This is a genomic window from Actinokineospora lacus (assembly GCF_053813445.1).
In genome coordinates, this window is sequence record NZ_JBQERA010000008.1 from 1 (window position 1) to 112108 (window position 112108).

101 protein-coding genes and 2 pseudogenes (1 of these 103 cut by a window edge) are annotated in these 112108 nt (G+C 71.9%); 63 read left to right on the forward strand and 40 right to left on the reverse strand.

What is annotated here, in order from left to right:
* From ACTG9Q_RS20410 to ACTG9Q_RS20430, 5 genes and pseudogenes are all read left to right on the forward strand, one after another.
* Positions 1-746, forward strand: a pseudogene (locus ACTG9Q_RS20410) (hypothetical protein); the annotation flags it as partial.
* Between the two features lie 14 nt (positions 747-760).
* Positions 761-1330 carry a hypothetical protein gene (locus ACTG9Q_RS20415; RefSeq protein WP_455574430.1) on the forward strand — a complete coding sequence of 190 codons (570 nt, stop codon included), beginning with the start codon at positions 761-763 and terminating at the stop codon, positions 1328-1330.
* Between the two features lie 141 nt (positions 1331-1471).
* Positions 1472-1801: a PadR family transcriptional regulator gene (locus tag ACTG9Q_RS20420; protein WP_455574431.1), complete on the forward strand. Its 330-nt coding sequence runs from the start codon at positions 1472-1474 to the stop codon at positions 1799-1801.
* A 15-nt stretch (positions 1802-1816) separates the two neighbouring features.
* A complete protein-coding gene (locus tag ACTG9Q_RS20425; RefSeq protein ID WP_455574432.1) occupies positions 1817-2335 on the forward strand; it encodes a hypothetical protein in 519 nt (172 codons plus the stop codon).
* Entirely contained in the window at positions 2335-2622 is a 288-nt protein-coding gene (locus ACTG9Q_RS20430) for a hypothetical protein (RefSeq protein ID WP_455574433.1), read from the forward strand. The genes ACTG9Q_RS20425 and ACTG9Q_RS20430 overlap by 1 nt, the downstream gene beginning before the upstream one ends.
* A gap of 145 nt (positions 2623-2767) precedes the next feature.
* Here the strand turns inward: ACTG9Q_RS20430 and ACTG9Q_RS20435 are convergent, their stop codons facing one another.
* Positions 2768-3544, reverse strand: a complete 777-nt coding sequence (locus ACTG9Q_RS20435; protein ID WP_455574434.1) for a dienelactone hydrolase family protein — start codon at positions 3542-3544, stop codon at positions 2768-2770.
* Positions 3545-3594: 50 nt separating this feature from the next.
* Between ACTG9Q_RS20435 and glmS the strand changes: the two genes are divergently transcribed.
* The 6 genes from glmS to ACTG9Q_RS20465 are packed head-to-tail and all read left to right on the forward strand — an operon-like array spanning position 3595 to position 10095.
* Entirely contained in the window at positions 3595-5445 is a 1851-nt protein-coding gene (gene glmS, locus ACTG9Q_RS20440) for a glutamine--fructose-6-phosphate transaminase (isomerizing) (protein ID WP_455574435.1), read from the forward strand.
* A 3-nt stretch (positions 5446-5448) separates the two neighbouring features.
* Positions 5449-6885, forward strand: coding sequence for an NAD(P)H-hydrate epimerase (locus tag ACTG9Q_RS20445; protein WP_455574436.1), 1437 nt, complete (start codon positions 5449-5451; stop codon positions 6883-6885).
* Positions 6878-7957 carry an alanine racemase gene (alr, locus tag ACTG9Q_RS20450; RefSeq protein WP_455574437.1) on the forward strand — a complete coding sequence of 360 codons (1080 nt, stop codon included), beginning with the start codon at positions 6878-6880 and terminating at the stop codon, positions 7955-7957. The genes ACTG9Q_RS20445 and alr overlap by 8 nt, the downstream gene beginning before the upstream one ends.
* Positions 7954-9015 carry an alpha/beta fold hydrolase gene (locus ACTG9Q_RS20455; protein ID WP_455574438.1) on the forward strand — a complete coding sequence of 354 codons (1062 nt, stop codon included), beginning with the start codon at positions 7954-7956 and terminating at the stop codon, positions 9013-9015. Before alr ends, ACTG9Q_RS20455 begins: the two co-directional genes overlap by 4 nt.
* Positions 8976-9482 carry a tRNA (adenosine(37)-N6)-threonylcarbamoyltransferase complex ATPase subunit type 1 TsaE gene (gene tsaE, locus ACTG9Q_RS20460; protein WP_455574439.1) on the forward strand — a complete coding sequence of 169 codons (507 nt, stop codon included), beginning with the start codon at positions 8976-8978 and terminating at the stop codon, positions 9480-9482. Before ACTG9Q_RS20455 ends, tsaE begins: the two co-directional genes overlap by 40 nt.
* 31 nt (positions 9483-9513) lie before the next feature.
* Positions 9514-10095: a Uma2 family endonuclease gene (locus ACTG9Q_RS20465; protein ID WP_455574440.1), complete on the forward strand. Its 582-nt coding sequence runs from the start codon at positions 9514-9516 to the stop codon at positions 10093-10095.
* A gap of 36 nt (positions 10096-10131) precedes the next feature.
* On the opposite strand, the gene ACTG9Q_RS20470 is transcribed toward ACTG9Q_RS20465, so the two are convergent.
* The 3 genes from ACTG9Q_RS20470 to ACTG9Q_RS20480 form a co-directional block, all read right to left on the reverse strand.
* Positions 10132-11172: a calcium:proton antiporter gene (locus ACTG9Q_RS20470; protein WP_455574752.1), complete on the reverse strand. Its 1041-nt coding sequence runs from the start codon at positions 11170-11172 to the stop codon at positions 10132-10134.
* A gap of 390 nt (positions 11173-11562) precedes the next feature.
* A complete protein-coding gene (locus tag ACTG9Q_RS20475; RefSeq protein ID WP_455574441.1) occupies positions 11563-12882 on the reverse strand; it encodes a carboxyl transferase domain-containing protein in 1320 nt (439 codons plus the stop codon).
* Positions 12875-14278, reverse strand: a complete 1404-nt coding sequence (locus ACTG9Q_RS20480) for an acyl-CoA synthetase (protein ID WP_455574442.1) — start codon at positions 14276-14278, stop codon at positions 12875-12877. Before ACTG9Q_RS20480 ends, ACTG9Q_RS20475 begins: the two co-directional genes overlap by 8 nt.
* A 70-nt stretch (positions 14279-14348) precedes the next feature.
* Here ACTG9Q_RS20480 and tsaB point away from each other — a divergent pair, with 70 nt between their 5' ends.
* The 3 genes from tsaB to tsaD are packed head-to-tail and all read left to right on the forward strand — an operon-like array spanning position 14349 to position 16530.
* Complete coding sequence (gene tsaB / locus ACTG9Q_RS20485) at positions 14349-14996, forward strand: tRNA (adenosine(37)-N6)-threonylcarbamoyltransferase complex dimerization subunit type 1 TsaB (RefSeq protein ID WP_455574443.1); 648 nt, start codon at positions 14349-14351, stop codon at positions 14994-14996.
* A gap of 2 nt (positions 14997-14998) precedes the next feature.
* Positions 14999-15496 (forward strand): ribosomal protein S18-alanine N-acetyltransferase, encoded by a 498-nt coding sequence (gene rimI, locus ACTG9Q_RS20490; RefSeq protein WP_455574753.1) that lies wholly within the window; start codon positions 14999-15001, stop codon positions 15494-15496.
* Positions 15493-16530 (forward strand): tRNA (adenosine(37)-N6)-threonylcarbamoyltransferase complex transferase subunit TsaD, encoded by a 1038-nt coding sequence (gene tsaD / locus ACTG9Q_RS20495; RefSeq protein ID WP_455574444.1) that lies wholly within the window; start codon positions 15493-15495, stop codon positions 16528-16530. Before rimI ends, tsaD begins: the two co-directional genes overlap by 4 nt.
* Before the next feature lie 68 nt (positions 16531-16598).
* On the opposite strand, the gene ACTG9Q_RS20500 is transcribed toward tsaD, so the two are convergent.
* Positions 16599-18554 carry an N-acetylmuramoyl-L-alanine amidase gene (locus ACTG9Q_RS20500; protein WP_455574445.1) on the reverse strand — a complete coding sequence of 652 codons (1956 nt, stop codon included), beginning with the start codon at positions 18552-18554 and terminating at the stop codon, positions 16599-16601.
* 165 nt (positions 18555-18719) lie between these two features.
* On the opposite strand from ACTG9Q_RS20500, the gene ACTG9Q_RS20505 reads away from it, so the two are divergent.
* On the forward strand, positions 18720-19607 hold the full coding sequence (locus ACTG9Q_RS20505) for a patatin-like phospholipase family protein (RefSeq protein WP_455574446.1): 888 nt from the start codon (positions 18720-18722) through the stop codon (positions 19605-19607).
* On the opposite strand, the gene ACTG9Q_RS20510 is transcribed toward ACTG9Q_RS20505, so the two are convergent.
* Both ACTG9Q_RS20510 and ACTG9Q_RS20515 read right to left on the reverse strand, forming a co-directional pair.
* Positions 19591-20100, reverse strand: coding sequence for a GNAT family N-acetyltransferase (locus ACTG9Q_RS20510; RefSeq protein ID WP_455574447.1), 510 nt, complete (start codon positions 20098-20100; stop codon positions 19591-19593). The genes ACTG9Q_RS20505 and ACTG9Q_RS20510 overlap by 17 nt on opposite strands.
* 10 nt (positions 20101-20110) lie before the next feature.
* Entirely contained in the window at positions 20111-21109 is a 999-nt protein-coding gene (locus ACTG9Q_RS20515; RefSeq protein WP_455574448.1) for a toll/interleukin-1 receptor domain-containing protein, read from the reverse strand.
* A gap of 171 nt (positions 21110-21280) precedes the next feature.
* On the opposite strand from ACTG9Q_RS20515, the gene groES reads away from it, so the two are divergent.
* Complete coding sequence (gene groES, locus ACTG9Q_RS20520) at positions 21281-21574, forward strand: co-chaperone GroES (RefSeq protein ID WP_189209554.1); 294 nt, start codon at positions 21281-21283, stop codon at positions 21572-21574.
* 77 nt (positions 21575-21651) lie between these two features.
* On the forward strand, positions 21652-23274 hold the full coding sequence (gene groL, locus ACTG9Q_RS20525) for a chaperonin GroEL (RefSeq protein WP_455574449.1): 1623 nt from the start codon (positions 21652-21654) through the stop codon (positions 23272-23274).
* A gap of 129 nt (positions 23275-23403) precedes the next feature.
* On the opposite strand, the gene ACTG9Q_RS20530 is transcribed toward groL, so the two are convergent.
* Positions 23404-23703 carry a WhiB family transcriptional regulator gene (locus tag ACTG9Q_RS20530; RefSeq protein ID WP_455574450.1) on the reverse strand — a complete coding sequence of 100 codons (300 nt, stop codon included), beginning with the start codon at positions 23701-23703 and terminating at the stop codon, positions 23404-23406.
* A gap of 212 nt (positions 23704-23915) precedes the next feature.
* Here ACTG9Q_RS20530 and ACTG9Q_RS20535 point away from each other — a divergent pair, with 212 nt between their 5' ends.
* The 5 genes from ACTG9Q_RS20535 to ACTG9Q_RS20555 all read left to right on the forward strand — a co-directional run bounded on the left by ACTG9Q_RS20535 (position 23916) and on the right by ACTG9Q_RS20555 (position 28277).
* Positions 23916-24893 (forward strand): MerR family transcriptional regulator, encoded by a 978-nt coding sequence (locus tag ACTG9Q_RS20535; protein ID WP_455574451.1) that lies wholly within the window; start codon positions 23916-23918, stop codon positions 24891-24893.
* Positions 24890-25762, forward strand: a complete 873-nt coding sequence (locus tag ACTG9Q_RS20540) for a hypothetical protein (protein WP_455574452.1) — start codon at positions 24890-24892, stop codon at positions 25760-25762. The genes ACTG9Q_RS20535 and ACTG9Q_RS20540 overlap by 4 nt, the downstream gene beginning before the upstream one ends.
* 122 nt (positions 25763-25884) lie before the next feature.
* Positions 25885-26481, forward strand: a complete 597-nt coding sequence (locus ACTG9Q_RS20545; protein WP_018682728.1) for a response regulator transcription factor — start codon at positions 25885-25887, stop codon at positions 26479-26481.
* A 286-nt stretch (positions 26482-26767) separates the two neighbouring features.
* Positions 26768-27340, forward strand: a complete 573-nt coding sequence (locus ACTG9Q_RS20550) for a sigma-70 family RNA polymerase sigma factor (RefSeq protein ID WP_455574453.1) — start codon at positions 26768-26770, stop codon at positions 27338-27340.
* 1 nt (position 27341) lies between these two features.
* On the forward strand, positions 27342-28277 hold the full coding sequence (locus tag ACTG9Q_RS20555) for an anti-sigma-D factor RsdA (protein WP_455574454.1): 936 nt from the start codon (positions 27342-27344) through the stop codon (positions 28275-28277).
* Between the two features lie 48 nt (positions 28278-28325).
* On the opposite strand, the gene ACTG9Q_RS20560 is transcribed toward ACTG9Q_RS20555, so the two are convergent.
* Positions 28326-28784: a DUF5319 domain-containing protein gene (locus tag ACTG9Q_RS20560; RefSeq protein WP_455574455.1), complete on the reverse strand. Its 459-nt coding sequence runs from the start codon at positions 28782-28784 to the stop codon at positions 28326-28328.
* A 132-nt stretch (positions 28785-28916) separates the two neighbouring features.
* On the opposite strand from ACTG9Q_RS20560, the gene guaB reads away from it, so the two are divergent.
* From guaB to ACTG9Q_RS20595, 7 genes are all read left to right on the forward strand, one after another.
* On the forward strand, positions 28917-30428 hold the full coding sequence (guaB, locus tag ACTG9Q_RS20565; protein WP_455574456.1) for an IMP dehydrogenase: 1512 nt from the start codon (positions 28917-28919) through the stop codon (positions 30426-30428).
* A gap of 25 nt (positions 30429-30453) precedes the next feature.
* Positions 30454-31596, forward strand: a complete 1143-nt coding sequence (locus ACTG9Q_RS20570; protein ID WP_455574457.1) for a GuaB3 family IMP dehydrogenase-related protein — start codon at positions 30454-30456, stop codon at positions 31594-31596.
* Positions 31597-31673: 77 nt separating this feature from the next.
* Positions 31674-33398: an FAD-dependent oxidoreductase gene (locus ACTG9Q_RS20575; RefSeq protein WP_455574458.1), complete on the forward strand. Its 1725-nt coding sequence runs from the start codon at positions 31674-31676 to the stop codon at positions 33396-33398.
* A 78-nt stretch (positions 33399-33476) separates the two neighbouring features.
* On the forward strand, positions 33477-34445 hold the full coding sequence (locus tag ACTG9Q_RS20580; protein ID WP_455574459.1) for an MBL fold metallo-hydrolase: 969 nt from the start codon (positions 33477-33479) through the stop codon (positions 34443-34445).
* 97 nt (positions 34446-34542) lie between these two features.
* Positions 34543-36069 (forward strand): FAD-dependent monooxygenase, encoded by a 1527-nt coding sequence (locus ACTG9Q_RS20585; protein WP_455574460.1) that lies wholly within the window; start codon positions 34543-34545, stop codon positions 36067-36069.
* 323 nt (positions 36070-36392) lie between these two features.
* The gene (gene erm, locus ACTG9Q_RS20590) at positions 36393-37205 is read left to right on the forward strand and encodes a 23S ribosomal RNA methyltransferase Erm (RefSeq protein ID WP_455574461.1); all 813 of its coding nucleotides are present in this window, start codon (positions 36393-36395) and stop codon (positions 37203-37205) included.
* Between the two features lie 11 nt (positions 37206-37216).
* Complete coding sequence (locus ACTG9Q_RS20595; RefSeq protein WP_455574462.1) at positions 37217-38725, forward strand: FAD-binding oxidoreductase; 1509 nt, start codon at positions 37217-37219, stop codon at positions 38723-38725.
* A 1-nt stretch (position 38726) separates the two neighbouring features.
* Here the strand turns inward: ACTG9Q_RS20595 and ACTG9Q_RS20600 are convergent, their stop codons facing one another.
* Positions 38727-40175 carry an aldehyde dehydrogenase family protein gene (locus ACTG9Q_RS20600; protein WP_455574463.1) on the reverse strand — a complete coding sequence of 483 codons (1449 nt, stop codon included), beginning with the start codon at positions 40173-40175 and terminating at the stop codon, positions 38727-38729.
* A gap of 250 nt (positions 40176-40425) precedes the next feature.
* Between ACTG9Q_RS20600 and guaA the strand changes: the two genes are divergently transcribed.
* A complete protein-coding gene (guaA, locus tag ACTG9Q_RS20605) occupies positions 40426-41976 on the forward strand; it encodes a glutamine-hydrolyzing GMP synthase (protein ID WP_455574464.1) in 1551 nt (516 codons plus the stop codon).
* 66 nt (positions 41977-42042) lie between these two features.
* Here guaA and ACTG9Q_RS20610 read toward each other — a convergent pair whose 3' ends face one another.
* Positions 42043-42240 carry a hypothetical protein gene (locus ACTG9Q_RS20610; RefSeq protein WP_455574465.1) on the reverse strand — a complete coding sequence of 66 codons (198 nt, stop codon included), beginning with the start codon at positions 42238-42240 and terminating at the stop codon, positions 42043-42045.
* Positions 42233-43555 carry a PspC domain-containing protein gene (locus tag ACTG9Q_RS20615; protein WP_455574466.1) on the reverse strand — a complete coding sequence of 441 codons (1323 nt, stop codon included), beginning with the start codon at positions 43553-43555 and terminating at the stop codon, positions 42233-42235. The genes ACTG9Q_RS20610 and ACTG9Q_RS20615 overlap by 8 nt, the downstream gene beginning before the upstream one ends.
* 144 nt (positions 43556-43699) lie before the next feature.
* On the opposite strand from ACTG9Q_RS20615, the gene ACTG9Q_RS20620 reads away from it, so the two are divergent.
* Together ACTG9Q_RS20620 and ACTG9Q_RS20625 are read left to right on the forward strand one after the other, a co-directional pair.
* Positions 43700-44938 carry an ATP-binding protein gene (locus ACTG9Q_RS20620; protein ID WP_455574754.1) on the forward strand — a complete coding sequence of 413 codons (1239 nt, stop codon included), beginning with the start codon at positions 43700-43702 and terminating at the stop codon, positions 44936-44938.
* Complete coding sequence (locus ACTG9Q_RS20625; RefSeq protein WP_455574467.1) at positions 44935-45600, forward strand: response regulator; 666 nt, start codon at positions 44935-44937, stop codon at positions 45598-45600. The genes ACTG9Q_RS20620 and ACTG9Q_RS20625 overlap by 4 nt, the downstream gene beginning before the upstream one ends.
* Here ACTG9Q_RS20625 and ACTG9Q_RS20630 read toward each other — a convergent pair.
* Positions 45551-46477: a DMT family transporter gene (locus tag ACTG9Q_RS20630; protein WP_455574468.1), complete on the reverse strand. Its 927-nt coding sequence runs from the start codon at positions 46475-46477 to the stop codon at positions 45551-45553. The genes ACTG9Q_RS20625 and ACTG9Q_RS20630 overlap by 50 nt on opposite strands.
* Before the next feature lie 120 nt (positions 46478-46597).
* Here ACTG9Q_RS20630 and ACTG9Q_RS20635 point away from each other — a divergent pair, with 120 nt between their 5' ends.
* On the forward strand, positions 46598-47542 hold the full coding sequence (locus tag ACTG9Q_RS20635; protein ID WP_455574469.1) for a LysR family transcriptional regulator: 945 nt from the start codon (positions 46598-46600) through the stop codon (positions 47540-47542).
* On the opposite strand, the gene ACTG9Q_RS20640 is transcribed toward ACTG9Q_RS20635, so the two are convergent.
* The 7 genes from ACTG9Q_RS20640 to ACTG9Q_RS20670 all read right to left on the reverse strand — a co-directional run bounded on the left by ACTG9Q_RS20640 (position 47496) and on the right by ACTG9Q_RS20670 (position 54476).
* Positions 47496-49178 carry a protein kinase domain-containing protein gene (locus ACTG9Q_RS20640; RefSeq protein ID WP_455574470.1) on the reverse strand — a complete coding sequence of 561 codons (1683 nt, stop codon included), beginning with the start codon at positions 49176-49178 and terminating at the stop codon, positions 47496-47498. The two genes, ACTG9Q_RS20635 and ACTG9Q_RS20640, sit on opposite strands and share 47 nt — an antisense overlap.
* Before the next feature lie 11 nt (positions 49179-49189).
* Complete coding sequence (locus ACTG9Q_RS20645) at positions 49190-50530, reverse strand: serine/threonine-protein kinase (RefSeq protein WP_455574471.1); 1341 nt, start codon at positions 50528-50530, stop codon at positions 49190-49192.
* A gap of 218 nt (positions 50531-50748) precedes the next feature.
* Entirely contained in the window at positions 50749-51528 is a 780-nt protein-coding gene (locus ACTG9Q_RS20650) for a hypothetical protein (protein WP_455574472.1), read from the reverse strand.
* A gap of 251 nt (positions 51529-51779) precedes the next feature.
* Positions 51780-52844, reverse strand: coding sequence for a hypothetical protein (locus ACTG9Q_RS20655; RefSeq protein WP_455574473.1), 1065 nt, complete (start codon positions 52842-52844; stop codon positions 51780-51782).
* 59 nt (positions 52845-52903) lie between these two features.
* Complete coding sequence (locus tag ACTG9Q_RS20660) at positions 52904-53578, reverse strand: PIG-L deacetylase family protein (protein WP_455574474.1); 675 nt, start codon at positions 53576-53578, stop codon at positions 52904-52906.
* A gap of 79 nt (positions 53579-53657) precedes the next feature.
* Positions 53658-53963 (reverse strand): hypothetical protein, encoded by a 306-nt coding sequence (locus tag ACTG9Q_RS20665; protein ID WP_455574475.1) that lies wholly within the window; start codon positions 53961-53963, stop codon positions 53658-53660.
* Positions 53964-54179: 216 nt separating this feature from the next.
* Positions 54180-54476 (reverse strand): chorismate mutase, encoded by a 297-nt coding sequence (locus ACTG9Q_RS20670; protein WP_455574476.1) that lies wholly within the window; start codon positions 54474-54476, stop codon positions 54180-54182.
* Positions 54477-54712: 236 nt separating this feature from the next.
* Between ACTG9Q_RS20670 and pcrA the strand changes: the two genes are divergently transcribed.
* The gene (gene pcrA / locus ACTG9Q_RS20675) at positions 54713-57076 is read left to right on the forward strand and encodes a DNA helicase PcrA (RefSeq protein ID WP_455574477.1); all 2364 of its coding nucleotides are present in this window, start codon (positions 54713-54715) and stop codon (positions 57074-57076) included.
* A gap of 105 nt (positions 57077-57181) precedes the next feature.
* Here the strand turns inward: pcrA and ACTG9Q_RS20680 are convergent, their stop codons facing one another.
* The gene (locus ACTG9Q_RS20680; RefSeq protein ID WP_455574478.1) at positions 57182-58000 is read right to left on the reverse strand and encodes a M23 family metallopeptidase; all 819 of its coding nucleotides are present in this window, start codon (positions 57998-58000) and stop codon (positions 57182-57184) included.
* Positions 58001-58469: 469 nt separating this feature from the next.
* Between ACTG9Q_RS20680 and ACTG9Q_RS20685 the strand changes: the two genes are divergently transcribed.
* The 9 genes from ACTG9Q_RS20685 to ACTG9Q_RS20725 all read left to right on the forward strand — a co-directional run bounded on the left by ACTG9Q_RS20685 (position 58470) and on the right by ACTG9Q_RS20725 (position 68444).
* The gene (locus ACTG9Q_RS20685; RefSeq protein ID WP_455574479.1) at positions 58470-60215 is read left to right on the forward strand and encodes a hypothetical protein; all 1746 of its coding nucleotides are present in this window, start codon (positions 58470-58472) and stop codon (positions 60213-60215) included.
* Positions 60212-60562, forward strand: a complete 351-nt coding sequence (locus tag ACTG9Q_RS20690) for a hypothetical protein (RefSeq protein WP_455574480.1) — start codon at positions 60212-60214, stop codon at positions 60560-60562. The genes ACTG9Q_RS20685 and ACTG9Q_RS20690 overlap by 4 nt, the downstream gene beginning before the upstream one ends.
* Positions 60563-60662: 100 nt before the next feature.
* Positions 60663-61832 carry an ADP-forming succinate--CoA ligase subunit beta gene (gene sucC, locus ACTG9Q_RS20695; RefSeq protein ID WP_455574481.1) on the forward strand — a complete coding sequence of 390 codons (1170 nt, stop codon included), beginning with the start codon at positions 60663-60665 and terminating at the stop codon, positions 61830-61832.
* Between the two features lie 2 nt (positions 61833-61834).
* On the forward strand, positions 61835-62722 hold the full coding sequence (gene sucD, locus ACTG9Q_RS20700) for a succinate--CoA ligase subunit alpha (RefSeq protein WP_455574482.1): 888 nt from the start codon (positions 61835-61837) through the stop codon (positions 62720-62722).
* Positions 62723-62865: 143 nt separating this feature from the next.
* On the forward strand, positions 62866-63525 hold the full coding sequence (locus ACTG9Q_RS20705) for a DUF5336 domain-containing protein (RefSeq protein WP_455574483.1): 660 nt from the start codon (positions 62866-62868) through the stop codon (positions 63523-63525).
* A 119-nt stretch (positions 63526-63644) separates the two neighbouring features.
* Positions 63645-65165 (forward strand): cell division protein PerM, encoded by a 1521-nt coding sequence (locus tag ACTG9Q_RS20710; RefSeq protein ID WP_455574484.1) that lies wholly within the window; start codon positions 63645-63647, stop codon positions 65163-65165.
* An 86-nt stretch (positions 65166-65251) separates the two neighbouring features.
* Positions 65252-65848, forward strand: a complete 597-nt coding sequence (gene purN, locus ACTG9Q_RS20715; RefSeq protein ID WP_455574485.1) for a phosphoribosylglycinamide formyltransferase — start codon at positions 65252-65254, stop codon at positions 65846-65848.
* Positions 65845-67407 (forward strand): bifunctional phosphoribosylaminoimidazolecarboxamide formyltransferase/IMP cyclohydrolase, encoded by a 1563-nt coding sequence (purH, locus tag ACTG9Q_RS20720; RefSeq protein WP_455574486.1) that lies wholly within the window; start codon positions 65845-65847, stop codon positions 67405-67407. The genes purN and purH overlap by 4 nt, the downstream gene beginning before the upstream one ends.
* A gap of 338 nt (positions 67408-67745) precedes the next feature.
* A complete protein-coding gene (locus ACTG9Q_RS20725; protein ID WP_455574487.1) occupies positions 67746-68444 on the forward strand; it encodes a hypothetical protein in 699 nt (232 codons plus the stop codon).
* 57 nt (positions 68445-68501) lie between these two features.
* On the opposite strand, the gene ACTG9Q_RS20730 is transcribed toward ACTG9Q_RS20725, so the two are convergent.
* The 5 genes from ACTG9Q_RS20730 to ACTG9Q_RS20750 form a co-directional block, all read right to left on the reverse strand.
* Positions 68502-69689: a hypothetical protein gene (locus ACTG9Q_RS20730; RefSeq protein WP_455574488.1), complete on the reverse strand. Its 1188-nt coding sequence runs from the start codon at positions 69687-69689 to the stop codon at positions 68502-68504.
* Positions 69690-69788: 99 nt separating this feature from the next.
* The gene (locus tag ACTG9Q_RS20735; protein WP_455574489.1) at positions 69789-70580 is read right to left on the reverse strand and encodes an ABC transporter permease; all 792 of its coding nucleotides are present in this window, start codon (positions 70578-70580) and stop codon (positions 69789-69791) included.
* Positions 70577-71524 carry an ATP-binding cassette domain-containing protein gene (locus ACTG9Q_RS20740; protein WP_455574490.1) on the reverse strand — a complete coding sequence of 316 codons (948 nt, stop codon included), beginning with the start codon at positions 71522-71524 and terminating at the stop codon, positions 70577-70579. Before ACTG9Q_RS20740 ends, ACTG9Q_RS20735 begins: the two co-directional genes overlap by 4 nt.
* 27 nt (positions 71525-71551) lie before the next feature.
* Positions 71552-72400, reverse strand: coding sequence for a DUF4097 family beta strand repeat-containing protein (locus ACTG9Q_RS20745; protein ID WP_455574491.1), 849 nt, complete (start codon positions 72398-72400; stop codon positions 71552-71554).
* Positions 72401-72448: 48 nt separating this feature from the next.
* Complete coding sequence (locus tag ACTG9Q_RS20750; RefSeq protein ID WP_455574492.1) at positions 72449-72961, reverse strand: Arc family DNA-binding protein; 513 nt, start codon at positions 72959-72961, stop codon at positions 72449-72451.
* 191 nt (positions 72962-73152) lie between these two features.
* Between ACTG9Q_RS20750 and ACTG9Q_RS20755 the strand changes: the two genes are divergently transcribed.
* The 4 genes from ACTG9Q_RS20755 (at position 73153) to ACTG9Q_RS20770 (ending at position 79321) form a co-directional block, all read left to right on the forward strand.
* Positions 73153-74688 carry a DNA polymerase Y family protein gene (locus ACTG9Q_RS20755; RefSeq protein WP_455574755.1) on the forward strand — a complete coding sequence of 512 codons (1536 nt, stop codon included), beginning with the start codon at positions 73153-73155 and terminating at the stop codon, positions 74686-74688.
* A gap of 88 nt (positions 74689-74776) precedes the next feature.
* A complete protein-coding gene (locus ACTG9Q_RS20760) occupies positions 74777-78067 on the forward strand; it encodes an error-prone DNA polymerase (RefSeq protein ID WP_455574493.1) in 3291 nt (1096 codons plus the stop codon).
* Positions 78068-78078: 11 nt separating this feature from the next.
* Positions 78079-78717 (forward strand): HAD family hydrolase, encoded by a 639-nt coding sequence (locus ACTG9Q_RS20765; protein ID WP_455574494.1) that lies wholly within the window; start codon positions 78079-78081, stop codon positions 78715-78717.
* A gap of 13 nt (positions 78718-78730) precedes the next feature.
* Complete coding sequence (locus ACTG9Q_RS20770) at positions 78731-79321, forward strand: pentapeptide repeat-containing protein (RefSeq protein ID WP_455574495.1); 591 nt, start codon at positions 78731-78733, stop codon at positions 79319-79321.
* A gap of 424 nt (positions 79322-79745) precedes the next feature.
* Here the strand turns inward: ACTG9Q_RS20770 and ACTG9Q_RS20775 are convergent, their stop codons facing one another.
* Complete coding sequence (locus ACTG9Q_RS20775) at positions 79746-85136, reverse strand: glycohydrolase toxin TNT-related protein (protein WP_455574496.1); 5391 nt, start codon at positions 85134-85136, stop codon at positions 79746-79748.
* A 176-nt stretch (positions 85137-85312) separates the two neighbouring features.
* Here ACTG9Q_RS20775 and ACTG9Q_RS20780 point away from each other — a divergent pair, with 176 nt between their 5' ends.
* The 4 genes from ACTG9Q_RS20780 (at position 85313) to ACTG9Q_RS20795 (ending at position 88649) form a co-directional block, all read left to right on the forward strand.
* Complete coding sequence (locus ACTG9Q_RS20780) at positions 85313-86299, forward strand: helix-turn-helix transcriptional regulator (protein ID WP_455574497.1); 987 nt, start codon at positions 85313-85315, stop codon at positions 86297-86299.
* Positions 86300-86594: 295 nt separating this feature from the next.
* Positions 86595-87485 (forward strand): DMT family transporter, encoded by an 891-nt coding sequence (locus ACTG9Q_RS20785; RefSeq protein ID WP_455574498.1) that lies wholly within the window; start codon positions 86595-86597, stop codon positions 87483-87485.
* Between the two features lie 13 nt (positions 87486-87498).
* Complete coding sequence (locus ACTG9Q_RS20790) at positions 87499-88353, forward strand: bifunctional methylenetetrahydrofolate dehydrogenase/methenyltetrahydrofolate cyclohydrolase (protein ID WP_455574499.1); 855 nt, start codon at positions 87499-87501, stop codon at positions 88351-88353.
* On the forward strand, positions 88350-88649 hold the full coding sequence (locus ACTG9Q_RS20795) for a DUF3017 domain-containing protein (protein ID WP_455574500.1): 300 nt from the start codon (positions 88350-88352) through the stop codon (positions 88647-88649). The genes ACTG9Q_RS20790 and ACTG9Q_RS20795 overlap by 4 nt, the downstream gene beginning before the upstream one ends.
* Before the next feature lie 52 nt (positions 88650-88701).
* On the opposite strand, the gene ACTG9Q_RS20800 is transcribed toward ACTG9Q_RS20795, so the two are convergent.
* The gene (locus ACTG9Q_RS20800) at positions 88702-89652 is read right to left on the reverse strand and encodes a helix-turn-helix domain-containing protein (RefSeq protein ID WP_455574501.1); all 951 of its coding nucleotides are present in this window, start codon (positions 89650-89652) and stop codon (positions 88702-88704) included.
* Between the two features lie 56 nt (positions 89653-89708).
* Here ACTG9Q_RS20800 and ACTG9Q_RS20805 point away from each other — a divergent pair, with 56 nt between their 5' ends.
* The 3 genes from ACTG9Q_RS20805 to ACTG9Q_RS20815 all read left to right on the forward strand — a co-directional run bounded on the left by ACTG9Q_RS20805 (position 89709) and on the right by ACTG9Q_RS20815 (position 92230).
* Positions 89709-90728 (forward strand): malate dehydrogenase, encoded by a 1020-nt coding sequence (locus ACTG9Q_RS20805; RefSeq protein ID WP_455574502.1) that lies wholly within the window; start codon positions 89709-89711, stop codon positions 90726-90728.
* A gap of 64 nt (positions 90729-90792) precedes the next feature.
* On the forward strand, positions 90793-91611 hold the full coding sequence (locus ACTG9Q_RS20810; RefSeq protein WP_455574503.1) for an inositol monophosphatase family protein: 819 nt from the start codon (positions 90793-90795) through the stop codon (positions 91609-91611).
* Between the two features lie 214 nt (positions 91612-91825).
* On the forward strand, positions 91826-92230 hold the full coding sequence (locus ACTG9Q_RS20815) for an SsgA family sporulation/cell division regulator (RefSeq protein WP_455574504.1): 405 nt from the start codon (positions 91826-91828) through the stop codon (positions 92228-92230).
* A 44-nt stretch (positions 92231-92274) separates the two neighbouring features.
* Here the strand turns inward: ACTG9Q_RS20815 and ACTG9Q_RS20820 are convergent, their stop codons facing one another.
* Entirely contained in the window at positions 92275-92652 is a 378-nt protein-coding gene (locus tag ACTG9Q_RS20820; RefSeq protein WP_455574505.1) for a bacteriophage spanin2 family protein, read from the reverse strand.
* A 594-nt stretch (positions 92653-93246) separates the two neighbouring features.
* Entirely contained in the window at positions 93247-94038 is a 792-nt protein-coding gene (locus ACTG9Q_RS20825) for a serine/threonine-protein kinase (protein ID WP_455574506.1), read from the reverse strand.
* Between the two features lie 30 nt (positions 94039-94068).
* On the opposite strand from ACTG9Q_RS20825, the gene ACTG9Q_RS20830 reads away from it, so the two are divergent.
* Positions 94069-94731: a spermidine synthase gene (locus ACTG9Q_RS20830; RefSeq protein ID WP_455574507.1), complete on the forward strand. Its 663-nt coding sequence runs from the start codon at positions 94069-94071 to the stop codon at positions 94729-94731.
* On the opposite strand, the pseudogene ACTG9Q_RS20835 reads toward ACTG9Q_RS20830, so the two are convergent.
* Positions 94715-95206 (reverse strand): annotated as a pseudogene (locus ACTG9Q_RS20835) (HhH-GPD-type base excision DNA repair protein); the annotation flags it as partial. The gene ACTG9Q_RS20830 and the pseudogene ACTG9Q_RS20835 overlap by 17 nt on opposite strands.
* 167 nt (positions 95207-95373) lie before the next feature.
* Here ACTG9Q_RS20835 and ACTG9Q_RS20840 point away from each other — a divergent pair.
* Genes ACTG9Q_RS20840 through ACTG9Q_RS20850 form a run of 3 tightly spaced genes read left to right on the forward strand, consistent with a single transcriptional unit; the run spans position 95374 to position 98241 of the window.
* Positions 95374-96297: an ABC-three component system protein gene (locus tag ACTG9Q_RS20840; RefSeq protein ID WP_455574508.1), complete on the forward strand. Its 924-nt coding sequence runs from the start codon at positions 95374-95376 to the stop codon at positions 96295-96297.
* Positions 96297-96545 (forward strand): ABC-three component system middle component 6, encoded by a 249-nt coding sequence (locus ACTG9Q_RS20845; protein WP_455574509.1) that lies wholly within the window; start codon positions 96297-96299, stop codon positions 96543-96545. The genes ACTG9Q_RS20840 and ACTG9Q_RS20845 overlap by 1 nt, the downstream gene beginning before the upstream one ends.
* Positions 96538-98241: an ABC-three component system protein gene (locus ACTG9Q_RS20850; protein WP_455574510.1), complete on the forward strand. Its 1704-nt coding sequence runs from the start codon at positions 96538-96540 to the stop codon at positions 98239-98241. The genes ACTG9Q_RS20845 and ACTG9Q_RS20850 overlap by 8 nt, the downstream gene beginning before the upstream one ends.
* 137 nt (positions 98242-98378) lie before the next feature.
* Here ACTG9Q_RS20850 and ACTG9Q_RS20855 read toward each other — a convergent pair whose 3' ends face one another.
* The 6 genes from ACTG9Q_RS20855 to ACTG9Q_RS20880 all read right to left on the reverse strand — a co-directional run bounded on the left by ACTG9Q_RS20855 (position 98379) and on the right by ACTG9Q_RS20880 (position 102392).
* A complete protein-coding gene (locus ACTG9Q_RS20855) occupies positions 98379-99101 on the reverse strand; it encodes a helix-turn-helix domain-containing protein (protein WP_455574511.1) in 723 nt (240 codons plus the stop codon).
* Between the two features lie 2 nt (positions 99102-99103).
* Positions 99104-99325, reverse strand: a complete 222-nt coding sequence (locus ACTG9Q_RS20860; RefSeq protein WP_455574512.1) for a hypothetical protein — start codon at positions 99323-99325, stop codon at positions 99104-99106.
* Positions 99326-99431: 106 nt separating this feature from the next.
* Positions 99432-100013 carry an HhH-GPD-type base excision DNA repair protein gene (locus ACTG9Q_RS20865; RefSeq protein ID WP_455574513.1) on the reverse strand — a complete coding sequence of 194 codons (582 nt, stop codon included), beginning with the start codon at positions 100011-100013 and terminating at the stop codon, positions 99432-99434.
* Positions 100014-100461: 448 nt separating this feature from the next.
* The gene (locus tag ACTG9Q_RS20870; RefSeq protein WP_455574514.1) at positions 100462-101772 is read right to left on the reverse strand and encodes a replication initiator; all 1311 of its coding nucleotides are present in this window, start codon (positions 101770-101772) and stop codon (positions 100462-100464) included.
* Positions 101772-101939: a hypothetical protein gene (locus tag ACTG9Q_RS20875; protein WP_455574515.1), complete on the reverse strand. Its 168-nt coding sequence runs from the start codon at positions 101937-101939 to the stop codon at positions 101772-101774. The genes ACTG9Q_RS20870 and ACTG9Q_RS20875 overlap by 1 nt, the downstream gene beginning before the upstream one ends.
* A gap of 237 nt (positions 101940-102176) precedes the next feature.
* Positions 102177-102392: a hypothetical protein gene (locus tag ACTG9Q_RS20880; RefSeq protein ID WP_455574516.1), complete on the reverse strand. Its 216-nt coding sequence runs from the start codon at positions 102390-102392 to the stop codon at positions 102177-102179.
* A gap of 179 nt (positions 102393-102571) precedes the next feature.
* Here ACTG9Q_RS20880 and ACTG9Q_RS20885 point away from each other — a divergent pair, with 179 nt between their 5' ends.
* On the forward strand, positions 102572-103846 hold the full coding sequence (locus tag ACTG9Q_RS20885; protein WP_455574517.1) for an XRE family transcriptional regulator: 1275 nt from the start codon (positions 102572-102574) through the stop codon (positions 103844-103846).
* Positions 103847-104020: 174 nt separating this feature from the next.
* Here the strand turns inward: ACTG9Q_RS20885 and ACTG9Q_RS20890 are convergent, their stop codons facing one another.
* The 3 genes from ACTG9Q_RS20890 to ACTG9Q_RS20900 all read right to left on the reverse strand — a co-directional run bounded on the left by ACTG9Q_RS20890 (position 104021) and on the right by ACTG9Q_RS20900 (position 107119).
* On the reverse strand, positions 104021-104434 hold the full coding sequence (locus tag ACTG9Q_RS20890) for an NUDIX hydrolase (protein ID WP_455574518.1): 414 nt from the start codon (positions 104432-104434) through the stop codon (positions 104021-104023).
* A 134-nt stretch (positions 104435-104568) separates the two neighbouring features.
* A complete protein-coding gene (locus ACTG9Q_RS20895) occupies positions 104569-105507 on the reverse strand; it encodes a hypothetical protein (RefSeq protein ID WP_455574519.1) in 939 nt (312 codons plus the stop codon).
* Between the two features lie 22 nt (positions 105508-105529).
* Positions 105530-107119: a recombinase family protein gene (locus ACTG9Q_RS20900; protein WP_455574520.1), complete on the reverse strand. Its 1590-nt coding sequence runs from the start codon at positions 107117-107119 to the stop codon at positions 105530-105532.
* Between the two features lie 292 nt (positions 107120-107411).
* Here ACTG9Q_RS20900 and ACTG9Q_RS20905 point away from each other — a divergent pair, with 292 nt between their 5' ends.
* The 4 genes from ACTG9Q_RS20905 to ACTG9Q_RS20920 form a co-directional block, all read left to right on the forward strand.
* Positions 107412-108461, forward strand: coding sequence for a type IV toxin-antitoxin system AbiEi family antitoxin (locus ACTG9Q_RS20905; protein ID WP_455574521.1), 1050 nt, complete (start codon positions 107412-107414; stop codon positions 108459-108461).
* Complete coding sequence (locus ACTG9Q_RS20910; protein ID WP_455574522.1) at positions 108427-109251, forward strand: nucleotidyl transferase AbiEii/AbiGii toxin family protein; 825 nt, start codon at positions 108427-108429, stop codon at positions 109249-109251. The genes ACTG9Q_RS20905 and ACTG9Q_RS20910 overlap by 35 nt, the downstream gene beginning before the upstream one ends.
* A 437-nt stretch (positions 109252-109688) precedes the next feature.
* Positions 109689-111023, forward strand: coding sequence for an RICIN domain-containing protein (locus ACTG9Q_RS20915; protein ID WP_455574523.1), 1335 nt, complete (start codon positions 109689-109691; stop codon positions 111021-111023).
* A 160-nt stretch (positions 111024-111183) separates the two neighbouring features.
* Positions 111184-112108 carry the 5' portion of an MFS transporter gene (locus ACTG9Q_RS20920; protein WP_455574524.1) on the forward strand. It continues 332 nt past the right edge of the window, so the window shows 925 of its 1257 coding nt (coding positions 1-925); it begins with the start codon at positions 111184-111186; its stop codon lies off the right edge, out of view.

Below are 112108 nucleotides of genomic sequence, written 5' to 3' on the forward strand. Positions count from 1 at the left end.
GCGGCTTCGCCGAGCCCGGCCAGACCAGCGGCTTCGCCGAGCCCGGCCAGACCAGCGGCTTCGCCGAGCCCGGCCAGACCAGCGGCTTCGCCGAGCCCGGCCAGACCAGCGGCTTCGCCGAACCCAGCCAGACCAGCGGCTTCACCGCGTCTGCCCAGGGGCAGCCGGTCGGCTTCACCGAGCCTGGGCAGGGTGGGTTTGTCGAGTCGGGCCAGGGCGGTGGGTTCGCCGCGTCGGCGCAGGGCGGCGGCTTTGCCGAGTCCGGCCAGGGTCAGTCCGTGGGGTTCACCGAGCCCGGCCAGGGCGGCGGTTTCGCCGCGTCTGCCCAGGGGCAGCCGGTGGGGTTCACCGAGCCTCAGCAGGCCGGGTTCACCGAGGCGTACGACGCCGCGGAGGGCTCCCAGGTGACTTCGGCGCAGGCGGCGGCTCTTGAGGGTGGCTCCTGGGGTGCGGTGGGCGGTGCGCTGGGGGCCGATGAGCAGCCTCCCGGGGTCGCCGCGACCGTGCAGGCGGCCACCGAGGCGAGCCTGGCCAGCGCGGCGGCGAGCGGGGGTGACGGGCAGTCCGGCGGCGCCGCGGGTGCGGGCATGGGCGGCGGCATGATGGGTGGCGCGGGCGCGGGCGGCGGCCAGGGCGGCGACACCGAGCGGCAGAGCGGCCAGTGGCGCACCACCGGCAACCTGTTCGACGACGACCTCACCGAAGCCGAGCGCTGGGTCACCGACGCGCTCGGCGAGATCCGCTGAGACCGGGGGCGGGCATGTACCTGATGGACGAGATGGACCCGGCCGCCACCCGGCGCCGGATCGACCAGGCGACCGAGGCGGGGGCGCGGGCGCTGGACCGGGCCCTGGAGCGCTCGACCGAGATCGACAAGTCCGCGGCCGAGGAGGCCAAGCGCCGCGCCCAGGCCATCCAGGACGCGAAGGACGAGTCCGCGCGCAAGGAGGAGGCCAGGCAGGCCGCCCAGAACGCGGCCAAGGGCAAGCCGGAGCCGCCGAACGCCTGGGCCAACCGCGCCGCCAAGCCGACCGTGCTGTCCCTCGGCCCCGAGGACGCCCCGCCACCACAGGCCGCCGCGCCCCCGCCGCACCCGGCACCGCCACGACTGTCGGTCCCGCCCCCGCAACCCCTGCCACCGCAGCCGAACCCGCCCGTCGCGCCACCGCCGTACGCCCCGACCCCACCACCCCCGGAGCGCCACCTCTCCTTCACCAGCCCCGACGACCCCGCCCCCGAACCCCCGCGCCGCCCAGCGCCACCCCGAAAGCCACCCGCGGGCCAGGAGGACGACGACGACTGGTCGGGCCGGAGCTGGATGCAGCGCTAGCGCACCCTGCCGGAGCCGGGACCACCGGTAGACATCGGACTGGCCGGGTCAGGCGCGGAGCCGACCATGAGCGATATGCCCTGGTCAGATTCTTGTCTAGCTAAGTAGCGCTCGAAAGTCTAGTTAGGTAGAGTGGCGGGTGTGACCGGACCACGGATGACACCGCAGACGATCGCGGTACTGCGTGTGTTGCTGGAGGACCCGGCGACACCGCGCTACGGACTCGATATCGCCCGCCAGGCCGGGCTCAAGACCGGCACCCTGCACCCCATCCTCAACCGCCTCCAGCAGGCCGGGCTGATCGAGAGCTCCTGGGAAGACCCCGCCGACCACGAAGACCAAGGCCGCCCCCGCCGCCGCTACTACCGCTTCGCAGGCCACGGAGCCACCACCGCCTACCAAGCCGTCGCCCGCGCCGACGCCATTCCGACCGGCAGCCTCCCGACACTGCGCCCCCAGCCCGGACACTGACGGGAGACACGGGCCATGCCGAACAAGAAGCGACGGGACCTCCTCGCCACCACCACTATCGGCGTCATCGCCATCACCGCCGTCGGCATCGTCATCACTGTCATCCCCAGCAACACCTTCTCCGCCCTCATCGCCGTCCTCGCCATCTGCGTCGCCATCTGCGTCGCCTCCGTCGCAGGCATCTTCGCCGCCGTCCTCGGCGAGAAGAAGGTCTTCGTCGACGTGATCGCCTTGGTCACCGTCACCCCCATCAGGGCATTGGGTGCTTTCCTGGGCCTTAGCAGGCCAAGATCTGCGATCACCGAGACACGGCGTTCCCTGCGGTCTTCCCGCGCTGTCACGGGAGCCAGTCGGCTACTCCCTGTCGAGGTCAGGGACGAATACCACGAAGAGTGGGCCGCATGGATGTCGGACCTGCGAGCCGACGGGACACCCCGCGTCCGGCGGTGGATCGAACTGCTCACCATCGTGCTGATCGCCGCGCCGCGACTGGCGGTCACCCTCCGGGCTGCCGCACGCCGGGCGGTGGACTGATGAGACGCCCATCGGCAAGGACCGTCAGAACCGTCGGCGCGACGGGCGGCACCGGCGGCGCGGTGGCGGCCGCCCTCGCGGCAGGCTGGATCGGCGCCACCCTGCTGATCATCGCCATCGTCGCGCCGATCATCGCGATCTGCTGGATCCTCGCCGACGCCGACCGCCCGCAACGACTCGCGCTGCTCGTCACCACCTGGCGCCACGGCACCACCCCACCACCCCGCCGCAGTACGACCACCGCGAATCCTCGGCGCACGATCAGCGAACCACCCGCCGCGGGCTGACCTCCAGCACCTGGAACGAGTGCCGGAGCGCCGAACTCCGCAAGTTCGGATATCCGCGGTCACCAATAGTTGGGTCGGAGCTGGATGCAGCGGTAGCGCACGCTGCCGGGGCCTGGACCGCCGGCGGGCACCGGACCGGCCGGGGTCAGGCGGCTTCGATCAGGCCCTTCACCGGCTCCTCCAGCAGGGGGCGGTAGTCCTGCACCTCGGCCAGGTGCACCAGGAAGAACGCCGTGAGCAGTGCCCTGGTCAGCTTGCGGGTGCCGGACTCGGCCTTGCCGTGGACGACTAGGTCGCTCCAGTGCCTGCCCTCGGTGAAGCCGAGGTGGCTGGCCTTGGGCACGGTGTAGTACCGCGACGGGCCCGCCCAGGAGCGGGCGATGGCGCCCGCGTGGGCCACCGGGGGCGCGACGAGGTCCTTGCCGCCCGCCAGGAACAAGGCGGGCATGTGGCACGACCGGGCGGCGTCGGTGGCCATGGGGCGGGTCTGGGTGGCCGCGAGGGTGGCGACCGCGCGGACGCGGTCGTCCTCGGCGGCGGCCAGGACCGCGCTGCCGCCGCCGGTGGAGTGCCCGGCGAGGCCGAGCTTGGCGGGGTCGACGCTGATGTCGCCCACGCCCAGCCGCACGCCCACGCACACGTCCAGGGCCGTGCGCAGGTCGGCGGCCAGCAGCCGGGACGAGCCCAGCGGGCCCCGCTGGGTGGCGGGCGCGGCGGCCACGATGCCCCAGGACGCCAGGTGCCGCAGCAGCCCGCGGTAGCGGACCACCGGCTGCAGCCAGCCGTGGCCGAACGCCACGGCGGGCAGGTTCAGGCCGGTGCGGGGGGTGAAGACGGCACCGGGCAGGCCGACGAGGGCCAGGTCGCCGCGCAGTACCTCGTGGGGACCAGGCCGGGACAGCTCGGCGAGCATGCGTGCCATGCGGGCAGCCTATCCGGGGTCGGCCGGGCGCCGTGGTTACCCTGGTCGCCGTGTGCGGAATCGTGGGTTACGTGGGGCATAGATCAGCTCTCGACGTGGTGCTGGGCGGGCTGCGCAGGCTTGAGTACCGCGGGTACGACTCGGCGGGCGTCGCGGTCCTGACCGCGGGCGGGCTGGCCGTGGAGCGCAAGGCGGGCAGACTCGCCAACCTGGAGGCCCGCCTCGCCGAGGTGGGCCGGGACGGCTTCGCGGGCACCGCGGGCATGGGCCACACCCGCTGGGCCACCCACGGCGCGCCCATCGACCGCAACTCCCACCCGCACCGCGACACCAGCGGCCGGGTCGCGGTGGTCCACAACGGGATCATCGAGAACTTCGCCGCGCTGCGCACCGAGCTGGAGTCCGCCGGGGTCGAGCTGACCAGCGACACCGACTCCGAGACCGCCGCGCACCTCATCGCCAGGGCGTACGCCGACAGCGGCGACCTGGTCGAGAGCGTGCGCGCGGTGTGCAGGCGCCTGGAGGGCGCGTTCACCCTGGTGGTGACCCACGCCGACGACCCGGACCGGATCATCGCCGCGCGCCGGTCGTCGCCGCTGGTGGTCGGGCTCGGCGAGGGGGAGACCTTCGTCGCCTCCGACGTGGCCGCCTTCATCGAGCACACCCGCGAGGCCGTGGAACTCGGCCAGGACCAGCTCGTGGTGATCACCCGCTCGGGCTATGAGGTGACCGACTTCCTCGGCGAGCCTGCGCAGGTCAAGCCGTTCACCGTGGACTGGGACCTCTCCGCCGCCGAGAAGGGCGGCCACGAGTACTTCATGCTCAAGGAGATCGAGGAGCAGCCCGAGGCGCTGGCCAACACCCTGCGCGGGCACTTCGTCAACGGGCGGATCGTGCTCGACGAGCAGCGCCTGTCCGACCAGGACCTGCGCGACGTGGACAAGGTCTTCGTCGTGGCCTGCGGCTCGGCGTACCACTCCGGGCTGGTCGCCAAGTACGCCATCGAGCACTGGACGCGGCTGCCGGTGGAGGTCGAGCTGGCCTCGGAGTTCCGCTACCGCGACCCGGTCCTCGACCGGGACACGCTGGTGGTGGCCGTGTCGCAGTCCGGGGAGACCGCCGACACACTGGAGGCCGTGCGCCACGCCCGGGACCAGAAGGCGCGCGTGCTGGCGGTGTGCAACACCAACGGCGCGCAGATCCCGCGCGAGTCCGACGCGGTGCTCTACACCCACGCGGGCCCGGAGATCGGGGTCGCCTCGACCAAGGCGTTCCTGGCCCAGATCGCGGCGAACTACCTGGTCGGCCTGGCCCTGGCGCAGGCGCGCGGCACGAAGTACGCCGACGAGGTGGCCAGGGAGTTCCACGAGCTGGAGGCCATGCCCGCGGCGGTGTCGCGGGTGCTGGAGACCAACGAGCGGGTCCGCGCGCTCGGCCGGGAGCTGGCCGACTCCAAGGCGGTGCTGTTCCTGGGCAGGCACGTCGGCTACCCGGTGGCGCTGGAGGGCGCGCTGAAGCTCAAGGAGCTGGCGTACATGCACGCCGAGGGCTTCGCCGCCGGTGAGCTGAAGCACGGCCCGATCGCGCTGATCGAGGAGGGCCTGCCGGTGGTCGTGGTGATGCCCTCGCCCAAGGGCCGCGCGGTGCTGCACGCCAAGCTCGTGTCCAACATCAGCGAGATCCAGGCCCGCGGCGCGCGCACCATCGTCATCGCCGAGGAGGGCGACGAGACGGTGCGCCCGTTCGCCGACGAGCTGATCGAGGTGCCCGCGGTGCCGACGCTGCTGCAGCCGCTGGTGTCCACCGTGCCGTTGCAGGTGCTGGCCGCCGAGATCGCCCGCTCCCGCGGCTACGACGTGGACAAGCCCCGCAACCTCGCCAAGTCCGTGACGGTCGAGTAGGCCGTGCGCGGCGTCTGGGCGACCGACCGGGTGCGCGAGGCCGAACGGCTCGTGCTGGCCCGGACACCGCCGGGCGCGCTGATGCGCCGCGCCGCGCACGGCGTGGCGGCCCACACCGCGGCCCTGCTGCGGCGCTCCGGGCCGGTGGCGGGCAGGCACGCCGTGCTGCTCGTCGGCACCGGGGACAACGGCGGCGACGCGCTGTGGGCCGGGGCGTTCCTGCGCCGCCGGTCGGTCGGGGTGACCGCGGTGCTGCTGGACCCCTCGCGCGCGCACGCCGAGGGCCTGGCGGCACTGCTGCGGGCCGGGGGCCGGGTCGGGTCGGCCGACGCCCTCGCGCGCGCCGACGTGGTGGTGGACGGGATCGTCGGGCTCTCGGCGCGGGGTCCGCTGCGGCCCGCGGCGGCGTCGCTGGTGGAGCGGGTGTGCTCGCCGGTGGTGGCGGTGGACCTGCCCAGCGGGGTCGACCCGGACAGCGGGGAGGTTCGCGGTCCGGCGGTGACGGCCCAGGTGACGGTGACCTTCGGGGCGTACAAGCCGGTGCACTTCCTCGCCGCCGATCGGTGCGGGGACGTGCACCTGGTCGACCTCGGGCTCGAACTGTCCACTCCAGACTTCTCGGTGCTCGGCCCCGCCGACGTGGCCGCGTCCTGGCGGGTGCCGGGGCCGACCGATGACAAGTACACCCAAGGGGTTGTCGGGATCGCCGCGGGTTCGGCGACGTACCCGGGGGCGGCCGTGCTCGCCGTGGGCGCCGCCGTCGCCGCGACCTCGGGCCTGACCCGGTACGCGGGCACGGCGGCCGACGAGGTGCGGGCGCGCTGGCCGGAGGTGGTGGCCACCGGGTCGGTCGCCGACGCGGGGCGGGTGCAGTCCTGGGTGGTGGGGCCGGGCCTCGGCACGGGTTCGACCTCCCGGGACGTCCTGCGGGAGGTGCTGGCCGACGGGGTGGCGACCTGCGTCGACGCCGACGGGATCACGCTGCTCGGCGCGCACCCGGACCTCTGGGACGCCCGCGACCCGGACGCGCCGGTCGTCCTCACCCCGCACGACCGCGAGTTCGCCCGCATCGGCGAGCCGCTCGGGATCTCCCTGGAATCCAGCCGCGTGGCCGCCGCGAAAGCGCTTGCGGCCCGGTTGGACGTGACCGTGCTGCTCAAGGGGCACGCCACGGTCATCGCCGCGCCGGACGGGCGCGTGCTGGTCAACCCCGCGCGGTCGCACTGGCTGGCCACGGCCGGGACCGGGGACATCCTGTCCGGCCTGCTCGGCGCGCTGCTGGCCACCGGTGTCGACCCGCTGCTCGCGGCGGGGGCGGCGGCGTGGGTGCACGTGCGGTCCGGGGAGTTGGCGGCGCGGGGCGCTCCGGTGTCGGCCTCGCCGATCCTGGCCGCCGTGCCGGACGCGATCCGCGCCGTGCTGGGCCGCGGTCATGGCTGAGCCGCGCGCCGAGGTGCTGGTGTGCCTCGACAACGTCCGCCGCAACGTCGCGCTGCTGGCGGAGCGGGCGGCGGGCGCCTCGACGATGGTGGTCGTCAAGGCTGACGGGTACGGCCACGGGGCGGTCCAGGTCGGGCGGGCGGCGCTGTCGGCGGGGGCGAGCTGGCTGGGGACGGCGTCGCTGGCCGAGGCGCTGGTGTTGCGGGAGGCGGGGATCAGCGCGCCGATCCTGTGCTGGCTGGACCCGGTCGGGACCGACCACCGGGCGGCGGCCTCGGCCGGGATCGACGTTGGCGTGTCCACTGTGGAGCAGCTGAACGGGCTGTCCGGGGCGCGGGTTCACCTCAAGATCGACACCGGGTTGAGCCGCAATGGGTGTCCGCCGGAGCGGTGGGCGGAGCTGGTGAAGGCGGCGGCGGACTCCGACAACGAGGTGTACGCGGTCTGGTCGCACCTGGCGTGCGCGGACGAGCCGGGCCACCCCTCGGTCGACCGGCAGGCGGCGCGGTTCGCCGAGGCGTACGAGGTGGCGCTGGAGTCGGGGCTGCGCCCGCGCAGGCACCTGGCGAACTCCGCGGCCACCCTGACCCGGCCCGACCTGCACTTCGACATGGTGCGGGTGGGGATCGCGGCGTACGGGCTGAACCCGGTGCCCGGTGGCGAGAAATTGTGGCCCGCCATGGTGTTCCGGTCGTCGGTGGTGTCGGTCAAGCGGATCGCGGCAGGCGAGTCCGTCTCCTATGGACACTCGTGGACCGCGCCCGGTGACACCACGCTCGCGCTGGTGCCCGTCGGGTACGCCGACGGCGTTCCCCGGCTGCTGTCGGGGCGGATGTCGGTGCTGCTGAACGGAATCCGGCGGCCGGTGCGCGGGCGGGTGTGCATGGACCAGATCGTGGTCGAGTGCGACGACGCGGTGCGGCCGGGCGATGAGGTCGTGCTGTTCGGGCCGGGCACGGCGGGTGAGCCGACCGCGACCGAGTGGGCCGAGACCATCGGCACCATCGATTACGAGATCGTCACCGGCATGTACCGGTCGCGGGTCGCCCGGACGTACCTGGGGGAGGCGTGAACGGCAGGCTGCTCGCGGCGGCGGGCGGCGTGCTGGGCATCGCCACGGCGGCGGTGGTCGCGCTGACCCGCAAGCGCACCGTGGAGGACCCGTACGTCGACGAGCCCTTCGGCGACCTGGCCCCCGACCGCGCCAGCACCGTCTCCGCCGACGACGGCGTCGCCCTGTCGGTGCTGGAGGTCGACCCCGCTGACGGCGGCGAGCCGGAGCTGACCGCGATCCTCGTGCACGGGTTCGCGCTGAGCATGCGGTGCTGGCACTTCCAGCGCCGCGACCTCGCCGGGCTGACCGACCCCCGTGTCGCCCAGGTCCTCTACGACCACCGCAGCCACGGCCGCTCCGCGCGCACCGACGAGGAGGGCAGCACCATCGAGGCGCTGGCCCGCGACCTCGACGCCGTCATCCGCGCCGTCGCGCCGACCGGCCCGCTGGTCCTCATCGGACACTCGATGGGCGGCATGGCGGTCATCGCGCTGGCCGAGCTGGTCCCGGAGCTGTTCGCCGAGCGGGTGCGCGGTGTCGCGCTCATCGGGACCTCGGCGGGTGAGGTCGGCAAGCAGGGCCTGCCCCGGCCGCTGCTGTCGAAGTACAACCCGCTGACCCGCGTCCTGGGCCGCGTCGCGGACTGGCAGCCCGGCCTGGTCGAACTCGTCCGGGCCGCGGGCGGCCAGCTCACCCGCGGCGCCGTGCGGACCGTCGGGTTCGGCTCGCCCCAGGTCAGCCCGCGCCTGGTCGACTTCCTGGTCGACATGCTCAACGTGACCCCGGTGCGGGTGCTCGCCGACTTCGTCGGCACCCTGGGCGGCCACAACCGCTACGCCGCCCTCGCCGGGCTGCGCGACTGCCGCGTCCTGGTCCTCAGCGGCGACCAGGACTGGATGACCCCGTTCTCCCACGCCGAGCGCATCGCCGCCGAACTGCCCGACGCCACCCTGGTCCGGGTGCGCGGGGCCGGTCACCTGGTGATGCTCGAAGAGCCCGAGGTGGTCTCCGCCCACCTCGCCGTACTGCTGCGGGAATGCGCCAACGGCCGCGGCCATACCAGGAGGTTTCGATAGTGGAGCTGCCCACCGCCGAGGACACGCTGGCCTTCGGCCGCACCCTCGGCGCCCTGCTGACCCCGGGCGACCTGGTCCTGCTGGCGGGCCCGCTCGGCGCGGGGAAGACCGTGCTGGCCAAGGGCATCGCCGAGGGCCTCGGCGTGCGCGGGCGGGTCAGCAGCCCGACCTTCATCATCGCCCGCGAGCACCCGGCGGGCGAGCGCGGCATCCCCATGGTCCACGTCGACGCCTACCGCCTCGGCGGCGACCTCGCCCAACTGGACGACCTCGACCTCGACACCGACCTGGTCGAGGCCGCCGTCGTCATCGAGTGGGGCGAGGGCTCCGCCGAACGCCTGTCCGAGGACCACCTCCTCATCCGCCTGACCCGCCACCCCGACGACACCCGCGAGGCAACCCTGGAACCCGCGGGCTCCTGGACCACCCGCGCGGCGGAGCTGCGCGCAGGGCACGCACTGTCCTAGCCGGACAGATGTCGATTCGGGAGGTGGGCCGGTGCCCGAGGCGCTGCGGTCCTCAGTCGGCCCGTACACGATCGAGGAATGGCTGGCTCTGGACCCTCCAGCGGACGGGTCGCGCGTCGAGCTGGTCTTCGGGCACCTCCACGTGACTCCCGCACTGTCAGGTGAGCGCCAAAGCGCCGCGTTCAGGTTGGCGGTTGTCCTCCGTGAAGGTCTCCGTGCCGCCGGACGAGACGACCTCCACGTCGTCCCCGCGGTCAACGTGGAGATCTCGACCGCGTGGCGCACGGCCTTGATCCCGGATGTGGTCATCCTGAACCGGAGACCGGTCGGTGTGAGCTTTCCCCCGGACGCGGTCGCCTTGGCCGTGGAGGTGTGGTCGCCCGCCAATCGACGGGCGGAAAGGGAAACCAAGATCGTGGGCTATGCCGCTGCCGGGGTCCAGTTCTTGTGGACGGTCGAGCAGGGCAGCCAATTCCGCGATCTGACCTTGACGGCGCACCGTCTCGACGGTGAGCGGTACACCGTCGAGAACGTTGTCGAGATCGGCGAACCCGCGGTGGTCACCGCATCCCCCGTGCCGGTCACAATCGACCTCTCCGACTTCATTCCCTGAGAAGGGTCCGCCATTGGGCGACGACGACCGATCCGGTCAGGGGTTGGCGGCGAGGAGGAGGAACGCGCCGAGGAGGATGAGGTGGACGAGGCCCTGCAGGCGGGTGGCCCGGCCGGGGACGACGGTCAGGGTGGCGACGATGACGGTGATGGCGAGCAGGACGATCTGGTTCGCGCCGAGGCCGAGCAGCAGGGGGCCGGGGAGCCAGATCGTGGCGATGGCGATGGCGGGGACGGTCAGGCCGATGCTGGCCATCGCCGAGCCCAGGGCGAGGTTGAGGCTGACCTGGATGCGGTTGCGGCGGGCGGCGTTGGCCGCGGCGAGGGTCTCGGGCAGCAGCACGAGCAGGGCGATGACCACGCCGACGAACGCGTGGGGCAGGCCGAGGCCCGCGACGGTGTCCTCGATCGCCGGGGACAGGACCTTGGCCAGGCCGACGACCGAGACCAGCGCGACGAGCAGCAGCGCCAGGCTCGTGGCGGCGGCGCGGCTGGTGGGCGGGTCGGCGTGGTCGTCGCCGTCGGCGTCGTTGACGACCACGCCGTCGCTGGTGACGGGGAGGAAGAAGTCGCGGTGGCGCACGGTCTGGGTGGAGACGAACGCGGCGTAGAGGACGAGCGAGGCCACCGCGGCGAAGGCCAGCTGCGACGGGGAGAACTCGGGCCCCGGCCGGGCGGTGGTGAACGTCGGCAGCACCAGGCAGACGACGGCCAGGGCGGCCACGGTGGACAGGGCCGCGCCGGTGCCCTCGGCGTTGAACACGGCGAGGCGGTGCTTCACGGCGCCGATGAACAGCGACAGGCCGAGAATCCCGTTGCAGGTGATCATCACGGCGGCGAAGACGGTGTCGCGGGCCAGCGATGCCGCGCCGGGACCCCCGGCCATCATCAGGGCCACGATCAGGCCGACCTCGATGACGGTGACGGCGACAGCCAGCAGCAGCGACCCGACGGGCTCCCCGACGCGGTGCGCGACCACCTCGGCGTGGTGCACCGCGGCCAGCACCGCGGCGCCCAGGACCAGGGCGATGACCACGAGCAGCGGAGAGGGCACGTCGCGGCCCCAGGAGGCGACCATCACCGCGATGGCGACCGGCGGCGCCAGGAACCGCCAGTCCGCGAACACCCCGCCCCGGCGGCCGGGTGTCGCGGGCGCGGCGTGCGCCTCGGGGGAACCGGGTCGTTCGGAGGCGCTCATGCCGGTGTGCCGACGGGGACGCGGTCGAGGTGGCCGTGGGCCGTTGACCGTGGCACCCCGACCAGGTCGGCGGTCTCCCGCATGGTCTTCTCCCTCGCGTCGTCGAGCTGCCGCGCCCGCGCCTCAGCGGAGGTTCACTCCATAGTGGACAGTCGCGCGCATCCGGCGGTCAGGTGTCCAGAATATCGCATTCGAGCCATTCCCGACGTGGGCAGCCTGCGTGTGCGGGGTGAGACCGTGATCCCGCAAGGGAAGGGAGTCGCGGTGCCGCTAACGGGTGACGATGCCGCGGACGACGCCCAGTTCCACCAGGTCGGCCGGGCGGAGCTTCAGCTGCTCCGCGGTCGCCGGGACGTCGGCGGCGGGGCGCTTGAGGATGGCGGCTGAGAGTTCCGGGGCTATGACGGAGAAGTAGGCGTCCGGGGTGATCCAGGTGCGGTCGGGGGCGGCCAGGGCGAGGGCGCCGCCGGAGCCGCCTTCGCCGATGACCAGGGTCGTGACCGGGACGCGGGTGGCGGACATGGTGGCGAAGAGCTCGGCGATCGCGGGGCCGACGCCCGCGCGTTCGGCGGCGGCGTCGTTGGCCGCTCCGGGGGTGTCCACCAGGGTCAGGACCGGCAGGCCGAGGCGTTCGGCGACGCGGATGAGGCGCGCGGCGGTGCGGAAACCGGCCGGGGTCGTCGCGGTGCCGGTCTGGGCGGCGTAGGCGACCGAGCGCCTGCCGCGAAGGCCGATGCCGCACAGCATCCCCTGGTCGACGCCGCCGCAGCGGTCGCCGGAGATGGGGCGGCGCAGGTCGAAGTAGTCCTCAAGGTACTGCGCGGCGCGGGGGCGGTGCGGGGAGCGGGCGCGGTGGACGGCTGACCAGCCGTCGGGGGCCGGGTCGGTGGCGCCGAGCGCGCGCGGGACGTCGGCCGGGGTCGGGCCCGCGGCGGTGAGCAGGGTCAGCCACTCCGCCAGCGCGGCGGGCAGGTCCTCCGGCTCGCACACCTCGTCCACGTGACCGCCCGCGTACTGGCCCTCGGCGGTGTAGGCCGGGTCGTCGGCGGGGCGCACCCGCGAGCCCGCGAAACCGACCTGCGCCCCGGCCACGGCCACCACGACGTCCGCGCCCGCGCCCAGCGACGCCCACAGCCCGCCCGTGGTCGGGTCGCGCAGGACCGAGACCTGCGGGACGCCCGCGTCGTGCAGCAGCGTGGACTGCCGGGCGATGCGCTGGAGCTGGCGCAGCGACAGCATCCCCTCCTGCATCCGGCTGCCCCCGGTGGCGATCAGCGACACCAGCGGCGTCCGCGTGCGCCGGGCGTGGGTGAAGGCGTGCTCGATGCGGTCGCCGGTCGCGGTGCCCACCGAGCCGCCCAGGTAGCGGAAGTCGAAGGCCACCAGCACCGCGCGCGTCCCGCCGACCCCGCCGACGCCGCACACCACCGACTCGGACTCCCCGGAGCGCTCGGCCGCGCGGGTTCGCTGCTCGCTGTAGCCCGCCCAGTCCAGCGGGCCGTCCACACCACGGTCCACAGTGGGCACCGTGAACTCGTCGAAGTCGGTGGCGACCTGGTCGATGGCCCACCGCGCGCCGCGCTCAGCCATGCAGGGCCCGCTTCGTGACCTTGCCCATCTCGTTGCGCGGCAACGAGTCCAGGAAGCGGACGACGCGCGGGCGCTTGTGCGGGGCCAACAGCGCCGCCACGTGGTCGGCCAACTCCTCAGTGGACGGTGGCGCGCCCGAGGGCACCACCCAGGCCACGATCCGCTCACCCAGGTCTTCGTCCGGCTCGCCGGTCACCGCGGCCTCGGCGACCCCCGGGTGCTCCAGCAGCGCGTTCTCGATCTCCCCCGCGCCGATCTTGTACCCGCCGCTCTTGATCAGGTCGGTGGCCCGCCGCCCGACGATGCGGATGGCGCCGTCGGGGTCGCGAACGGCCATGTCGCCGGTGCGGAACCAGCCGTCGCGGAAGGCGGCCTCGGTGGCGTCGGGGCGGTTGAGGTAGCCGAGGAACAGGTTCGGGCCGCGCACCTCGACCTCGCCGATGCCGCCCTCCTCGACGCCGTCACCGCGCTCGTCGACGACGCGGACCTCGACGCCGGGCAGCGGCGGGCCGACCACCCCGGGCCGCCGGTCGCCGTCGACGCGCACGCCGCAGTTCATCAGCGTCTCGGTCATGCCGTAGCGCTCGACCACCCGCTGACCCGTGGTCTCGGTGATGCGCGCGTGGTCGGTGCCCGGCAGCGCGGCCGAGCCGGAGACCAGCAGCCGCGCGCTCCCGACCGCCGCGGCGACGGCGGGGTCGGCCGCGCAGTCGGCGGCCAGCCGGTGGTACATCGTCGGCACCCCGAACATCACCGTCGCCCCGCCCCGGAACGCCTCGGCGAGCGCGCCGCTGTCGAAGCGGCCCAGGTGCCAGACGGCGCCGCCGCGGCGCAGCGGGCCCAGCACCCCGACGATCAGCCCGTGCACGTGGAACAGCGGCAGCGCGTGGACCACGACGTCCTCGGCGGTCCACGCCCAGATCTCGGCGAGCGCGTCGAGGTTGGTCGCCACCGCCCGGCGCGGCAGCAGCACGCCCTTGGGCGGGCCGGTGGTGCCGGAGGTGTAGACGACGAACGCCACCGACTCCGGGTCCGGCTCCGGCAGCTCCCCCTCGGCCTGCGCGTCGATGTCGACGGCGTGGCGGGGCAGGTCGACGGCCGGGTCGTCGCCGGGGGCGTGCAGCAGCAGCTCAGGAGCGCTGTCGGCGAGGATGTGGGCCAGCTCGCGGGCGCCCGTCTTGGGGTTGAGCGGCACCACGGCCACCCCGGCGGCCAGGCAGCCGACCACCGCCAGCACCGTCTCCGGCGACGGCGTCGCCCACACCGCCACCCGCGACGCCCCGGCCACCCGCCCGGCCACCGCGAGCGCGGCGGCGCGGACCTGGCCGTGCGTCAGGCCCAGACCGGGGAATCGGACGGCGACCCGGCCCGGGTCCTGCGGCGGCGGTAGCAGCACTTGGCCAACCTTAGTGGTGGTGGATGGCCGCTGGGGGGTGTGAGCAGCGCCTCTCGTATCCTTGAGCACTGTGTTGGTATTGGCTGTTGACACCGCCACGCCCGCGGTGACCGCCGGCGTCGTCGAGGTCGGCGACACCGTCGCGGTGCTGGCCGAGCGGATCACCGTGGACGCGAAGGCGCACGGCGAGCTGCTGACCCCGCACGTCCGCGACGCCCTCGCCGAGGCGGGGCGCGCGCTCTCGGAGGTCGACGCGATCGTCTGCGGCGTCGGGCCCGGCCCGTTCACCGGGCTGCGCGCGGGCATGGTCAGCGCGGCGGCCCTCGGCCACGCCCTGGGCAGGCCGGTGTACCCGGTGTGCTCCCTCGACGCCATCGCCGCGTCCGTGCCCGGCGAGCCGCTGCTGGTGGTCACCGACGCGCGTCGCCGCGAGGTGTACTGGGCCGTCTACGACGCCCTCGGCGTCCGGATCGACGGCCCGCACGTGTCCCCGGCCGCCGAGGTGTCCGCGCCGCATGCCAAGCGGGTGGCCGGTGCCGGCCTGTACGACTTCGGGCTGCCGCTGGTCGAACCCGCGCACCCGAGCCCGGCGGGGCTGGTCGCCGCCGCCCGCGCCGAGCTGGTCTCCGGCGCCGAGCCCGGCCCGCTGACCCCGCTGTACCTGCGCCGCCCCGACGCCGTCGTCCCCGGCGCCCGCAAGCGGGTGAGCCCGGCATGAGCGTGCGCACCGCCCCGCTGCGCCACGCCGACCTGGCCCGGTGCGCGGAGCTGGAGCGCGTGCTGTTCCCGGGCGAGGACCCGTGGAGCGAGGCCGCGTTTGCCTCCGAGCTGGACTGGGGCCACTTCTACCTCGGCGCCTACCTCGGTGACCAGGCCGGGGACCAGGCCGGGGGTGACCTGCTCGTCGGCTACGCCGGGCTCGCCTTCGCCGGGCCCCCCGGCGACGTCGAGGCCAGCGTGCACACCCTCGGCGTCGACCCGCGGTGGCAGGGCCAGGGCATCGGCAGGCTGCTGCTGCGCGAACTGCTCGCCGAGGCCGACACCGCCGCCGCCACCGTGTACCTGGAGGTGCGCACCGACAACGCGCCCGCCATCGGCCTCTACACCGCGCACGGGTTCACCCAGGTCGGCCTGCGCCGCCGCTACTACCAGCCCTCCGGCGCCGACGCCTACACCATGATGCGGCCCGCCCGGACCTTCGCCGAGGAGACGACGTGACCATCATCCTGGGCATCGAGAGCTCCTGCGACGAGACCGGCGTCGGCCTGGTCCGCCTCGACCCCTCCGGCGCCGTCGAGCTGCTGGCCGACGAGGTCGCCTCCAGCGTCGAGCAGCACGCCCGCTTCGGCGGCGTCGTGCCCGAGGTGGCCAGCCGCGCGCACCTGGAGGCCATGGTCCCCACCATGCGCCGCGCCTTCGACACCGCCGGGCTGAAGCTCTCCGACGTGGACGCCATCACGGTGACCTGCGGGCCCGGCCTCGCTGGCGCGCTGCTGGTGGGCGTCTCGGCGGCCAAGGCGTACGCGCTGTCGCTGGGCGTGCCGCTGTACGGGGCCAACCACCTGGCCGGGCACGTCGCCGCCGACACCCTCGACCACGGCCCGCTGCCCACCCCGTGCCTGGCGCTGCTCGTCTCCGGCGGGCACACCCAGCTGCTGCGGGTCGACTCGCTGGCGGGCGGGATCACCGAGATCGGCTCCACCATCGACGACGCCGCGGGCGAGGCCTACGACAAGGTCGCCCGCGTCCTGGGCCTGCCCTACCCCGGCGGCCCGCCCATCGACGCCGCCGCCCGCCGCGGGAACCCCCGCGCCATCGCCTTCCCGCGCGGGCTGACCGGCCCCCGCGACGCCCGCCACGACTTCTCCTTCTCCGGGCTGAAGACCGCGGTCGCCCGCTGGGTCGAGGCCCACGAGCACGAGGCCATCCCGGTCGACGACGTGGCCGCGTCCTTCCAGGAGGCGGTGGCGGACGTGCTCACCGCCAAGGCGGTCCGGGCCTGCGTCGAGCAGGGCATCGGCACCATGGTCATCTCCGGCGGCGTGGCGGCCAACTCCCGGCTCAAGGAGCTGGCCGCCGAGCGCTGCGCCGCGGCGGGCATCGAGCTGCGCGTGCCGCGGCCCCGGCTGTGCACCGACAACGGCGCCATGATGGCCGCCCTCGGCGCCCACCTGGTGGCGGCGGGCGTCGAGGCGTCCTCCCTCGACCTCTCGGCGAACCCGGCGCTGCCGGTGTCCACCATCTCGGTCTAGCGGTCTAGCGGTCTAGCGGTCCAGAAGTCCGGCGGCCCGGCGGCCCGGCGGTGTAGCGGTCCGGCGGTCTAGCGGTTCAGCGGCTTGGCGGTGCCGAGCTGGGCCCACCGGTCGAACGCCCGCGAGCCGAGCGCCGAGGGCGCGGCCCTGGTGTCCACGTCGGTGGCCTTGACGAACCCGAAGCGGTGCCCGAACTGCACCTGCAGGTACCGCTGCCCGCGCACCACCAGGTGGTGCGCCGGGTCGAAGGTGTCGGCCTTGTAGAACTCCGAGGCCACGTCCCCGCCGACCACGTAGTGCTGCCCGGCGGGCAGCGTGTACTGCAGCGCGATGTCCGGCTGCGGCGTCACCCCGCCCGGGTAGGCCGAGGCTTCCGGGTACGCGCGGCCGTACACCGGGATCGAGGCGCGGCCCGCCTTGGCGGTGACCCGCGTGCCGGTCGCGGGCACGACGGCCGCGCTGGGCAGCCAGCCCTTCTGGCCGAGGTACCAGATCGCCGTCCAGGAGCCCTGGCGCTCGGCGACGGCGAACTTCTGCCCGGAGTCGACCCGGCTGCCGATGTCGGAGACCTGCATCGTGGAGCGCGACCCGTCCGGGCGCAGGCCGATGTCCTTAAGCAGCGGCGCGGTTCCGTAGGGCTCGGTGCGCAGGATCACCGACGTCGACCCGCGCGCCGGGCACAGCACGCCCGCGCTGGTGCAGCCGGTGAAGGCGGGCTTGTTGGTGGCGTAGTCCGGCCTGATCATGACCACGCCGGTGCGCGCGTCGCCGCCCGCGGTGAACGGCTTGCCCAGCAGGGCGAAGTAGTGCGTCCAGTTCCAGTACGGGCCCGGGTCCCAGTGCATCTGGCGGACCCGCTCGGGCACCGTGCCGGGCACGTTGTCGTGGCCGACGATGTGGTGGCGGTCCAGCGGGACGCTGTACCGGGCGGCCAGGTACTTCACCAGCTTGGCCGAGGTGCGGTACATCGACTCGGTGTACCAGGTGCCCTGCGCGGCGAAGCCCTCGTGCTCCAGGCCGATCGCCTTGGCGTTGACGTACCAGTTGCCCGCGTGCCAGCCCACGTCCTTGGTCGGCACGTGCTGGGCGATGTGGCCGTCCGAGCTGCGCAGCGAGTAGTGCCAGCTCACGTACGCCGGGTCCTGCACCAGCTGCAGCGTGGTGTTCCAGGTGGCCTCGGTGTCGTGGATGACGATGTAGTCGACCTTCTGGCTGGTCGGCCGGTTGGCCTTGTCGTGGTTGCCGTAGTCGCCCCCGCCGAGCTCCTGGTACGGGGCGGGCAGCCACTGGCAGGCCACGTCGGCGGGGCACTCGGCCGCCGCCGCGGAGACCTCGGTCAGGCCCATGCGGGTGAGCACGGCCTTGTCCGGCTGGACCGGCTCGGCGCCAAGGGTGACCGTCTGGCCGTCGTCGGTGACCCGGGCCGCGCCCTCGCGCAGCACGCCGTAGACCTCGTCGGCGAAGACCTCGGCGGTGCGGACGTCGATGGCGCCGCTGTAGCGGGCGACCGCGCCGTACCAGTCGGCCGGGTCGTCGGTCAGCGGGCCGAGCGCGCGCTGGTGGTCGGCGAGCAGGGCGGCGCCGCCGCGGATGTTGGCCACCGGGTCCGCGCGCAGGGTCCGCGGGGCGATCCCGGTCAGCTCGGCGGCCTTGGCGACGGTGTGCAGGGTCGGCGAGGTGAGGTCCAGCTCGCGGTGCGCGGGCTTCAGCGTCCGGCGGGAGGTGTCGCCGCGCGGGTCCTCGGCGTGCTCGTGGTGGGTGCCGCCGGAATTGGCCGCGGTGGCGTCGGTCAGGTGCATCGGCCCGTATCCGGCGGAAACGCTGGGCGTGCCGCCATTCGCGTCCCACCGCGATTCCAGATAGGACACCGCGAGCAGCAGCGGCGCGGGGACGTCGAACTCGTCCGCCGCGGCGGCGAATACCCGCTGGCGCTTTTCATCGGCCGGTTGTGCGGACGCGGGAGTGGTGACCGCCAGCGCAGCGAGTGCGACGACGGCAGCGGCGAGAGTTCTGCGGCGTTGCAAGGAAAGGCCTCCAGTGAGATCCCCCAGTCGTGAGTCACACTCTCCTGCGGGAGATCTTTCCCGTCAATCGAACAGGCTGTGAATGCCCTATTCGGGGTTGTGATCAGCGACGCCGGGATGGTGCCGCGGCGATCTCGGGATGAGCGGTCGTTTACCGTCGCGGTCGTGCACGCTGTCCGCGACCTGCTCATCGCCCGCCGCGCGGGCCGCCCCGACGACGCCCGCCTGGCGCTGGCCATCGAGGGCGGCGCCAGCCGCGGCGCGTTCTCCGGCGGCATGGTCGCCGCCCTCACCGAGCTGGGCTTCCACGAGTGCTTCGACGCCGTCTACGGCGCCTCCGCGGGCGCGCTGAACGGCGCGTGGTTCCTGGCTGGCCAGGCGGTGACCGGCGTCCTGGGCTGGTCCGACCCGCTGGTGATGCGCCGGGTCACCAACCCGTGGCGGGCGCTGACCGGCGGGCCCGTCGTCGACACCGAGCACCTGGTGGAGACGATCTACCCGGCCGTCCCGATGGACTTCGACGCCATCCTGGCCAACCCGACCACCTTCCACCCGCTGGCCACCGACGTGAGCACCGGCCTGGCCACCGACCTGGCCCCGCACATCCACGACGCCGCCACCCTGCGCGCGGCCCTGCGCGCCAGCACCGCCCTGCCCCTGCTCGCAGGCCGGCCGGTGCGCATCGGCGAGCGCGCCTACATCGACGCGGGCATCGCCGAGTCCGTCCCGTTCCGCACCGCCGTCGCCCAGGACGCCACCCACGTGCTGGTCCTGCGCACCCGCGCCGACGCCCCGATCCCGCTCCCCTCGCGTGCGGAGACCAGCCTGGTCACCCGCTACCTGCGCCGGGCCGCCCCGGGCGCGGTGGAGGCGTGGACCACGCGGCACGCCCGCGGCACCGCCGACGAGGCCCACCTGGCCGAGCACACCGCGATCCTGCAGATCCGCCCGCCCGCCGACGCCCCCGAGGTCACCCGGCTCACGCGCGCCCCCCTCGTCCTGCGCCGCGCGGTCCGCTTCGGCAGGCACGCGGTGCTCACCGCGCTGGGCTGACCTCCCGGCGCATGCAGACCCGCTGGTTGGGGTCGAGCCCGAGCCGGGCCTCCAGCGCCACGACCGCGGCCAGCGGCCCGCCCGCGGGGACCTCCTGGAACCCGATGCGCCGGTAGTAGGGCGCGTTCCAGGGGACGTTGCGGAAGGTCGTCAGCGTCACCGCGGCGATGCCACGCCCACGCGCCCACGCGCCGACGTGGTCGATGAGCGCCGCGCCCAGGCGGTTGCCCCGCCACTTCGGGTCGACGCTGACCTGCGCGATGTGCGCGTTGCCGCCGACCATCTCGACCAGGAGGTAGGCGACCACCCGCTCGTCGCACTCGTACACCCACGCCCGCCCGTCCTCGGCGAACTCCCGCAGCGACTCCACCGACGGCGGATCGTCCTCGGCGATCTCCGGCATCCCCACGGTGTGGAACGCCGCCCCTGCCAGCACCTCGATCTCCCGCATCCGCGCGAAATCACCCGATCCAGCGACCCTGATCCCGTCCACGCAGCCGACCCTATGCGAGCCGCGCCCACCCTTGGATGATCCCGAAGGCCGATTGCGCGGCCCGCAGCCCGGCGCGCGCGGAGTTCAGCGCCTGCCGCATCGGCGCGCCTGCCGTCTCCGCGGGCCGCAGCCCCGCCAGCGCCTGGGTGAACGCGCGGGGCAGTTGGGCCATCTCCTCCTGCGGGGGCGCCACCCTGGAGCGCAGCCGGTCGAGCATCTCCGGGGTGCCGTGCGCGGCGATCGCCGCCCGGTGGTCGCGGACCGCGCCGTCCATGACCACGGCGGCGCGCTCCAGGGCGCTCCCGCACCGCGCCAGCTCCCGGCCCGCGTGATCTATGGCGACCGCGTCGGCGGTCTCGCGAACGATCCTGAGGAACGCCTGGGTGGAGCGGGCCAGTTCGGTGAAGGCGGTCAGCAGGCCCTGGGCGCGCTCGGCCACCTCGCGGTCCAGCGCGGCCAGGTCCGGCGGCCCGGCGGGGGCCGACAGCCGGGACTCGGCCCGCCCGACCGCCGCGACCAGGCGGGCCGCCAGCTCCGCCATCGCGGTGCGCCACTCGCGGGTGCCCGGCCCGGCCAGCGCCGCGGTCCGGAAGTCGAACCCCTGCCGGTCGGCGATGATCCGCACGGCGGTGTCGGTGCTGTCGGCGGTGATCTTCTGCTGGCCGAGCACCAGGACCGGCAGGAGCAGCTCGCCCACGCCGTGGCCCCGGGCCGAGCTGTAGAACTGGAGCAGCTCCTCCCGGCAGTACCGGCGCTCGAAGTAGGTCAGGGTGACCAGCGGGAGGAACACCATCGCCGCGTCGACCGCCGCGCCGATCTCCTCGCGCCAGTCCGTCCCCCAGCCCAGCGAGCGCCGGTCGAGGAACACCTCGACGCGCCTGCCGTGGTCGCCGAAGCAGAACGCGGCCAGGTCGCGCCGGAAGTCCTCCACCAGCCCCAACACCGCGTCATCCTTCTGGGCGTAGCTGAGGAAGCAGGGGACCGGCGCTTGGTCGAGACCGTTCGTCACCGGCCTAGCATCGGGCATGAGGGGGGCTCGTTGCAGGGTTAGCAGTCGCATGGGTAGAGTGCCAAGTGCACGGCACCGGTACCGCCCCGACACCCGCGACGGCGGGGTGGCAGGAGCCGTTTCAGCTAGGTACCTGCCAACGCTTTAAGACGACCCGTGGAGGTCACAGCGGTGAGCGTCAACATCAAGCCGCTCGAGGACAAGATCGTCGTCCAGGCGAGTGAGGCCGAGGCCACGACCGCTTCCGGTCTGGTTATCCCCGACACCGCCAAGGAGAAGCCCCAGGAGGGCAAGGTCTTGGCCGTCGGGCCGGGCCGCATCGACGACAAGGGCAACCGGGTTCCGGTCGACGTCCAGGTCGGCGACGTCGTCATCTACTCCAAGTACGGCGGCACTGAGGTCAAGTACAACGGCGAGGAGTACCTGATTCTCTCCGCGCGCGACGTGCTGGCCGTCATCAACTAGGACCAGCCGATTCGAGCGCCCCGGTGTTCCCGCGTGAAACCGGGAACCCGGGGCGTTTCGGCTTTGAGAGGGAATTAATGCCCAAGCAGATCGCATTCGATGAGGACGCTCGTCGAGCCCTGGAGCGCGGGGTGAACAAGCTCGCCGACACGGTCAAGGTCACCCTTGGCCCGCGTGGGCGACACGTGGTGCTCGCCAAGAAGTTCGGCGGCCCCACCGTCACCAACGACGGTGTCACCATCGCGCGTGAGATCGACCTGGACGACCCGTTCGAGAACCTGGGCGCCCAGCTGGCCAAGAACGTGGCCACCAAGACCAACGACGTGGCCGGTGACGGCACCACCACCGCCACCGTGCTGGCCCAGGCGCTCGTGCGCGTCGGCCTGCGCAACGTCGCCGCGGGCGCCAACCCGACGGCGCTGGGCCGGGGCATCCAGGCCGCCTCCGACGCGGTCGTCGAGGCCCTCAAGGCCAAGGCGACCCCGGTCAAGGGCCGCGACAACATCGCCCAGGTCGGCACCGTCGCCTCCCGCGACGCCTCGATCGGCGCGCTGCTCGGCGAGGCCATCGAGAAGGTCGGCGAGGACGGCGTGATCACCGTGGAGGAGTCCTCCACGATGGCCACCGAGCTGGTCGTCACCGAGGGCGTGCAGTTCGACAAGGGCTTCGTGTCGGCGCACTTCGTGACCGACGCCGAGGCGCAGGAGGCCGTCCTCGAGGACACCTACATCCTGCTGCACCGGGAGAAGATCTCCGCCCTGGCCGACCTGCTCCCGCTGCTGGAGAAGATCGCCCAGTCCGCCAAGTCGGTGCTGATCGTGGCCGAGGACGTCGAGGGCGAGGCGCTGTCCACCCTGGTGGTCAACGCCCTGCGCAAGACGATCAAGGCCGTCGCGGTCAAGGCGCCGTACTTCGGGGACCGCCGCAAGGCGTTCCTGGACGACCTCGCCGTCGTCACCGGCGCCCAGGTCGTCTCCGCCGAGATCGGCCAGAAGCTGTCCGAGGCCGACCTGGACGTGCTGGGCTCCGCCCGCCGCGTCGTGATCAGCAAGGACGACACGATCATCATTGACGGTGGCGGCACGAAGGACGCCGTCGCCGGTCGTGCGGAGCAGATCCGCAAGGAGATCGAGGCCTCGGACTCCGACTGGGACCGCGAGAAGCTGCAGGAGCGGCTGGCCAAGCTCTCCGGCGGCATCGCCGTGATCAAGGTCGGCGCGGCCACCGAGACCGAGCTGTCCGAGCGCAAGCACCGCATCGAGGACGCGGTCGCCGCGACCAAGGCCGCCGTCGAGGAGGGCATCGTGCCCGGTGGCGGTTCCGCCCTGGTGCACGTGGCCGCCGAGCTGGAGGGCAACCTCGGGCTCACCGGCGACGAGGCCACCGGTGTGGCGATCGTCCGCGAGGCGCTGGCCGCGCCGCTGACCTGGATCGCGATCAACGCGGGCCAGGAAGGCGCGGTCGTGGTGAGCAAGGTCCGCGAGCTGCCGTGGGGCCAGGGCTACAACGCCGCCAAGCTCGTCTACGGCGACCTGCTCGCCGACGGCGTGATCGACCCGGTGAAGGTGACCCGCTCCGCGGTCGCCAACGCCGCGTCCATCGCGCGCATGGTGCTCACCACGGAGAGCGCCATCGTGGAGAAGAAGGAAGACGAGTCCGGTGGCGCGGGTCACGGCCACGGGCACGGCCACGGGCACTGATCTCGCCCACCTGGGTCCGCTCGGCTGAGCACGCCCACCTGGGTTCGCCCGGCTGAGCCTGCCCACCTGGGTTGCCCACCTGGGTTCGCCCAGCCGAACGGGGCCTGTCCGATGGACAGGCCCCGTTCGCTATGTGGCCACCGCGAGCGAGCGTTTCTCCGCCTTGATGATGGCCTCGCGTTCGGATTCGGAGAGCCCGCCCCAGATTCCGTAGGGCTCGTGCACGGCCAGCGCGTGCCTGCGGCACAGCGACAGCACTGGGCACGCCTGGCAGATCGCCTTCGCCTTGGCCTCCCGGCGCGCGCGGGCCGGGCCGCGTTCGCCGTCGGGGTGGAAGAAGAACGCGCTGTCCATGCCCCGACAGGAACCATCGAGCTGCCAGTCCCACACATCAGCGTTGGGACCAGGGAGCCTTCGAGTGTCCGCCATGGTGGCCGCCTCCACGTAGGTAGGACCGTTCGGCTATGAGTCAATACTCCATTTGATGCAGTGGTTTCCACGCTAGAACCGCGCCAATGCTTGTTCAAGGGTGATCGACTCATTGGTTGCCCGGATTCAGCCGTTCGGCATCACTCGGTCGACGCAGCGTGGTCATCTGCCGGGTTGCCGCCCACGGCATGTCACCCGACGATGGACCCGTGGTGACCAAACCCGAGGCGGTGGGTGAGTCCGAGCCCCGGCTCACCGTCGCCGCGGTCGCCCGCAGGCTCGGCATCGCGCCCGCCACCCTGCGCACCTGGGACCGCCGCTACGGCGTCGGCCCGACCGGGCACACCACCGGCCGCCACCGCCGCTACGCCCCCACCGACGTCCACCGGCTGGAGCTGATGCAGCGCGCCCTGATCAAGGGCGCCTCCCCGGCCGAAGCCGCCGAGTACGCCCTGCGCGCCGCCGCCGCCCTTCCGCCGCCTGCTGACGCCACGTGCGCCGACCTGCCGATCCCGGCCGCCCGCGGCGGCCACGGCGGTCGCCAGTTGCTCATGCCCGGCGCCCCGGGCGCCGCCCGCGGCCTCGGCCGGGCCGCGATGGCCATGGACGAGATCTCGGTCCAGCGGATGCTCACCGACGCCATCGCCGCCGACGGCGTCGCCGCGGTGTGGGAGGAGGTCATCCGCCCGGTCCTGGCGGCGGTGGGGGGCCGCGCGTTCTACGAGGGGGACTGCGTCGAGGTCGAGCGCCTGATCAGCGAGTGCGCCCTGGCCGCGCTGGTCCGGGCGACCCCGCTGGTCACCGCGCCGCGCAACGCCCGCCCGGTCCTGCTGGGCTGCGCCCCCGACGAGCACCACAGCCTGCCGCTGCACGCCCTGCGCGCGATCCTGGCCCGGCGCGGCGTCGGCACCCGGATGCTCGGCGCCGCGGTCCCGCTGCCCGCGCTGATGGCCGCCATCCGCCGCACCGCCCCCGCCGCCGTGGTCCTCTACGCCCACCTGCCCCCGCACGGGGACGCCGCCACGCTGGTCCACCTGCCCCGCACGCGCCAGCGCGTCCACCTGTTCGCCTGCGGCCCCGGCTGGCACGACACCGACCTGCCCGCCCGCGTGGAGCGCCTCGACGGGCTCGCCGACGCCGCCGAGCGCGTCGAGTCCTTCGTGGCGGGCGAGGCAGACTCCGCCAGATGAGCGTTGTTCCTTCCACCGCAGGTGAAGCCCTTTGGTCCGCGGCCTTCGGTGAGCACCCCGGGACGCCTCTCCCCACGGTCGAGTACGGCTCCTTCGAGTCCTGGCTGGCCGCGGTCGCCCTGGGCGCCCGCGGCCACTACGCCGCCGCCGCCACCCACCTGCACCCCCTGATCCGCGCCGCCGACCCGGCCCTGGCCGCCCTCGCCGCCGCGACCCTGGCCTCCCACCACCGCCAGCTCGGCGCCCACGCCGCCGCCCGCCCCCTCGACGCCCACGGTCTGCACCGTCTCACCGCCGCCGCGCAGGACGCGTCGTGGCGCGGGTCGGAGCTGTGGGCGCAGGCGCGGTCGGACGTGCTGCTGGGATTGGCGGCCGACGCGGTGGGGCTCGGGCGGACCGGGGAGGCGCGCAGGCTCGTCGCCGCCGAGGGGGCGGGGCGGGCGGCGGGGTGGCGGGCGGAGGTCCGGCGGGCGTGGCTGCGGGCGGAGATCGCGCTGGGCGCGGGGGAGCCCGCGGTCGCTCCCGCGCGGGTGGCGGTGGAGGCCGCGCGAGCGTGCGGGTCCGTGCGTCACCGGGCGAAGTCGGCGCTCGTCCTCGGGGTCGCCCTCATCGCGGACGGCCTGCGGGAAGAGGGCCGGAAAGTCGTGGACAGCACCCTGCGGATCGCCGAGAATCATGGGCTACGACCGCTCGTCTGGCCGGCCGCGCTCGTCCTGGCCGACCTGGAAACCGACCAAAAGCGACTAAGGGCGCAAGCCGCCGACGCCTTGCACTGTGTGTTACGACACTCGGACGCGAAAGCCCGACGGCGAGCCGAGACTTCGCCATGGGTGCCGACCTGGCTCTTCGCGTCTGCTCCGAACAGGTGAACAGTGGACGGAAGCCGATCGGCGTCTTAGTTGACAGATTTACCACCGGATCGGGTCAAGGTTCGGCGCGCAGCGTCCGATAGGGGAATTGGAACGTCACTCGGCTGCAGGAAGGAGTCCCCGTGACGACGGTCTTGATCTGCGACGACCGCCGCAGTGTTCGGGAGGGCTTGACCCGCGTCATGTCCGCGGTACCAGGGGTCAGTCGCATCGACTGCGTAGCACACGGTGACGAGTTGCTCGCCCGCTTCTCTCGCCAGCCGGTCGACGTCGTTCTGGTGGGGACCCAGCGCGCCGTGCCGACCGGGGTGGAAGCGACGAGGCGACTCGTCTCAGCGAATCCGCAGGCCAACGTGATTGTCTTCGGCGCTCCCGACGACGCGGGCAGCATCGCCGCGGCGATCGCGGGCGGCGCCCGGGGCTATCTGCGGTGGGATGCGAGCAGGCCGGAACTGGTCGCCGCGCTGGCGCACACGCTGGCGAGCACGAGCGTGCCCGCCCCGCGCCAGCCCAGCGACCCCGGCGTGCAGCTGACCGACCGCGAGCTGCAGGTGCTGCGCGGCATGAGTCAGGGCAAGAGCAACGGACAGATCGGCCGCGAGCTGTACCTGTCCGAGGACACGGTGAAGACGCACGCGCGGCGGCTGTTCCGCAAGCTCGGCGTCCGCGACCGCGCTCAGGCGGTCGCACACGGGTTCCGGCGCGGCCTGGTGTCCTAGGACGACAGCGTCGGCGGCGAGCCGTGGGTGCCCGGGTGGGAGCGGGCGCTCACGGCTCGTCGTGTTGACCGGCACTTTCCGCCCGACCCGAAACTTGCGGATGGCATGGAGGCGCTAATGTGTGTCGCGAGTCACGCCACACGGCGCGTGTCGAACTGCCTGCTCCTCCGTGCGACTTCTGGGCTTCACCCGAAAGAACGGTACGGTGGGTGACGACAGTCGGAGCGCGCGCACATGCGGTGTCTTCGAGTTGGCCGCTTTCGTAACGCCGGGGCAGCAATCCGCGATGACCACAACGGGGGACGGACTGGACACCTGGGTAGGTGCCGCCGTCGAGGGAGATCCTCGTGCGGTCGAGCGCGTGCTCGGCTCGGTTCGCCCCTTGGTCGTGCGCTATTGCCGAGCCCGTGTGGGCAGGCAGGAACGCTCGTTCGCCTCGGCGGACGACGTGGCCCAGGAGGTGTGTCTCGCGGTGTTGACGGCATTGCCGGGGTACCGCGACCAGGGGCGCCCATTTCTCGCCTTCGTCTACGGCATCGCCGCGCACAAGGTGGCCGACGCGCACCGGGCCTCGGCCCGCAACCGCTCGGAGCCCGTCGCCGAGGTGCCCGACGAGCCGGAGACCCAGGCTGGTCCCGAGCAGATCGCCATGCAGGGTGAGCTGACCAGGCGGATGAACAACCTCCTCCAAGTCCTTCCCGAGAAGCAGCGTGAGATCGTTGTGCTGCGCGTGGTGGTGGGGCTCTCGGCCGAGGAGACGGCCGAGGCCGTCGGCTCCACCCCGGGCGCTGTCCGGGTGGCCCAGCACCGGGCCCTGGCAAGGTTGCGCAAGACTTTGTCCGCGGAGGAGGTGGTCTGAAGTGTCCGAACGAGGGTGGGACGAGGCCCCCGACCCGTTTGACGACCTCAACGTGCTCGACGACATCGACGCCGACGACGAGCTGATCGACTTCGCCAGGGTGCACGCCGACGACGCCTTCCTCGACGCGCTCAGCGCGTCGCTGCGCGACGGCGAGCGCCCGGCCCCGACCGCCGACGACCTCGACGACGCCGAGCTGGCCCTCCTGCTGTCCTCCTGGCGCGACGAGGTCGACGCCGAGCCCATCGCCCCCCTCGTGGAGCCGCGGCTGGCCGTCGACACCGTCTTCACCGCCCGTGCCCGCAAGCAGCGCCGCCCCCGCGTGCTGGTGCCCTTCGCCGCCGCGGCCGCCGTGCTGGCCATCGCCTTCACCGGCGCGGGCCTCGCCGCCCGCGACGCCCAGCCCGGCGACACCCTGTGGGGCCTGACCAAGGTCCTCTACGCCGACCACGCCCGCTCCGTCGAGGCCGCCGACACCGTGCGCCGCGACCTCATCTTCGCCCAGACCGCGCTGGCCGAGGGCGACCTGGCCGAGGCCCGGTCCAAGCTGGAGGCCGTGGGCGCCGAACTGCCGTCGGTCGCCACCGAGGACGGCTACTCCGACCTGGCCGCCCAGCACGCCGATCTGGTCTCCAAGCTGCCGGACAACCCGGCCGACCACGTGCAGGCCCCGCCGTCGGCCAACCCGACCACGGTCGCGCCGATCACCAGCCAGGCCCCGGGCGAGGCGACGACCACGGCGCCCGCGCCCAGCACCACCGACCAGATCGTCCTGCCGTCCTCCCCGCCGTCGAGCACCGAGCCGCCGACGACCACCAACCCGCCGCCGGTCACCACCACGATCCCGCCGACGAGCGAGATCCCGCGGTCCGAACCGGCGACCGGCGACACGGCTCCCGCGGACACCGACGACCAGCCCGCGGCCACGTCGCCGTAGCGCGCGGGTTTCCAGGCCGTCTTTCCTCGGGCCGTCTTCGGGGCGCGCCTAGCGGGCGTTCTCGCTCGCGGTGACCCCGTCGGCGTACCCGCGGCAGTACTCCCAGCTCACGTACGAGGCCGGGTCCGGGTCGAAGGCGGGCTCGTGCGGGCGCATCCGCCCGTCGTGCAGCAGCTGCTCAAGGCTCGCCGCCAGCAGGGCCCAGTCGTGGTAGTGCGGCTCCTGGCACTCCCCGCAGTCCACGACGATCCCGCGCACGCCGCGCGGCTCCAGCAGCGCCTGGTAGACGGCCAGGTCCGCGAGGTCGCTGAGCAGTTCGGCGCGCTCGGCGGCCGACATCGGCTCGTCGTCATCGGCGGCGGGCTCGTCCAGCACGCGCGCGGGGTCGTCCGGGTCGCCCGCGAACGGGTCCGGGGGGAGCGCGCCGCCGTGGCCGCGGGCGGCCGGGCGGTCCCACGGGCCGTCGTCGAACGGGTTCGGGGGAACTGCGTCATGGGCCACGACCACGCACGGTACCCGGATGCCCCGGGTGAGTCCCAGATACGATGTGCCAACCGTGCCGCCCGCGCGACCTCGCCGGTCGTCGCTCGCCTGTCACTCCGCCGTGCCACCGCCCCGCAGGAAGGTCGCCCAACCGCCATGACCAGCGAGCTCACCGCTGAGGGTGTCCCGCACAAGTTCGCCCAGCTCGGCCTCACCTTCGACGATGTGCTGCTCCAGCCCGCGCAGTCCGATGTGATCCCGAGCACTGTCGACACCTCGACGCGGCTCTCCCGCAACGTGACCCTGCGCATCCCGCTGGCCTCCGCGGCGATGGACACCGTCACCGAGTCGCGCATGGCCATCGCCATGGCCCGCCAGGGCGGCATCGGCATCCTCCAGCGCAACCTCCCGATCGACGAGCAGGCCAGGCAGGCCGAGACGGTCAAGCGCTCCGAGGCGGGCATGGTCACCGACCCGGTCACCTGCTCGCCGGAGCACACCCTCGCCGAGGTCGACCGGATGTGCGCGCGGTACCGCATCTCCGGGCTCCCGGTCACCGACGGCGACGGCAAGCTCGTCGGCATCATCACCAACCGCGACATGCGCTTCGAGGTCGACCACGACCGGCCGGTGCGCGAGGTGATGACCAACGGCCCGCTGATCACCGCCCAGGTCGGCGTCTCCGCCGAGGCCGCGCTGGGGCTGCTGCGCAGGCACAAGGTCGAGAAGCTGCCCATCGTCGACGGCGACGGGCGGCTGCGCGGGCTGATCACCGTCAAGGACTTCGTCAAGACCGAGCAGTTCCCCAACGCCACCAAGGACCCCGACGGCAGGCTGGTCTGCGGCGCGGGCATCGGCGTCGGCGAGGACGGCTGGCGCCGCGGGATGGCCCTGGTCGAGGCCGGGGTGGACGTGCTGATCGTGGACACCGCGCACGGCCACGCCCGCGACGTGCTCGACATCGTGGCCAAGCTCAAGCGCGAGGTCGGCGAGAGCGTCGACGTCGTCGGCGGCAACGTCGCCACTCGCGCGGGCGCGCAGGCCATGGTCGACGCGGGCGCCGACGGGGTGAAGGTCGGCGTGGGGCCCGGGTCCATCTGCACCACCCGCGTGGTGGCCGGTGTCGGCGTGCCGCAGATCACCGCCATCTACGAGGCCGCCCAGGCGTGCGCGGCGGCGAACGTGCCGGTGATCGGCGACGGCGGCATCCAGTACTCCGGCGACATCGCCAAGGCCATCGCCGCGGGCGCCAGCGCGGTCATGCTGGGCAGCCTGCTCGCGGGCACCGAGGAGGCCCCGGGCGAGGTCATCCTCGTCAACGGCAAGCAGTTCAAGGGCTACCGCGGCATGGGCTCCCTCGGCGCGATGCGCTCCCGCGGTGAGGCCAAGGCGTACTCCCGCGACCGCTACGCCCAGGACGACGTGCTCGCCGACGACAAGCTGGTGCCCGAGGGCATCGAGGGCCGCGTGCCCTACCGGGGACCGCTGTCGCAGGTGGTCTTCCAGCTCGTCGGCGGGCTGCGCGCGGGCATGGGCTTCACCGGCTCGCGGACCATCGCCGAGCTGCAGCAGGCCCAGCTCATCCGGATCACCTCCGCCGGGCTCAAGGAGAGCCACCCGCACGACATCACCATGACGGTCGAGGCGCCGAACTACACCACTCGGTAGACCTTTCTCGAAGGGAACAACTCCAGTGCGGGATCTAGTCGACATCGGCATGGGCCGGACGGCCCGGCGCGCCTTCGGCCTGGACGACATCGAGATCGTGCCGTCGCGGCGCACGCGCTCCTCGAAAGACGTGTCGACGGCATGGCAGATCGATGCCTACCGCTTCGACATCCCGCTGATCACCCACCCCAGCGACGCGATCGTCTCCCCGCGCACCGCGGTGGCCGTCGGCGAGCTCGGCGGGCTGGGCGTGCTCAACGCCGAGGGCCTGTGGGCGCGCCACGGCGACGTTGACGAGGTGCTGTTCCGCCTGGTCACCGCGGCCGAGGACGGCGCCGAGCCGACGGAGCTGGTGCGGCTGCTGCAGGAGGCGCACAGCGCGCCGGTCCGGGTCGACCTGCTCACCGAGGCGATCAGGCAGGTGCGCGAGTCCGGGGTGACGGTGGCGGTGCGGGTCAGCCCGCAGCACGCCGCCGAGCTGACCCCGGACCTGCTGGCCGCGGGCGTCGAGGTGCTGGTCGTGCAGGGCACGATCGTCTCCGCCGAGCACGTGGCCCGCGAGGCCGACTCCGAGCCGCTGAACCTCAAGCAGTTCATCGCCGACCTGGACATCCCGGTGATCGCGGGCGGTGTGCACGACTACCGGACCGCGATGCACCTGATGCGCACGGGCGCCGCGGGCGTGATCGTCGGCTACGGGTACTGCGCGGGGGTGACCACGACGGACTCCGCGCTGGGCATCGGCGTGCCGATGGCGACGGCGATCGTGGACGCCGCCGCGGCGCGGCGGGACTACCTGGACGAGACCGGCGGGCGGTACGTGCACGTGATCGCCGACGGCGACGTGCACACCAGCGGCGACATCGCCAAGTCCATCGCCTGCGGGGCCGACGCGGTCATGCTCGGCGCCCCGCTGGCGGTCGCGGGCGAGGCGCCCGGCCAGGGGCTGTACTGGACGGCGTCGGCCGCGCACCCGTCGCTGCCGCGCAGCCGGGTGCTGCCGGTGGCCGAGGACGTCGAGGTCGACCTGCGGACGCTGCTGTTCGGCCCGTCGACCGACCCGGACGGGCTGGTGAACCTGTTCGGCGCGCTGCGCAGGGCCATGGCCAAGACGGGCTACAGCGACCTCAAGGAGTTCCAGAAGGTCGGGCTGACCGTCCGGTCGTAGGTGGGTGTGACCCGTGGTCACGGGAAAATCCCGGCAGGCCCTAGCCCGTCGGGCGGTGGGGCGCTTAACCTCACCCCATGGCAACCGAACTCGTCGGTAACAACGCGGACTACGACGTCGTCGTGGTGGGCTCGGGCTTCGGCGGCAGCGTCGCCGCGCTGCGGCTGACCGAGAAGGGCTACCGGGTCGCGGTCGTCGAGGCGGGCCGCCGCTTCGCCGACGACGAGTTCGCCACGACGTCCTGGGACCTGCGCCGCTACCTGTGGGCGCCCGCGGTGGGCTGCTACGGCATCCAGCGCATCCACCTGCTCAAGGACGTCGTGGTGCTGGCGGGCGCGGGCGTCGGCGGCGGGTCGCTGGTCTACGCGAACACGCTGTACCGGCCGCTGAAGGGGTTCTACGCGGACAAGCAGTGGTCGGACATCACCGACTGGGAGGCCGAGCTGGCCCCGCACTACGACCAGGCGTCGCGGATGCTGGGCGTGGTCACCAACCCGACCACGACGCCGTCCGACGAGGTCATGCGCAAGGTCGCCGCGGACATGGGCATCTCCGAGACCTACCACCCGACGCCGGTCGGGGTGTACTTCGACAAGCCGGGCGAGACCGCCGCCGACCCGTACTTCGGCGGCGAGGGCCCCGCGCGCACCGGCTGCACGGAGTGCGGGTCCTGCATGACCGGCTGCCGGGTGGGGGCGAAGAACACCCTGGTCAAGAACTACCTGCACCTCGCGGAGAAGGCCGGTGCCGAGGTCCTCCCGCTGACGACGGTGACCGACGTGCGGCCACTGGCGGGCGGCGGGTACGAGGTGCTGACGCACAAGACCGGCAGCAAGCGCACGCGGCGCACGATCACCGCGGGCCAGGTCGTGCTGGCCGCGGGCACGTGGGGCACGCAGAACCTGCTGCACCGGATGCGCGACACCGGCGCGCTGCCCGCGCTGTCCCCCCGCCTCGGCGAGCTGACCCGCACCAACTCCGAGTCGATCATCGGCGCGGCCCGCACCTGGGTCGACCCGGCGAACGACTACAGCTCCGGGGTGGCCATCACCTCGTCCATCCACCCGGACGAGAACACCCACATCGAGCCGGTCCGCTACGGCAAGGGCAGCAACGCGATGAGCCTGCTGCAGACCATCGCCACCGACGGCGGCTCGACGATCCCGCGCATCCTGCAGGCGCTGCTGTACATGGTGCGCCACCCGCTGAAGACGCTGTCGCTGCTGCAGGGCTACCGGTGGAGCGAGCGCACGGTGATCCTGCTGGTCATGCAGTGCCTGGACAACTCCATCACCACGTATCTGAAGCGCGGGCTGTTCGGGCGGCGCAAGTACACCTCCCGCCAAGGCCACGGCGTGCCGAACCCGACGTACGTGCCCGCGGGCCAGCTGGCCAACGAGCTGACCGCCAAGCACATCGGCGGCACCGCGGGCGGCACGTGGGGCGAGGTGTTCAACATCCCGATGACCGCGCACTTCCTCGGCGGCTGCCCGATCGGCGCGGACCCCGCGTCCGGGGTGATCGACCCGTACCACCGGGTGCACGGGTACCCGGGGATCTCGGTGGTGGATGGGGCGGCGATCAGCGCGAACCTGGGCGTGAACCCGTCGCTGACCATCACCGCGCAGGCCGAGCGCGCGGTGTCGCTGTGGCCGAACAAGGGCGAGGCGGACCCGCGCCCGGCGCAGGGCTCCCCGTACCGGCGGCTCGGCGCCGTGCCGCCCGTGGCCCCCGTCGTCCCGCCCAGCGCGCCCGCCGCGCTGCGGCTCCCGGTGGTCGAGGTGCACGGAAAGCCCGTCTGAGCTGGGATTTTTCGGAGTTGTCCACAGTTGGGGGGTTAACCCTGGCCGTGGTGGTGGGCCGGGTGGCACGGTGGAGGAGTGACCACCGAATTCGCCTCCAGCGGCGACCTGGAGCGCAAGAAGGAGAGCTTCGCCGACCTCGGCGGCGGGGTGTACGCGCTGACCGCCGAGGGCGATCCGAACGTCGGCGCCATCGAGGGCGAGGACTTCCTGGTCTGCGTGGAGGCCAGGGCGACCCCCGCGGCGGCGCGGCGCTGGCTCGGCCTCCTGCGCGAGCGCACGGACAAGCCGGTCCGCCACCTCGTGCTGACCCACTACCACGCCGTGCGCGTGCTCGGGGCCAGCGCGTTCGACGCGGACGAGGTGATCACGCACGCGGCCACGCGCACGCTGATCGAGGAGCGCGGCGAGGCGGACTGGGCTAGTGAGCTGGGCCGGATGCCGCGGCTGTTCGAGGACCCCTCGGGCATCCCCGGCCTGACCCACCCCACCCTGACCTTCACCGACCGCCTGGTCATCCCCCTCGGCGGCGACCGCGGCGACCTCGTGCTGGCCCACTGCGGGCGCGGGCACACCGCGGGCGACATCGTGGCCTGGCTGCCGTCGCGCGGCATCCTGTTCGCGGGCGACCTGGTGGAGTCGCAGGCGGCCCTGTACACCGGCGACGCCTTCCACGACGAGTGGGCGACGTCCACCTTGGACGCGGTGGCCGCGCTGGGCGCCACCACCCTGATCGGCGGCCGGGGCCCCGTGGTCCACGGCGCGCCCGGCGTCGCCGCCGCGGTCAGCCAAAGCCGCCACTTCCTGGACGAGCTCCGCCGGACAGTGGCGGGGGCGTTCCACAGTGGCGGGACCGTCGCCACCGCCTTCGCCGCCGCCCACACGGCTTTACAGCCCCGCTATGGCACCTGGCCCATCTTCGAACACTGCCTGCCCTTCAACGTCCAGCGCTACTGGGACGAACTGTCCGGCACCGAGTGGCCCGTCATCTGGACCCCGGACCGAGACCGCGAGGTGTGGGCGCAGCTGCGGGAGGTGGCGGGGTGAGGGTCCCTGTTCAGTGGTGTGGCCGCGAGCCGTTCCGTGCGTCGCCGCGGTGTGCGGGAGGGGTGTGGTCACGATGAGCCTGCGGGAGGTGTCCTGAGTGGAGCCGGTGCTGGTCGTCGGGGCGGGGCCGGTGGGGATGACGGCGGCTCTGCACCTGGCGCGTCACGGTGTGGCGTCGGTGGTGGTGGAGGCCGCGGCGGAGCGGTCGGCGGCGGGCAGCCGGTCGATCTGCGTGCAGGGGGACGTGCTGGACATCCTGGAGCGGGTCGGGGTGGGGTGGGCGGTGGTGGGGGCGGGCGTCACCTGGTACTCGGGGCGGACCTTCTACCGCGAGCACGAGGTGCTCACCCTGGCGCTGCCCGAGCCCGCGCCCGGTCGCTTCCCGCCGTTCGTCAACACGCCGCAGACGGTGGTGGAGCGCATCCTCGCCGAGCGGGTGGCGGCCGAGCCGCTGGTCGAGCTGCGGGCGGGGCACCGCGTCACCGGGCTCAGCCAGGACGACGGCGGGGTCACGCTCACCGCGGAGACCGCCGCGGGCGAGGCCGTCATCCGCGGGACGCACTGCGTCGGCGCCGACGGCGCTCGCTCGGCCGTTCGCGGGCTGCTCGGCCTGCCCTTCGAGGGCAAGTCCTATGCGGACAAGTTCCTCATCACCGACGTCCGCGCCGGCCTCGACTTCCCCTCCCCCGAGCGCCGCTTCTACTTCGACCCGCCGTGGAACCCGGGCCGCCAGGTGCTCCTGCACCCGCAGCCGGACTCGGTCTGGCGCATCGACTGGCAGGTCCCCGGCGACTTCGACCTGTCCGCCGAGCGGGCGTCAGGCGGCCTGGCCGCCCGCGTCCGGGCGATCGTGGGCGATGCCGACCACGAGCTCCTGTGGGTCTCGTCCTACCGCTTCCACCAGCGCCGCGTCCCGCGCATGACCGTCGGCCGCGTCCTGCTGGCGGGCGACGCCGCCCACGTCATGAGCCCCTTCGGCGCCCGCGGCCTGAACTCCGGCATCAGCGACGCCGAGAACCTCGCCTGGAAGCTCGCCGCCGCCCGCGCGGGCTGGGGCGGCCCCGCCCTGCTGTCCACTTACGACACCGAACGCGGCGCGGCGGCCGCCGAGAACCTCCGCGTCACCACCGAGACCATGCGCTTCCTGGTCCCCGCCACCCCCGCCGAGCGGGCCCACCGCCACGACGTCCTCACCCGCAGCGTCCACGACCCCACCGCCCGCACCGCCATCGACTCCGGCCGCCTCGCCGAGCCCCACTGGTACCCGGACTCCCCGCTCACCACCCCGGCCTCTCTCACGCCTCCCGGTTCTGGTGCGGTGTTATCCGCTCCCGGGCTCGGTGGCCCCGTGGTCCCCGGTGTCCTGTGTCCCGACCTGCCCTTGGCCGACGGCGGCAGGCTGCGGTCGGTTCTCGGGCCTCGGTTCACCCTGCTCACGCACACCAGCCCGGCACCCGGACTCGACGGGACCGTCCGCCGCCTCACCGCCGCGGCTGCCGCCGAACTCGGCCTCGGACCGCGCGGGGTGGCCGTGGTGCGGCCGGACGGCTACCTGGCCGCGGTGTTGCCTGACGGGAAGGGAGTGGCTGAAGCGGTCAAGCGGGCTGCGTGTGGGCGGGGCTGAGGACGGTCCCCCGGTTGGGGGTGCGGGTGGGCTGGGCGGCGCGTTCGGGCCGGCTGTGGCCAGATGGGTGATCTGAGGGATATCCACTTGTGGAGCTGAGGGTGCTGGGGGTTGGGGGTGTCTCCGGTGCGTGGGCGGCGGACGGTAAATCGGTTGTCCTTGCCGCTAGCCTCGGGGTCATGGGTATGTACGGCATCGCTGAGCGGATCCGCCGCGCCTGAGCGGGTGCGGGGGATCTGACCCCTGTGCGCCGCTTTCCGGCCCGTGCCGGTGCGGCCTCGCAGTGCTGCCCGGCTCCACCCACCGCACAGTGGAGCATCCCCATGTCCCGCCATCTTTCCGGTGGCCGCCACGAGCTTGGCCAGAACTTCCTCGTCGACCGCGGGGTGATCGCCGCCGTCCTCACCTGCGTTGCCGAAACAGACGGGGCCGAGACCGGCGGGCCGCTGATCGAACTCGGGCCCGGCGACGGCGCGCTGACCGTCCCGTTGAGCCGGACCGGGAGGCCGCTGACCGCCATCGAACTCGACGCGCGGCGGGCCGAGCGGCTGCGGGAGCGGACCGGCGTCACCGTCGTCCACGGGGACTACCTGCGGCACCGGTTCCCGTGGCACCGGCACACCGTCGTCGGCAACATCCCCTTCCACATCACCACCGCCACCCTGCGCACCCTGCTCGCCGCCCCCGGCTGGCGCGACGCCGTCCTCATCGTGCAGTGGGAGGTCGCGCGCAGGCGGGCGGGGATCGGCGGGGCGACGCTGCTCACCGCGGCGTGGTGGCCGTGGTTCGAGTTCCGGGTGCGCGCCCGGGTGCCCGCCAGGGCGTTCCGGCCGGTGCCCGGTGTGGACGGCGCGATCCTCACCATCACCCGGCGCGCGGTCCCGCTGGTCGCCGACCGCCAGGGTTACCAGCACTTCGTCAAGCGGGTGTTCACCGGGCGGGGGCGCGGGATCGGGGCGATCCTGGGCAAGGCCGGTCACCCCGCCGCCGCCAAGCGGGCCGGAGTGCCCCGCGACGCCCTGCCCCGCGACCTCACCGCCGACCAGTGGGCGCGGTTGTGGACGGTTGTCGTCGAAACTCTGGCAACGACCGGTGCTGGCCGTGGCGACTCGGCGGTGGTGAGATCGAGGCGCTAGGAGGTGGCAGCGTGGCGCTCAGCAGGCGGACGTTCCTGCACGTGGCCGGTTTGACGGGGGTTGCGGCCACGGCGGTGTCGTGTTCGGGTGGGCCGGTGACGGAGCCGACGACCACCGCGCCCGCGAGCCCGGCGCCGTCCACCACCAAGGCGCCCCTGCCCGACTGGGACCGCCTGCGCCGCGTGCTCGACGGCGCGCTCGTGCTGCCCAACGACGACGACTACGACACCGCCCGCCGTTCCTACAACCCGCTGTTCGACGACCGCCGCCCGACCGCCGTGGCGATGGCGTCCTCGGCCGAGCACGTGCGCGCCTGCGTGGAGACGGCCCGCGACGCGCGCCTGCCGATCGCCGCCCGCTCGGGCGGGCACAGCTACGCCGGCTACTCCACCCCGGACGACGGCCTGGTCGTCGACCTGGCCGGCCTGTCCACGGTCGAGGTGCGCGAGGACGGCACCGCGGTCGTCGGCGCGGGCGCCCGCCTGATCGACGTCTACGCCGCCCTGGCCGGGGCGGGCCGGTCGCTGCCCGCCGGGAGCTGCCCGACGGTCGGCATCGCGGGCCTGACCCTGGGCGGCGGCCTCAGCGTGCTGAGCCGCAAGTACGGGCTGACCTGCGACAAGCTGGTCTCCGCCCAGCTGGTCACCGCCGACTCCCGGGGCGTCGTCGCCTCGGCGGAGTCCGAGCCGGAGCTGTTCTGGGCCCTGCGCGGCGGCGGTGGCGGCAACTTCGGCATCGTCACCGAGTTCACCTTCGCCACCGACCCGGCCCCGGACGTCACCGTCTTCACCCTGGACTTCCCGCCCGGCTCGGTCGCCGACGTCGTCGGCGCCTGGCAGCGCTGGAGCGCGGAGGCCCCCGACGAGCTGTGGTCCACCCTGATCGCCAGCGGCGGCGGCCCGCCCCGCTGCCAGGTGCGGGGCTGCTTCGTCGGCTCCCGCCGCGGCCTGACCCCCCTGCTCGACGCCCTGGTCACGGCCGCCGGGACGCGCCCGAGCAGCCGGGCCGCCGAGTCGATGGACTACCTCGGCGCCATGCGCCACTTCGCGGGCTGCGCCGACGGCCCGCTGTCGCGGTGCGCGCCCGGCCGCGTCCCGCGCGCGGCCTTCGCCGCCAGCTCCCGCGTGCTGTCCACCCCGCTGGACGACCCCGCCGCACTGGCCGCCCTCCTCGACGGCCGCGACGGCATGGACCTGCTCCTGGACGCCCTGGGCGGCGCCGTCGCCGCCGTCGGCCCCACCGACACCGCCTTCCCGTACCGCGAGGCCCTGGCCACCGTCCAGATCTACCAGGAGGCCACCCAGGACACCGGCCCGGACGCCGCCCGCGCGGTGGTCGAGGTCCGCGACGGGCTGGGCCGCCTCGGGGTCACCGGCGGCTACGTCAACTACATCGAACCGAACATGCCGGACTGGCCGGTCGTCTACTACGGCCAGAACCTCAACCGCCTGCGCGACATAGCCACCCGTTATGACCCCGACGCGGTGTTCACCTTCGCGCAGTCGCTGACCAGGGCCTGACTCACAGCGTGAGCCCGGAGAGCACGACCGTCTGCTCCTCGGTGAAGTCCGCCATCGCCGAGCGGACGCCCTCGCGGCCGGTGCCGGAGCCCTTGACCCCGCCGTAGGGCATCTGGTCGGCGCGGTAGCTGGGCACGTCGCCGACGACCAGGCCGCCGACCTCCAGCTCGGCGGCGGCGCGGAAGGCCACGGTCACGTCCTTGGTGAAGATGCCCGCCTGCAACCCGTACGAGGTGTCGTTGGCCATCGCGAAAGCCTCATCCACACTGTCCACAACGGACACCACGAGCACCGGCCCGAAGACCTCCTCCCGGCACACCTTCGCCGCGGCGGGCACGTCGGCCAGGACCGCGGGCGTGATCGAGTTGCCGGTCCGCGCCCCGCCGGTCAGCAGCCGCCCGCCGTCGGCGACGGCCTCGGCGATCCACGCGGCCACCCGGTCGGCGTTGTCGGCGTCGATGAGCGGCCCGACCTCGACCTCGGGGTCGTGCGGGTCGCCCACCCCCAGCGACTCCACCGCCGAGACCAGCAGCGGGACGAACTCCTCGGCGACGTCGCGGTGCACGATCACCCGCTGCACGGCGATGCACGACTGCCCGGCCTGGTAGTTGCCGAACGTCGCGACCCGCCCGGCCGCGTGCGCCAGGTCGGTCCAATCCGGACAGACGATCGCCGCGCTGTTGCTCCCCAGCTCCATCACCACGTGCTTGCGCGGCGCGGCGTCCATCAGCCCCCAGCCCACCGCCGTTGACCCGGTGAACGAGATCACCGGCAGCCGCGGGTCCCCGACCATCGCCGACATCGCCGACCCGCGCACCGGCAGCACCGAGAACGCCCCGGCGGGCAGGTCGGTCTCCGCCAGGATCTCGCCGAGGATCAGCGCCGAGAGCGGGGTGGCCGACGCGGGCTTGACGATGACCGGCGCGCCGACCGCCAGCGCGGGCGCCACCTTGTGCGCCACCAGGTTCAGCGGGAAGTTGAACGGCGCCACCGCCAGCACCGGCCCGCGCGGGCGGCGCAGCACCACCCCCAGCCTGCCCTCCCCGTTCGCGTCGGTGTCCAGCCGCTGCAGCGATCCGACGAACCGCCTGGCCTCCTCCGCGGCGAAGCGGAAGGTCGAGACCGCGCGCGAGACCTCGATCGCCGCCCACTTCAGCGGTTTGCCGTTCTCGGCGGTGATCGTCTCGGCGATCTCCTCCGCGCGGGCCGCCAGCGCGGAGGACACGTGGTCGAGCGCAGCGGCGCGCAGGTGCGCGGGGGAGGACCGGAACTCCCTGGCCACCGACGCCGCGGCGGCCACCGCGTCCTCGACGTCCGACGGGCCGGGGACCGACACGGTCGCCACGTCGGTGCCGTCGTAGGGGTGGTGCACGTCCAGGGTCTCGTCGCTGGTGCGCGCCTGCCCGGCCACCCAGAAGGGGCGCGGCTTGGCGACATGCTCGTCGGTCATGCCACAACCGTAGGCCGGACGGCGGCGGGGAGCGCGCCGGAGCTACCATGGCCGCGGCTGACCGACGTTGGTGGCTAGGGTTCCGCCGCTGTCGCCAGCGGGTCTGGTTCGAGCGCCACGGAAAACCGGCGCGCAGGGTGCGCCTGGCAGGCATCTCCGGGAGAGAAACCCAGGGAGGGACCGGTCGGCACGCAGTGCTGGCCGCTGTGTGCCGATACGCGCACGCCCAGCCCTACCGGAAGGCAAGCCGATGGACCGTCCTGTTCTCGTCGTGGACTTCGGGGCGCAGTACGCCCAGCTCATCGCCCGCCGCGTCCGCGAGGCGCAGGTCTACTCCGAGGTCGTCCCGCACACCACCAGCGTCGCCGACCTGATCGCCCGCGACCCCGCCGCCATCGTCCTCTCCGGCGGCCCGTCCAGCGTCTACGCCGAGGGCGCCCCGCGCGTCGACCCCGCCCTGTTCGACGCGGGCGTGCCCGTCTTCGGCATCTGCTACGGCTTCCAGGCCATGGCGCAGAACCTCGGCGGTGTCGTGGAGCACACCGGCACCCGCGAGTACGGCCGCACCGACCTCGGCGCCGACGGCGGCGTCCTGCACGACGCGCTGCCCGCCCGCCACCCGGTGTGGATGAGCCACGGCGACGCCGTCACCAAGGCCCCCGAGGGCTTCACCGTGACCGCGACCTCGCCGGGCGCGCCCGTGGCCGCCTTCGAGGACACGGAGCGGCGGATGGCCGGGGTGCAGTACCACCCCGAGGTCGGGCACTCCCCGCACGGGCAGGAGGTCCTGCGCCGGTTCCTGCACGACATCGCAGGCATCCGTCCCCAGTGGACGGTCGGGTCGATCGTGGCCGAGCAGCTGGAGCGGATCACCGCGCAGATCGGCGACGGCAAGGCCATCTGCGGCCTGTCCGGCGGCGTGGACTCCGCGGTGGCCGCCGCCCTGGTCCAGCGGGCCATCGGCGACCGGCTGACGTGCGTCTTCGTCGACCACGGCCTGCTGCGCGCCGGGGAGCGCGCCCAGGTCGAGCGCGACTACGTCTCCGCGACCGGGGTCAACCTGGTCACCGTCGACGCCCGCGACCGGTTCATGGCCGCGCTGGCCGGGGTGACCGACCCCGAGGAGAAGCGCAAGATCATCGGCCGGGAGTTCATCCGGGTCTTCGAGCAGGCCGAGCTGGAGCTGCAGGCGCACGCGGGTGGGGACAAGTACCGGTTCCTGGTGCAGGGCACGCTGTACCCCGACGTCGTGGAGTCCGGCGGCGGCGCGGGGACGGCCAACATCAAGAGCCACCACAACGTCGGCGGGCTGCCGGAGGACCTGGACTTCGAGCTGGTCGAGCCGCTGCGCGCGCTGTTCAAGGACGAGGTGCGCCGGGTCGGGCTGGAGCTGGGCCTGCCGGAGACGATCGTGCACCGCCAGCCGTTCCCCGGCCCCGGCCTGGGCATCCGCATCATCGGCGAGGTGACGGCCGAGCGCCTGGAGACCCTGCGCGCCGCCGACGCCATCGCCCGCGAGGAGCTGACCGCCGCGGGCCTCGACCGCGACATCTGGCAGTGCCCGGTGGTCCTGCTCGCCGACGTCCGCAGCGTCGGCGTCCAGGGCGACGGGCGCACCTACGGCCACCCGGTCGTGCTGCGCCCGGTCTCCAGCGAGGACGCCATGACCGCCGACTGGACCCGCCTGCCCTACGACGTCCTGGAGCGCGTCTCCACCCGGATCACCAACGAGGTGCCCGAGGTGAACCGGGTGGTGCTGGACGTCACCAGCAAGCCGCCGGGCACCATCGAGTGGGAGTGAGCTGACATAAGCGAAGCGGCGCCGCCCATGGTGGGCGGCGCCGCTTCGGTGAGTGGAGTGGGTGGTCTAGTCGCGGTTGCGGCGCAGGGACAGCCCGATGAACAGCAGCCCGGCCAGGACCGCGCCACCGGCGACGATCCAGCGGAAGTCCAGCACCGGCAGCCACATCTGGCCGTCGCTCAGGACGTAGCCCGCGACCCCCAGGGTGGCCAGGCCGCAGATCATGGTCAGGAAGTCGGGACGGGAACGGGCGGGCTCAGCCACGGCGCACCTCCACGCTGCCAGGACCGGTGGTCTCGGCGTGCAGCTCGATCCTGAGCCCGCCGGGGCCGTCAGGGCCGTTGTCGGTGACCTCGGCGAGCGGGCTGGAGCCGTCCACCGCCTTGCCGAGGCAGTCGACGCTGCCAAGGCCGGACTCGCAGCGCACCACCACGTCGGCGTTCGCCGGGACGGTGACGACGACGTCGCCCACGTCGACCACCGCGCGGGTCACCACCGAGCCCTCTTCTGGCAGACCGGTCAGGTCCACGTTCACCGAGCCGATGTCGCGGACGTACTCCGGCTGCACCTGCTCCAGCGTGAGCGGCTGGGCGTCGATGTCACCGACCCCCGCGCCGGTGAAGCCGTCCGGCCAGGCCACCGTCATGGCGATGCCCAGCGCGGCCAGCGGGGCGGCGAGGCCGATCAGCCCGCGCCCGCCGCGGCGGAACGAGCCGAACACCATGCCGATGCCGAGCACGCCCAGCAGCACGCCGATCACGTGCGGCACGGTCACCCAGCCGCCGAGCGTCGGCCCGGCCAGGACGAGCCCGCCGACGGCCAGCAGCGAGAAGCCGATGGTGACCAGGCCCGCCTTGGAGCGCCGCTGCCGGACCGGGGGTTCGGCGGAGGGCTCGGGCCGGGCGGGCTCGGGCAGGTCCCAGGCGAACGGGGCCGCGCCGAGCGGGTCCCACGCCGGGGGCGAGGTGCGGTAGCCGTCCGCGTCCAGCTCCGGCTGGGCGGTGCTCATGGGCGTCTCCATGGGTTGCGGCGCGAAGACCGGGGCGCACGTGGCGTACTCCGGGGCGCCGGACGCCTGGCCCGGCGCCTGGTGGAGCGACGCCTGGTAGGCCGGTGCCTGGTGGCCCGGCGCCTGGGGGATGGTGCCCAGGTGGGAGCGGCCGCGGTGCAGCAGGTACAGCAGGCCCGCGCCGAGGAGCAGGCCCAGGAACCCGCTGAAGTCCTTGTCGAAGAACCAGCCGAACAGCGGGATCAGCGCCAGGCACAGCATGATCGTGAACGCCGCCGACGTGGCGCTGCGGCCCCGGCCCGCCAGCGACTCCACCGGCGAGACCTCGTCGTCGTCCTCGGGCAGCAGCAGCCAGCCCAGGACGTAGAAGAGCAGGCCCGCGCCGCCGTAGAAGGTGGTGACGGCGAACACGACGCGCGGGATGACCGGGTCGATGCCGTAGCGGCTGCCGATCCCGGCGGCCACTCCCGCCACCTTGCGGCCTTTTCGGGGGCGGCGCGGGCGGGTGGCCCACATGTCCTTGATGGTGTCCTCCACGCTCGCGGCGGGGGATCTCGATGCTCCACTCACGTTGTCGAGAATCGTCCCCGCGGCCGGTGCGCGCATCGGGGAACGACCCTGAATCCGAAGTCAGGGTCGTTCCCGGATGTTGTGGCCGGACCCGCGTGTGAGCATGCTGGTGTGCAGAGTGCTACCAGCGCGCCGGAGGCCGACATCGATCGCACCGCGTCCACCTCGGTGGTGCTGCCCGGACCCGACCGGCTGCGGCGCCGCCGGACCGGGCGCGCCGTCGCGGGTGTGGCGGGCGGGCTGGCCGACCACCTGGGCATGCCGGTGCTGTGGGTGCGCATCGCCTTCGCCCTCACCGCGGCGCTGGGCGGCGCGGGCGTCCTGGCGTACGGGATGTTCTGGATCTTCGCCCCGCAGCAGTCGGTGGACGAGCGGGCGCGCGACATCTCCACGCGCGAGCGGCAGCAGGCCATCGGCCTCGTCGCCCTCGGCGCGGGCCTGACCATCGGCGCGTGGGCGCTCTCCGGCGCGGTCAACGGCTGGGTCGCCGGTGGCGTCGGCGTGACCCTGGTGGGCGCGGCGCTGGTCTGGCGGGAGGCCGACCAGTCGCAGCGGCGCAAGGCCAAGGGCGCGGTGCTCGGCGGCGGCGGGCCCGCCGCGGTCATCCGGGTGCTCTCCGGCGCGGCCTTGGTGGCCGCGGGCATCGCCATCTTCCTGCTCACCGCGATCGGCCTGGACCAGGTCGAGTTCGCCCTGCTCGCGGTGGTCGCCGCGCTGGTCGGCGTCGCCCTGCTGACGGTGCCGTGGTGGCTGCGCCTGGTCCGCGACCTGGGCGAGGAGCGCCGGGCCCGCATCCGCACCGAGGAGCGCGCCGAGATCGCCGCGCACCTGCACGACTCGGTGCTGCAAACGCTTGCGCTCATCCAGAAGCAGGCCGAGTCCCCGCGCGAGGTGCTGAGGCTGGCGCGCGGGCAGGAGCGGCAGCTGCGCACCTGGCTCTACAGCCCCTCGGGTTACGGCAGGCCGCTGCCGGAGGGAATCGAGTCCGAGGCGCTCTCGGAGGTGCTGGCGCGCGTGGCGGGGGAGGTGGAGGACACCTTCGCCATCAGCGTGCAGAGCGTGGTGGTCGGGGACTGCCAGCTCGACGACGGGCTGCTCGCGGTGGTCTCCGCCGCCCGGGAGGCGATGGTCAACGCGGCCAAGCACGCCGGGGTCGGCGAGGTGTCGGTGTACGCGGAGGTGGAGTCCGAGCAGGTCACGGTGTTCGTCCGCGACCGGGGCAAGGGCTTCGACCCCGATGCGGTGCCCGAGGACCGCCATGGCCTGGCCGACTCGATCCACGGCAGGATAGGGCGCAACGGCGGTCGCGTGCGGCTGCGGACCACGCCGGGTGAGGGAACCGAGGTCGAACTCCAGATGCCGCGTGCGAAGGTGAGCGCATGACCGACGAGAACCGTCCTGTCCGGGTGTTCCTGGTCGACGACCACAGCATGTTCCGGGCGGGGGTGCGCGCCGAGCTCGACGCCGCGGGCGCGGACATCACCGTCGTGGGCGAGGCCGGGTCGGTCGGGGAGGCGGTGGCCGGGATCGGCCACCTGCGGCCCCACGTCGTGCTGCTGGACGTGCACATGCCCGACGGCGGGGGAGCGGAGGTGCTGCGCCAGGCGCGGCCGAAGTTCCCCGAGGTGGTGTTCCTGGCGCTGTCGGTCTCCGACGCCGCCGAGGACGTCATCGCGGTGATCAGGGCCGGGGCGCGGGGGTACGTCACCAAGACGATCTCGGCGCTGGAGCTGGCCAAGGCGATCATCCGGGTCTCCGAGGGCGACGCGGTGTTCTCCCCGCGGCTGGCGGGCTTCGTGCTCGACGCCTTCGCCGACCGGCCGGGCGCCGCGCCGATCAGCGACCCCGAGCTGGACCTGCTCACGCCGCGGGAGCGCGACGTGCTGCGGCTGCTGGCCCGCGGGTACGCCTACAAGGAGATCGCCTCGGAGCTGTTCATCTCGGTGAAGACGGTGGAGACCCACGTCTCCAGCGTCCTGCGCAAGACCCAGCTGTCTAACCGCTACGAACTGTCGCGGTGGGCATCGGATCGCCGCCTGGTGTGAGGCGCGGCTCGACCACGACGGTGGCGGCCTTCGGGCGCCGGGTGATGCGGGTCATCGCCACCCCGAGCAGCACGACCGCCATGCCCGCGACGATGCGGCCGTTGAGCTCCTCGGCGAGGAACAGCGCGCCGAGCAGGACCGAGACGACCGGGAGCAGGTAGCCCACGACCGCGGCGTTGGTCGGGCCCTCGTCGGCGAGCAGCCGGTAGTACAGGGCGAAGGCGAACCCGGTGCCGAAGACGCCCAGCACGCCGATGGCCACCAGGACCGGCCAGGTCGGCGCCGCGGTCGGCAGCGGGCCGCCGAAGGGCAGCGCCAGCGCGGTCAGCCCGGCCGCGGCGACCAGCTGGGTGGCCGACATGGCGATCGGCGCTACACCCCTGCCCCGCATCGTGCGGTCGATGTAGGCGTAGGCGACGGCGTAGCTGATCGCGGCGGCGAGGATGGCCAGCGCGCCCGCGCCCGCCAGCCCGGCCTGCCACGGGGCGAAGATCAGCACGGTGCCGCCGAAGCCGAGCAGCAGGCCCGCGAGGCGGACCGGGCCCATGCCGCGGTCGGCGCCGATGGCCACGCCGATCACCAGTGCCCACAGTGGAGTCGTCGCGTTGATGACGCCCGCCACCCCGGAGTCCACCGTCTGCTGGCCCAGCCCGAACAGGGTGAACGGCACGGCGTTGGCGAACACCGCCGCCAGGGTCATGTGCCCCCACGCGCGGGCGCTCCTCGGCAGCCGCTGGCCCGCCGAGTAGCACAGCACCACCAGCACCACCGCGCCGAGCACGCAGCGCGCGACCGAGATCTGCACCGGGCTCAGCCCGGTCAGCGCTATCTCGATCCAGACGAAGCTCGAACCCCACAGCAGGGCCAGCAAGCCCATCCGGACCAGTGTCCCCCGTCCGCCCACCATCGTGACGCTCCCTTCCCCGCGGCACACGGTGCCCTTGTGGACTGCTCAGCACAAGTGAAATGTCCTGGACGGACCCTTAAGCTCGGCTACATGCTCGACGTGCGCAGGCTGCAAGTCCTCCGGGCCGTGGTGACCAGCGGGTCAGTGACCGCGGCGGCGACCAACCTGGGGTACACGCCCTCGGCGATCAGCCAGCAGATCGCCGCCCTGGAACGGGAAGTCGGCATCGATCTGCTGGAACGGCTCGGCCGCGGGGTGCGGCCGACCCCGGCGGGCCTGCTGCTCACCGAGCACGCCGGGCTCATCGGCAGCCGCCTCGCCGAGGCCGAGACGGCCCTGGCGGACCTGCGGGCCGGGGTGACCGGCAGGGTCGTGGTCCGGTACTTCGCCACCGCGGGCGCCGCGCTGGTGCCGCCCGCGCTGGCTCGGCTGCGCGACGAGCACCCCGGCGTGCGGGTCGACCTCAAGCTCATCGACCCCGAGGACCCGCTCATCGAGGTCGAGCGCGGGCACGCGGACCTCGCGATCTTCATCCACCGCTCGAGCAGGCTGGTCTCCCCGGGCGTGCGCACCGTCCACCTGCTCGACGACCCCTACCAGGCCGTGCTCCCGCGTGGGCACCGCCTGGCCGCCAAGCGGGTCCTCGACCTCGCCGACCTCGCCGACGAGCCGTGGGTGGGCAACGAGTGGCCGCCGGGGCCGTGCCTGCGCGTCCTGCTCACCGCCTGCGCCGCCGCCGGGTTCAGCCCGGACGTGGTGGTCGAGAGCGAGGACTACACCACCGCGCAGGGGTTCGTGGCCGCCGGGCTCGGCGTCAGCGTGATCCCGAGGATGGGGCTGGGCAGCAGGCACCCGGGCGTGGTGGTCCGGCCGCTGCGCAAACCCGAGCCCATGCGGGCGATCCACGCCGCGGTCCGGCAGTCCTCTGTGGACCAGCCCGCCGTGCTGGGGCTGCTGACCGCGCTGCGCGAGGCCGCGGCGGAGCAGCTCAGCCGTCGCCGCCGTCGTCGCCCTGGCGGAACGAGTCGATCTTGAGGACGCCGTCGTCGTCCACCAGCTGGAAGGCGTAGTTCTCGACGGACTCCTTGTCGTCCTTGGGCTTGAACTTGACCCGCGCGGTCACCCTGCCGGAGTTGTTGCCGTTCACCCGGCTGACGGAGACCGACTCCATGCGCCCGTAGAACCCGCGGTACTTGTCGTAGTCGCCGGACTGCGCCTGGGCGTTGGGGGTGAGCAGGCCCCACGCCTCGGCGATGCTGCCGGGCAGGAGGCCGTAGTAGTCGCGGACGGCCTTCTCGTAGTCGCCCGCGACCGGCTTCTTCTCGGTCGTCGCCTCCGCCGTGGTCGTGGCCCGCCGCTTCGTCGTGGTGGGCTCGGCCTTGGTGGTCGTGGCGGGGGCGGGCGCCTGCTGCTGCGTGGTGGTGGGGGCGTTGCTCGCGGTCTTGCCGTCGCCCTTGCTCATCAGGCTGGCGATCAGGATGCCCACCAGCACCGCCGCCACGATCGCCAGCACGGTCAGGACCACCGACCGCACGTCGCGGCCTTGGCGACTCGGCGGCGCCTGCCTGCTCTGCTGCTGGCCGTGCGGTCCCGGCCTGCCGTGCGGGCGCTGGGGCTGAGGCGCGGAGGCGCGCATGCCGCCCGAGGGAGTGCGCGGTCCCATCGGCCCCAAGGGTCCCATCGGCCGCTGCTGGCGCACCTGGGCGGAGGGGCCGGGGTCGCTGAACGGGTGCATGTCCAGGCGGGTGCCCGGCGGCGGGGCGCCCTGCGGCGAGCCCATCGGCGGCATGTGCCGCCCGGGGGGCTTGGGGTAGGGGTCGGTGAGCTGGCGGGCGACGGCGGGCACCGTCTTGCCCGCGGCCACCGCGGTCAGCCCGTCGCGGGCGGCGGCCATCGACGGGCGCTCGGTCGGGTCGGCGCGCAGCAGCTGCATCAGCAGGGCGGTCAGCGGACCGGCCTGCTTCGGCGGGCTGATCTTGCCCGCGGCCACCGCGTACAGCAGGGCCAGGGTGTTCTCGCTGAGCCCGAACGGCGAGTGCCCCTCGACGGAGGTGTAGAGGGTGGAGCCGAGGGAGAACACGTCGGAGGACGGCGCCGGGGTCTCGCCCTTGGCCACCTCGGGCGCCAGGTAGGCGGGCGTGCCCGCCAGCATCCCGGTCGCGGTGACGGTGATGTCGCCGGTGGCCCTGGAGATGCCGAAGTCGGTGATCTTGACCGTGCCGTCCTCGGCCAGCAGCACGTTCGCGGGCTTGATGTCGCGGTGCACGATGCCCGCGGCGTGCGCGGCCACCAGGGCGGCGGCCACCTGCGCGCCGATCCGCGCCGCCTCGACCGGGGGGAGGGTGTCCCGCTCGGTGAGGACGGCGGCCAGGCTCTTCGAGGGCAGGTACTCCATGATCAGCCACGGCTGGCCGTCGTGCTCGGCCACGTCGTAGACGGTGATCGCGTTCGGGTGCGACAGGCGCGCGGCGATGCGGCCCTCGCGCATCGCGCGCTGCCGGGCCTCCTCGGCCTGCTCGGCGCTGAGGCCGGGCTGGGACAGGAGCTGCTTGACGGCGACGGTGCGCTGCAGGCGCTCGTCACGGGCCTGCCACACCACTCCCATCGCCCCGCTGCCGATCTTCGACCCGAGCCGGTAGCGGCCCGCGACCAGGGACTGCTCGCTGGACATCGGTGCTCCGGTCAGTTGTTGTTCGGGGGCTTGGGTTCGACGAGGGTCGCGCTCGGCTCCGACGACGTGATGGGGGGCGTCGTCGTCGTCTCGGGGGGCTCGCTGGTGGTGGTCGCTGTCGTGGTCGTCTGGGTGGTCGTCGTCGGCTCCGTGGTCGGGGGAGCCACCGTGGTCGTGGTGGTCGGCTCCGTGGTGATGATCGGAGCGACCGTAGTCGGCTGCTCCTGGGCCTGTGACGTGACCTCCGTCGTGGGCGCGGCCTCGCTGGTGGCGGCAGGCTGGTCGACCACGGTCGTTGTGCCGCCGGGCGGGTTGTTCGCGCTGGTCGTGTCGACCAGGAAGTACGCGCCCAGCGCGATGGCCAGGGCGACGCCCGCGCTGGCGAACATCAGCGGCCGGTGCGACTTGCCCACCGGCGGCGCCACCGGGCGCACCCCGGACCCGGTCCCCACCGACGCGGGCACCAGGCGGGTGGACTCCTCGTCGGGCAGGACCGGCAGGACCAGCGCGGTCGCGGGCAGCTCGGGCTCCTCGCCGCGGCCCACGGCGGCGAGCAGCTCACGGGTGCGCGCCGCGGTGGGCCGGGTCTCGGGGTCGGTGGCCAGCAGGGCGGTCAGCACCCCGGTCAGCGCGCCCGCGTTGACCGGCGGGTTGATCTTGCCGGAGGCGACCGCGTGCAGCAGGCCCAGGGTGTTGTCCATGAGCCCGAACGGCGGCTCGCCCTCGACGGCGGCGTAGAGCGTCGAGCCGAGGGAGAACACGTCGGAGGACGGCGAGGGGTCGCGGCCGACGGCCACCTCGGGCGAGAGGTAGGCCGGGGTGCCCGCGATCAGGCCGGTCTTGGTGACGGTGACGTCGTCGGTCGCCCTGGAGATGCCGAAGTCGGTGATCTTCACCGAGCCGTCGTGGCCCAGCAGGATGTTGCCCGGCTTGACGTCGCGGTGCACGATCCCGGCCGCGTGCGCCGCGGCCAGCGCCGCGGCGATCTGCTGGCCGATGCGCGCGGCCTCGGCGGGCTCCATCGGGCCGTTGTCGGACAGCTCGGCGGCCAGGCTGACCGAGGGCAGGTACTCCATGACCAGCCACGGCGTGCCGTCGGCGTCGACCACGTCGAAGACGCCGATGGCGTTCGGGTGGTGCAGCTTGGCGGCGATGCGGCCCTCGCGCAGGCAGCGGGCGACGGCTTCCTCGGCCTCGTCCGGGGGCAGCCCGGGGGACAGGATGAGCTGCTTGATGGCCACCTCGCGGTTGAGGCGCTCGTCCACTCCGCGCCACACCACGCCCATGGCGCCGTTGCCGATCCGCTCGGCCAGCCGGTAGCGCCCGGCGACCAACCGGCCCTCGTCGCTCATCCGACCGGAACCTCCCTCGCCCACGCCATCCGTCGCGGGCCTGTTTCGTCCATGGCGTCCTGGGCCACGCGGCGATGTCTGACCCAGGGCGGCCGACCGTTCCAGGCTAGGCGTTCACGCTGCGCGCTCGAACGCAGTCCTGGAAACGCAAGGCGATCCCACGGCCGTCACATGGTGTCACAATCCGGGCGGACGGTCGCCCGAAAGCGTGAATCTGCTCAGCCGACCTGCGCAGAGACCAAGGTGACCCCCGCGATTCGGCGCGGTGTGTTGTCAGTCACGTGGAACAACTGCTCGACGCGCAGGGTCTGTCCGCCGATCAGGTGCATTCGCACGACGGCCAGGACGCCGTCGGGCGCGGTGGCCACCTCGAGCACCTCGACGTCGGCCACCCCGGCCCAGCCGTTGATGAACCGGCCGAGGTCGCCGCCGAACTCCGTGCCCGAGAGCAGGGTGAACGCCGAGGCCGGGTCGCTCTGCACCAGCCGGTAGTACTTGCTCACCAGCTCGCGGTCGCTCAGGCCCGCGGTGGCGGGCGTCGTCGGCGCGCCCTGGCCCGCGGCGGGCGCGGTGCCGTCGTTGCCCCGCGCCTCCTCCTCGACCACGATCGCCGTCGTGGCGGCCGTCGCCGCGGGCGGGACGGTCGGGGAGGCGGAGACGCCGGAGACGGCCTGGGCGAGTTCGTCGGGCAGCAGGGCGCGCTGACCGGTGATCGGGGCGGCCGGGCCCGCCATCGCGGGCTCGCCGCGCTCACCGCGCTCGCCGGAGAGCACCGCGGCCGCGGCGACGGTGCCGCACAGCGTCAGCGCGGCGAGGAGGAGCCCGGCCAGCTTGGCCAGCCGCATCCCGCGCGAGTCGGGCTCGTCGGCCGGGATGGCGGGCAGCACGGCGGTGACGGCGTCGGCGTCGTCGGCGGTGTGGGTGGCGGGCCGGACCGGCGGGAAGCGGCCGGTGGCGCGATCGATGAGCTCGGTGGCGTGGATGGCGCCAGAACGCACTCGGCGTCTGCCTGCCCTTGGTCGCTCCACTGCCGCTGTCCTTCGTTTCCGATTCGCTACGGGGCCACACGTACCCTGCTGCCGGGCGCTCACACCACCCTTTCTCGGCTGTTCACCCGATCGAGGCGAGGGGCGCGGAGCAACATCACCCGAAAAGAGTAATGGTGACCCAGAGCACACTTGTTTACCGACGATCAGCCCAGTCGCGGACACCCGGAAGACCAGCGGCCGCGACCGGTCGGCGCATTCCGTCAGGATGCGGCGCTGTCCGCGCTGATCTTGGGGTCCGTGCCGTAAGTGAACGTTAGCTCACGTTCCATCGTGGTCACAGTGCCATCGGTGTGGATCACTGTCAGGGTCGACACGGTGGTCGCCCGGTTGGCGTCAATGGTGATCCGCTGGACCTCCACCCGCCGCACGCCCGCGTAGCGGCGCTCGATGGAATCCGGCCCCTCCCGGTACAGCTGGCCCGCCGTCATCGCGTGCGCGGCGGCCAGGTCCTCGGTCACCTGCCGGTAGTACGCCTCGGTCAGGTCGCCCAGGGCCTCGGTGTCGGTGTTCAGGGGCACCAGCGCGGGCGCGGAGATCGTCGTGCGGGTGGGGCGCGCCGATGTCGCGGCGGACACCGTCGGCTCCTCGGCGGGCGCGGTCTCCGACGCCCCGGAGGACTGTGGCCGCGTCGTGCGGCTCGGGCCGGGGGGCGCGGCGGACGCGGTGGTCTCGCTCGACGGACTCGGGCGCGGGGACGGGCTGGTGGTGGCGGGCGCGTCGGCTGCGGTGGTCTCGGGCGGGTCGGAGAACATGTGCGCCGCGGTCGGCAGGCCGGGCAGGGCGTCGACGACGTCGGGCCTGCGCGGGCCGGTGACCAGGGCGGCGGCGGCGTAGACCAGGCCGACGAGCACCAGCGCGGAGGCGCCCACGGTGAACCAGGCCGCCGTCCGCCAGGTGCGCGGCGGGGTGACCGATGCCGGGATGGTGCCCAGGTCGAACTTGGCCAGCCCGGTGGCGGGCTCGTCGGGGAGGTCGCCGGCCGCTCGGCTGCCGAGCACGGGGCTGCCGAGGGCGGGGCTGCCGGCCACAGGGCTGTCGGCCGCTCGGGTATCGGTCACTCGGCTGTCGAGCACGGGGCTGCCGAGCGCGGGGCTGTCTGCCACTGGGGTGTCGACCACGGGGAAGACGTCGGTGTCGGCGGTGTCGGCGGCGTGGGCGGTGTCGGCGGGGACCGGGCGGTGCCGCCGCGCGAAGGGTGTCCAGGCGTGGCCCCGCCGGTGCCTGCCGCTCTCGGGCCCCTCGGTGCTGCCGTGCCCCCTCGTCATGGTGTGGAGACTCCCGTCGCGCGCGGTCGGCGACGCCCTGTCGCCGACCGAATACCCAGTCAGCCGATGTCGACTACCTGGAACTCCTCGGCCAGCCCGGGCAGCCCGTGCGTGCGGGCCACCTCGGTGAAGTGCGCCCGCAACTGGTCGGCCAGCTCGTCGTTGCCGCCGACCTGCGAGGCGTGCGCGCGCAGCGCCGCCAGCTTGCGGTCGAAGTGCTCGGTGATGTCCACGGCGCGGTTGCGCAGCCGGGCGGGCCCGTCGGCCAGCCACAGCTCGCCGACCTCCCACGGCTCCAGCCCCTCGGCCAGCAGCTCGGGGTGGGCGTGGGCGTTGCGGGCGTCGGGGTAGACCGCGGCGAAGGCGGCCTCGCCGATGGCCCGGTGGTCGGGGTGGGTGGTGACCACGTGGTCCCAGTTGATCTCCGGGCTCCACGTCAGCACCCGGTGGGGCCGCCAGCGCCGGATCACCCGGGTGATGTCGCGGCGCAGCTCGAGGGAGGCGCTCAGGCGCCCGTCCGGGTACCCGAGGAAGACGACCTCGGCCACCCCCACCTCGGCCGCGGCGGCGCGCTGCTCGGCCTCGCGCACGGCGGCGGGGTGCGGGCCCGCCTCGCCGGAGGTGCCCACGCAGTAGGCCACCTCGACGCCCGCGGCGGTCCACGACGAGACCGTGCCCGCGGCGCCGAAGTCGACGTCATCGGGGTGCGCGCACACCACCAAGGCCCTGCTCATTCACAAAACCCTATGTGGTGGCGCAGAGTTCGCACGTCGGACCAGGATTCACCCGGCCGGGACGCCACGAACGGGTGGTTCAGCTGCCAGTGCCGAGCCGCTTCTGGGCGGCCGACTGGGACGATCCCGCGACGGCCGCCGACCCGGCCGCGAGCAGGATCGCCAGGATGTCGGCGAAGCCGGATCCGGACGAGATCAGGCCCGCGAGCAGCGCGCCCGCGGTGGCGGCGCCCGCGATGGGCAGCCTGCCGCGCACGTAGTGGGCGACCTGCGACCCGGCCGCGCCCTTCTTCCGCGCCGCCGAGTTCAGCAGCGCCAGATAGCCCGCGTGGCCCACGGTCACGACAAGGGCGACGATGACCACGATCAACGCGATGAGTCCCATGATCCCAGTGTGCCCCAGGCCGGGCCGCCGGGAATGGGGGACATCCCCCGATATCTAGTGCCCCGACCCAGAACCTTCACCATGTCTCGACACGCCCACGACGCGCCTGGCCGCGTTGCCGCAACGCCTCCGTACAACCAGTACGACGACGTCCCGGCGCCTTGCCAGCCACGCCGTGGACACGCCGATACACGGCCAAGGCTCTGAGTCGGGGCACTAGCGGCCGAGCTTGCCCCGCCCGAGGTCGAGCAGCGCCATGGCCAGCATCCGGCCCGCCTGGCCGAGCTCGCGGTAGCGGGCCAGCACGTCCATCTCGCGGTTGACCACTATGCGCGGGCCGCCCGCGGCCATCCGGGCCGCGCCGATGCGCTGGGAGACCTCGGCGCGGCGTTTGACCAGCCGCAGGATCTCCCGGTCGAGCTCGTCGATCTCCACGCGCAGCTCGGCGACCTCGGCAGGCTGCGGGAGCTCGGTGTTCTTGGCCTGCTCAGGTTCCTGGGACACGGTGCTCATCTTGGTCCTCTGCGGGGGTTCTGGAGTTCCGGCCCTGGCGCGCGAAAAGCCCCGGGTCCGAGGACTCCGGGGCTTCGTGTGGTTTCTGGTGCTTATGCCAACACGGGAGCCGGAGTCCGGTTCCCGTAGAAAAACTCGAAGTAGCGCAGCACGCCGCGATTGTGGCACAGCGCGGGGTCCGCGGTCGAGCCGGGATCGTCGCGATCGTCGGTCGGCCCCGGTACCGTGGCGCGCAAATGGAAGCCCTATTCGACCTCCCCACCGAGCCCGCCGCCCCCCGGTCCGCCACGGCGCAGAGCCTCGACGACCTCAACGACCAGCAGCGCAGGGCCGTCGAGCACGCGGGCACGCCGCTGCTGGTGGTCGCGGGCGCCGGGTCGGGCAAGACCAGGGTGCTCACCCGCCGCATCGGGTACCTGCTCGCCGAGCGGCGCGTGCACCCCGGCGAGATCATGGCGATCACCTTCACCAACAAGGCCGCCGCGGAGATGAAGGAGCGGGTGGTCGACCTCGTCGGCCGCCGCGCCAACGCCATGTGGGTCTCGACGTTCCACTCCATGTGCGTGCGCATCCTGCGCCGCGAGGCCAAGACGCTCGGGCTGACCTCGGGCTTCTCCATCTACGACGCCGACGACTCGCGCAGGCTGATCACCCTCGTCGCGCGCGACCTCGACCTCGACCCCAAGCGCTACGCCGCGCGCACCCTCGCGATCCACCTGTCGAACCTCAAGAACGAGCTGGTCGACGCCGAGACCGCCGCCGCGAACGCCACCAACGACCTCGAACGCCGCGTCGCGGAGGTCTACGGGGAGTACCAGCGCAGGCTCGCCCAGGCCAACGCGATGGACTTCGACGACCTGATCATGCGCACGGTCGCGCTGCTGCAGCTGTTCCCGGACGTGGCCGAGTACTACCACCGCCGCTTCCGGCACGTGCTGGTCGACGAGTACCAGGACACCAACCACGCCCAGTACGTGCTCGTGCGCGAGCTGGTCGGCAAGGGCACCGGCGACCTGCCGCCCGCGGAGCTGTGCGTCGTCGGCGACGCCGACCAGTCCATCTACGCCTTCCGCGGCGCCACGATCCGCAACATCGTGGAGTTCGAGCGCGACTACCCGAACGCGACGACGGTCATGCTGGAGCAGAACTACCGCTCCACCCAGACCATCCTGGACGCGGCGAACGCGGTCATCTCCCGCAACTCCAACCGCCGCGACAAGCGCCTGTGGACCGCGCACGGGCCGGGGGAGAAGATCGTCGGCTACGTCGGCGACAACGAGCACGACGAGGCCGCGTTCGTGGCCAACGAGATCGACCGGCTGGTCGACGCGGGCGATGCGAACAACAGCGACATCGCCGTCTTCTACCGGACCAACAACCAGTCCCGGGTGTTCGAGGAGATCTTCATCCGCCTCGGGCTGCCGTACCGGGTGGTCGGCGGCGTCCGGTTCTACGAGCGCCGCGAGGTCCGCGACGCGATGGCGTACCTGCGGGTGCTGGCCAATCCCGAGGACACCGTCTCCTTGCGACGAATCCTCAACGTGCCCAAGCGCGGCATCGGCGACCGGGCGGAGGCGTGTGTGTCCACTCACGCCGAGCGCGAGCGCGTCTCCTTCGCCGCCGCCCTGCGCGACGCCGCCGAGGGCAAGGTGGCGTTGCTGAACCCGCGCTCGCAGCGCAGCATAGCCGGGTTCGTCGAGCTGATCGACGGCCTGCGCCGCTTCGTCGACGACGGCCAGGACGTCGCCGAGGTGCTCGACGCCGTCCTCGACCAGACCGGCTACCGCGCGGAGCTGGAGGCCAGCGACGACCCGCAGGACGGCACCCGGCTGGAGAACCTGACCGAGCTGGTCACCGTCGCCAGGGAGTTCGCCGAGGCGCCCGGCCCCACGGCCGACGACGCGCCCCCGGACACCGCCCCGGTCGCCGTGCCCGACGCGGGCTCGCTCGCGGCGTTCCTGGAGCGGGTCTCGCTGGTGGCCGACGCGGACTCCATCCCCGACGGTGACGAGGAGTCCAGCGGGGTGGTCACGCTGATGACCCTGCACACGGCCAAGGGCCTGGAGTACCCGGTGGTGTTCAGCACCGGCTGGGAGGACGGCGTCTTCCCGCACCTGCGCGCGCTGAGCGACCCGGTGGAGCTGGCCGAGGAGCGGCGCCTGGCCTACGTGGGCATCACCCGCGCCCGGCAGCGGCTGTACCTCTCCCGCGCCATCGTGCGCGCCTCGTGGGGGCAGCCGATGAGCAACCCGGCGTCGCGGTTCTTCGCCGAGATCCCGGCCGAGCTGATCGACTGGCGCCGCACCGGCCCCGAGCGCGCCGCGCCGACCAGGGCCACGACGTGGGCGGGCCGCTCCGGCGGCGGTCTGGGCACCTCCGGCGTGGGCGGCACCACGCGCCCGGCGCCGAACACCCGCTGGAAGGACACGCCCGCCCTGTCGCTGAACGTGGGCGACCGCGTCAACCACGACAAGTACGGGCTGGGCACCGTGGTGGCCACCGACGGCGTCGGCCCGCGCGCCACGGCCACGATCGACTTCGGGTCCTCGGGCACGATCCGGCTCATGCTGATCGGCAGCGTCCCGCTCGCGAAGCTCTAGATCATCGCAGGTCGAACACCCGTTCGAGAATTGTCGGTCCCCTGCGGTTGACTCCCCCTTGTCGAGGAACAAGGGGGAGAACCCGTGCGTGACCGGGAGTGGGGACTAGTAGCCGATGCCCTTGCGGGCCAGCCAGGAGGAGGGGTTCATCTTGTGCCCCGAGGAGTCCCAGATCTCGAAGTGCAGGTGCGGGCCCGTGGACTGGCCGCGGTTGCCCATGTGCGCGATCAGCTCGCCCGCCTTGACGCGGTCGCCCTCAAAGACGACGTAGTCGTCGATGTGGCCGTAGACGCCGATCGTGCCGTCGTCGTGCTGGATGCGCAGCCACAGGCCGAACCCGCTCGCGGTGCCCGCCTCGATGACGCGGCCGTCGGCCACGGAGACGATGGGCGTGCCGATGCGGTTGGCGACGTCGATGCCGTAGTGGGTCTTGCCCCAGCGGGCGCCGAAGCCGGAGGTGAAGCTGCCGACGGTGGGGCGGACGTACTTGGGCCGGGCCTGCTCGGCCTTGCGCGCCTTCTCCTCGGCGAGCCGGGCGTCGCGCTCCTGGACGACGCGCTCGGTGGTGGCCATCTTCTGGGCCTCGACGGCCCCGTCGGAGGTGGTGGTGAGGGCCAGCAGCTCCGGGGCGCTGGTGACGTTGTCGCCGCCCATGCCCATCGAGGCCGCGGCGTTCCGGGTGCCCGCGAGGGGGGCGGCGATGTCGTCCGGAGCCTGTCCAACGGTGTTCTGCAGGGTCTGACCGGCAGCGGCGGCGGCGAACGCGCCGACCGCGACGGCGGCGACGACGACTCGGCCGCGCAGTGCCGAGGAGGGTGGTGCGATGCGGTGCACTCCATGACCGCGGGTGGTCCTGGTGCGTTCCAGTGCCTGGTCGTCGACGGCGAACTCGCGTTCACCGCCGGTCGGACGATGTCGGGACAAAACCTGGCCTTCCGCCTTCGGGGAGCCAGATCGCGACCACCGCGACCCGCGGGGACGGGCCGTGCTCGGCGGGGACGTTTCGCTCGGGCGGGGGACCCGATCTCGGATGGCTTCCCCGGGGGAGGTTGCCGCCCTGTCCTAACCGTGATCTGACCGTGACAACGGACGCCGGGACAGTAACGGGGAGATAGCGGCGTGGGCAACAGCGCGTTCTGGGCCTCTCGATCGTGTGGGGAGGCAGCAAGGTCTTCGCCAGCGGGAATCACTCATAGTTAAGTCGACCTCACATCTCTAATGTGACGTGGGTCTCGTTTCAATGGGCCATCTGGGTGGGATGCAGAAGGTGTTGGGCGGCCCGCCGCCGAGCACGGGTGAACCCTTGCCTGAGTTTGCCCGAACCGACGGTGACCGACCGCCCCGCGCGGCGTCATCCCTCACGGCCGGGAATGGCTTGCTAGCGTTGCCTGCGATGACTGCGCGGACCCATACGCCGCTAGACCCTGCCACCGCTCGCGATGCCCAGTCCGCGCAGCGGATCGGGTGGGCCGGTGTTCCCGGCAGGCTCAGGACCGCCGTCGCCGTCGCTCTCGGCGGGGCGCTGCTCGCCGCCGCGGGCTCGGTGGCCGGCCTCGTCGCCGACGGCCCCGCCGCCGGGTTCGGCGCGACGCCCCTGCTCGTGCTCCTCGCCCTGCTGCCCGCCGTCGCCGCCGCGGCCTTCGTCGCCGCGGGCAGGCCGGTGCTCGGGGCGGGCGTGCTCGCCGGGGCCGCGCTGCTCGCCCCCGGCCGCGCCCTCATCGATCTGCAGCTGGCCGCCGACGGGCTGCTCGCCTCGCGCCCCGAGATCCTCGTGCCCGCCAGCCTCGCGCCCCTCGACCCCGGCGCCGGGCTCTGGCTCGTGCTGGCGGGCCACGTGCTCGCCGCCGTCGCCGGGCTGCTCGTCCTGGGCGCCGCGGGCGCCGCGCCCGGCTCGGCCTACGCCGCCGAACTCGCCGAAGCCGACCGCCCCACCCGGGCGCGCTCGGCGTTCATCCGGGTCGCGCTCTTCGCCGGGACCGTCGCCGCGGTCGGCCTGCTGCTGGCCCCCTTCGCCTCCGACAACGCCTTCGTCCTCGCGCTCTCGGTCATCGACGGGCCCCCGCTGGTGCGCTACGGCCTGCTCGCCGTCGCCGTCGGCGCCGCCGCGGCGGCCGTGCTCGCCGCGGGCGCGGCCCAGCAGGCGCTCGCCCGTGGCCTGGTCACCGGGATGCTGGCCGCCGTCGCCGCGGTCACCGTCCCGCAGATCGCCGCCGGGCTGCTCGTCGAGCGGCTGCACCCGACGTTCGGCCCGTACCTCGCCCTGGCCGCCGCCGCCGCGCTGGCGGCGGGCATCTGGTCGGTCCGCCCGGCGGAGCGGGCCGCCGACGCCGAGGTCCGGCTCGACGCCCGCGGGCTGCACCTCGCCGCGGGTGTCCTCGGCCTGCTGACCGGGGCCGCCGCCCTGGTCGCGGCGTTCGGCGCGCAGCTGGTCGTCACCGACGGGCTGGACACCCCGCCCGCGTTCGCGGGCAGGCTGTTCATCCCGGTCGCGCTCGCCGTGCTCGTGCTCGCCGTGCCGCTGCTCGCCCCGCGCGCCGCCGCCGCCGTCCGGCCCGCGTTCACCGTCGCATTGGCCGCCGTGCCCTTCGCCGCGGCGGGCAGCCTGGACGCGGCGTTCACCGCGACCGGGGTCAGCGGCGCGGTCACCATCGGCGCGGGCGTCTGGTTCGCGGGCATCGCCCTCGCCCTGGCCTGCGCCACCGCCGTCACCACCGCCATCGCGGGCGGCGCCGAGCGCGACGACGTCGACCTCACCGACCGCCGCGTCGCGCTGCCGGTGGCCGCCCCCGCCGCCGTCGCCGCGCTGCTGGCCGTCGGCGCCTACGGGCTGCCCGTGCTGCGCGCCCCCGACCTCGTCGCCCCGGGCATCTGGACGGAGTTCCGCTTCGCCTCCTGGGGGCTGCTGATCGCCCTGGCCGCCGTGCTCGCGGCCACCGCGCTCGCCCCGCTGTCGCGCCCCCCGCGCGCGGCGGCCCTGCTGCTCGGCGCGGCCGTGCTCGTCGGGACGCGGGCGCTGGAGTACCCGCTCACCGTCGCCCGCGCCGCCGACGGCCGCCCCGGCCAGGGCCTGTGGCTGGCCCTGGCCTGCGTCGGCGCCCTGGTAGTGGCCGCGGCGACGTCGGTGAGCAGCCGCCGGTGAGGCGCGTCGTGCTGGCCAGCCTCAGCGGCGGCCCTGACAGCGGTGGCCCTGACATTGGTGGCCCCGACAGCGGCGGCCCCGACAGCAGTGCCACTGACCTCCCGGCGCTGGCCCGGCAGCTGCGCGACGCCGGGGTCGAGGTCGTCTACACCGGACCCACCACCCCCGCGCACCTGGCCGCCACCGTCGCCCAGGAAGACCCCGACGCCGTGGTCGTCGACGGGCGCGCGGACGAGGTGGCGGCCCTGCTGAGGGAACTGGACGCCGAGGACATCCCGGTGCTGTCCGCGGCGGACGCGCCGCGGTGGGCGGACACGCCCGGTGAGCGATCTCACCACGCAAGGTGAGCTACCTCACCGGGTGCGAAGTGTCAACCGAAATGGCTGGTCGCTAGGGTCTTGACGTCCGACAGCAATCGTGTCGACACCGTAGTCAGGAGACTGTCGCGTGGACCTGTACGAGTACCAGGCGAAGGACCTCTTCGCCGCCCACGACGTCCCGGTCCTGCCGGGCGGCGTGGCCGACACCCCCGAGAAGGCCCGCGCCATCGCCGCGGAGCTGGGCCGGACCGTCGTCATCAAGGCGCAGGTGAAGACCGGCGGCCGCGGCAAGGCGGGCGGGGTGAAGCTGGCCGACGACGCCGACGACGCGCAGGCCAAGGCCGAGAAGATCCTGGGACTGGACATCAAGGGCCACATCACGCGGCGCGTGCTGGTGACCCCGGCGTCCGACATCGCCGAGGAGTACTACTTCTCCTTCCTGCTCGACCGGGCCAACCGCACCTTCCTGGCGATGGCGTCGGCCGAGGGCGGCATGGACATCGAGCAGCTGGCCGTGGAGCGCCCCGACGCGCTGGCCAAGGTCCCGGTGGACGCGATCGCCGGTGTCGACATCGCCAAGGCGCGCGAGATCGCCGCCGAGGCCAAGATCCCCGCCGAGGTCGCCGAGAAGGCCGCCGAGGTCATCGTCAAGCTGTGGGACACCTTCGTCGGCGAGGACGCCACCCTGGTCGAGGTGAACCCGCTGGTCCGCGACCCGCAGGACAACATCATCGCCCTGGACGGCAAGGTCACCCTCGACGAGAACGCGGGCTTCCGCCACCCCGGCCACGCCGCGCTGGTGGACAAGGACGCCGAGAACCCGCTCGAGGCCGCCGCCAAGGAGAAGGACCTCAACTACGTCAAGCTCGACGGCGAGGTCGGCATCATCGGCAACGGCGCGGGCCTGGTCATGTCCACCCTGGACGTGGTCGCCTACGCGGGCGAGAAGCACGGCGGGGTCAAGCCCGCCAACTTCCTCGACATCGGCGGCGGCGCCTCCGCCGAGGTGATGGCCAACGGCCTGCACATCATCCTGGGCGACGCCGACGTGAAGTCGGTGTTCGTCAACGTCTTCGGCGGCATCACCGCCTGCGACGCGGTCGCCAACGGCATCGTCGCCGCCCTGGAGATCCTCGGCGACGAGGCCACCAAGCCGCTCGTGGTCCGCCTCGACGGCAACAACGTCGACGAGGGTCGGCGCATCCTGGCCGAGGCCAACCACCCGCTGGTGACCCTGGTCGACACCATGGACAACGCGGCCGACAAGGCCGCCGAGCTCGCGGCAGCGGGGGTCTGACGATGGCGATCTTCCTCACCGACACCAGCAAGGTCATCGTCCAGGGCATGACCGGCGCCGAGGGCACCAAGCACACCTCGCGCATGCTCAAGTCCGGCACCCGGATCGTGGGCGGGGTCAACCCGCGCAAGGCGGGCACCACCGCCGACATCGACGGCACCAGCCTGCCGGTGTTCGGCACCGTCGCCGAGGCGATGGCCGAGACCGGCGCCGACGTCACGGTGATCTTCGTGCCGCCGAAGTTCGCCAAGGACGCCGTCATCGAGGCGATCGACGCGGGCATCGGCCTGGCCGTGGTCATCACCGAGGGCATCCCGGTGCACGACACGGCGTACTTCTGGGCGCACGCGGTGGCCACGGGCAACAAGACCCGGATCATCGGCCCGAACTGCCCCGGCCTGATCAGCCCCGGCAAGTCCAACGCGGGCATCATCCCCGCCGACATCACCGGCCCCGGCAAGATCGGCCTGGTGTCGAAGTCGGGCACGCTGACCTACCAGATGATGTTCGAGCTGCGCGACATCGGCTTCTCCTCGGCGGTGGGCATCGGCGGCGACCCGATCATCGGCACCACCCACATCGACGCGCTCGCCGCGTTCGAGGCCGACCCGGAGACCGAGCTGATCGTCATGATCGGCGAGATCGGCGGCGACGCCGAGGAGCGGGCGGCGGCCTACATCAAGGACAACGTGACCAAGCCGGTCGTCGGCTACGTCGCGGGCTTCACCGCCCCCGAGGGCAAGACGATGGGCCACGCGGGCGCCATCGTCTCCGGCTCGGCGGGCACCGCGCAGGCCAAGAAGGAGGCCCTGGAGGCCGCGGGCGTGCGCGTCGGCAAGACGCCGTCGGAGACCGCCGCCCTGGCGCGTGAGCTCTTCGGCGCCAAGTAGCAGCAGATCGTGAGGGGCCTGTCGCTGATCAGCGACAGGCCCCTTCCTCTGGGAACCATCGCGTGCCGGTGGCCGTCCGATTCGTCGGATGAGCTAGCGTTCCCGCAGGCTCCCGTAACGAAGCCCCGAGCGAGGAGAGCACGATGACCTACCCAGGCGGCGGTGCACCGGGTGGCTACCCGGGCCCCGGGCAGCAGCCCCCCCAGGGATACGGCCCGCCGCCCGCGGCCGGTCCGAAGTTCACCACTCCTCAGCTGGTCCAGCTCGGCGTCGCCGCCGTCGGTGTGCTGGCGTTCTTCCTCAGCCTCATCGACGGCTCCATCGGCATCGCCGCCTTCCTGCTGGTGGCCGCCCTGCTGGCGCTGGCCCCGGTGCTGCCGGGTCAGAAGGACACCAAGGTCAGCCTGTTCGTCGCCGCGCTCGCCGTGACCGGCGCGCTGACCGCGCTGTTCTCCCTGTTCAACGGCTTCAACTCGACCGGCGTCATCCTGGTGCTGGTCTTGGGCCTCGTGCAGGCCGCGGGCGCGGTCTACGTGATGCTGCTGGAGGGCGGGGTCATCAAGCCCCCGGCCCCCGCCCACCACGTGCCCTACGCCCCGCCCGGCGGCTACGCCCCGCCGTCGCCGCAGTTCGGCCAGCAGCAGCAGCCCGGCCAGGCCCCCGGCCAGCAGCAGCCCCCGCCGCCGCAGGGCCAGTACGGCCAGCCGCCCTCGGCCCAGCCGACGACCTTCGCCCCGCAGCAGGGCCAGTTCGGCCAGCAGGCCCCCGGCACCCCGCCGGGCGGGTACCCGCAGCAGGGCTGACCAGAGGGCTGACCAGCAAGATCGTTCCGAACGGGCGGTGCCGACGCGGCACCGCCCGTTCGTGTTGGTGCCCGGCGTGCCTCATCCGTTCGGAGCAACGCTGATGCCACAGTGGACGCATGGCGTTGCTGAAGGAGGTCCGGGAGCGGGCGGGGGTGCGGTTCCGGACGCTCGTCGCCGCCGCCGTCTGGCCGCTTGCGCTCGGGTACGCCGCGGTCGCGGCGGTGTTCGCGCTGATCACCGCGTCCGCGCCGCTGGCGTCGTTCAGCACGCCCGGGGTGCTCTCGGCGGCGCTGCCGGGCTGGCTGGCCGCCTACCAGGTGCCGCTGGTGGTCGAGGGCCGGGAGCTGGGCGCGCTGCCGATGCTGCCGACGCTGCTGGTCGCGCTGCTCGTCGGCCGGGTGGCCGCGGTGCTGGCCGCGCGGACGGACGCGCGCGGGATCAGGGAGACCGGGCGGATCGCGGCGGCCGTGGTGGCCGCCCACGCCACCGCCGGGCTGGCGGTCGCGCTGCTGGTGGCCGCGCCGGTGCGGGTGGACCCGCTGGCCGGGTTCTACTACCCGGCGCTGATCGCCGGGCTGGCCTGCGTGGTCGCGCTGGCGCGCCGCTCCGGGGCGCTGGCGCTGCTCAACGACCGGGTGGACGACCTCGCGCTGCGCGGGCTGCGGGCCGGGGCGCTGGCGAGCGCCGCGCTGGTCCTCTGTGGAGCGGCGGTGGTGGTGTTCGGGTTGGCCACGTCCTTCTCCGCCGTGACCTCGCTGTTCACCGGCGGGGCCGGGGCGGGCGCCGGGCTGCTGGCGGTGTCGCTGGGGTACCTGCCGAACGCGGTGGTCGCCGGGGTGGGGTTCGCCGCGGGGCCGGGGTTCGGGCTGGGGTCGGTGTCGGTGGCGCCGCTGGGGTTCAGCGACGGCGCGGTGCCCGCGGTGCCGCTGCTGGGCGCTCTGCCCGCGCAGGCCCACCCGTGGTGGCCCGCGCTGTTCGCGCTGCCGCTGGCGGTGGGGCTGATGGTCGGCTGGGTGCTGCGGGACGCCGCCGAGTCGGCGGTGGCGCGGCTGCGCCCGGTGGCGGTCGCCGCGATAGTGGTCGCGACGGTGTTCGCGGTGCTGGCCGGGTCGGCGGGTGGCGCGCTGGGCGGTGGGCCGTTCCACCCGCTCGACCTGCGGGCGGCGCTGGTGTCGCTGGCGCTGGTCGGGTGGATCGGGGTGCCGGGGGCCCTGGTGGCCTGGTTCGCCGGACCGCACCCGGTCGCGGCCGGGCTCATCGGCCCCGACGACGGGCCTGACGACGGGCCTGACGACGTGCCCGGCGACGACGTGCCCGGCGGTGCGGCAGACAACGGTGTGGCCGACGACCCCGAGGTTCCCGGTGCCGAAAAACAGGCCAGTGCCAAGGAACAGGGCAGCGCCAAGGAATTGTCCGGGGATGACGACACGGCCGAGGACGAGCCTGCCGAGGACGAGTCCGCCGAGCCCGGTCAGTCCGGTCAGTCCGATGAGGACGATGAGGACGATGAGGACGATGAGGGCGATGAGGGCGATGGCGTGGTGCCTGCGGCCATCGGCGACGCGGAGACCGGCGACCCGGAGACCGGCGATGGGGAGATCGGCGATGGGGCAGCCGATCGCGGTGCGGGGCGCTGACGAAGATCCTCTCCGCACGGCATACGCTGGCCCCAGCCCTGTTCCGGCCCCCGCAGGAGACCACGCTGAGCGTTCACCGCCCGCCCATGCCCGATGCCCGGGTCATCGTCCTGGTGTCGGGCTCCGGCACCCTCCTGCAAGCCCTGCTCGACGCCGAGCTGCCCGCCACGATCGTGGCCGTCGGCGCCGACCGCAAGGACATCGAGGGCCTGGCCCGCGCCGAGCGCGCCGGTGTGCCGACCTTCGCCGTGCGCCTGCGCGACCACGCCGACCGGGCCGCCTGGGACAGCGCGCTGACCGACGCCGTCGCGGCGCACGAGCCCGACCTGGTCGTCTCGGCGGGCTTCATGAAGATCCTCGGGCCCGCGTTCCTCGCCCGCTTCGCCGAGCGGGTCGTCAACACCCACCCGGCGCTGCTGCCCGCCTTCCCCGGCGCGCACGCGGTGGCCGAGGCGCTGGCCTACGGCGTGCGGGTCACCGGCAGCACGGTGCACCTGGTCGACGGCGGCGTCGACTCCGGCCCGATCATCGCCCAGGAGGCCGTGCCGGTCGCCGACGGCGACGACGAGGCCGCCCTGCACGAACGCATCAAGGTGGTGGAGCGGCGGCTCCTGGTCGACGTGGTGGCCAGGATGGCCCGCGACGGCTACACCGTGGACGGACGAAAGGTGAGCATCCCGTGACGGAGTCAGTTCAGCAGCGCAGGCCGGTCCGCCGCGCGCTGATCGGTGTGTCGGACAAGTCCGGTCTCCTGGAACTGGCCACCGGCCTGCACGCCGCGGGCGTGGAGATCGTCTCGACCGGCGGCACCGCGAAGACGCTGGCCGACGCGGGCGTGCCGGTCACCCCGGTCGAGCAAGTCACCGGCTTCCCGGAGTCCTTCGACGGCCGGGTCAAGACCCTGCACCCCCGGGTGCACGCGGGCCTGCTCGCCGACACCACCAACCCCGCGCACGTCGCCCAGCTCGGCGAGCTGGACATCGCGCCGTTCGACCTGCTGGTCGTGAACCTGTACCCGTTCGCGCGGACGGTGGCCTCGGGCGCGTCGCAGGCCGAGTGCGTCGAGCAGATCGACATCGGCGGACCGGCGATGGTGCGCGCGGCGGCGAAGAACCACGCCAGCGTGGCCGTCGTCGTCGACCCCGCGCGCTACTCCTGGGTGCTGGGCGAGGTCGCCGCGGGCGGGTTCTCCCTGGCCGACCGCCAGGCGCTGGCGCTGGCGGCGTTCCGGCACACCGCGTCCTACGACATCGCGGTCGCCTCCTGGATGGGCGCGGCCCTCGGCGACGAGGAGTTCCCCGCGTGGGCGGGTGCGAGCTGGTCGCGCAGCGCGGTGCTGCGCTACGGCGAGAACCCGCACCAGAAGGCCGCGCTGTACGCCCAGAACGACGGCTCCACCGGCCTGGCCACGGCCACGCAGCTGCACGGCAAGGAGATGTCGTACAACAACTACATCGACGCCGACGCCGCGTGGCGCGCCGCCTTCGACCACGACGACCCGTGCGTGGCGATCATCAAGCACGCCAACCCGTGCGGGATCGCGGTCGCGGCCGAGGACATCGCCGAGGCCCACCGCAAGGCCAACGCGTGCGACCCGACCAGCGCCTTCGGCGGGATCGTGGCGGCCAACCGCGAGGTCACCGTCGCCATGGCCGAGCAGGTCGCCGACATCTTCACCGAGGTCGTGGTGGCCCCGGCGTACGCCGACGGCGCGGTCGAGGTGCTCTCGCGCAAGAAGAACCTGCGCATCATGGTGGCCGAGCCGCCCCGCCGCGGCGGCGTCGAGCTCCGCCCGGTCTCCGGCGGGCTGCTGCTGCAGTCCACGGACACCATCGCCGCCGAGGGCGACGACCCGGCCAAGTGGACGCTGGCCACCGGCGCCCCGCTGGACGACGCCGCCCTGGCCGACCTGGCCTTCGCCTGGCGCGCGTGCCGGGCGGTCAAGTCCAACGCGATCCTGCTCGCCGCCGACGGCGCGACCGTCGGCGTGGGCATGGGCCAGGTCAACCGCGTCGACGCGGCCCGCCTCGCGGTCGCGCGGGCGGGGGAGCGCGCGGTGGGCGCGATGGCCGCCTCCGACGCGTTCTTCCCGTTCCCCGACGGCCTTGAGGTCCTGCTGGAGGCGGGCATCAGGGCGGTCGTCCAGCCGGGTGGCTCGGTCCGCGACGCCGAGGTGATCGCCGCGGCCGAGCAGGCGGGCGCGACCATGTACCTGACCGGCACGCGGCACTTCGCCCACTGAGTCCCCTGAAGTCCGCACAGCGGCTGACCTGGTCCCGGACCAGGTCAGCCGCTGTGTCGTTTCCGGGTTGACATGATCGCCCGGACCGGTAGTCTCTGAAGTGTCGAACATATGTTCGATCCGCGGGGCGACCGGAGTCGAGGCCGGGACCCCCGGGCGCCTGCTCCCTCACGGCGGACGCGTATGAGCGGTACGCGGACGACGTGCGGAAGAGGGTGTCGCCATGGGGCAAGCCGATCGCTTCCGGGCGCGGGGAAGTATCCGGGAGCGATCGGCGCCCATTGCGCTTCAAAGAACTGAGCAATTCTCGTTAATAGGCGCTGAACTGGTTGTTCGACATGGCGGGCGGTGCGGGGCTGGTGATCGGCATGGGTGGGCCGGAGGGGAGCGCGGCTGAGGTCCTGGCGTCGCTGCGGGCGGCGGTGGGCGCCGCGGAGACCGGTCCCGACGTGCTGCCGGTGCGGGACGACCTGGCGCCGCTGTTCCCCTGGGGAGGGTTGCGGCGCGGCGGGACGGTGGGGGTGCGGGGAGCGCGGTCGCTGCTGCTGGCGCTGCTGGCGGGGGCGGTGGCCGAGGGCGCGTGGGCGGCGGTGGTCGGCCTGCCCGACCTGGGCGTGCTGGCCGCCACCGAGAACGGGGTCCCCGCCGAGCGCCTGGCGCTGGTGCCGCGTCCGGGGGTGGAGCTGGTCCGGGTGGTCGCGGCCCTGCTGGACGGGTTCGCCGTGGTCGCCGTCGCCGGGGACGTCCGCGAGGCCGACGCGCGCGGGCTCTCGGCCCGCGCGCGCAGTCGCGGCGCCGTCCTGCTGGTCCTGGGCGCGTGGCCGGGCACCGAGGTGGAGCTGACCTGCGCCCGCGGGCGCTGGAGCGGCGCGGGCCGGGGCGAGGGCGCGCTGCGGGAGCGGACGCTGGAGGTCCGGGCCCGTGGCCGGGGCGCCGCCGCCCGCCCGGTGCGGGTCAGCGCCGCCCTGCCCAGCCACCCGGTCCCGACGTGGCCCGCCGCCCCGGTCCGGGAACCCCGGCCCGGGGCGGTCCGGTGACAGCCCGGTGATGGCCGGTGACAGCCCGGTGATGGCCCAGTGATGACCCGGTGAGGCTCAGCAGCCTGGCGCGCTGCTCACGCCCGTCATGTACGCCTTGGCGACGAACTTGCCCGCGCTGATCCGGAACCAGACGTTGGAGGTCCCCTGGCTCCCGGTCACCTGGGTGCCGGTGACCTGGCATTCCACGTGGACCTGGGCGTAGTTCGCCGCGAGGCCCACCTGGGCGGCACCGGTGCTCGCGCTGGAGCGCACGTTCAGCGGGTCGCCCGCGGTGCGGATCTGGCCGGTGAGGCCGCTGCCGGTCCACAGGTAGGTCACGGTGACCCAGGCGTTGTCGGTCAGCAGCAGGCCGTCCCAGAAGGTGCCGTCGGCGAGGTCGATGCCCGCCGGGTTGGCGACCTGCCTGCCGTACTGGTCCCGGCCGCCGTTGTAGCCGTCCTGGTAGGCGGCCTGGGCCTGCGGCTTGCCCTGCGGCAGGTCCCGCCACATCTCCCGGACCGAGGGGGCGTTCCAGTAGTCGTCCTTGGTGTTCCAGGGGCCGACGTCCCAGACGGGAGCCCATTCGCAGCGCCCGTTCGCCGCGCACACCTTCACGCTGTAGTCCCCGGTGCCCTTCGGCGCCAGTCCGCGCCGCGACGGCAGGGCGACGAAGTGGTCCCGCTGGGTGATCACGTGGCCGTTGGCCGTGGTGCCGCCGACCAGCCCCTCCCTGGTGGCGTAAACCCGGTAGCTCAGCGGCGCGGCGAGCGCGCCCGCCCCGGCCGCCAGGTCGGCGGTCAGCTCGACCCGGCGCAGCACCGGGACCTGGCCCCGGGGACCGGCGGTGAGCACGGCCCGGACCTGGACGACCGTGGTGGGTTCCGGGAGCACGGCGGGGGCGCCCGGCCGTGCCTCGGTCCATTCCGTCCACTGGCCGTCGACCCCCACGCCGCGGAGGTCGACGGCCAGCTCGCTCCCGTCCGGAACGGCGCCGGTCACCGCCGCTGCCACGCGGTTCACCGGGTGGGGGAGCGTGGTGGGGGCGAGGACGAGGACGCCCATCGCGATGCCGCGCTCGAGACTGGCGGTGGGCTTGCGGGCATCGGCGATGGTGAGCACACCGCCGGTGGCGGTCACGTTGCTGTCATCGGCGTCCACGACGGAGATGTCGGGGGTCCAGGAGACGTCGGTGGGCGCTTCGGCCTGGGCGGGGGTGGCGAGCAGCGGGGTGAGGGCGGCCAGGGCAAGCAGGGTTTTGCGCATGGCGGCGACACCTTTCGGGGAAGGTGGGGACGAGGTCGCGTCGACGTTCAGTGTGACAGTAACCAGATACCTGGTCTATATGTGAATTACTCGCCGGAGTTACGCCTTGCGGTTGTAGAGCTTCTTTGCCCACACGTAGCCCAGCAGCGCGATGCCCGCGCACCAGGCCAGCGCGATCCACACCGTGCCGCCGACGGGCTTGTCCATCAGCAGGGCCCGGATGGACTCCATGATCGGCGTGAACGGCTGGTGCTCGGCGAACCAGCGCACGCCGTCGGGCATCGAGTCGGTCGGGACGAACCCGCTGCCGAGGAACGGCAGGAACACCAGCGGCATCGGCAGGCTGCTGGCCGCCTCGACGGTCTGCGATGCCTGCCCGATCGCCACGGTGAGCCAGATCAGGGCGAAGCTGACGGCGGCGAGCAGCGCGCCGAGGACGAGCCAGCCACCGAAGCCCGCCCGCGGCTCGAGCCCGATCAGCAGCGCCACCCCGACGACCACCGCGAGGCTCAGGAACGCCTGGACGAGGCTGCCGACCACGTGCCCGGTCAGCACCGAGACCCTGGCGATGCTCATGGTGCGGAACCGGGCGACGATCCCCTCGGTCATGTCCATGGCCACGGAGATCGCGGTGCCCTGGACGATCGAGGAAATGGTGATCAGCAGGATCGCGGGCACCACGTAGTTGACGTACTCGGCCCGGCCGCCGGACGGCCCGCCGAGCCCCGCGCCGAGCGTGCCGCCGAAGACGTAGACGAACAGCAGCAGCAACAGGACCGGCATGGCGATCAGCTGCACGGTCATCGACGGATATCGCACCATCCGTTTGAGGTTGCGACGCACCATCGTCGCCGAATCGCGCAGGGGGTGGCTCGCAATCGCGGTGGTCATCGGGTCGTCACCTTCTCGTCGTCGCCGGTGAGGGCGAGGAAAACGTCGTCCAGGTCGGGGGTGTGCACGGAAAGGCCGTCCACCTCGATCGACTCGCGGTCGAGCCGGTCCAGCAGTGCCTTCAGCGAGCGCAGGCTGCCGTCGTTCGGCACCCGCAGGACCAGCGCGTCACCGTCGCGGTGCGCGTCGCGGCCGAGAATCCGTTGCGCTGTAAGGAAACCATCGGGCTCGGTGAACTGGAGCCGGACGTGGCCGCCGGGAATCCGGCGCTTGAGCTCCTCCGGGGTGCCCTCGGCGACCAGCCTGCCGCCCTCCAGCACCGCGATCCGGTCGGCCAGCTCGTCGGCCTCGTCCAGGTACTGCGTGGTCAGGAAGATGGTCACGCCGCCTGCCACCAGGTCCCGCACGATCTGCCACATCCCCCGCCTGCTGCGCGGGTCCAGCCCGGTGGTCGGCTCGTCCAGGAAGATCACCTGGGGGTTGCCCACCAGCGTCATCGCCAGGTCCAGCCGCCGCCGCATGCCGCCGGAGTAGGTGGACGCGGGCTTGCGCGCCGCCTCGGTCAGGTCGAACCGCTCCAGCAGGCCGGCCACCGTCCGCTTGCCATCCTTTGTGGACAGGTGGTTCAGGTCGGCCATCAGGCGCAGGTTCTCCTCGCCGGTGAGCAGGTTGTCCACCGCGGAGAACTGGCCGGTGACCCCGATCGCGGCTCGCACCGAGTCCGGGTCGGCGGCCACGTCGTGCCCGGCGACCTCGGCCCGGCCGCCACTCGCGTCGATCAGGGTGGACAGGATCTTGACCGTCGTCGTCTTGCCCGCGCCGTTCGCGCCGAGCAGCGAGAAGACCGTGCCCCGGGGAACGGTCAGGTCGATCCCGTCGAGCACCACCTTGTCGCCGAAGGACTTCCGCAGGCCGCGCACCGCGATCGCCGGTTGGTTCGTCATCAGGGTTCCCCTTCGGTGTGCCGGGTCTCAGGCCCGGTGGATGGTGATGTCGCCGAAGCTGGTGTGCGCGCGCACCTCGGCGGTCTCGCCGGTCTTCTCCGGCCGTGTCGGCGTCTCGGCGAGCGTGTTGCGCACCTGCCCGTAGCCGGTCTTCACGTCGAGCCAGGCCGCCGTGCCCGTGCCGATGCCGATGTCCAGGTCGCCCTTGGAGGTCTCCAGCACGACGGAGCCGCGGACGACCTCGCCGACCCGGATGGCCCCGTTGGCGGTCTTCGCGTCGACCCCGCCGCCCGCCCGGTGCACCGTGATGTCGCCGTTGGCCGAGCGCACCCGCGCCTCGCCGCCGACCGTGCCGATGTCGGTGGCGCCGTCGGAGTTCTTGACCGTGGCGCCGCCCTCGACCTCGCCGATCTGGATTCGGCCGGTCCCGGTGGAGACGTCGGCGTCGCCCGCGACGCCCTCGACCGAGACGTGCCCGGCCGAGGTGGTCAGCCGCAGCGGCCCGGTCCGGCCGAGGCGGGCGTGCCCGACGGAGGACTTGAACCGGCACTCGCCGAGCCTGCCGGTGGACTGGAAGTCGCCGACGGAGGCGTCGGCCTGCACCTGCGAGCCCTCGGGCAGGTCGATGGTCAGGTCGACCGACCAGCTCTTGCTGGAGAAGTCGAACGGGCGCGGGTTCTTGCCCTTGATCACCAGCGTGCCGCCCGAGTACTCGACGCGGACCTGCTTGGCGGCCTTCACGTCCGAGGGCTCGTTCTCGTTGGTCGGGCGCACGTCGACCACGGTGTCGGCGCGCTCGCTCGCGGCGAACCGCACGTTGGCGACGCTGATGTCGATGGTCACGGTGATCGGTTCGGGCGTGGCGAATGTGGGCATGGGTGTCCCCTTCAACGGAGTGGGTTCGACGTTTTCGCTGGTGGAGCGCTAGCTGACCCAGCCGGTGTAGCGCTGCTTGCCCCGGCCGCCTGCCTGCTGCGGCGCCTGCTCCCTGGCGGGCTGCCGCAACGCCGCCGACGCGACCCGGCCGAGCCACGCGTTGACCGAGCGGCCCTCCCGCGCGGCGGCCTCCTCGATCGCGGCCTTGAGGTGCTCGGGAAGCCGGAAGTTGATCCGCGCGGTGGCGGCCTCGTCGGTGGCGGCCGGTCCGGCGTCCGGCATCGGCTCCGGTGTGCCCGTGTCGTACGCGGGCTCCGACGGCGGCGGCGTCACCACGAAGCTCGGGTCCCGTCCCCGCAGCCGGACCTCCACCGACCCGGGCGCGAGGTCGCGGGTGATCTCGTCGGCGGCGTTCGACAGCGCTTCCAGCAGCGTGAGCCGAACCGCCGCCTCGACCTGCCCGGCCAGCCGCTCGGCCAGCGCGCGGGCCTCCTCGCCCCCGGCCTCGGCGGCGGTCGTCAGCTCCCGCCCGAGGAAGTTCACATACGACGTCAGGTCCATGACGCCACTATGGCGCATCCGTGGCGCCATGGCAAGCCATTATGGCGCGGAATGACGCCATCTTGGCGTCCTTGCTGGTCAGGATTGGTTTTTACTGATTGCTTGACTCCACCTGTGATCGAACGTATGTTCGACGCACTGTCCGGCGGCTCCCCACGCCTGGGCACAACCCGAGGTGGGGAGATGGCGTGCTGCTCGTCGTGTGGTGCCCGGACTGGCCGGTCGTGGCCGGTGGCGCCGTGGCCGGGCTGGGCGTCGACACCCCCGCCGCGGTGGTGGCCGCCAACCGGGTCGTGGCGTGCAACGGGCCCGCGCGGGCCGAGGGGATCGCCGTCGGGCTGCGGCGCCGGGAGGCGCAGAGCCGCTGTCCTGACCTGGTCGTCCTGCCCGAAGACCCCGACCGCGACGCGCGGCGGTTCGAGCCGGTGGCCGCGGCGGTGGAGGAGCTGGCGGTCGGGGTGGAGGTGGTGGCGCCCGGGCTGGTCGCCGTGCCCGCCCGCGGGCCGGTGGGCTACTTCGGGTCGGCGGAGGCCGCCGCCGAGCGGCTGATCGACCACGTGGCCGCCCGCGCCGACGCCGAGTGCCAGGTCGGCATCGCCGAGGGCCTGTTCGCCGCGACGCTGGCCGCCCGCGGGGGCGTGCTCGTCGAGGCGGGCCGGACTCCGGAGTTCCTCGCCCCGCTGCCCATCCGCGAGCTGGGCTCCCCCGACCTGGTCGACCTGCTGCGCCGCCTGGGCATCCGCACCCTCGGCGCGTTCGCCGCCCTGGCCGCCAAGGACGTCGCCGCCCGGTTCGGCGCGGCCGCCGCGCGGGCGCACCGGCTGGCCGCCGGGCAGGAGCGGCGCCCGCCCGCGCGCAGGCGTCCACCGGAGGACCTGGCCGTCACCGCCCACCCCGACCCGCCGGTCGACCGGGTGGACGCCGCCGCCTTCCTTGCCCGCACCCTGGCCGGACGCCTGCACGCCAACCTGGCCGCGCACGGCCTGGCCTGCACCCGCCTCGCCATCCACGCCGCCACCGCGACCGGCGCCGAGCTGGCCAGGGTGTGGCGCTGCGCCGAGCCGCTCACCCCGGCGGGCATCGCCGACCGCCTCCGCTGGCAGCTCGACGGCTGGCTCAGCGGCCCCCGCCGCCCCGACGCGCCGATCACCGCGCTGCGCGTCGACCCCGTCGAGGTGGTCGACGGCCGCGCCCTGCAACTGGGCCTGTGGCAGGGCGCGCGCGACGAGCACGCCGACCGCGCCGCCCGCGCGATGGTGCGCGTGCAGGGCCTGCTGGGCCCCGAGGGCGTGGTAGTCCCGGTGGAGACCGGCGGGCGCGGACCCGCCGACCGCGTCCACCTGGTCCCCTGGGGCGACGACCGCACCCCGCCCGCGCCGCCGGGGCTGCCCTGGCCGGGCGCGCTCCCGCCACCGTCGCCCGCCACCGTCCCAGTCCGCCCGCTGCCCGTCGCGCTGCGCGACGCCGAGGGCGCCGAGGTCGAGGTGACCGGCCGCTTCCGGCTCACCGCCTACCCCGTCGAGGTGGCCGTCGGCCGCTTCCCGCCCCGCCGCGTCCTGGCGTGGTCGGGCCCGTGGCCCAGCGACGAGCACTGGTGGGACGGCACGGGCCGCCGCCGGGCCAGGCTCCAGGTCGTGCTGGCCGCACAGTCCGATGAGGACAGCCAACCCGCGCTGCTGCTGGTGCGGGAGAACGAGAGCTGGACAGTGGAAGGGATCTACGACTGATGCCGAACGACGAGGACCCCACGCTGGAGTGGCTGGACCTGCTCGACCTCGCCGAGCTGATCCCCCAGCCCCGGTCCCCAGAGCCCTGATGGGCTGGAACAACCCACCGGTGCGGTGGTCGGAGCTGGAGCGCGTCCTCTCCGGCCGCGCGCCGGAGGTCGGCGACGGCGGGGACAGCCCGGCCTGGTCGCGCAGGCGCGAGCGCTACACCCCCACCGGCGGCACCGCGCACCCCGGCGCCACCGACCAGCCCGACGGCGACGCCCGCGTCCCCTACGCCGAGCTGCACTGCCACTCCAACTTCAGCTTCCTCGACGGCGCCAGCCACCCCGAGGAGCTGGTCGAGGCCGCCGCCCTGCTCGGCCTGGACGCCATCGCCCTGACCGACCACGACGGCATGTACGGCGTGGTCCGCTTCGCCGAGGCCGCACGGGAACTCGGCGTGCGCACGGTGTTCGGCGCGGAGCTGAGCCTCGGCCTGACCGAGCCGCAGGCGGGGCGGGCCGACCCCGAGGGCGAGCACCTGCTGCTGCTCGCCGACGGCCAAGAGGGCTACCACCGCCTGTGCCGCGTGCTGACCACCGCCCACCTCGACGGTGAGGAGAAGGGCAAACCCGCCTACCACCTGCCCTACGTCGTCGAGCAGACCCGCGACCACTGCGTCGTGCTCACCGGCTGCCGCAAGGGCGCGGTCCGCCGGGCGCTGGCCACCCAGGGCCCGGCGGCGGCGTTCGAGCAACTGCGCCACCTGGTCACCGCCTACGGCGAGGACCGCGTCTTCGTCGAGCTGACCGACCACGGCCACCCCGACGACTCCACCCGCAACGACCTGCTCGCGGGCATGGCCGCCGACCTGGGCCTGCCCACGGTGGCCACCAACGCCGTGCACTACGCCCACCCGGGGCGCGGGCGCCTCGCCGCCGCCGTGGCCGCGGTGCGGGCCCGTCGCGGCCTTGACGACCTGGCGGGCTGGCTGCCCCCGGCGGCCACCGCGCACCTGCGCACCGGCGAGGAGATGACCGCCCGCTTCGGGCGCCACCCCGGCGCCGTGCAGCGCGCCGCCGTGCTGGGCGTGCGGCTGTCGTTCGACCTGAAGCTGTTGGCCCCCAAGCTGCCGCCCTTCGACGTCCCCGAAGGGCACACCGAGAGCACCTACCTCGCCAAGCTGACCTACGAGGGCGCCGCCCGCGTCTACGGCTCCGCGGCCGAGCGCCCCCGCGCCCACGCCCAGCTCGCCCACGAGCTGCGGGTGATCGACCAGCTCGGCTTCCCCGGCTACTTCCTCGTCGTGCACGACATCGTGAAGTTCTGCCGGGACAACGGCATCCTCTGCCAGGGCCGCGGTTCGGCGGCCAACTCCGCGGTGTGCTTCGCGCTCGGCATCACCCGGGTGGACGCGGTGCGCTGGGAGCTGCTGTTCGAGCGGTTCCTCGCCCCGGCCCGCGACGGCCCGCCGGACATCGACATCGACATCGAGTCCGGCCGCCGCGAGGAGGTGATCCAGCACGTCTACGCCAAGCACGGCCGCCGCCACGCCGCCCAGGTGGCCAACGTCATCACCTACCGCGCCAAGTCCGCGGTGCGGGACATGGCCAAGGCGCTGGGTCACTCCCCGGGCCAACAGGACGCCTGGAGCAAGCAGATCGACCGGTGGGGCCCGCTGAGCGGCGCCGTCGGCGACAACCACCACGACATCCCGCAGCCGGTGCTGGAGCTGGCCGGGCAGCTGGAGAACTTCCCCCGGCACCTGGGAATCCACTCCGGCGGCATGGTCATCTGCGACCGCCCGGTCAGCGAGATCTGCCCGGTGGAGCCCGCGCGCATGCCCAACCGCACGGTCCTGCAGTGGGACAAGGACGACTGCGCCGCCATCGACCTGGTCAAGTTCGACCTGCTGGGCCTGGGGATGCTCTCCGCGCTGCACTACGCGATCGACCTCGTCGCCGAGCACAACGGCGTCACGGTCGACATGGGCGAGCTGGACCTCGCCGACCGACACGTCTACGACATGCTCTGCCGCGCCGACTCCGTCGGGGTGTTCCAAGTGGAGAGCCGGGCGCAGATGGCCACGCTGCCCCGGTTGCGGCCGCGGGAGTTCTACGACCTGGTCGTCGAGGTCGCGCTGATCCGCCCCGGCCCGATCCAGGGCGGCTCCGTGCACCCCTACATCCGCCGCAAGAACGGCGAGGAGCCGGTCACCTACGACCACCCGCTGCTGGAGAAGTCCCTGCGCAAGACCTTGGGCGTTCCGCTGTTCCAGGAGCAGCTCATGCAGATCGCGGTGGACATCGCCGACTTCACCCCCGCCGAGGCCGACGAGCTGCGCAGGGCCATGGGCGCCAAGCGCTCCACCACGCGGATGGAGCGGCTGCGCGAGCGCTTCCACGACGGCGCCGCGCGCCACGGCGTCGAGCCAGGGCTGGCCGGGCGGATCTACGAGAAACTGTTGGCGTTCGCCAACTTCGGCTTCCCGGAGAGCCACGCGCTCAGCTTCGCCTACCTGGTCTTCGCCAGCGCGTGGTTCAAGCTGTACCACCCGGCCGCGTTCTGCGCCGCGCTGCTGCGGGCCCAGCCGATGGGGTTCTACTCCCCGCAGTCGCTGGTCGCCGACGCGCGCAGGCACGGCGTCGAGGTGCGCGGCCCGGACGTCAACGCCAGTCTCGTCCACGCCACCCTGGAGGACGCGGGCACGAGCGTGCGGCTGGGCCTGGCCGCCGTGCGCACCATCGGCGACGACCTCGCCGCGCGCGTCGCCGCGGGTAGGCCGTACCGGGACATGGTCGACCTCGCCCGCCGCGTCCAGCTGACCCGCGCGCAGCTGGAGGCCCTGGCGACCGCGGGCGCGTTCGGCTGCTTCGGGCTGACCCGGCGCGCGGCGCTGTGGGCGGCGGGGGCGGCGGCGGGCGAGCGCCGGGAACTGCTGCCGGGCACCGCGGTCGGGGTCACCGCGCCCGCCCTGCCCGGCATGGACGCCGTGGAGCTGGCCATCGCCGACGTGTGGGCGACCGGGCTGTCCCCGGACAGCTTCCCCACCCAGTTCCTGCGCGAGCGCCTGGTCCGGCTCGGCGCGGTGACCGCGGCCTCACTATCCAATGTGGAGTCCGGAACCCGGGTGCTGGTCGGCGGCGCGGTGACCCACCGGCAGCGCCCGCAGACCGCGGGCGGTGTGACCTTCCTCAACCTGGAGGACGAGACGGGGATGATCAACATAGTCTGCTCGCCGGGTCTGTGGGCCAGGTATCGTCGAATCGCGCGCACCAGTTCGGCGCTGCTGGTGCGCGGCGTCGTGGAGAGCGCCGAGGGAGTGGTGAGCCTCTGCGCCGACCGGTTGCAGCACCTGGACCTGCGTATCCCGGCCACATCCCGGGACTTTCGCTGAGGGGGACGACGATGGACGCGGTGGTGTTCGACTGGCGGGGCACCCTGGTGACCACTGTGGACGAAGTGGCCTGGGCGCGCGAGGCCCTGCGCCTGGTCGGCCGCGACGACTCCGCGGAAGCCCTGTGGCAGCGCATCTCCGTCTTCGAGGACCTGCTCGACGCCCCCGGCGTGGACTGCTCCCTGCACGTCCACCGCGCCGCCTACCACCGGGTCTTCGACCTGGCGGGCGTGGACCCGGAGCTGGCCGACGCGCTGTACGCGGTCGAATGCGATCCGCGGCACAACCCGTTCGCCGCCGACGTCGGGGAGACGCTGCGCGCCGTGGCCGCGCACGGGGTCAAGGTCGCCGTGCTCAGCGACATCCACTTCGACCTGCGCCCGGTGTTCGCCGCCGCGGGGCTGGCGGGCCTGGTCGACGTCTACGCCCTGTCCTACGAACTGGGCGTGCAGAAACCCGCCCCGGAGATCTTCCGGCACGCCCTCGCCGCCCTGGGCACCACGCCGTCGGCCACCCTCATGGTCGGCGACCGGGCCGGGCCCGACGGCGGCGCGGTCGAGATCGGCATGCCGGTCCTGCTGCTGCCCACGCTGCGCGCGGTGACCGAGCGGCGGCTGCACCTGGTTTCGGCGCTTGTCGGGGCGTCGTGACAGGGTTGGCCCCGTGGACGAGGAAATCGAGACCGACTACAGCGACACCGACCTGCACGGCCTCGAGTGGACGGGCCGCCACTTCACTCGCTGCGACTTCCGCGAGGCCGACCTGCGCGGCGTGGTGACCACCACCTGCGTCTTCACCGACTGCCGCTTCGACCGCGCCGACCTCGGCGAGAGCACCCACCGCGGCACGGCCTTCCGCTCCTGCGCCTTCGACCGCACGACGCTGACCGACAGCACCTTCACCGGCTGCAGCCTGATCGGCTCGACCTTCCTCGACTGCCGCTTCCGCCCCATCACCATCCGCGACAGCGACCTCACCCTGGTCTCCCTCGCGGGCGCCGCCCTCCGCAAGACCGACCTGTCCTCACTGCGCCTGCGCGAGGCCAACCTCAACGGCGCCGACCTCCACGAATGCGACCTCCGCGGCGCCGACCTCACCGGCGCCCGCCTCCGCGAGACCACCCTGACCGACGCCGACCTCCGCGGCGCCCACATCGACCCCGACGGCTGGGTCCAGGCAATCCTCCGTGGCGCCCGCGTCGACGTCGACGCCGCCATCACCTTCGCCGCCGCCCACGGCCTCCGCGTCGGCTGACCCTCAGGCCCGTGGTGGCGTGTGGTCGGGATTCGATGAGGTGCCGCTTTCGATCAGACAGCCACGGAGCGGGACAGCGCATGGCACCCGGGTCGATAGCGCTGCCGCTGGCACTTGGGTCTCCGTGTCGGCTGGCCCTCGGGCCTGTGGTGGCGGGCGTCGGCGATTTCGACGAGGTGCCACTCAGGTCAACCGCTGGGTAGGACGTGCGCGGCGCTCGTCCCGATGTCAACGCGCTGCCACCTTTGCTCGTGCATGGCTTGCGTGTCGGCTGAGCCTCTGGCCGTGGTGGCGTGTGGGCGGCGCGATTCGATGACGCGCCGCTCGACCAGGTCGGCCACGGAACGGGACAGTGCGCGGTGTCGGGTTGATGGCGACGCCGTTGTCGCCATGGTCCGTGCACCGTCTCCGGGTTGGCTGACCTTTACGCGCGGGGTGGTGGGGTGCGGTCGGGGATTTCGACCAGGTGGCCGCTCTCGAGGAGGTCGGCCACGGAGTGGGACAGGATGTAGGCGGTTCCGCCGCCGGGCTGGTCGAACCAGGGAATTGCCGCGCCTGTCAGCGCCTCGGTCGGGCGTGCGACCCGGTAGGCGTGGTAGGGGCGGTTTATCCAGTCGGGGACCAGGGAGCGGCGGTCGAAGGGGGTGCCCACGGCGTAGGTGAGGTTGCCGGTGGGGTCGCCGTAGCGGTCGAGTTCGGTGCCCGACGGCAGTTCGGTGACCTGCTTGCCGCGGAACAGGGTCAGCGGCGGCTCACCGGACAGCGGCTGGATCGGCCAGTCCTGGGGCCTGCGCAGCCCCGACGGCGTCTCCGCCTTGCGTGGTTCGGGCCTCGACGGGTCCTGCTGGTTCTCGGGCGTCCGCCTGCGGCCGGGCTGTCCACCGTGGTCGGCGGGGCGCATGTGCTCCGGGGCCTGCGTCACGAACTGGCCCCCGGCCTCCGGCCTGCCGAACTGGCCCGGCCCCTGGTGGGAGCCGAACTGCCCGGGAGCCTGCTGGGAACCGAACTGGCCGGGTCCCTGGCCGCCGGACTGCCCTGGGCCGTCGTTCGGCGCGGGGCCTCGGTGGGCGAACTGCACCGGTGCGTCGTGCGGCGCCTGGCCGGGACCGTGGTCTGCGGCGTGGCCTTCGGTGTCGTGTGCGCTCGCCTGCCGGGGGCCTTGGTGGGCGAACTGTCCTGGCGGGCCGTGTGGTGCCTGCTGGCCGGTGAACGGCCCGGGGCCCGCGTCAGCGAAGTGGCCTTGGGTGTCGCGCTGGCCTGCCTGCCTGCGACCTTGGCGTGCCTGCGCGTCGTTGGGCGCCTGGCCGGGGATGAACGGTCCGGGACCGTGTCCCTGGTCGGCGTGGCCTTCGGCGTCGTGCGAGCCTGCCTGCCGGGGGCCGTGGTGGGCGAACTGCCCCGGCGCGTCAGGTGACGCCTGTTGGCCAGGGGACGAGGCGAACGGTCCGGAATCGGGCCCGTGGTCGGCGGCGTGGCCTCCGGCGTTGTGCGGGCCTGCCTGCCGGGGGCTTTGGTGGGCGGACTGTTCCGATGCCTGCCGGCCGAGCGGTCCGGAGTCGGGTCCTTGGTCGGCGAGGTGGCTGCCGTTGTCGTGCTGGCTTGCCTGCCTGCGGCCTTGGTGGGCGGATTGTCCCGGTGTGTCGTGTGGTGCTTGCTGGCCGGGTGCTCGATCGGCGAAGTGGCCTTGGGTGTCGTTCGGCGCGGTCTGGTCCGGAGCCCGGTTCGCGAATTGCTCCGGTGCGTCGTGTGGTGCCTGGTCGGGAGTGAGCGGTCCGGGGCCGTGGTCGGTGAACTGGCCCTGGGCGCCATGTGGCGCGGTCTGGCCGGGGGTCCGGCGCGTGGACCGCTCTGGTGCGTCGTGGGAGCCGGTTTGCCGGGAGCCTTCGTGGGCGAACTGCTCCGGCGCGTCGTGGGTTGCCTGGCGGCCGGGGGTGAACAGTCCGGGGCCGCCGGGGGCCGGGGCGGAGTGGTCTTGGGTGTCGCTGGGCACGGCTTGGCCCGGGCCCCGGTGGGCGAACTGCTCCGCGTCGTGCGGGTCTGCCTGCCGGAAGCTTGGCGGCGCCGATTGCCCAGGCGCGGCCTGGCTCAGGTGGTCTAACGGGCCCGGCGCGTCTCCCCCGTGGGGAGCGGCCCGGTAGGTGGCGAACTGGCCCGGCGTCTCCTGTGCGGCGAACCGGCCCGGAGCGGGCTGCCCCTCGGTCTCGTGGTGGGGCTCCCGCGCGTCGTCGCGCGCCGTGGACGGGGTGAAGGCGGCGGGGCGAGGGGGGAAGGTGGGCCGGTGCGGCGGGGTGGGCTCGGGTGGGGGCGCTTGCTCCCGCGCGGCCTTGTGCGGGGTTGAGCTGTCCCTGGGGCCGTCCGGCGCGTCCTGGTGCGGGCTGTCGAGGGAGTCGTGTTCCACGGCGCTGCCGTTCGCGCCTGTGGGAGACGCTTCGGCGCGGTGGTCGTACTCGTCTTCGTCGTCGAGGTGGGGGCGGGGCTCGAACAGGCCGTCGGTCACCGGGCGGGTCGGGCGGAACAGGTCCTCGCCCGACGGACCGGACTGCACGGGCCGCTTGGGCGGCGGCAGGGGCCTGCGGACGCGGTGGTCGTACTCGTCATCGTCGTCGTCTTCGAGCTGGGCCAGGGAGGCGCGGATCGTCGGCGGGCCCGAGTCACGCGCGGGCGGGGCCGGGTCGGCGAGCAGGACCTTGCCCGCGAGGAAGGCGGCGGCGTCGGCGACGTCGGCGAAGACCGCGGGCGCGACGTAGTGGCCGTCGAACCAGCCCACCCGCCAGCCGCCGCCGGTCTGCTCCATCGTCCACCCAGGACCGGTTGGGGTGCCGACGGTGTAGCGGTCCTCGGGCACACCCACCTCGCCCAACCGGCGCCGCAGGCGGGAGACGACGTCCGCGGGCGGCAGCGGCGCGTCGGCGGTCACCGGGTCGGGCACGTTCGGCTCGTCGGAAATCGCGTGCCTGCTGGCGGGGGCGTCGGCATCGGCGTTGAAGGCGTCGAAGGGCTCGGCGTACTCGGGCTGGTCGAACAGCCCCGCCATGGCACGCCTGCCGGTGCCTCGTTCCTCGGGCTCGTCGAAGGCCACCACGGGTCGCACGCCGTCCTCTGTGGACTGTTCTTCCGGTTGGTTCGGGCCGAGGTCGGGATCGCTGTACTCCATCGTCGGCTGCACGACGCCATCGGCGTGCGCGGCGTCCGGCCCGGCGAAGTCCGGCTCTGGGTGGTCGGCGTCCCCTCGGGTGTGGTCTTCCGCCTGCCGGTCGGCTTCCGTTCGGGCGTAGTCGTTCCCGGACTCGGCGAAGTCCGTGCCGGGCTGCCCTGACCGCTCGCCATCGCGGTGGTCGTCCTGGGAGCGGGCGAAGTCGGTGCCGGACCGCTCGGCTGCCAGGTGGTCGGCCTCGAACCGGTCGGCGTCCTGCCGGGCATGGTCGCCCCGGGGCTCACCGAAGGCGGTGTCGGCGAAACCGGTCCCGGACTGCTCAGTTGCCGGGCGGGCGTCGTCGCCTGGGCGATCGTCGGAGCCGGCATTTGGCTGGGCGAAGTCGGCGAATCCGGTCCCGGACCCCTCAGCCGCGTGGACGCCGTCGGAGCCGGCGTTTGGCTGGGTGAAGGTGAAGTCGGTCTCGGCCTGTTGGGGGGCGTCGTTGCCCTGGGAGTCGCCGAAGTCGCCGTTCGGCCGGGCGAAGTGGGCGAACCCGGCCCCGGACTGCTCGGCCTCTGGGCGGTCGTCGCCTCGGCGGTCGTTGGAGCTGGCGTTTGGCTCGGCGAAGTGGCTGAATCCGGTTCCGGACTGCTCAGTTGCCGCGTGGACGTTGTCGCCGTGGCGGTCGTCGGAGTCGACGTTCGGCTGGGCGAAGTGGCTGAATCCGGCCTCGCCTTGCCTGGCCTCTTCTTGGGGGTCGCCGAAGTTGGGGTTCGGCTGGGTGAAGAGGCTGAAGTCAGTCCCGACCTGCTCGGCCTGGTGGTGAGCGTTGTCGCCTTGGCCCGCGTCGAAGTCGGTGTCCGGTCGGGTGAAGTGGGCGAATCCGGTCGCGGACTGGTCTGTCGCCGGGTGGGCGTTGTCGCCGTGGAGGTCGTCGGAGTCGGCGTTCGGCTCGGCGAAGAGGCTGAAACCGGTGCCGACTTTGGCCTCTTGGTGGATCTTGTCGACCTGGGGATCGCCGAAGTCGGTGTTCGGCTGGGCTGGTCCGGACCCGGGATGCCTGGCTTCCTGACGGGTGTCGTCGCCCCTGGGCGGGTTGAAACCCGCGCCGGGGTGGTCGGATTGCTCGGATGAGTGGTCGCCCTCGGGGCGGGCGTAACCGGTTCCGGGCTCGGTTGCCTGGCGGGTGTCGTCGTTCCCGGGGGCGTCAAAGCCGGTGCCGGGCTGGGCGAAACCGTTCTCGGACCGCTCGGTTTCCCGGCGGGCTTGGTCGGCCTCGGGCCGGGTGAATTCGGGGCCGGACGGCTCGGCTCGCTGTTCGGCATTGTCGGCGTCGGGCCGGGTGAACGCGGTTCCGGGCTGCTCGGTTGCCTGGCGGGTGTCGTCGTCCCCGGGCGGGTTGAAGCCCTCGGCTTCCTGCCGGGCGTGGTCGGTCTCCGGCCGGCTGAAGTGGGCGCCGGGTTGTGCCGGTGGGGCGTGGTCGTCCTCGGGCGGGTTGAAGCCGGTGCCCGGATGGGCGAAGTCGGTTTCGGGCTGCTCCCGGCGGGCGCGGTCGTGGGACCGGGCGGACTCGGGTCCGGACGGCTCGGCTTGCCGCTGGGCGTCGGGCTCGGGCCGCTCGCCGGGGGACCGGGTGTGGTCGGCCGCGCGGTGGTCTTGCGGCGGTGACAGCCCCTCGGACGCGACGCCGTCGGACGGGTGGGCCGGGTCGGCGGGGTCGTCGCGGGTGAACGGGCGGTCGTGGGGGGACGGCTCGCTCACCGGGACGCGCTCCGGGTGGGCGAAGGTGGGGGCGTTCGGCTCCTCGGTGGGCACCCGCTCGGGGTGCGCGAAGTCCGGGGCGTCCTGCGGCGGCCGGGGCGGCGGGCCGCTGGGCCTGCGGGGGCCCGCGATGAACGCCGCGGCGGCGGACCTGGCCTGCTCGTCGACCTCGCCGATCCGGAACTCCGCGCGGCGCGCGTGGGCCACCAGGTCCGGGTCGGGGGTGACGCCGTGGGTGCGCAGGTAGAAGTTGACCGCGGCGGGCCAGATCCAGGTGCCGTCGGTGTGGAAGGCGACCGGGACGGTCTGGCGGCGCTCCTCGTCGAGGTGATCGATGTCGTAGCCGCGCGCGGGCAGGGCCAGCGGGGCGGCGTCGAGGTAGCGCTGGACCTGCTCGCGCTCCTCGTCCTCCAGCGGCGGCCGGTTGATCACCGGACCGCTCGGGCCCAGCCCGTCGAAGATCCGGGCGGTGCGGAACGGGGGCTGCATGGCCGACAGCCGCCGCGTCAGCCACTCCGGGACGTTCTCGTCCTCGCGCGGGAACATCCGCAGCTCGTCGACGAAAGCCGGGGGCGGGGGCGGGTTCTGCCAGCGCGGTTCGTCGCGGTCGTACTCCAGGTTGTACGCCGCGGGCCGGTCGAGCTGGTAGCGGGCGTTGAACCAGGTGCCCCGGCCCTCGCGGTACATGCCCGCGCGCAGCCGCACGAACAGGCCGACCACCTCGGGGGCGATGGGCACCTCGGCGGTGCGCTCGTCGGTGAAGGAGACCTGGCCGCGCACCTCGGTGTAGCGGCCGATCGCCCGGAACGCGACCTCCACGGAGGCCCAGTCGGCGGGCGCCGCCCGAAGCAGAGCCAGCCCGATCTGCTTGACCAGGGAGTCCTGTTCGGTCGGGTTGAGCTGCGTTGGTCCTGCCACAGGCACCATCTTCCCCTGCCGGGCGGTCGCAGGCACACGGTGTACCTGGGAGCACGGCTCTGCCTGCGGCGATAACGCAAAGTCAGCGGAACCTCAACCCAGGCGGGTGACCTTCTGCCCCGTTTGTGCCACCGTCCCATGTGTGCCACTCTCCGCGTGCAACGACGGAGGTCTGCATGTCTGACGGCGATCTCGCGCCGCACCTGTCCCGTCTCGGCCTGCCCGACGACGAGATCAACGCCTACCAGTTCCTGCTGCGTGTCGGCCCCTCGACGGCCGAGGAGATCGCCGTGGGGACCGAGCGCCCGCAACCCGGCGTCCGCGCCGCCGTGCGCGCCCTCACCGACGCGGGGCTGGTGGGGACCGGCGGGATGGACGGGCGCGTGGTCACCCCGGTGCCGCCCGCGTCCGGCCTGGAGATCCTGAGCAGGCGCAGGGCCAGCGAGCTGGAGCAGGCCAGGGTCGCCACCCTCAACGCTTACGACACCTTTCGTCGCGCGGTCTCCCCGCAGCGCACTGATGACCTCATCGAGGTGGTGACCGGGACGGCGATCGCCCAGCGCATTCAGCAGATGGAGCTGAGCGCGCGCACCGAGATCCGCAGGCTGGAGTCACCGCCGTACTTCACCGAGGGGCACATCAACAACGCCGAGCTGGAGCAGCTCGCCCGGGGCGAGGTCACCTACCGGGTGGTCTACGCCCGCTCCTCCGTCGAGGACCCGGCCCGCTACGCGAACAACATTCAGCCGTGCGTCGCGGCGGGGGAGCAGGCGAGGGTGCTGCCGGAGGTGCCGGTGAAGCTGACGATCGTGGACCAGCAGTTCGCCACGGTGTCCCTGCCGGTCGCCGAGGCGGACGTGAACCGCTCGCTGCTGGTCGTGCACCCCAGCAGCCTGCTCTCGGCCCTGGTCGGCCTGTTCGAGGCGTCGTGGCGCTTGGCGGTGCCGCTGCAGGCGGGCGCCCACTCCCTGTCCCCGGTGCAGCCGATCGAACAACGCCTACTCGGTCTGCTGGCCGCAGGCGCCAACGACGACTCGATCGCCCGCCAACTGGGCATCAGCAGGCGAACGGTCTTCCGCCACCTGCAACGCCTCATGGAGCACGCGGGCGCCACCTCCCGATTCCAACTCGCCGTCCACGCCGTCCGCCACCGCTGGATCTGACCCACCCAACCCGCACGCGACCGCGTCATCCACGAATCGCTCACATGTTGAACGATCGAACGATCGGCGCGAACCCGAATCGTTCAACAATCCTGCCGTAGCGGATCGAAGGATTGTTGAACGATCACCTCGATGTCGTCCGTCCGTGAATTGTTCAACAATTGGACGACTTGAAGGATGGATTGTTCAACGATCGCGGTGTGGATGATTGGCTGATTGTTCAACGATGGAATGGGGGCGTGTAGGCGTGGGGGGATTGTTGAACAATTGGACTGTGGGGCGTGGGGTTGGGTTGGTGGCCGCCGGTGCGGGTGGGGTGGCGGTCGCGGTGCAGGGGCGGATCAACGGGCAGTTGGCGCGGGGGTTTGGGGACGGGTTGTTCGCGGCGCTGGTGTCGTTCAGCGTGGGGCTCGTTCTGTTGTGCCTGGTGGTCGGGTCGGCGGCGAAGCCGCGTGCGGCGGCGGGCAGGGTCGTGGGGGCGTTGCGGGGTGGGGAACTGCGGTGGTGGCAGTGCCTGGGTGGTGCGGCCGGGGCGTGGTTCGTCACCACGCAGGGGTTGACGGTGACGTTGCTGGGGGTCGCCGTGTTCACCGTGTCGGTCGTCGCTGGGCAGGTGGTCAGCAGCCTGCTCGCGGATCGTTCGGGGATCGGGCCCAGTGGGGTTGTGCCGGTGACCGCGCGCCGGGCGGTGGGGGCGGCGCTCGCGGTGGTGGCGGTGGCGGTCGCGGTGTCCGACCAGCTCGGTGAGCCGCGGCGGCTCTGGCTGGCAGTGATCCCGGCGCTGGGCGGGGCGGCGATGGGGTGGCAGCAGGCGGTCAACGGGCTCGTGCGCGCTTCCGGGGGCAGCGTCCGGTTCGCCACCTTGCTCAACTTCGCCATCGGCACGGTCGCGCTGCTGGTCGCCTGCGCCGTCGACGTCCTCGTCCGGGGCTGGCCCGACGCTCCGCCGTCGCAGTGGTGGCTCTACTTAGGAGGCGTGCTCGGCGTTGGCGGCCTGTCCAGCGCGGTGTTCGCCGTGCGTCACATCGGGGTGCTGTTGTTGGGGCTGGCCGCGGTGTCCGGGCAGATCCTCGGCTCCATCCTGCTCGACCTGCTCGACCGGGGTGTCTCCGCCGCGACGCTGGCGGGCGCGGCGGTGACCATGGTCGCGGTGGTGGTCGCGGCGGGTCCCCAGCGCTCGCAATGAGAGGATGACGGCCGTGACCGCGACGATTCTCGACGGCAAGGCCACCCGCAACGCCATCCTGGACGAGCTGCGCGTACGCGTGGCCGCGCTCGCCGAGCGCGGCGTGGTGCCCGGACTCGGCACCGTCCTGGTGGGCGACGACCCCGGCTCGCACGCCTACGTGCGCAGCAAGCACAACTTCTGCAGCAAGATCGGCATCAACTCCATCCGCCGCGACCTGCCCGCGACCGTCAGCCAGGCGGAGCTGGAGGCGGTCGTCGACGAGCTGAACGACAACCCCGAGTGCACCGGCTACCTCGTGCAGCTGCCCCTGCCCGGCCACCTCGACGCGGGCCGCGTGCTGGAGCGCATCGACCCGGCCAAGGACTCCGACGGCCTGCACCCCACGAACCTGGGCAAGCTCGTCCTCGGCGACGCCGCGCCCCTGCCGTGCACCCCGGTCGGCATCGTCGAGCTGCTGCGCCGCTACGACGTCCCGCTCGCGGGCGCCAGGGTCACCGTGGTCGGCCGCGGCGTGACCGCGGGCCGTCCGCTCGGGCTGCTGCTGACCCGCCGCAGCGAGAACGCCACCGTCACCCTGTGCCACACCGGCACCAAGGACCTGGCCGCCGAGGTGCGCCGCGCCGACATCGTCGTCGCCGCCGCGGGCAGCGCGGGCCTGATCACCGCGGACATGGTCAAGCCCGGCGCGACCGTCCTCGACGTCGGCGTCACCCGCACCGACGCGGGCCTGGTCGGCGACGTGCACCCCGACGTGCGCGAGGTCGCGGGCTACCTGGCCCCCATGCCCGGCGGCGTCGGCCCCATGACGATCGCCATGCTGCTGCGCAACACCGTCGAGGTGGCCGAGCGCGGCGCGCGCGGGTGAGCGAGCCCTCGCGCGGGGGCCGCCACCCCGCGCTCGTGCACATCCCGTTCGGCCTGGTGATGGCCGTCGTCGTGGTCGGACTGGTGCGGATCGTCCAGTACCACTGGCGCGAGGGCACCGTCTGGATTGGACTGGCGCTGTTCCTCGCCGCCGGGCTGCGCGCGCTGCTGCGCGACGAGCAGGCGGGCCTGGTCGCCATCCGCGGCCGCGGGGTCGACGTCCTGAGCTACGCCGGTTTCGGCACCATGGTCATCGCGGTGGCGCTGACGATCGAAGGCGGCCCCCTGGAGACCTGATGCGCCTCGGCCTGCGCGCTGATCACCGAGGGCGGGCGGGGACTTCTGGTGGTTAAAGCGCTTTGGCCAGGGTGGTGATGCGGGCCAGGGAGTCGGCTTCGGGGAGTGCGGTGCTCAGCAGCTCGACCACGACGCGGTCGTAGTGCTTGACCTCGGGGGTGCCCTCGACGAACAGGCGGGACGTGCGCTTGTCCAGGACGACGATGGCGCCGCGGTCGGGGAACTGCAGGCGCTGGAACGCTCCGCCGAGGCCGGGATGGCCGTGTGGCAGGTCGGGGATGAGCCGGATCGTCACCGGACGGCGGCCGCCCGCCTCGACCAGGTAGCGCAGCTGCTCGCGCATCACCGCGCGTCCGCCGACGGAGTTGCGCAGCGCGGCCTCGGCGATGATCGCGTAGTACCGCGGCGGCTGGGGTTTGCGCAGCACGGCCTGGCGGTGGATGCGCTGCGTCCAGCGGTCGAGGACCGCGTCGTCGTCGAGCATGGCGACCTCGCGCAGCGCGGCCTGGGCGTACGGGACGGTCTGGAGCAGTTCGGGGACGAGGGCGGACTGGTAGTCCACGAGCATCGCCGCGCGCGCTTCCAGGAACCGCAGCGCCGCGTCCGAGCCGCCCGCGCCCTCGGCCAGGCTGCCCGCGAGGTCGAGCAGGTCCTCGCGGGAGAGGCCGGTGACGCCGTAGAGGCCGAGCAGGGCGGCGACGTCCTCGGGCTGCTGGGGCGCGCGGCCGTTCTCCATCCGGCTGAGCTTGGCCGCGCTGATCCCGATCTTGGCGGTGACCTCGGCCAGGCTCAGGCCGACCCGGTCTCGCTGGGTGCGCAGTTCGGCCCCGAGGAGGGCGATGCGGACCGTCGGGTCCTGGTGCTGCTGGGCCATCTTCAGGTGGGCTCTCCTCTGGCGCGCGGGGATCGCGTTCATGATCGCCTCCGCGCGCCCGGCCGGTGTCCCGCCGCCGGTGGTGTCGCGCCAGAACCACCCGAAGGAGGTGGCGGAGACCCTGCTCACCGTGTCCGCCGGGCCGCGTGGCGCGCTTGGTAGCCTCCACAGCGCCGGGCGCAGGCATGGCAGCCCGCTATCTCGGGAGGGGAACGCACCTCGTGGCACCCGTCAACGTGACCGTCACCGGAGCCGCCGGACAGATCGGCTACGCGCTGCTGTTCCGCATCGCCTCCGGGCACCTGCTGGGCCCCGACACCCCGGTCAGCCTGCGGCTGCTGGAGATCCCGCAGGCGGTCAAGGCCGCCGAGGGCACCGCGATGGAGCTCGACGACTGCGCGTTCCCGCTGCTCTCGGGCATCGAGATCACCGACGACCCGAAGAAGGCGTTCGACGGGGTCAACGTCGCGCTGCTGGTCGGCGCGCGCCCGCGGACCAAGGGCATGGAGCGCGGCGACCTCCTGGAGGCCAACGGCGGCATCTTCAAGCCCCAGGGCGAGGCCATCAACGCGGGCGCCGCCTCCGACGTGCGCGTGCTGGTGGTCGGCAACCCGGCCAACACCAACGCCCTGATCGCCGCCTCGCACGCCCCGGACGTGCCGCGCTCGCGGTTCACCGCGATGACCCGCCTTGACCACAACCGGGCGCTGTCGCAGCTGGCGGCCAAGGTCGGCTGCTCGGTCACCGAGATCACCAAGATGACCATCTGGGGCAACCACTCCGCGACGCAGTACCCGGACCTGTTCAACTGCCAGGTCAACGGGCGCTCCGCCGCCGAGGTGGTCGACGACGAGGCGTGGCTGGCCGAGACCTACATCCCGACGGTGGCCAAGCGCGGCGCGGCGATCATCGAGGCCCGCGGGGCCTCCAGCGCGGCGTCGGCGGCCAACGCCGCGCTCAACCACATCCACGACTGGGTCAACGGCACCGCCGAGGGCGACTGGACCTCGATGGCCATTCCGTCGGACGGCTCCTACGGCGTGCCGGAGGGCCTGATCTCGTCGTTCCCGGTGACCTGCTCCGGCGGCGAGTACTCGATCGTGCAGGGCCTGGAGGTCAACGAGTTCTCCCGCGCCCGCATCGACGCCTCGGTCGCCGAGCTGGCCGAGGAGCGCGACGCGGTGGCGTCGCTGGGCCTGCTCTGAGCTTCCGCTGACGGCGGCCCCTCCCACACCGGGAGGGGCCGCCGCTGTTGTTACGGTGCCCCGCGTGAGCCTGATCGCCTGGCCGGTGCCCGCCCCCGGCCTGCCCGCCGACGTCCACCCCGCCCTGGCCGACGCCGCCCGCTCCGCGTCGCGGGCCTACGGGATGGCGCGCCGCTCGTTCGGCCGCGTCGCGCTGGCCGAGGAGGTGGACATGGGCGCCGACGGCACCCCGACGATGCGGGTGGACGCCGTCGTGGAGGAGGCCGTCGTCGAGTCGGCGCAGCGCAACGGCGTCAACCTGCTCTCCGAGGAGGTCGGGTTCCTCGACCACGGCTCGGCGCTGACGCTGGTGGTGGACCCGGTGGACGGGTCGTGGAACGCCGCGTCCGGGGTGCCGCTGTCGTGCTTCGCCGGGACGCTGGTCCGCGACTCCGCGCCGGTCGAGGCCCTGACGTCCTGGCTGGACACCGGCCGCGTGTGGTGGGCCAAGGTGGGCCGCCCGACGCCGTACCGCACGAGCGGGCGGACGTCGCTGGCCGGTGCGACGGTGAACCTGCTGCGGCCGAAGCGCAACAGCCGGGAGGCGTGGCTGCGGGTGGCCGACCGGGTGGACCGGCTGCGGGTGCTGGGCACCACCTGCCTGGAGGCGGCCCTGGTCGCCGAGGGGTCCGTCGACGCCTTCGCCGACCCGGGCTCGGACACCCTGCGGCTGGTCGACCTGGCCGCGGCCCTGGTCACGGTGCCCGCGGCGGGCGGCGCGGTGATCGACGCGCGCGGGCGTGCGCTGGAGTTCGACCCGGACCTGTCGCGGCGCTGGTCCGGTGTCGTCGCGGCGACACCGGCGCTGGCCGACGAACTCGCCGCCGCGGTCGTCGGTCCCTGACGGTGTCCGATTGTGACCACTCGCTCACGCAGACGAGTAATGGCGCGCTACACAGCGGATAACGATTGGCTGGCGCGTTAGCACCGCCGGACTTTCTTCCCCCGATCGCGTGAAACCGCAGCTCTTGGCATCACGGACCGCTGCCAAAAGCGTTTCCCTGCTAACGGCTCGCGAACGACCAACGCGCGGGCCAGGAGGACAGGGAGGCACCGAGATGACGAGCCACACCGAGCACACAGAGCAGCTCATCTCGCGCTACGGCGGCAGCATCCCGGTGCGGTCCCGCTGGACCTACCGCACCGGCGAACCGTTCACGATCGCGGCCGCCTTCCAGACCGACAACGACAGCTGGGTCGAGTGGGTCTTCGCCCGCGACCTGCTGCTCGCGGGGCTCTCGGGGCCCGCGGGGGAGGGCGACGTGCGCTTCCACCCGGCCGAGGAGTCCGGCGTCGGCGTGCTGATGGTCGAGATCGAGTCGCCCGACGGCCACGCCGTGCTGGTCCTCGACCACGCCGACGTCGCCGCGTTCGCCGCCACCACCGCGGCCATGGTGCCCATCGGCGGCGAGTCCGACTTCTTCGACGTCGACGCGCTGATCGAGGAGATCACCAACGTCTGACGCGGCAACGGCCGCCCACGGGGAGTGGGCGGCCGTTCGTCCGGTCAGAGGCAGGCTTGGGTCAGGGTGTTGAAAGCGGCGATCTTCTGCTGGGTCCACTCGGCCAGGTTGGTGGGGTCGAGGTTGGCCGGGATCTCGCGCATCTGGGTGGCCATGCCGGTGAGCGCCTCGCTCAGCGTCGTGTCGCCCACGTCCTGGGCCAGGGTGTTGAGCTCCTCGGCCTTCTGCTGCGCCTCGTCGACGGCCTTCTGCGGGTCGTTCGCGTCGGGGGTGTAGCCGCCCAGCTCCAGCGCCTTGGCGCACACGGTGGCCTTGTCGGCGGCGTTGCTCGCGGTGTCGGTGGCCTGCTGGATCTCCGCGCAGCCCGCCAGCGCGCTCAGCAAGGCGGCGGCGGTCAGAGTGGTGGCAATCCGAGAACGCATAGTGCCCCTGTCAGTTAGGAGTATTCGGTCACCAGGCTACAGATCACCCGGCGTCGAAGGCGCTGCCGGTCAACCGCTCCCCAGGCTTGCCCGCCAGGCACAGCGCCGTGGAGCGGTCGGCGCTGGGCAGCAGCTGCACCTCCCACCCGGTGGTGTCGAGGTTCGCGCGGGCGGCCATCACCTCCGCTGAGCAGGCCGCGCTGACCGGTGGCAGCTCCAGGATCTCGGTGACGGGCAGCTCCCTGGCCTCCGCGGGCAGGCGGGTGCCGCTGAACGCCTGCCACGGGTGCGATTCGGCGCACGGCACCGGGCGCGCGACGATGTGCATGTCGGCGTTGTTGACGATGCCGCCGAAGCACTTGTCGGCCACGCAGTAGCCGTCGGCCTCGTGGCCCGCGCACTCGGTCATCCCGGCGGGCGCGGCCTGCGCCTGCGCGGTCTGGTCCTGTTGGCCCGGCTCCCGCTGGTCCGCGGGTAACAGCCCGCGGCCGAAGAACCCCGCCGCGAGCAGCGCGGGCACGGCGATGGCCGCCGCGGCCTTGCGGCCGGTGGTCCGCGCGAGCCGCGACACCGGGCGCGCGGCGCGCAGCCCGGTCAGCTCGTCGCGCAGCCGCTCGGCGGAGTCGGTGCGCTGGGCCGGGTCGGCGGCGAGCGCGGCCAGCAGGATGGCGTTGACGGCCGCGGGCGCGTGCGGGATCGGCCGGACCGGGCCGCGCAGCACGCCGACCAGCTGGTCGAGGGAGTTGCGGGCCACGGGATGTCGCGGGGGATAGACCCGGCGGCGAGGGTGTAGAGGGTCGCGGCCAGGGAGTAGATGTCGCCCGCCGGGCTGGGCGCGGCGTGGGCGAACACCTCGGGGGCGGCGTAGTGCGGGCTCAGCGCGCCGACGGTGATGGTGCTCTCGGCGTGCGCGTCGAGGATCGCGGCCAGGTCGAAGTCGGCCAGCTTCACCGCGCCGAAGGCGTTGACCAGGATGTTCGCCGGCTTGATGTCGCGGTGCAGGATGCCGATGGAGTGCATCCTGGCCAGCGCGTCGGCCAGCCGGGCGCCCAGCTCGACGACCTCGTCGACCGGCAGCGGCCCCCGCTCGCGCAGCGCGTCGGCCAGCGACCCGCCGGTGCACAGCTCCATGACGATGTAGGGCCGGTTGTCCCCGGCGACCCCGGCGTCGTAGACGTTGACCACGTTCGGGTGACCGGAGAGGCGGGCCGCCGCGCGCGCCTCGCGCAGGAAGCGGGCCTGGTCGCGCTCGGTGGACAGGACCCGGTTGTCGAGCTTGACGGCGACATCGCGGTCGAGGCGGTGCTGGCGGGCCAGGTGCACGGTGCCGAACCCGCCCTGGCCGAGCGGGTGCGCGAAGGTCAGCCCCGGGATCGTGGGAAGCATGGCGCGGACTCTGGCACAGTAGAGCGGCATATGAACGAGCTGCCCACTGTGATCGCCCGCGCCCCCGGCGCCTGCGGCGAACTGGTCCTGCGCCGCGTCGGCGGCCACCACGAGATCATCGCCGACGGCATGTTCCTCATGGACACCCGAGCCGGTGAGTCCGAGCGCCTGCTGGTCGACGCCGCTGCCGAGCGGATGCCACCCGGCGCCACCCTGGTCGTCGGCGGCCTCGGCGTCGGCTTCTCCCTGGCGGCGGCGCTGGCCAACCCCCGCGTCGGCGAGGTCGTCGTGGTCGAGCGCGAACCCGCCGTCATCGAGTGGAACCAGGGCCCGCTGGGCAACGCCGACCTGCTGTCCGACCCCAGAACCCGCTGCGTCGCCGCCGACCTGGTCACCTGGCTATCCACAGTGGACGAGAAGTTCGGCGCGCTCTGCCTCGACATCGACAACGGTCCCGACTGGACCCTGGACGAGGGCAACGCGGGCCTCTACACCGACCACGGCCTGGACCTGCTCGCTGACCTCCTCTCCGCCAACGGCATCCTCGCCGTCTGGAGCGCCAACGCCAGCCCCGCCTTCCACACCCGCCTCCGTGCCCACTTTTCCTCTGTCGAGGAACTGCCCGTCCCCGTCCCCCGAGGCGAGCCCGACGTCGTCTACCTGGCCACCCTGCCCGTCACGCCTCGGCCGTGACGGCGGCCTTCTTGGCCTTCTTGTAGGCACGCACCTTGGCGAGGGTCTCGGGCCCGGTGACGTCGGCGACGGACATGCGGGTGTTGGTCCCGCCGTAGTCGCCCGCTGCCTTGCGCCAGCCGTAGGGGGCGACGCCGTACTGCTTGCCGAGGAGGGCGAGGAAGATCTTGGCCTTCTGCTCACCAAACCCAGGCAACGCCTTGAGCCGCCTGAGCACCTCGACCCCAGTGGGCTTCCCCTTGGTCCAGATCGCGGCGGTGTCCCCGTCGTAGTGCTCAACGATGTACTGGCAAAGCGCCTGCACCCGCCTCCCCATGCTGCCGCCGTAGCGGTGGATGGCGGGCGGCGTGGTGGCCAGGGTGGCAAAGGCATCGGGGTCATAGCCGGCGATCTCATGCACGTCGAGCTTGCTACCAAGCCGGTCGTAGAGCTTCTTCGGCCCGTTGAACGCCACCTCCATCGGGATCTGCTGGTCGCAACACAACGCTCAATGTATGTTAACGCTTAGTCAATCAGCGCAGTAGCAACGTCTGTTGTTGGGCCGTACGTGTGGAGGCACTTCCAGTGCCGTGTACTTCCTGTAACGCTGGTGGGTGTCAATGCGAGACTGTCAGTAGATGATCGACCAGATATCGAGGGGTTATGTCAGACCTGAGCAGTCAAGACCGCGCCTGGTTTCATAGCCAGTTCCTCGCACTGTGCGCCCGAAAGTCGAGCTTCGAGTGGCAGGGATTCGTCACAGACATTATGTTGGCGAAGCACGGAGGTAGCTTCATTCAGGTCGATCCGGGGGGACGCGGAGACAAGGGATGCGATGGCTGGGTGGATGACCTCATGCTTGCGTGTTATGGGGCTACCAGCCCCGATCCCAAATATGTCACCAAGAAAATCAGAACAGATTTCGAAACCGCGCGTTTGCACTGGGCTGACGCGATGAAGAGATGGGCGTTTGTTTATAACAACGCAGCTGGTCTTCCGGTGATGGTTGCGGAAGGGATTATCGCTCTAAAGCGGCTGTACAAGGATAAGAGAATAGAGATTGAGAACTGGCCGCCTCAGGTTCTGTGGAACGAAACGTGCCGAGAACTCTCGCGCGACAAGCTGTCCTATGTCTTAGGTGCGCCGCCGTCAGATCATCCCGCTGGGATGAGCTATATCGCGCGATGCGTTGAGAGTCTAGCCAGGACTCGGCTGGCATCCGATCTAGATCCAGTGGTGGAGGTGCCATTCGGCAAGATTGAACACAACAGGTTCAGCGAGGACCTTGCTGATCTGATCAAGCGCTTTCAAGTTCATACGGGTCATGTAAGGTACTACTTCTCCAAAGCAAGTCCTGGCGAGCAGGCTCAAGTTTCAGAAATTCTCCGCAGCAAGTTTGATGGGCTTCGCGCGACCCTACCGGATTCCGACTCGGTTTTCCACGCGCTCTGCGATGACCTTATCAAGGAAGCTTTTGTTGAGTCTGGCGAACTGAAAGAGAGAGAAGAGCAGCGGAATGCCGCAGTAATGGTAGTGACTCACTTCTTTGAGCGCTGTGAAATTTTTGAAGCTCCAGGTGTAGCTTAATGTACCTTCCAACGAAGGCGGTAGCGGCAGATCAAGCGTTGGTGACGCTTGGAGCGCAAATTATTGAACAGTTAGAGACGCCAGGAACTGTTAGCGCTGTATGGGATCGGCTTCAGCGTTGGCGTGTTGAAAACAAGATGACCTCTGCGGTTCCGTTTTGGTGGTTTGCTCTAGCGCTAGATGGACTGTACGCCGTTGGAGGCGTGGAGTTCTCTGGTGATCAACTAGTGAGGAGGATGCGTGCTTAAATCGCTCACTAGCTCACTAGCGAACTTTAAGGAAGCAAACTTCCGGCCAGGTCTCAATATTGCTATTGCCGATCGCACCAAGTCTTCTACAGTGAAAGATAGTAGAAACGCTGTCGGCAAGACTAGCTTTATTCAAGTCTTGGATTTCATGCTCGGCTCGGATGCGCGTGCGGATCACATTCTTCGTCGGCCAGAGCTTATCGACGCCACTTTCTCTATGGAGTTCGAGGCGGCTGCGGACAATTGGCATATCGAACGATCGGGAGCTTCGGCTTCGACAATTAAGGTAAACTCTGAGGTTATCAAGCTTGCCCAGTATCGGGCGCTCCTCGGAGGCCTACTGTTCGGATTGTCGGGACTCGATAATGAGCCATCTTATCGATCGCTAGTTGCCTTCTACCTACGCAACGCAAACAATGGTGGTTTTCTCAATCCGGTAGAAACCTACCGTAAGCAGAGCGCGCTAGATACCGCTGCGCCACTTGCGCATCTTTTTGGGTTAGATCTAGACCTCGTTTCCCGAGTTAAGGAACTCGCCGACGCTAAGAAAAGTCTCCGCGACCTCAAGCGGGCATCTCGTAGCCCGGTGCTCGGAATGGCAATGGGCAAGGTTCGTGATCTAGACGCCGAGATTGCCACATTGCAGGTCCAGTTGAACAGGTTCACGCAGCGTGCGGAAAACTTCCAGGTGCTCGAAAATTACGATGAGAACCGCGTTCAAGCTGACGAGCTAAGCCGGCTAATTCGGCGGTTAAATGATGACATCACACTCGCAGAACGAAACGCTAAAGATCTTGAGATAGCAATCTCGGAAGAGAACGTCGAGGATCGTGGATACGATCACCTCCGTCAGGTCTACGCCGAGATTGGAGTAGTCCTAAGTGAACAGGTTCAACGCCGGTTCGATGAGGTTCAGGCGTTCCACCTTTCGGTCGTCTCTAACCGAAGAAGATACTTGGAGGCTGAACGCACGCGTCTGCTTGCTGAGGCATCCGAGAAGCGGCAGCGTCTAGCCGAGGCTGATCAAGAGCGTTCCCGCCTAATGCGGATTCTTCAGGCTGGCGGAGCGTTGGAAACTTTTCAAGAGATGCAACGTCAGATGGTAGATATTGATAGTCGTCTAGCCGAATTGAAGCGACGTCGAGAACTAATTGATAGGTGGGAAGACAGTAGTAGGCACCTGGATTTGCAAAGTGCAGAGCTAGGGTTGCTGTTTAGTGCCGAGCTTGAAGAACGTCGATCTCAGCGCGAATTTTTGGCGGCCAAGTTTTCCGAGATCGCATACCGGTTGTATGGAGACAAGCGACCTGCAGCGCTAACCATTGGCACTGCGGAAGGGGGAGGGTACACCTTCTCGCCGACCCTCGGCGGAGATAACAGTGGAGGAGTGCGCAGCATGGCCATCTTCTGCTTCGACGTTACGATGGCCGTTTTTGCGCGCAGAAATGGTCTTGGTCCTGATTTCCTGATTCATGACAGTCACCTGTTTGACGGTGTGGAAGCACGACAAGTCAGGGAAGCGCTTGAAGTGGGATCTGAACTTTCTACTACTGAAGGGTTGCAGTACATCGTCACGATGAACTCGGATGATCTCGATAAGGCGCTATCCGTTGAATCTAAGCTTAATTATCACGAGTGCGCCCACATGACCGATGAGTATGAAAGCGGCGGACTCTTCGGTATTCGGTTCAACTAGCGACCCCTTGCGGCCGGTTGTCCGATTCTTGCATCGGTGCTCATAGCGTTAAATCTTTGCTTCTGCTGTAGCGAGTGAGATTGCCACAAGTTGAAAGATGTGTCAACGTAAGGTATCTGCACGTGGCCGCGATGTGTTCATTTAGGTTGTGGCGCTATTTCTTGCGCTTCTCGTCTGAGTTCCGTCAAGAGTTGTCGGTATTGTTGGACTACTCCATAAAGGCTATAGGTGTACGAGAAGTAGCGGGTATTCTCATGTGCTGCACACGTCCCGTCGGCCCTGTGTGTAATCACAAATGGAGTACTTGTAGATAGTTGCTTTGGTGCAGTGCTCGGTAGTATCAGGATTTCCGATCGGGGTGGCCTGATGATTTCCTGAAGGCAACTGGCAGAAGCTAGTAGTGCTTGCTCATTGAGAATGCAGAGAACGATGGCATCGGCGTTCGGCCGAAGTTCAGCTCCACTGGTCCTCGGGGCGGCTGGCATGGAGGTTTGGAGGAAGCTCGGGATACTGTTTTGGGAGAAGATTTCGATACGCTTGGCTGTGTGGCAGAGGCCCCAGGTGAGCTTGAAGCCATGCCGGACCTCTGCGGCTGATGGCGGTGGACCCTTCTTTGCTTGTTCCAGAATCTCGATCAGTTCTTGGCTTTCTGGCTCTGATCCGAGATATCTGCCTATCACCTCTACTGCTGGCTTGCTGGGTAGAGTCTTGCCTGAGATGATTTGCGTGAATGCTGCTCTGCTTGTGCCGAGACGTTCGCCCATCTCGGCGTGCGTTGCTCCGGCGCGCTTGCACAGGCGATCTATCTCGTATCGGAGTAGGAGTCTGGCCACGTCGGGCGGGAGCGTTGAATACGACATGGTTACTCGCCGATCGCTGCGGTTGCTGCCGCTTTTAGGGCGAGGTCGGTCTTGTGGATCGCTGTGGCGAAGGTGTGGAACGCGGAGAGGGTGAAGTCGAGGGTCAGTTCTTGGTCGCTTGTGCCGGTCAGGGTGACTTGAGCGCCGTCGGGGTGGGTGCGGGATGTGACTGTGCAGTCGGCTACGGCCACCGATGCGTGGATTTGGAGTGTGTCGGTTCGCACAGCGACTCCTGGGTGTCGGGTTCGGTTGGGAAGCCGAGGTTAGGAGTCGTTCGGGTGGGGTAGAACTGATGGAGTGGTTTATTTATGCACGTTTTCGATGGACGTGTTACGCCTCTGCCTTGGCGGCGGCCTTCTTGGCTTTCTTGTACGCGCGCACCTTGGCGAGGGTTTCTGGGCCGGTGACGTCGGCGACGGACATGCGGGTCCTGGGGCCGCCGTAGTCGCCCGCGGCCTTGCGCCAGCCGTACGGGGCCACGCCGTACTGCTTGCCCAGCAAGGCTAGGAAGATCTTGGCCTTCTGCTCGCCGAATCCGGGGAGGGCCTTGAGGCGCTTCAGGACCTCGGCTCCGGTGGGCTTGCCCTTGGTCCAGATCGCGGCGGTGTCGCCGTCGTAGTGCTCGACGATGTACTGGCAGAGTGCCTGGACGCGCCTGCCCATGCTGCCGCCGTAGCGGTGGATGGCGGGCGGCGTGGTTGAGATGGTGGCGAACTCGTCCGGGTCGTAGGTGGCGATCTCGTGGACGTCGAGCTTGTTGCCGAGGCGATCGTAGAGCTTCTTCGGGCCGTTGAACGCGACCTCCATTGGAATTTGTTGATCTAGCAACATTCCGATCAGGAGGGCGAGGGGTTCGCGTTCCAGAAGGGCGTCGGCCTCGGGTATCTGGGCGATGCGGATCGTCGGCGTCATGGCGGAAGGATCGCACATCGGGGTTATGGGTCACTTCCAGACGTGGGTAGTGCCATCCCGTCGACCTGGCGCTAGCCCGATCAGGCTGGAGTAGGGCCGCAACCTTCGACCTTGGTGAGGTGCGGTGCCAGGATTGCGGCCCTGGTCCTGTCTGATAGCCCTTCGGGAGGTCGTCGGGATGGCACGGGCGATCACCTGCCATCGGGGCCGAGGCGCATCACCGAGCCATCCCGGAGACCTGCCTGCCCGGCGAGGGCGTTCTTCTGCGTGTCGCCGCGCGGCTGGTGAGGCTTGCCGCCGGTGAGAGGGCCGCCCGGACGGGCGGAGCGGAGCGGGAGCCCGTCCGTGGCGTGCGCTCTCACTGGTCGGCGGCAAGGTGGTGCCAGGCCGCGCTGGTCGCGCCGCGCGGCGGCGCGCTTGATGAGGGAGAAGAAAGTCTGAACCAGGGTTAGCCTGCTCGGCGCTTCTGCTCGCGGATGTGTTCGGCCCAGGTTTCCTCGGCGGTGGTCTTGTAGCCGGTGCCGAGGACATGCCAGGTGCCGAATCGGGCGGTGTGGTCGGGCAGGGGCGGGAGTCCGCTGGCGCTGCGGGCTTGGGTCGCCCGGTGGTCGGCGCGGTCCTTGCGGATGGTCGTCAGGGTTGTGGAGTAGCGGCGGCTCTTGGTGGAGAAGTGGCCGCCGTAGCCCAGCATGTGTGCCCAATCCCGTAGCCGTGGGTGGTGGTCGGCTTCGGTCCAGCACGCTTCGATCATGCGGCGAGCGTGTGGGGTGAGCCCTCGGATGCGGTCCAGGTGGCGGATGTTGCGGAGCGGGCGGTTGACGGTGCCCGCGGCTTCGGCGCCCTTGGTGGCGTACTTGGCGATGTAGCGGGCTACCCGCTTGTCGGTCCATCCGGCGTCGGTGGTGATGGGGCGGACGTCGAGCTGCTTGCCCCAGCGGAGGGTTCGCGTCGAGATGGAGACCGAGACGGCTTGGGCGGCCGTGGTGACGGCGTCCGTGAGGTCGTCCGCGTCGATGCCGAAGGGTGGGGGCTCGCTGGGTCCGGCTGGGCCGTCCAAGCGGATGACGGCGTGGAAGTGGACCAAGCCTCGGGACTGGTACTCGGCGACCTTGGCGTACTCGGTCCGGAGGTGGTCGTTGAGCTTGGAGCGGGGCACGGCCAGGCGTTCTGCCAGGTGTCGGCGCAGGTAGATGGTGAACACGTGCCACAGCTCGCCCGCGTGGTGGTTCCAGAGGACGGCACCGGAGTAGTCGTAGGTGCCTGGGTCGATGGCCTGACCTAACAGCGGGTCGTCGGGTTCGTGGCGGGCTAGGCAGGACGGGCCTGAGTCGCGGGGGCGGCAGGGGAGTGCTCGGCCGTCGCGGGACAGGGCTCGCCTGTGCACGGGGCCGAAGGATGGGGCCGTGAAGGTGGCGAAGACGCGTGGGTGGAGGGCCACCGAGTCGGGCACGTCGCGGCCTCCGGCCAGGCCGGAGCGGATGAGGTGAAAGGTGTCGTCGGCGTAGACGCGGGCGCACGACTCGCAGCGGCTTGCCCGGCGGTTGCCGCAGGCGGTCAGGAGGTAGCCGGTGGGCTCGTCGGCGGTGTCGTAGGTCGACAGGACCTCGCCCGTGGTGGTGTCCACGGTCGCGGAGTTGCCGACAAGGCGGATCGGGTGGGTACAGCCACCTGCGGCGGTGACCATCTCGCGCCAGCGGTGGAAGTCCGGGGCTGCGGCGCGCTCGCCGAGGTGGTGCATCCAGCGCGGGAAGTCGGCCATCACGCGGCCTCCGACCACTGCTGGGCCTGCTCGGGTTCGGGGCGGGCTAAGCGGCGGCCGATGATGGCGTTGGTGCGTGCCCAGCGCTCGTCGGTCCAGGGAGGGGCGGAGGCGGCTGCGCGCTCGGCCCATTGCCAGAGTTCTTCCTGCTGCTCCAACGCAAACACTTCCATTCATGCTTGCGGCGGGCGCGCGACAGGTCAGGGATTTCGCTGCTGCTGCATGAATGGAAGTGTTTGTGTTCGCGGCTCTGCTGTGGCCGCAGCCCGTGGGCTCGTCTTTTGTGTTTTGTCCGCAGCTATGGGTGCCTAGGTGATCGCGTCGCGGCTCGCCTGGGACGGTGGATGGTCGACGGGGCGGCTGTGGTTAACGTCGGAGGAACCGCCCCGCCGACCGCGATCGGCTCACTCCATTCGGGGCATGAGCGAGCCGACCGGGATTGAGGGACCTCGGTGTAGATCGCGGACAGCGCGTTGCAGCTCGGAGATGAGCATGGTCGCGCCAGCCGAGGTGAGCCCCAGGACGACGACGGCGCGGTCGCCGATGACTTGCATCGAGATCACGGCGTCTTCCTCGTGGATCGCCAGGTTGAGCGGCGTGTGTTGGCGCACCATCGCCATCTCGACCGGAAGTCCGGGGGTCCGGGGGATCGGTGTGTGCCCCATCGTCGTGTCTCCCTCCGTTGCTGGTGTCCACCATCAGCTCGGAGGTTCGGCGAGCCCATGACGTCGGCGGGTGAGATATCCAGGTTGCGGATATCCGCAGGTCAACCCGTGGGCGCGTGATTACACTCAGTGCGATGGGGAGTGTGCGGACCTGCTCGGGATGCGGCGCTCGGCTGGCGGCTGACAACCGTCTGTCGCTGTGCAGCCCGTGTGCGCGTCGGGAGGCGCGGAGTGTCGGCGCGCCCGAGAAGCCGGATGAGTTCTGGCGTCGTCCTGCGCTGCGGGACGCGTTCCGGGCTCGGCACTTCGGGCAGGTGCTGTACGCGTACCGGTACGAGCACCGCCCGGTGCTGACGCAGGCGCGTGTTGGTCGCTGGCTCGATCTGACCCAGGGGCAAGTGAGCCGGTTGGAGCGGTCTGAGCCGGTGCGCGATCTGGCGAAGCTCGAAGCGTGGGCGCGGGTCCTTCGCATCCCGCAGGCTCACCTGTGGTTCAAGTTGGGCGAACAACCACCTCGTGCATACCCGAGCGGCCTTGAAGCACCTAGCCTCCGCGACGACGCGATGGAAGGGGACGACGTGCGGCGGCGGGATCTGTTCAAGGTGGCCGGGCTGGCGGCTACCGGGTTCGGGTGGTTCGGGCCGGTGGTGCCCGCGGCTGCGGTGGGGCGGACGCTCGGATCGGCCGAGGTGGCCATGGTCCGGGAGATGACGCGGACGTTCCGGCGCCTCGACAACCGCTTCGGCGGTGGGCACGCGCGATCGACGGTGAGCAACTACCTGGCGTCGGAGGTGGCTCCGATGCTTCGGGACGTGCGGTCGACGGATGGTGTTCGGTCGGACTTGTTCGGGGCGGTGGCGGAGCTGAACCAGCTTGCCGGGTGGATGGCCTACGACGTGGGGGATGCGGACGCGGGTGGGAAGCACCTGCGGCAGGCGTTGCGGCTGTGTCAGGACGTCGATGACGACGCGTTGGCGGCGGAGATGCTTGCCGGGATGAGCCACCAGGCGGCGTTCTTTCGGTCTGGGGCGATCGCGGCTGACCTGGGTGAGGCGGCGCGGTCGAACGCTGCGCGGTCTGGGCTGGCTGCGCTGGTGTCTGAGACGGCGGTGATGGCGGCGCACGGGTACGCGTTGCAAGGGCACGCGCGGCCGTGTCTGGACGCGTTGGGGGAGGCTGAGCGGGCGTTGTCGTCGGCTGAGGGCCAGGACGCGCCTGAGTGGTTTGGGGTACTTCGACGCGGCTTACCTGTCGGCGAAGTTTGCCCACTGCTTCCGCGATCTTGGGCGGCCGGTGGACTCGGAGGTCCACGCGCGGCGGTCCCTGGAGATGAGCGAGGGGTACGACCGGGGGAAGCTGTTCAACCTGTCCGTGCTGGCTTCGGCGTTGGCCGATCAGGGGCGGGTTGAAGAGGCGTGCGAGACGGCCTCTGTCGCGGTGGGCATGGCGGGGTCGGTGCGGTCTGTTCGGACGGTGGCGTACTTGGCGGATGTGGGGCGGCGGTTGACGCGGTACCGGTCGGCTGGGCCGGTGCGGGAGCTGTACGCGGCCATGTCGGCGGCGTCGATCCCGGTGCCTGGTCGCTAGCGCTCGGCCAGGACGAACATCAGGCCGAGCTGGGTGCCCGCGCCGATGATCTCGCCCTTGGCGATGCGGTCGCGGACGGTGTCCAGGGCGATCCACTCGACGCGAGCGGCCTCGTTGATGTCGGGGCCTTGTCCGGTGTCCTCCGCGCCTTCGGCTACGTAGATCAGGTTCTCGAAGTCGGCAGTTCCGGCAAGGGGTTGAAAGGTGGTCAGGAGGCGGATGGTGCGGGGTCGCCAGCCGGTCTCTTCCTCGACCTCACGGGCAGCGGTGAGCTGGGGGTCCTCGTTGGGGTCCACGTAGCCACCGGGGAGTTCCCAGGTCCAGCGATCCATGATGAAGCGGTGGCGGTAGATCATCAGGACGTGAGTGCGGGCGTCGTTGAGGACGACGGTCATCGCCGCCTTGGGCATGCGGAGGACGTACTGCTCGAACTGGATGCCGTCGGGAAGTTCGACATGGGCGATGGCCAGGTGAAGGCGTCGAGAGTCATCGACCAGCGACTCTTTGTGAATGATCCACGAACCAGCGCTTGAATCAGAGTTTGTCACTTGTCCACCGTACCTGGGGTGTTTTCCATCTCGTCGAGAAAATCCGCCAAGTGGTTGAAGGTTGTCTCGAAAGTGATGCGCAGGTCGCGTAGATCCGTCGATGACTGACCGAAGTACTCCAGTCTTGCCGAGGCGTTCTGGAGCATGAACTTGCAAATGCTCCCAATGAGGGAGACCTGCTCTGATTGAGGAATATCGAAACCGTAGTTAATGCCCCCTTCGTCATGTCCGCCGATGCGGATGTGCTGAGATGCGAACCAAGGTGCGTGGTGAGTACCTGCGCTCAGAATTCTGTAGAGAGCGCCCGCCCCTGCGCCCAAGCGTTGAAACACGTTCAGAATTTCGAACTTGCCAACCGAATCATCGAGTCGCTGAAGCTTCTCCCACGGCTTGTCCGTGTTCTTTCCAGCCAGTGAGATGCCGGAAGCGGTGAGCTTTCTTGTGAGGTCTGACCAGTCACTTTTAGCCTTTGCTGAGACCTCATTTCCTGCTTTTCCTCGTACTTCTTTGCTGTAGGTGATTAGTTCGCGTGCTGACCAAACTAGAACCTGGCCGCAACGCAAGATTCTAGAATTGTAAGGTATATCCGGCTGGTGAATATAGTAGGCCAGTGAGGAACCCTCCAGTGCGCTACGCGCAAGTGCGTATAGTGCTCTGCTTGTGGGGCCAGTTGTGTCATAGAATTTCAATGTTCTCAGTACTGTTGACAGTGCGTGGTTCGCGGCGACGCCTGCGCCCCCTGCTGCCTGTAGGCCGTCATGGTACAAGTCGTAGGAGGCGTAACTCTCGGATCGAATGCAATCGATATCGCGCGAGTAAGGCGATTCGGCCGTCGATGGCTTGGCGCGTTGTGCCAGGACGCACTTGCTGTGGACATTCGCAACCGCATAGATAATCCCTCTTCGTATACCTTCTACATCCTCATCGGTCAGCACTTCCACCTCCGTCTCGCGCTAGCTACTCGCGCCAGACTAGCTCCAAGCGCTCAGGAGTGAAGCCTCGGTGACCATTGGCTGGAAGCACGACCACAGCAACTAGGACTTCTTCGACCAAGGCGCGTTTCTGGGCCAAAGGGAGGTGTGGCCAGTCTTGGCGGAGGGTTGGATAGGCGGTGGACTTGGCGGAGCGAGTCAGCCAGCGCTCGCGGTCGGCTAGGAGCGCGGACTCTTGGGCCTCCAGCTCAGGGAGCATGGAGAAGTAGCGGGCGGCGGAGATGGTGCGGGACTTGCGGGCCTTGGCCAGCTCGGTGAGGTCGGCGCGGACTTCGGCTAGTTCGGCTTCGCCTGGCCAGGGTTCAGGCTCGGTGGTGGCGTCTCGGCGTTGGGCTTCTAGTTCGTACTTGGCGATTACGGCGGCCGTGACCCACTCGTCGGTTTCGTTGCCGGGGATGCTGACGCCTCCGCCGCAGCCGCCTTGGGACTTGGACTCGCAGGTGTAATAGAAGCGGGTGGGGTCTTTGACGCGGGTGTGGTGGGCCTTGAGGGCTCGGAGTTTGCCGGTGCAGTCGGGTTTGCCGCAGCGGAGGGTGCCGGTCAGGAGGTAGGTGCGGGTGTTCTTGCCTCGGCCGGAGAGGGTGCGGTCTCCGATCACCGCTGTGACGGCCTCCCAGTCCTCGACGGAGAGGATTGGGGCGAACTGGCCGACGACCGGGTTGCCGGATGAGTCGCGGACGATGTCGACGTGGAAGGTTTCCTTGCCGGTGTCCGGGTCGGTGTCGCGGACGTTGCGGGAGCGGTAGCCGCAGAGACGGGGGTTGCGGAAGACCGTCTTGACCGCTTGGGGGACCCACTTGTTGCCCAACGGCGTGGTGATGCCTCGGGTGTTCCAGTCGGCGACGATGGCGGCGATGGGGGCGCCGGTGCGGAGGCGTTCCGCGGCTTCGCGGATCAGGATGGCTTCGGGCTCGTTGAGGGTGCGCTTGTCGTCTTGCCAGCCGAAGGGGCGGCGGCCTCCAGTGGGGATGCCTGCCTGCTCCAAGGCGCGGTGCTTGCGCTTGACGCGGCGGGCTGTGTCGGCGGACTGCTTGTTGTTGGTGGCGACGACGATGCGGGCGACTGTGCGGCCGTTGTCGGTCAGGAGGTCGAGGGTGCCGGTGATGTCGATGATGGGGCGGCCGAAGTGCTCGACTACCTCGATGGCGTCTTCCAGGTGGCGGTTGTCGCGCGTCAGGCGGTCGATGTCGTAGACGATCAGACCGTCGACGCGGGTGCCGTCTTCCAGGTGGCCGCGCTTGAGGTCGTTGAGGGCGGCCTCGAAGACCGGGCGGATGACTCGGTAGCCGTAGCGGCCGTCGGGGAGCTGGACTCGCTTGCGCTTCCACGCTGACGTATGGGGTTCTACGTACGTGTGGGCGTAGGTGCCGCCTCGGGACTCCACATAGGAACGACAGTCCTTCTCCTGCTCGTCCCGGCCTCGGATGTCCTTGCCGCTGACCGGCAGCCTCGAAGGCGCGGAGGGGTCCAGCTCGAAGGACAGGCGGACGAGCCCGGCGAGGTGCAGGCCGGACAGGTCGCCCCAGTGGGCGCGTCGTACCTGGTCAACGGTCATGCACTAGTCATACATCAAACCACGTGCTGGTCCAGCAGCATTCCGATCAGGAGGGCGAGGGGTTCGCGTTCCAGAAGGGCGTCAGCCTCGGGGATCTGGGCGATGCGGAGCTTCGGCGTCATGGCGGAAGGATCGCATACGAGGAGGGAGCGCCAAGGCGAGCGGCGTTCGCTGGCGGTGGGGGGTGTTCACCGACTTGTTTGCGGCGTGAGAGCGCTCTGATCGTCAGGTTGAGGCTGGCGCTGAACTGGGAGAACTTGCGTCGATCCGGTCTTGCGTTCAAAATTGACGCATGTTCAGCGAAAATGAACATGGCGAAATTCTGAACGAGCGCGATCAGTTGACCGAGTTGCGGGGCTGGCTGCGCGGGCTCGGTCTGAAGGTCGACATGCGGTCGGGAAAGCGCGCCGCTGACGGGAGGGCTGACGTGGTGGCCCGCGTCAGTCGAGCGTCAGGCGCGGTTCGGACGTACGCCGTCGCGATCAAGCGGGCCGTGCCGCCCGAACTCGCGACGGCCCTCCACCCGCACGCTTCGCTCCCCACGCTGGTCGTCGCCCGCTCGATCACCGAGCAGGCCGCGAGCCTGCTGCGCGAGCGGGGCATCGACTACATCGATGAGGCAGGCAACGCGCACATCGCCTGGGGTGACGTGCTGATTGACATCCGGGGTCGCCGCAGAGCGCACGGGCACGCCAGCAGTTCCTCCTCTCGCGGGAGCAAGGCGTTCAGCCGTGCGGGGCTGCAGGTGGGGTTCGTCCTGCTCAGCTGGCCGACCATGGCCGGGGAGCCGCTGCGCGGGCTCGCGAGCGCCAGCGGGGTCTCGCTCGGCACGGCCCAGGCGGTCGTCGACGACCTGGCCAAGGCGGGCTACTTGTACGACGTGGCGGGCGAACGCAGGCTGGGGAGAGCGGGGGAACTGCTCAACCGATGGTCGGAGGCCTACTCGACAAGGCTCTCCCCATCGCTGGCCCTCGGTGACTTCACGGTCCCTGACATCTCGTGGTGGCAAGGCTCGGAGGGCGAGCTGACCCGGTCGAACGTTCAAGTGGGCGGCGAAGCAGGCGCGAGCCTCCTCGACCCGCACCTCATCCCGGCCACCCTCACCCTCTACGCCGACGAACGGCCGCGTTCGCTCATCGGCAAGCGCCGAATGGCGCGCGCGGAACAGGCGGGCAACATCCAGATACGGCGGCGGTTCTGGACGAAGGCGGGGCAGTCGTGGATCGTGCCGTCCACATTGATCTACGCTGACCTCCTCGCTTCCGGCGACCCTCGTCAACGTGAGCACGCGGACAGGATCAGGATCAGTGACGATCGACTTGCGGGCCTCGACCGACTTTGAGGTCCTGCGGGCCGCCAAGGTGCTGGCCCGGATCGAGGAAGCGGCGCGCGAAGCGCGGGTCCACTACCTGGTCGTGGGGGCGACCGCGCGCTCGCTCGTCTCGATCGGTCTGCTGGGCACGAGTCCCCAACGCCGGACCCGGGACATCGATATCGCGGCCGAGGTCGGCTCTTGGGACGAGTTCAACAGCCTGGTGCGGAAACTGGACCGGCACGGCCGCAGCGCGCACAAGTTCATCGTCGAGGGGACCGAGGTTGATGTAGTGCCCTACGGCGGCATCGAACAGGCGGATCGGACGATCATGTGGCCGGATGACCACGCGATGAACGTCCTCGGCTTTCGCGAGGCGGTCGACTCGGCGCTGACGGTGCTCCTGCCGGACGGGGTCGCCGTCAAGGTCCCATCGATCCCGGCGCTTGTGCTCCTGAAGCTCTTCGCATGGCGAGATCGTCATCACGCCGACACGCGCGACGCGCTCGACCTGGCGACGATGATCGAGTGGTACTCGTCCGGGCGGTACCTCGACCGGCTCTACGACGAGGACATCGACACGCTCGAGAAGTTCGACTTCGACCCACCGCCAGCAGGAGCGTGGCTCCTGGGAACGCACATACCGGGCCTGCTCGATGCCAAGGGCATCGCCGAGCTGCTCCGCGTCTCGGGCGACGAAGAACTGATGGGGCGGTTGGCGAAAGCCATGGGCGCCCCCCGCTCTGAGCTCCTGGTGCGGGCCATGGGGCAAGGTGTTCGCGACGCTGTCGAGGAGGCCAGGCAGTCGCGATCCGAGTGACCGGCACGGGCGTGTGGAAGCTGGGAAAGGCGAGGCGCGGGCAGGCAGCTCTTCCCCGTGGGCACATCGTGCCTGGTCAACGCGGGCGCTTCGTCAACGGCAAGGCGACCCACTCCGGGCCATGACTCCTGAGGGCGCGTGCGTCCGAGGGCGGCTAGGGGGTGCGAGACTCCGATCTCCGTGGGGTGAGAAAGCGCTTTCTTGGGTCGTTGGTCAAGGTAGCACAGGGTTTCTGGGGAGGGGAAGGGTCCGTGAGGGGGGTGTTGGAGATTGAGGGTTGACGGGGGATTCCTGGGGTCCTACAACTGAGTAAGCGCTTCCAGTTGATCCCGTACGACCCTTGTTCCCTGTCCCTGGACGACGATGTCTGGAGTGGATCAATGCTCGGTAAGGTGAGATCGCGGCGGTGGGTGCCGGTGGCCTTGGTGGCGGCCGTGGTGGCTGTTCCGGTTGTGCTGCCGGGGGCCGCCACTGCGGCCACAGTGGACACCTCTGCGCAGTATGTGCTGGTGTCGCGGCATAGTGGGAAGGCTATCGACGTCTACAACTTCGCCACGAACGACGGTGCGCCGATCGTGCAGTGGGCGCGCAACGATGGGAACCAGCAGCAGTGGCAGTTCGTTGACGCTGGTAGTGGCTACTACAAGGTGAAGTCGCGGTTGAGCGGGAAGGTGCTGGAGCTGCCCAGCGCCGACGATGGGGCGCGGCTGGTGCAGAACGCCGACAGCGGCAACACCCGGCAGCACTTCCGGTTGGCGGACTCCGACAGCGGGTACGTGCGGCTGATCAACCGGAACAGCGGCAAGGCGTTGGACGTGTGGGAGTGGTCCAGCGCCGACGGCGGGGCGATCGCGCAGTACCAGGACCTCAACGGGTGGAACCAGCAGTGGCAGCTGGTCAAGCTGGGCGGCGGGTCCAACCCGCAGCCGCCGAGCGGGCTGCAGGGCTGGGCCACGCAGAACGGCGGCACCACCGGCGGCGGCAGCGCGGGCGCGGTGAACGTCGGCAGCGCGGCGGCACTCACCTCGGCCGTCAGCGGCACCGGGTCGGCCGTGGTGCGGGTGACCTCGTCGTTCTCCTGCTCGGGCATGATCAGGGTCGGGTCGAACAAGACGATCGTCGGCAACTCCGGGGTGACCATCAGCGGCTGCGGCCTCACCCTCAGCGGCTCGCGGAACGTCATCATCACCAACCTGAGCTTCCGCGGCTGGAACGACGACGCCATCAACATCGAGTCCGGCTCGACCAACGTCTGGGTCGACCACAACTCCTTCACCGACGGCTACGACGGCGCGGTCGACATCAAGCGCGGGTCCGACTTCATCACCGTCTCGTGGAACCGCGTGTTCGGCCACGACAAGTCGATGCTGCTGGGCCACAGCGACGACAACGGCAGCCAGGACCGCGGCCACCTGCGCGTCACCTACCACCACAACTACTTCGACGGCTCCGGCACCCGCCACCCGCGCGTGCGGTTCGGCAACCCGGTCCACGTCTACAACAACTACTACCGCGACAACGAGTACGGCGTCGCGTCGACCATGGACGCGGGTGTCCTCGTCGAGGGCAACTACTTCGAGAACGTCGACGAGCCCACCCTGGTGGGCTACGCCGACTCCGACCCCGGGACGCTGGTGCAGCGCAACAACGTCTTCGTCGGCTCGGGGAGCCCGCAGTCGGCGGGCGGCGTCGCGAGCATCCCGTACTCCTACACCCTGGAGAACGCCAACAACGTCAAGGCTTCCGTGACCTCGGGCGCGGGCGCCCGCTGACCGCTCCTCGCCGGGCGGGCCGGGGCTTCCCCGGTCCGCCCGGCGAGGCAGAGGCATCGGCCGGTGTGCGGCACTGTCGGGCTCGTTGGGCATGTGGGGAGATGTGATCGACTGGGTTCGGCGTTCACCCTGGTCACCTCGTTCAGACGTGGAGGCCGCGATGCTCAAAGAGGCGAGTACCACCAAGCACCGCAAGGTGGCGGGCGCGGCGTTCCTGGCCTCCACGTTCGAGTGGTACGACTACTTCATCTTCGGCACCGCCGCCGCGCTGGTGCTCGGGGAGGTGTTCTTCCCGGTGGTCAGCCCCGTCGCCGGGGTGCTGGCGGCGTTCGCGACGTTCGCCGTGGGGTTCGTGGTCCGGCCGATCGGGGCGGCGCTGGCGGGGCACATGGGGGACCGGTACGGGCGCAAGCCCGCGCTGGTCCTCGCCCTGGTGACGATGGGGTTGGCGACCACCGGGATCGGGCTGGTGCCCTCGTTCGCGGCCATCGGCATCGCGGCGCCGCTGCTGCTGGTGGTGCTGCGGCTGGTGCAGGGGATCGCGGTGGGGGCGCAGTGGGGTGGGGCGATGCTGCTGGCCACCGAGTACGCGCCGCCCGGCAAGCGGGGGCTCTACGGGAGCTTCGTGCAGATCGGGGTGGTCGTCGGGGTCGTGCTGGCGAACATGTCCTTCGCCGTGCTGCAGAAGACCACCGGCGACGGGTTCGCGACGTGGGGCTGGCGGGTGCCGTTCCTCGTCGGCCCGCTGGTGCTGGTGCTGGCCTGGTTCATCCACACCCGGATCGACGAGACGCCGGAGTTCCGCCGGTCGGACCGGTCGCCGGTGCGGGAGGTGCTGCGCCACCACCGGGGGACGGTGCTGCTCGCGGGCGGGTCGTTCGCCGTGCACCTGGCGACCTTCTACATCCTGATCACCGGCGCGCTCGACTACACCACGCGCGAGTTGGGGATGGAGCGCGGCTCGGTGCTCGTGGTGACGATGATCGTGGCGGGCGCGCAGCTGATCACGATTCCGCTGGCCGCGCGGATCTCCGACCGGGTCGGCCGGTTCCGGGTGTACACGATCGGGGTGGCCGGGCTGCTGC

What these genes read in the sequence shown, in the direction of transcription:
- tsaE (WP_455574439.1), top strand. Translation starts at nt 8,976, where the DNA reads ATGCGCCAACGGCCGCGGCCATACCAGGAGGTTTCGATAGTGGAGCTG.
- ACTG9Q_RS20855 (WP_455574511.1), bottom strand. Translation starts at nt 99,101, where the DNA reads ATGTCGTATTCAACGCTCCCGCCCGACGTGGCCAGACTCCTACTCCGA.
- ACTG9Q_RS20725 (WP_455574487.1), top strand. Translation starts at nt 67,746, where the DNA reads ATGGCGGGCGGTGCGGGGCTGGTGATCGGCATGGGTGGGCCGGAGGGG.
- ACTG9Q_RS20845 (WP_455574509.1), top strand. Translation starts at nt 96,297, where the DNA reads ATGTACCTTCCAACGAAGGCGGTAGCGGCAGATCAAGCGTTGGTGACG.
- pcrA (WP_455574477.1), top strand. Translation starts at nt 54,713, where the DNA reads ATGGAAGCCCTATTCGACCTCCCCACCGAGCCCGCCGCCCCCCGGTCC.
- ACTG9Q_RS20765 (WP_455574494.1), top strand. Translation starts at nt 78,079, where the DNA reads ATGGACGCGGTGGTGTTCGACTGGCGGGGCACCCTGGTGACCACTGTG.
- ACTG9Q_RS20540 (WP_455574452.1), top strand. Translation starts at nt 24,890, where the DNA reads ATGAGCGTTGTTCCTTCCACCGCAGGTGAAGCCCTTTGGTCCGCGGCC.
- ACTG9Q_RS20890 (WP_455574518.1), bottom strand. Translation starts at nt 104,434, where the DNA reads ATGCCCAAGGCGGCGATGACCGTCGTCCTCAACGACGCCCGCACTCAC.
- ACTG9Q_RS20880 (WP_455574516.1), bottom strand. Translation starts at nt 102,392, where the DNA reads ATGGCGATGGTGCGCCAACACACGCCGCTCAACCTGGCGATCCACGAG.
- sucD (WP_455574482.1), top strand. Translation starts at nt 61,835, where the DNA reads ATGGCGATCTTCCTCACCGACACCAGCAAGGTCATCGTCCAGGGCATG.
- ACTG9Q_RS20415 (WP_455574430.1), top strand. Translation starts at nt 761, where the DNA reads ATGTACCTGATGGACGAGATGGACCCGGCCGCCACCCGGCGCCGGATC.
- groL (WP_455574449.1), top strand. Translation starts at nt 21,652, where the DNA reads ATGCCCAAGCAGATCGCATTCGATGAGGACGCTCGTCGAGCCCTGGAG.
- ACTG9Q_RS20425 (WP_455574432.1), top strand. Translation starts at nt 1,817, where the DNA reads ATGCCGAACAAGAAGCGACGGGACCTCCTCGCCACCACCACTATCGGC.
- ACTG9Q_RS20905 (WP_455574521.1), top strand. Translation starts at nt 107,412, where the DNA reads ATGTTCAGCGAAAATGAACATGGCGAAATTCTGAACGAGCGCGATCAG.
- ACTG9Q_RS20550 (WP_455574453.1), top strand. Translation starts at nt 26,768, where the DNA reads ATGACCACAACGGGGGACGGACTGGACACCTGGGTAGGTGCCGCCGTC.
- ACTG9Q_RS20815 (WP_455574504.1), top strand. Translation starts at nt 91,826, where the DNA reads ATGACGAGCCACACCGAGCACACAGAGCAGCTCATCTCGCGCTACGGC.
- ACTG9Q_RS20655 (WP_455574473.1), bottom strand. Translation starts at nt 52,844, where the DNA reads ATGACGAGGGGGCACGGCAGCACCGAGGGGCCCGAGAGCGGCAGGCAC.
- ACTG9Q_RS20710 (WP_455574484.1), top strand. Translation starts at nt 63,645, where the DNA reads ATGGCGTTGCTGAAGGAGGTCCGGGAGCGGGCGGGGGTGCGGTTCCGG.
- ACTG9Q_RS20750 (WP_455574492.1), bottom strand. Translation starts at nt 72,961, where the DNA reads ATGGACCTGACGTCGTATGTGAACTTCCTCGGGCGGGAGCTGACGACC.
- ACTG9Q_RS20805 (WP_455574502.1), top strand. Translation starts at nt 89,709, where the DNA reads ATGGCAGCCCGCTATCTCGGGAGGGGAACGCACCTCGTGGCACCCGTC.
- ACTG9Q_RS20475 (WP_455574441.1), bottom strand. Translation starts at nt 12,882, where the DNA reads ATGGCTGAGCGCGGCGCGCGGTGGGCCATCGACCAGGTCGCCACCGAC.
- ACTG9Q_RS20625 (WP_455574467.1), top strand. Translation starts at nt 44,935, where the DNA reads ATGACCGACGAGAACCGTCCTGTCCGGGTGTTCCTGGTCGACGACCAC.
- ACTG9Q_RS20735 (WP_455574489.1), bottom strand. Translation starts at nt 70,580, where the DNA reads ATGACCACCGCGATTGCGAGCCACCCCCTGCGCGATTCGGCGACGATG.
- erm (WP_455574461.1), top strand. Translation starts at nt 36,393, where the DNA reads ATGTCCCGCCATCTTTCCGGTGGCCGCCACGAGCTTGGCCAGAACTTC.
- guaA (WP_455574464.1), top strand. Translation starts at nt 40,426, where the DNA reads ATGGACCGTCCTGTTCTCGTCGTGGACTTCGGGGCGCAGTACGCCCAG.
- ACTG9Q_RS20630 (WP_455574468.1), bottom strand. Translation starts at nt 46,477, where the DNA reads ATGGGCTTGCTGGCCCTGCTGTGGGGTTCGAGCTTCGTCTGGATCGAG.
- ACTG9Q_RS20670 (WP_455574476.1), bottom strand. Translation starts at nt 54,476, where the DNA reads ATGAGCACCGTGTCCCAGGAACCTGAGCAGGCCAAGAACACCGAGCTC.
- guaB (WP_455574456.1), top strand. Translation starts at nt 28,917, where the DNA reads ATGACCAGCGAGCTCACCGCTGAGGGTGTCCCGCACAAGTTCGCCCAG.
- ACTG9Q_RS20885 (WP_455574517.1), top strand. Translation starts at nt 102,572, where the DNA reads ATGGGGAGTGTGCGGACCTGCTCGGGATGCGGCGCTCGGCTGGCGGCT.
- ACTG9Q_RS20600 (WP_455574463.1), bottom strand. Translation starts at nt 40,175, where the DNA reads ATGACCGACGAGCATGTCGCCAAGCCGCGCCCCTTCTGGGTGGCCGGG.
- ACTG9Q_RS20705 (WP_455574483.1), top strand. Translation starts at nt 62,866, where the DNA reads ATGACCTACCCAGGCGGCGGTGCACCGGGTGGCTACCCGGGCCCCGGG.
- ACTG9Q_RS20900 (WP_455574520.1), bottom strand. Translation starts at nt 107,119, where the DNA reads ATGACCGTTGACCAGGTACGACGCGCCCACTGGGGCGACCTGTCCGGC.
- ACTG9Q_RS20640 (WP_455574470.1), bottom strand. Translation starts at nt 49,178, where the DNA reads ATGTCCAGCGAGCAGTCCCTGGTCGCGGGCCGCTACCGGCTCGGGTCG.
- ACTG9Q_RS20530 (WP_455574450.1), bottom strand. Translation starts at nt 23,703, where the DNA reads ATGGCGGACACTCGAAGGCTCCCTGGTCCCAACGCTGATGTGTGGGAC.
- ACTG9Q_RS20825 (WP_455574506.1), bottom strand. Translation starts at nt 94,038, where the DNA reads ATGCTTCCCACGATCCCGGGGCTGACCTTCGCGCACCCGCTCGGCCAG.
- ACTG9Q_RS20820 (WP_455574505.1), bottom strand. Translation starts at nt 92,652, where the DNA reads ATGCGTTCTCGGATTGCCACCACTCTGACCGCCGCCGCCTTGCTGAGC.
- ACTG9Q_RS20840 (WP_455574508.1), top strand. Translation starts at nt 95,374, where the DNA reads ATGTCAGACCTGAGCAGTCAAGACCGCGCCTGGTTTCATAGCCAGTTC.
- purN (WP_455574485.1), top strand. Translation starts at nt 65,252, where the DNA reads ATGCCCGATGCCCGGGTCATCGTCCTGGTGTCGGGCTCCGGCACCCTC.
- ACTG9Q_RS20665 (WP_455574475.1), bottom strand. Translation starts at nt 53,963, where the DNA reads ATGGGACTCATCGCGTTGATCGTGGTCATCGTCGCCCTTGTCGTGACC.
- ACTG9Q_RS20635 (WP_455574469.1), top strand. Translation starts at nt 46,598, where the DNA reads ATGCTCGACGTGCGCAGGCTGCAAGTCCTCCGGGCCGTGGTGACCAGC.
- ACTG9Q_RS20435 (WP_455574434.1), bottom strand. Translation starts at nt 3,544, where the DNA reads ATGGCACGCATGCTCGCCGAGCTGTCCCGGCCTGGTCCCCACGAGGTA.
- alr (WP_455574437.1), top strand. Translation starts at nt 6,878, where the DNA reads ATGGCTGAGCCGCGCGCCGAGGTGCTGGTGTGCCTCGACAACGTCCGC.
- ACTG9Q_RS20730 (WP_455574488.1), bottom strand. Translation starts at nt 69,689, where the DNA reads ATGCGCAAAACCCTGCTTGCCCTGGCCGCCCTCACCCCGCTGCTCGCC.
- ACTG9Q_RS20830 (WP_455574507.1), top strand. Translation starts at nt 94,069, where the DNA reads ATGAACGAGCTGCCCACTGTGATCGCCCGCGCCCCCGGCGCCTGCGGC.
- ACTG9Q_RS20870 (WP_455574514.1), bottom strand. Translation starts at nt 101,772, where the DNA reads ATGGCCGACTTCCCGCGCTGGATGCACCACCTCGGCGAGCGCGCCGCA.
- ACTG9Q_RS20470 (WP_455574752.1), bottom strand. Translation starts at nt 11,172, where the DNA reads ATGGTCGCCTCCTGGGGCCGCGACGTGCCCTCTCCGCTGCTCGTGGTC.
- ACTG9Q_RS20865 (WP_455574513.1), bottom strand. Translation starts at nt 100,013, where the DNA reads ATGACGCCGACGATCCGCATCGCCCAGATACCCGAGGCCGACGCCCTT.
- ACTG9Q_RS20760 (WP_455574493.1), top strand. Translation starts at nt 74,777, where the DNA reads ATGGGCTGGAACAACCCACCGGTGCGGTGGTCGGAGCTGGAGCGCGTC.
- ACTG9Q_RS20430 (WP_455574433.1), top strand. Translation starts at nt 2,335, where the DNA reads ATGAGACGCCCATCGGCAAGGACCGTCAGAACCGTCGGCGCGACGGGC.
- ACTG9Q_RS20740 (WP_455574490.1), bottom strand. Translation starts at nt 71,524, where the DNA reads ATGACGAACCAACCGGCGATCGCGGTGCGCGGCCTGCGGAAGTCCTTC.
- ACTG9Q_RS20575 (WP_455574458.1), top strand. Translation starts at nt 31,674, where the DNA reads ATGGCAACCGAACTCGTCGGTAACAACGCGGACTACGACGTCGTCGTG.
- ACTG9Q_RS20685 (WP_455574479.1), top strand. Translation starts at nt 58,470, where the DNA reads ATGACTGCGCGGACCCATACGCCGCTAGACCCTGCCACCGCTCGCGAT.
- ACTG9Q_RS20780 (WP_455574497.1), top strand. Translation starts at nt 85,313, where the DNA reads ATGTCTGACGGCGATCTCGCGCCGCACCTGTCCCGTCTCGGCCTGCCC.
- ACTG9Q_RS20645 (WP_455574471.1), bottom strand. Translation starts at nt 50,530, where the DNA reads ATGAGCGACGAGGGCCGGTTGGTCGCCGGGCGCTACCGGCTGGCCGAG.
- ACTG9Q_RS20745 (WP_455574491.1), bottom strand. Translation starts at nt 72,400, where the DNA reads ATGCCCACATTCGCCACGCCCGAACCGATCACCGTGACCATCGACATC.
- ACTG9Q_RS20660 (WP_455574474.1), bottom strand. Translation starts at nt 53,578, where the DNA reads ATGAGCAGGGCCTTGGTGGTGTGCGCGCACCCCGATGACGTCGACTTC.